This is a genomic window from Micromonospora sp. NPDC048894 (assembly GCF_040649765.1).
Classification (GTDB): Bacteria; Actinomycetota; Actinomycetes; order Mycobacteriales; family Micromonosporaceae; genus Micromonospora; species Micromonospora antibiotica.
In genome coordinates, this window is sequence record NZ_JBEZFY010000003.1 from 115,344 (window position 1) to 229,915 (window position 114,572).

General features: G+C 72.7%; 103 protein-coding genes and 1 pseudogene (2 of these 104 cut by a window edge). 76 read left to right on the top strand and 28 right to left on the bottom strand.

Features of this window, described 5'->3' with window-relative positions:
- The 3 genes from AB0C22_RS07650 to AB0C22_RS07660 form a co-directional block, all read left to right on the top strand.
- Positions 1–849, top strand: the 3' portion of a protein-coding gene (locus tag AB0C22_RS07650) for an AAA family ATPase (protein ID WP_357534123.1). It extends 2,517 nt beyond the left edge of the window; 849 of the gene's 3,366 nt are visible here — the last part of the coding sequence; its start codon lies off the left edge, out of view; the stop codon is at positions 847–849.
- 222 nt (positions 850–1,071) lie between these two features.
- Positions 1,072–1,674, top strand: coding sequence for a sigma-70 family RNA polymerase sigma factor (locus AB0C22_RS07655; protein ID WP_308290814.1), 603 nt, complete (start codon positions 1,072–1,074; stop codon positions 1,672–1,674).
- Positions 1,675–1,755: 81 nt separating this feature from the next.
- Positions 1,756–2,865, top strand: coding sequence for a hypothetical protein (locus tag AB0C22_RS07660; protein WP_357534125.1), 1,110 nt, complete (start codon positions 1,756–1,758; stop codon positions 2,863–2,865).
- Between the two features lie 88 nt (positions 2,866–2,953).
- On the opposite strand, the gene AB0C22_RS07665 is transcribed toward AB0C22_RS07660, so the two are convergent.
- From AB0C22_RS07665 to AB0C22_RS07695, 7 genes are all read right to left on the bottom strand, one after another.
- A complete protein-coding gene (locus AB0C22_RS07665) occupies positions 2,954–4,699 on the bottom strand; it encodes a ricin-type beta-trefoil lectin domain protein (protein ID WP_357534127.1) in 1,746 nt (581 codons plus the stop codon).
- Positions 4,700–4,943: 244 nt separating this feature from the next.
- Positions 4,944–6,122 (bottom strand): chorismate synthase, encoded by a 1,179-nt coding sequence (gene aroC, locus AB0C22_RS07670; protein WP_357534129.1) that lies wholly within the window; start codon positions 6,120–6,122, stop codon positions 4,944–4,946.
- Positions 6,123–6,136: 14 nt separating this feature from the next.
- Positions 6,137–7,165: a pseudouridine-5'-phosphate glycosidase gene (locus tag AB0C22_RS07675; protein ID WP_219463157.1), complete on the bottom strand. Its 1,029-nt coding sequence runs from the start codon at positions 7,163–7,165 to the stop codon at positions 6,137–6,139.
- Between the two features lie 146 nt (positions 7,166–7,311).
- The gene (locus tag AB0C22_RS07680; protein ID WP_219463156.1) at positions 7,312–11,322 is read right to left on the bottom strand and encodes an amino acid adenylation domain-containing protein; all 4,011 of its coding nucleotides are present in this window, start codon (positions 11,320–11,322) and stop codon (positions 7,312–7,314) included.
- Positions 11,323–11,347: 25 nt separating this feature from the next.
- The gene (locus AB0C22_RS07685) at positions 11,348–12,262 is read right to left on the bottom strand and encodes an EamA family transporter (RefSeq protein ID WP_219463154.1); all 915 of its coding nucleotides are present in this window, start codon (positions 12,260–12,262) and stop codon (positions 11,348–11,350) included.
- Positions 12,259–12,981 (bottom strand): uracil phosphoribosyltransferase, encoded by a 723-nt coding sequence (gene upp, locus AB0C22_RS07690; protein ID WP_219463152.1) that lies wholly within the window; start codon positions 12,979–12,981, stop codon positions 12,259–12,261. The genes AB0C22_RS07685 and upp overlap by 4 nt, the downstream gene beginning before the upstream one ends.
- A gap of 5 nt (positions 12,982–12,986) precedes the next feature.
- The gene (locus AB0C22_RS07695) at positions 12,987–13,670 is read right to left on the bottom strand and encodes a phosphoribosylanthranilate isomerase (RefSeq protein ID WP_208570956.1); all 684 of its coding nucleotides are present in this window, start codon (positions 13,668–13,670) and stop codon (positions 12,987–12,989) included.
- A 396-nt stretch (positions 13,671–14,066) separates the two neighbouring features.
- On the opposite strand from AB0C22_RS07695, the gene AB0C22_RS07700 reads away from it, so the two are divergent.
- Positions 14,067–14,963 (top strand): haloalkane dehalogenase, encoded by an 897-nt coding sequence (locus AB0C22_RS07700; RefSeq protein ID WP_219463149.1) that lies wholly within the window; start codon positions 14,067–14,069, stop codon positions 14,961–14,963.
- 48 nt (positions 14,964–15,011) lie between these two features.
- On the opposite strand, the gene AB0C22_RS07705 is transcribed toward AB0C22_RS07700, so the two are convergent.
- Together AB0C22_RS07705 and AB0C22_RS07710 are read right to left on the bottom strand one after the other, a co-directional pair.
- Entirely contained in the window at positions 15,012–16,832 is a 1,821-nt protein-coding gene (locus AB0C22_RS07705; protein ID WP_357534132.1) for a class I adenylate-forming enzyme family protein, read from the bottom strand.
- Positions 16,829–17,659 (bottom strand): aminotransferase class IV, encoded by an 831-nt coding sequence (locus AB0C22_RS07710; protein WP_219463143.1) that lies wholly within the window; start codon positions 17,657–17,659, stop codon positions 16,829–16,831. The genes AB0C22_RS07705 and AB0C22_RS07710 overlap by 4 nt, the downstream gene beginning before the upstream one ends.
- A 300-nt stretch (positions 17,660–17,959) precedes the next feature.
- Between AB0C22_RS07710 and AB0C22_RS07715 the strand changes: the two genes are divergently transcribed.
- From AB0C22_RS07715 to AB0C22_RS07745, 7 genes are all read left to right on the top strand, one after another.
- On the top strand, positions 17,960–19,135 hold the full coding sequence (locus tag AB0C22_RS07715) for a sulfotransferase (protein ID WP_219463141.1): 1,176 nt from the start codon (positions 17,960–17,962) through the stop codon (positions 19,133–19,135).
- On the top strand, positions 19,132–20,379 hold the full coding sequence (locus AB0C22_RS07720) for an ABC transporter substrate-binding protein (protein WP_357534135.1): 1,248 nt from the start codon (positions 19,132–19,134) through the stop codon (positions 20,377–20,379). The genes AB0C22_RS07715 and AB0C22_RS07720 overlap by 4 nt, the downstream gene beginning before the upstream one ends.
- Positions 20,380–20,417: 38 nt before the next feature.
- Positions 20,418–21,350 (top strand): sulfate adenylyltransferase subunit CysD, encoded by a 933-nt coding sequence (gene cysD, locus AB0C22_RS07725; RefSeq protein ID WP_208570064.1) that lies wholly within the window; start codon positions 20,418–20,420, stop codon positions 21,348–21,350.
- Positions 21,350–22,612 carry a GTP-binding protein gene (locus AB0C22_RS07730; protein WP_208570063.1) on the top strand — a complete coding sequence of 421 codons (1,263 nt, stop codon included), beginning with the start codon at positions 21,350–21,352 and terminating at the stop codon, positions 22,610–22,612. Before cysD ends, AB0C22_RS07730 begins: the two co-directional genes overlap by 1 nt.
- Positions 22,613–22,664: 52 nt before the next feature.
- Positions 22,665–23,267, top strand: coding sequence for a disulfide bond formation protein DsbA (locus AB0C22_RS07735; protein WP_208570076.1), 603 nt, complete (start codon positions 22,665–22,667; stop codon positions 23,265–23,267).
- 74 nt (positions 23,268–23,341) lie between these two features.
- The gene (locus AB0C22_RS07740) at positions 23,342–24,196 is read left to right on the top strand and encodes an arylamine N-acetyltransferase (protein WP_219463129.1); all 855 of its coding nucleotides are present in this window, start codon (positions 23,342–23,344) and stop codon (positions 24,194–24,196) included.
- Positions 24,197–24,220: 24 nt separating this feature from the next.
- Positions 24,221–24,793: a DNA-3-methyladenine glycosylase I gene (locus AB0C22_RS07745; protein WP_219463126.1), complete on the top strand. Its 573-nt coding sequence runs from the start codon at positions 24,221–24,223 to the stop codon at positions 24,791–24,793.
- A gap of 53 nt (positions 24,794–24,846) precedes the next feature.
- Here the strand turns inward: AB0C22_RS07745 and AB0C22_RS07750 are convergent, their stop codons facing one another.
- Genes AB0C22_RS07750 through AB0C22_RS07770 form a run of 5 tightly spaced genes read right to left on the bottom strand, consistent with a single transcriptional unit; the run spans position 24,847 to position 29,365 of the window.
- On the bottom strand, positions 24,847–25,548 hold the full coding sequence (locus AB0C22_RS07750; protein ID WP_219463124.1) for an ABC transporter ATP-binding protein: 702 nt from the start codon (positions 25,546–25,548) through the stop codon (positions 24,847–24,849).
- Positions 25,529–26,287: an ABC transporter ATP-binding protein gene (locus AB0C22_RS07755; RefSeq protein WP_219463123.1), complete on the bottom strand. Its 759-nt coding sequence runs from the start codon at positions 26,285–26,287 to the stop codon at positions 25,529–25,531. The genes AB0C22_RS07750 and AB0C22_RS07755 overlap by 20 nt, the downstream gene beginning before the upstream one ends.
- Positions 26,284–27,258 carry a branched-chain amino acid ABC transporter permease gene (locus AB0C22_RS07760; RefSeq protein ID WP_219463121.1) on the bottom strand — a complete coding sequence of 325 codons (975 nt, stop codon included), beginning with the start codon at positions 27,256–27,258 and terminating at the stop codon, positions 26,284–26,286. The genes AB0C22_RS07755 and AB0C22_RS07760 overlap by 4 nt, the downstream gene beginning before the upstream one ends.
- Positions 27,255–28,142: a branched-chain amino acid ABC transporter permease gene (locus AB0C22_RS07765; protein WP_208570057.1), complete on the bottom strand. Its 888-nt coding sequence runs from the start codon at positions 28,140–28,142 to the stop codon at positions 27,255–27,257. The genes AB0C22_RS07760 and AB0C22_RS07765 overlap by 4 nt, the downstream gene beginning before the upstream one ends.
- 26 nt (positions 28,143–28,168) lie before the next feature.
- Positions 28,169–29,365, bottom strand: coding sequence for an ABC transporter substrate-binding protein (locus AB0C22_RS07770; RefSeq protein WP_219463119.1), 1,197 nt, complete (start codon positions 29,363–29,365; stop codon positions 28,169–28,171).
- A gap of 497 nt (positions 29,366–29,862) precedes the next feature.
- Here AB0C22_RS07770 and AB0C22_RS07775 point away from each other — a divergent pair, with 497 nt between their 5' ends.
- Together AB0C22_RS07775 and AB0C22_RS07780 are read left to right on the top strand one after the other, a co-directional pair.
- Complete coding sequence (locus AB0C22_RS07775; RefSeq protein WP_219463117.1) at positions 29,863–30,222, top strand: MmcQ/YjbR family DNA-binding protein; 360 nt, start codon at positions 29,863–29,865, stop codon at positions 30,220–30,222.
- A gap of 5 nt (positions 30,223–30,227) precedes the next feature.
- Positions 30,228–30,662 (top strand): hypothetical protein, encoded by a 435-nt coding sequence (locus tag AB0C22_RS07780; RefSeq protein ID WP_219463115.1) that lies wholly within the window; start codon positions 30,228–30,230, stop codon positions 30,660–30,662.
- A gap of 156 nt (positions 30,663–30,818) precedes the next feature.
- Here the strand turns inward: AB0C22_RS07780 and AB0C22_RS07785 are convergent, their stop codons facing one another.
- Positions 30,819–32,105, bottom strand: a complete 1,287-nt coding sequence (locus tag AB0C22_RS07785) for a cation:proton antiporter (protein ID WP_219463113.1) — start codon at positions 32,103–32,105, stop codon at positions 30,819–30,821.
- A gap of 605 nt (positions 32,106–32,710) precedes the next feature.
- Here AB0C22_RS07785 and AB0C22_RS07790 point away from each other — a divergent pair.
- From AB0C22_RS07790 to AB0C22_RS07870, 17 genes are all read left to right on the top strand, one after another.
- Positions 32,711–33,337, top strand: coding sequence for an NAD(P)H-dependent oxidoreductase (locus tag AB0C22_RS07790; protein WP_219463111.1), 627 nt, complete (start codon positions 32,711–32,713; stop codon positions 33,335–33,337).
- A gap of 50 nt (positions 33,338–33,387) precedes the next feature.
- The gene (locus tag AB0C22_RS07795) at positions 33,388–34,233 is read left to right on the top strand and encodes an SDR family NAD(P)-dependent oxidoreductase (protein WP_357534140.1); all 846 of its coding nucleotides are present in this window, start codon (positions 33,388–33,390) and stop codon (positions 34,231–34,233) included.
- Between the two features lie 43 nt (positions 34,234–34,276).
- On the top strand, positions 34,277–35,356 hold the full coding sequence (locus AB0C22_RS07800; RefSeq protein ID WP_219463109.1) for a hypothetical protein: 1,080 nt from the start codon (positions 34,277–34,279) through the stop codon (positions 35,354–35,356).
- Positions 35,357–36,727, top strand: coding sequence for an aldehyde dehydrogenase family protein (locus AB0C22_RS07805; RefSeq protein ID WP_357534142.1), 1,371 nt, complete (start codon positions 35,357–35,359; stop codon positions 36,725–36,727).
- Positions 36,714–37,556 (top strand): hypothetical protein, encoded by an 843-nt coding sequence (locus AB0C22_RS07810; RefSeq protein WP_208570048.1) that lies wholly within the window; start codon positions 36,714–36,716, stop codon positions 37,554–37,556. The genes AB0C22_RS07805 and AB0C22_RS07810 overlap by 14 nt, the downstream gene beginning before the upstream one ends.
- Before the next feature lie 105 nt (positions 37,557–37,661).
- Positions 37,662–39,200 (top strand): PLP-dependent aminotransferase family protein, encoded by a 1,539-nt coding sequence (locus tag AB0C22_RS07815; protein WP_208570047.1) that lies wholly within the window; start codon positions 37,662–37,664, stop codon positions 39,198–39,200.
- Between the two features lie 181 nt (positions 39,201–39,381).
- Complete coding sequence (locus tag AB0C22_RS07820) at positions 39,382–40,596, top strand: 3-deoxy-7-phosphoheptulonate synthase (RefSeq protein ID WP_219463104.1); 1,215 nt, start codon at positions 39,382–39,384, stop codon at positions 40,594–40,596.
- Positions 40,597–40,641: 45 nt separating this feature from the next.
- On the top strand, positions 40,642–42,723 hold the full coding sequence (pabB, locus tag AB0C22_RS07825) for an aminodeoxychorismate synthase component I (protein WP_219463103.1): 2,082 nt from the start codon (positions 40,642–40,644) through the stop codon (positions 42,721–42,723).
- Complete coding sequence (locus AB0C22_RS07830) at positions 42,710–44,644, top strand: FAD/NAD(P)-binding protein (RefSeq protein WP_357534145.1); 1,935 nt, start codon at positions 42,710–42,712, stop codon at positions 44,642–44,644. Before pabB ends, AB0C22_RS07830 begins: the two co-directional genes overlap by 14 nt.
- Positions 44,641–46,071 (top strand): lyase family protein, encoded by a 1,431-nt coding sequence (locus AB0C22_RS07835; protein ID WP_357534147.1) that lies wholly within the window; start codon positions 44,641–44,643, stop codon positions 46,069–46,071. The genes AB0C22_RS07830 and AB0C22_RS07835 overlap by 4 nt, the downstream gene beginning before the upstream one ends.
- The gene (locus tag AB0C22_RS07840; protein ID WP_357534149.1) at positions 46,068–47,126 is read left to right on the top strand and encodes a nitronate monooxygenase; all 1,059 of its coding nucleotides are present in this window, start codon (positions 46,068–46,070) and stop codon (positions 47,124–47,126) included. Before AB0C22_RS07835 ends, AB0C22_RS07840 begins: the two co-directional genes overlap by 4 nt.
- 74 nt (positions 47,127–47,200) lie before the next feature.
- Positions 47,201–47,425, top strand: a complete 225-nt coding sequence (locus AB0C22_RS07845) for a tautomerase family protein (RefSeq protein ID WP_088647261.1) — start codon at positions 47,201–47,203, stop codon at positions 47,423–47,425.
- A gap of 32 nt (positions 47,426–47,457) precedes the next feature.
- A complete protein-coding gene (cysK, locus tag AB0C22_RS07850) occupies positions 47,458–48,420 on the top strand; it encodes a cysteine synthase A (protein WP_208570042.1) in 963 nt (320 codons plus the stop codon).
- A gap of 28 nt (positions 48,421–48,448) precedes the next feature.
- Positions 48,449–49,738: an ATP-grasp domain-containing protein gene (locus AB0C22_RS07855; protein ID WP_357534151.1), complete on the top strand. Its 1,290-nt coding sequence runs from the start codon at positions 48,449–48,451 to the stop codon at positions 49,736–49,738.
- A 1-nt stretch (position 49,739) separates the two neighbouring features.
- Positions 49,740–51,002 (top strand): ATP-grasp domain-containing protein, encoded by a 1,263-nt coding sequence (locus tag AB0C22_RS07860; protein WP_357534153.1) that lies wholly within the window; start codon positions 49,740–49,742, stop codon positions 51,000–51,002.
- Positions 50,999–52,330 carry an MFS transporter gene (locus AB0C22_RS07865; protein WP_357534155.1) on the top strand — a complete coding sequence of 444 codons (1,332 nt, stop codon included), beginning with the start codon at positions 50,999–51,001 and terminating at the stop codon, positions 52,328–52,330. The genes AB0C22_RS07860 and AB0C22_RS07865 overlap by 4 nt, the downstream gene beginning before the upstream one ends.
- Positions 52,330–53,001, top strand: coding sequence for a DNA methyltransferase (locus AB0C22_RS07870; RefSeq protein WP_208570038.1), 672 nt, complete (start codon positions 52,330–52,332; stop codon positions 52,999–53,001). The genes AB0C22_RS07865 and AB0C22_RS07870 overlap by 1 nt, the downstream gene beginning before the upstream one ends.
- A gap of 8 nt (positions 53,002–53,009) precedes the next feature.
- Here AB0C22_RS07870 and AB0C22_RS07875 read toward each other — a convergent pair whose 3' ends face one another.
- Both AB0C22_RS07875 and AB0C22_RS07880 read right to left on the bottom strand, forming a co-directional pair.
- The gene (locus AB0C22_RS07875) at positions 53,010–54,653 is read right to left on the bottom strand and encodes an AMP-binding protein (protein WP_357534156.1); all 1,644 of its coding nucleotides are present in this window, start codon (positions 54,651–54,653) and stop codon (positions 53,010–53,012) included.
- Positions 54,643–56,187 (bottom strand): NAD(P)-binding domain-containing protein, encoded by a 1,545-nt coding sequence (locus AB0C22_RS07880; RefSeq protein ID WP_219463086.1) that lies wholly within the window; start codon positions 56,185–56,187, stop codon positions 54,643–54,645. Before AB0C22_RS07880 ends, AB0C22_RS07875 begins: the two co-directional genes overlap by 11 nt.
- A 63-nt stretch (positions 56,188–56,250) precedes the next feature.
- Here AB0C22_RS07880 and AB0C22_RS07885 point away from each other — a divergent pair, with 63 nt between their 5' ends.
- The 11 genes from AB0C22_RS07885 to AB0C22_RS07935 all read left to right on the top strand — a co-directional run bounded on the left by AB0C22_RS07885 (position 56,251) and on the right by AB0C22_RS07935 (position 68,432).
- Complete coding sequence (locus AB0C22_RS07885) at positions 56,251–57,768, top strand: aromatic amino acid ammonia-lyase (protein ID WP_219463084.1); 1,518 nt, start codon at positions 56,251–56,253, stop codon at positions 57,766–57,768.
- Positions 57,749–59,320 (top strand): FAD-dependent oxidoreductase, encoded by a 1,572-nt coding sequence (locus AB0C22_RS07890; RefSeq protein ID WP_219463082.1) that lies wholly within the window; start codon positions 57,749–57,751, stop codon positions 59,318–59,320. Before AB0C22_RS07885 ends, AB0C22_RS07890 begins: the two co-directional genes overlap by 20 nt.
- Position 59,321: 1 nt before the next feature.
- A complete protein-coding gene (locus AB0C22_RS07895) occupies positions 59,322–60,383 on the top strand; it encodes an alpha-hydroxy acid oxidase (protein WP_357534157.1) in 1,062 nt (353 codons plus the stop codon).
- The gene (locus tag AB0C22_RS07900; RefSeq protein WP_357534159.1) at positions 60,380–61,714 is read left to right on the top strand and encodes a cytochrome P450; all 1,335 of its coding nucleotides are present in this window, start codon (positions 60,380–60,382) and stop codon (positions 61,712–61,714) included. Before AB0C22_RS07895 ends, AB0C22_RS07900 begins: the two co-directional genes overlap by 4 nt.
- Positions 61,711–62,976 (top strand): cation:proton antiporter, encoded by a 1,266-nt coding sequence (locus tag AB0C22_RS07905; protein WP_357534161.1) that lies wholly within the window; start codon positions 61,711–61,713, stop codon positions 62,974–62,976. Before AB0C22_RS07900 ends, AB0C22_RS07905 begins: the two co-directional genes overlap by 4 nt.
- Before the next feature lie 80 nt (positions 62,977–63,056).
- Positions 63,057–63,698 (top strand): response regulator transcription factor, encoded by a 642-nt coding sequence (locus AB0C22_RS07910; protein ID WP_255597633.1) that lies wholly within the window; start codon positions 63,057–63,059, stop codon positions 63,696–63,698.
- Positions 63,698–64,978 (top strand): HAMP domain-containing sensor histidine kinase, encoded by a 1,281-nt coding sequence (locus AB0C22_RS07915; protein WP_219463078.1) that lies wholly within the window; start codon positions 63,698–63,700, stop codon positions 64,976–64,978. Before AB0C22_RS07910 ends, AB0C22_RS07915 begins: the two co-directional genes overlap by 1 nt.
- Positions 64,979–65,119: 141 nt before the next feature.
- Complete coding sequence (locus AB0C22_RS07920) at positions 65,120–65,527, top strand: YciI family protein (RefSeq protein ID WP_219463077.1); 408 nt, start codon at positions 65,120–65,122, stop codon at positions 65,525–65,527.
- A 3-nt stretch (positions 65,528–65,530) separates the two neighbouring features.
- Positions 65,531–66,676: a DUF6596 domain-containing protein gene (locus AB0C22_RS07925; protein ID WP_219463075.1), complete on the top strand. Its 1,146-nt coding sequence runs from the start codon at positions 65,531–65,533 to the stop codon at positions 66,674–66,676.
- Between the two features lie 77 nt (positions 66,677–66,753).
- Positions 66,754–67,023, top strand: coding sequence for a hypothetical protein (locus AB0C22_RS07930; protein WP_219463073.1), 270 nt, complete (start codon positions 66,754–66,756; stop codon positions 67,021–67,023).
- A 341-nt stretch (positions 67,024–67,364) separates the two neighbouring features.
- Entirely contained in the window at positions 67,365–68,432 is a 1,068-nt protein-coding gene (locus AB0C22_RS07935) for a TauD/TfdA family dioxygenase (RefSeq protein ID WP_219463071.1), read from the top strand.
- Between the two features lie 15 nt (positions 68,433–68,447).
- On the opposite strand, the gene AB0C22_RS07940 is transcribed toward AB0C22_RS07935, so the two are convergent.
- Positions 68,448–68,990, bottom strand: coding sequence for a DUF4386 domain-containing protein (locus tag AB0C22_RS07940; RefSeq protein WP_357534464.1), 543 nt, complete (start codon positions 68,988–68,990; stop codon positions 68,448–68,450).
- Positions 68,873–69,655, bottom strand: a complete 783-nt coding sequence (locus tag AB0C22_RS07945; RefSeq protein WP_357534165.1) for a DUF4386 domain-containing protein — start codon at positions 69,653–69,655, stop codon at positions 68,873–68,875. The genes AB0C22_RS07940 and AB0C22_RS07945 overlap by 118 nt, the downstream gene beginning before the upstream one ends.
- A 94-nt stretch (positions 69,656–69,749) precedes the next feature.
- Here AB0C22_RS07945 and AB0C22_RS07950 point away from each other — a divergent pair, with 94 nt between their 5' ends.
- Positions 69,750–70,394, top strand: a complete 645-nt coding sequence (locus AB0C22_RS07950; RefSeq protein ID WP_219463068.1) for a TetR/AcrR family transcriptional regulator — start codon at positions 69,750–69,752, stop codon at positions 70,392–70,394.
- 133 nt (positions 70,395–70,527) lie between these two features.
- On the opposite strand, the gene AB0C22_RS07955 is transcribed toward AB0C22_RS07950, so the two are convergent.
- Both AB0C22_RS07955 and AB0C22_RS07960 read right to left on the bottom strand, forming a co-directional pair.
- Positions 70,528–72,789 (bottom strand): cytochrome P450, encoded by a 2,262-nt coding sequence (locus AB0C22_RS07955; protein WP_357534167.1) that lies wholly within the window; start codon positions 72,787–72,789, stop codon positions 70,528–70,530.
- Positions 72,790–72,931: 142 nt separating this feature from the next.
- Positions 72,932–74,014 carry an NAD(P)-dependent alcohol dehydrogenase gene (locus AB0C22_RS07960; RefSeq protein WP_219463063.1) on the bottom strand — a complete coding sequence of 361 codons (1,083 nt, stop codon included), beginning with the start codon at positions 74,012–74,014 and terminating at the stop codon, positions 72,932–72,934.
- A 73-nt stretch (positions 74,015–74,087) separates the two neighbouring features.
- Here AB0C22_RS07960 and AB0C22_RS07965 point away from each other — a divergent pair, with 73 nt between their 5' ends.
- The 12 genes and pseudogenes from AB0C22_RS07965 to AB0C22_RS08020 form a co-directional block, all read left to right on the top strand.
- A complete protein-coding gene (locus AB0C22_RS07965; protein WP_357534169.1) occupies positions 74,088–75,557 on the top strand; it encodes an aldehyde dehydrogenase family protein in 1,470 nt (489 codons plus the stop codon).
- The gene (locus tag AB0C22_RS07970) at positions 75,554–76,870 is read left to right on the top strand and encodes a helix-turn-helix domain-containing protein (protein WP_357534171.1); all 1,317 of its coding nucleotides are present in this window, start codon (positions 75,554–75,556) and stop codon (positions 76,868–76,870) included. Before AB0C22_RS07965 ends, AB0C22_RS07970 begins: the two co-directional genes overlap by 4 nt.
- Before the next feature lie 173 nt (positions 76,871–77,043).
- Positions 77,044–78,066 carry a zinc-binding dehydrogenase gene (locus tag AB0C22_RS07975; protein WP_219463058.1) on the top strand — a complete coding sequence of 341 codons (1,023 nt, stop codon included), beginning with the start codon at positions 77,044–77,046 and terminating at the stop codon, positions 78,064–78,066.
- Entirely contained in the window at positions 78,063–79,538 is a 1,476-nt protein-coding gene (locus AB0C22_RS07980; RefSeq protein ID WP_219463056.1) for an amidohydrolase family protein, read from the top strand. The genes AB0C22_RS07975 and AB0C22_RS07980 overlap by 4 nt, the downstream gene beginning before the upstream one ends.
- The gene (locus tag AB0C22_RS07985; protein ID WP_255597632.1) at positions 79,535–80,614 is read left to right on the top strand and encodes a BMP family ABC transporter substrate-binding protein; all 1,080 of its coding nucleotides are present in this window, start codon (positions 79,535–79,537) and stop codon (positions 80,612–80,614) included. Before AB0C22_RS07980 ends, AB0C22_RS07985 begins: the two co-directional genes overlap by 4 nt.
- 37 nt (positions 80,615–80,651) lie before the next feature.
- A complete protein-coding gene (locus AB0C22_RS07990) occupies positions 80,652–82,244 on the top strand; it encodes an ABC transporter ATP-binding protein (RefSeq protein WP_308290808.1) in 1,593 nt (530 codons plus the stop codon).
- Positions 82,244–83,632 carry an ABC transporter permease gene (locus tag AB0C22_RS07995; RefSeq protein ID WP_357534175.1) on the top strand — a complete coding sequence of 463 codons (1,389 nt, stop codon included), beginning with the start codon at positions 82,244–82,246 and terminating at the stop codon, positions 83,630–83,632. Before AB0C22_RS07990 ends, AB0C22_RS07995 begins: the two co-directional genes overlap by 1 nt.
- Positions 83,629–84,543, top strand: a complete 915-nt coding sequence (locus AB0C22_RS08000) for an ABC transporter permease (RefSeq protein WP_208570019.1) — start codon at positions 83,629–83,631, stop codon at positions 84,541–84,543. Before AB0C22_RS07995 ends, AB0C22_RS08000 begins: the two co-directional genes overlap by 4 nt.
- A 278-nt stretch (positions 84,544–84,821) precedes the next feature.
- Positions 84,822–85,766 carry an alpha/beta hydrolase gene (locus AB0C22_RS08005; RefSeq protein ID WP_357534177.1) on the top strand — a complete coding sequence of 315 codons (945 nt, stop codon included), beginning with the start codon at positions 84,822–84,824 and terminating at the stop codon, positions 85,764–85,766.
- Between the two features lie 4 nt (positions 85,767–85,770).
- Complete coding sequence (locus AB0C22_RS08010) at positions 85,771–87,018, top strand: histidine kinase (protein ID WP_357534179.1); 1,248 nt, start codon at positions 85,771–85,773, stop codon at positions 87,016–87,018.
- The gene (locus AB0C22_RS08015; RefSeq protein WP_219463048.1) at positions 87,015–87,617 is read left to right on the top strand and encodes a response regulator transcription factor; all 603 of its coding nucleotides are present in this window, start codon (positions 87,015–87,017) and stop codon (positions 87,615–87,617) included. The genes AB0C22_RS08010 and AB0C22_RS08015 overlap by 4 nt, the downstream gene beginning before the upstream one ends.
- A 135-nt stretch (positions 87,618–87,752) precedes the next feature.
- Positions 87,753–88,235, top strand: a pseudogene (locus AB0C22_RS08020) (LacI family transcriptional regulator); the annotation flags it as partial.
- Positions 88,236–88,295: 60 nt separating this feature from the next.
- Here the strand turns inward: AB0C22_RS08020 and AB0C22_RS08025 are convergent.
- A complete protein-coding gene (locus AB0C22_RS08025; RefSeq protein ID WP_219463046.1) occupies positions 88,296–89,768 on the bottom strand; it encodes an arabinofuranosidase catalytic domain-containing protein in 1,473 nt (490 codons plus the stop codon).
- A gap of 324 nt (positions 89,769–90,092) precedes the next feature.
- Between AB0C22_RS08025 and AB0C22_RS08030 the strand changes: the two genes are divergently transcribed.
- The 4 genes from AB0C22_RS08030 (at position 90,093) to AB0C22_RS08045 (ending at position 93,194) form a co-directional block, all read left to right on the top strand.
- On the top strand, positions 90,093–90,377 hold the full coding sequence (locus tag AB0C22_RS08030; protein ID WP_255597631.1) for a helix-turn-helix transcriptional regulator: 285 nt from the start codon (positions 90,093–90,095) through the stop codon (positions 90,375–90,377).
- A gap of 49 nt (positions 90,378–90,426) precedes the next feature.
- Complete coding sequence (locus AB0C22_RS08035; protein WP_091243678.1) at positions 90,427–91,638, top strand: helix-turn-helix transcriptional regulator; 1,212 nt, start codon at positions 90,427–90,429, stop codon at positions 91,636–91,638.
- 205 nt (positions 91,639–91,843) lie between these two features.
- A complete protein-coding gene (locus AB0C22_RS08040) occupies positions 91,844–92,002 on the top strand; it encodes a hypothetical protein (protein WP_329020253.1) in 159 nt (52 codons plus the stop codon).
- Positions 91,992–93,194 carry a helix-turn-helix domain-containing protein gene (locus AB0C22_RS08045; RefSeq protein WP_308290807.1) on the top strand — a complete coding sequence of 401 codons (1,203 nt, stop codon included), beginning with the start codon at positions 91,992–91,994 and terminating at the stop codon, positions 93,192–93,194. Before AB0C22_RS08040 ends, AB0C22_RS08045 begins: the two co-directional genes overlap by 11 nt.
- Positions 93,195–93,506: 312 nt before the next feature.
- On the opposite strand, the gene AB0C22_RS08050 is transcribed toward AB0C22_RS08045, so the two are convergent.
- A complete protein-coding gene (locus AB0C22_RS08050; protein WP_219463043.1) occupies positions 93,507–94,535 on the bottom strand; it encodes an aldo/keto reductase in 1,029 nt (342 codons plus the stop codon).
- Between the two features lie 186 nt (positions 94,536–94,721).
- On the opposite strand from AB0C22_RS08050, the gene AB0C22_RS08055 reads away from it, so the two are divergent.
- The 3 genes from AB0C22_RS08055 (at position 94,722) to AB0C22_RS08065 (ending at position 96,625) form a co-directional block, all read left to right on the top strand.
- A complete protein-coding gene (locus AB0C22_RS08055; RefSeq protein ID WP_308290806.1) occupies positions 94,722–95,171 on the top strand; it encodes a VOC family protein in 450 nt (149 codons plus the stop codon).
- Positions 95,159–95,611 carry a nuclear transport factor 2 family protein gene (locus AB0C22_RS08060; RefSeq protein ID WP_308290805.1) on the top strand — a complete coding sequence of 151 codons (453 nt, stop codon included), beginning with the start codon at positions 95,159–95,161 and terminating at the stop codon, positions 95,609–95,611. Before AB0C22_RS08055 ends, AB0C22_RS08060 begins: the two co-directional genes overlap by 13 nt.
- A 258-nt stretch (positions 95,612–95,869) precedes the next feature.
- A complete protein-coding gene (locus tag AB0C22_RS08065) occupies positions 95,870–96,625 on the top strand; it encodes an IclR family transcriptional regulator (RefSeq protein WP_357534184.1) in 756 nt (251 codons plus the stop codon).
- A 21-nt stretch (positions 96,626–96,646) separates the two neighbouring features.
- Here AB0C22_RS08065 and AB0C22_RS08070 read toward each other — a convergent pair whose 3' ends face one another.
- Positions 96,647–97,456, bottom strand: coding sequence for an IclR family transcriptional regulator (locus tag AB0C22_RS08070; RefSeq protein ID WP_357534186.1), 810 nt, complete (start codon positions 97,454–97,456; stop codon positions 96,647–96,649).
- 49 nt (positions 97,457–97,505) lie between these two features.
- Positions 97,506–98,837, bottom strand: a complete 1,332-nt coding sequence (locus AB0C22_RS08075) for a hypothetical protein (protein WP_357534188.1) — start codon at positions 98,835–98,837, stop codon at positions 97,506–97,508.
- 212 nt (positions 98,838–99,049) lie between these two features.
- Between AB0C22_RS08075 and fdxA the strand changes: the two genes are divergently transcribed.
- The 7 genes from fdxA to AB0C22_RS08110 are packed head-to-tail and all read left to right on the top strand — an operon-like array spanning position 99,050 to position 104,649.
- Entirely contained in the window at positions 99,050–99,361 is a 312-nt protein-coding gene (gene fdxA, locus AB0C22_RS08080; protein WP_219463032.1) for a ferredoxin, read from the top strand.
- Complete coding sequence (locus tag AB0C22_RS08085; RefSeq protein ID WP_357534190.1) at positions 99,361–100,341, top strand: NAD(P)/FAD-dependent oxidoreductase; 981 nt, start codon at positions 99,361–99,363, stop codon at positions 100,339–100,341. The genes fdxA and AB0C22_RS08085 overlap by 1 nt, the downstream gene beginning before the upstream one ends.
- Complete coding sequence (locus tag AB0C22_RS08090; RefSeq protein ID WP_219463030.1) at positions 100,338–101,258, top strand: fumarylacetoacetate hydrolase family protein; 921 nt, start codon at positions 100,338–100,340, stop codon at positions 101,256–101,258. Before AB0C22_RS08085 ends, AB0C22_RS08090 begins: the two co-directional genes overlap by 4 nt.
- Positions 101,255–102,421, top strand: a complete 1,167-nt coding sequence (locus AB0C22_RS08095; protein ID WP_219463029.1) for a hypothetical protein — start codon at positions 101,255–101,257, stop codon at positions 102,419–102,421. The genes AB0C22_RS08090 and AB0C22_RS08095 overlap by 4 nt, the downstream gene beginning before the upstream one ends.
- Before the next feature lie 7 nt (positions 102,422–102,428).
- A complete protein-coding gene (locus AB0C22_RS08100; protein WP_357534193.1) occupies positions 102,429–103,352 on the top strand; it encodes an aldolase/citrate lyase family protein in 924 nt (307 codons plus the stop codon).
- Between the two features lie 17 nt (positions 103,353–103,369).
- Entirely contained in the window at positions 103,370–103,744 is a 375-nt protein-coding gene (locus tag AB0C22_RS08105; protein ID WP_208570005.1) for a cupin domain-containing protein, read from the top strand.
- A 5-nt stretch (positions 103,745–103,749) separates the two neighbouring features.
- The gene (locus AB0C22_RS08110; RefSeq protein ID WP_219463024.1) at positions 103,750–104,649 is read left to right on the top strand and encodes a ribokinase; all 900 of its coding nucleotides are present in this window, start codon (positions 103,750–103,752) and stop codon (positions 104,647–104,649) included.
- A gap of 247 nt (positions 104,650–104,896) precedes the next feature.
- Here AB0C22_RS08110 and AB0C22_RS08115 read toward each other — a convergent pair whose 3' ends face one another.
- On the bottom strand, positions 104,897–106,006 hold the full coding sequence (locus AB0C22_RS08115; protein WP_357534195.1) for an acetamidase/formamidase family protein: 1,110 nt from the start codon (positions 106,004–106,006) through the stop codon (positions 104,897–104,899).
- Positions 106,007–106,315: 309 nt separating this feature from the next.
- On the opposite strand from AB0C22_RS08115, the gene AB0C22_RS08120 reads away from it, so the two are divergent.
- From AB0C22_RS08120 to AB0C22_RS08155, 8 genes are all read left to right on the top strand, one after another.
- Entirely contained in the window at positions 106,316–107,689 is a 1,374-nt protein-coding gene (locus tag AB0C22_RS08120) for an aromatic ring-hydroxylating dioxygenase subunit alpha (RefSeq protein WP_208570002.1), read from the top strand.
- Between the two features lie 44 nt (positions 107,690–107,733).
- On the top strand, positions 107,734–108,222 hold the full coding sequence (locus AB0C22_RS08125; protein ID WP_208570001.1) for an aromatic-ring-hydroxylating dioxygenase subunit beta: 489 nt from the start codon (positions 107,734–107,736) through the stop codon (positions 108,220–108,222).
- Positions 108,223–108,245: 23 nt separating this feature from the next.
- Entirely contained in the window at positions 108,246–108,563 is a 318-nt protein-coding gene (locus AB0C22_RS08130) for a Dabb family protein (RefSeq protein WP_302744364.1), read from the top strand.
- Complete coding sequence (locus tag AB0C22_RS08135; RefSeq protein WP_219463018.1) at positions 108,560–109,453, top strand: VOC family protein; 894 nt, start codon at positions 108,560–108,562, stop codon at positions 109,451–109,453. The genes AB0C22_RS08130 and AB0C22_RS08135 overlap by 4 nt, the downstream gene beginning before the upstream one ends.
- Positions 109,454–109,826: 373 nt before the next feature.
- The gene (locus AB0C22_RS08140) at positions 109,827–111,017 is read left to right on the top strand and encodes a S1 family peptidase (protein ID WP_219463016.1); all 1,191 of its coding nucleotides are present in this window, start codon (positions 109,827–109,829) and stop codon (positions 111,015–111,017) included.
- A 29-nt stretch (positions 111,018–111,046) separates the two neighbouring features.
- Positions 111,047–111,607 (top strand): hypothetical protein, encoded by a 561-nt coding sequence (locus tag AB0C22_RS08145; protein ID WP_219463014.1) that lies wholly within the window; start codon positions 111,047–111,049, stop codon positions 111,605–111,607.
- A gap of 103 nt (positions 111,608–111,710) precedes the next feature.
- Positions 111,711–112,133: a MerR family transcriptional regulator gene (locus tag AB0C22_RS08150; RefSeq protein ID WP_219463012.1), complete on the top strand. Its 423-nt coding sequence runs from the start codon at positions 111,711–111,713 to the stop codon at positions 112,131–112,133.
- Positions 112,130–113,038, top strand: a complete 909-nt coding sequence (locus tag AB0C22_RS08155) for a TIGR03619 family F420-dependent LLM class oxidoreductase (protein ID WP_357534199.1) — start codon at positions 112,130–112,132, stop codon at positions 113,036–113,038. Before AB0C22_RS08150 ends, AB0C22_RS08155 begins: the two co-directional genes overlap by 4 nt.
- Positions 113,039–113,233: 195 nt before the next feature.
- On the opposite strand, the gene AB0C22_RS08160 is transcribed toward AB0C22_RS08155, so the two are convergent.
- Positions 113,234–114,100 carry a hypothetical protein gene (locus AB0C22_RS08160; RefSeq protein ID WP_219463009.1) on the bottom strand — a complete coding sequence of 289 codons (867 nt, stop codon included), beginning with the start codon at positions 114,098–114,100 and terminating at the stop codon, positions 113,234–113,236.
- On the bottom strand, positions 114,097–114,572 hold the 3' end of the coding sequence (locus AB0C22_RS08165; protein WP_357534201.1) for a DUF916 domain-containing protein. It continues 676 nt past the right edge of the window; 476 of the gene's 1,152 nt are visible here — the last part of the coding sequence; the start codon falls outside the window, past its right edge — the gene reads right to left on this strand; the stop codon is at positions 114,097–114,099. The genes AB0C22_RS08160 and AB0C22_RS08165 overlap by 4 nt, the downstream gene beginning before the upstream one ends.

Below are 114,572 nucleotides of genomic sequence, written 5' to 3' on the forward strand. Positions count from 1 at the left end.
GCGGGCCCGGCGGACGACGAACCGCCGGCCGGCGCGGTGGACACGCTGCTGGCCCGGCTGCACGCCATGATCGGGCTGGACGCGGTGAAACAGGAGGTTGCCGACCTGACCGACCTGCTGGCCGCCGCCCGGACCCGGGTGCGGGCCGGCCTGCCGGCACCCTCGGTCTCCCGGCACCTGGTCTTCTCGGGGCCGCCCGGCACCGGCAAGACCACGGTGGCCCGCCTCTACGGGCAACTGTTGACCGCGCTGGGGGTGCTGCGCGGCGGCCAGCTGGTCGAGGTGGCCCGTGCCGACCTGGTCGGTGAGTACGTCGGGCACACCGCGCAGCGCACCCGGGAGGCGTTCGAACGGGCCCGCGGTGGCGTGCTGTTCATCGACGAGGCGTACACGCTGGCACCGCCCGACGCCCGTAACGACTTCGGTCGGGAGGCGATCGACACCCTGGTCAAGCTGATGGAGGACCATCGCGACGAGGTGGTGGTGATCGTCGCCGGTTACGAAGCGGAGATCGAGCAGTTCCTCGCCGCGAACGCCGGCCTGGCCTCCCGGTTCTCCCGCCGGGTCCACTTCGCTCCGTACACCGCCGACGAGCTGGTGGCCATCTTCGAGGGGCTGGCCCGTTCCGGCGGGTACGACTGTCCGGGAGAGACGCTGGCCGCCCTGCGTCAGCACTTCGAGCAGGCCCCGCCCGGCCGGGCCCTCGGCAACGGCCGGTACGCCCGCCAGGTCCTCGACGAGGCGGTGACCCGGCAGGCCGGTCGGTTGCGCGGCCTGACCGGGCCGACCGTCGCGGATCTGCGGACCCTGCTGGCGGGGGACGTCACGCCGGTGGTGGCACATGCCTAGCCGGACCGGGTGGTGGGCGTGCTGACCGCCCGGCAGGTGGGCCGTCCGGGCCGGGCCCGGCGGCGTCGCCGCAGACCGGGTGACATCAGCGACGGCATGCCCGGGGGCGACCCGTATGCTCTCCTGGATCGACGTGGGACCGGAGGTGCGAGAGCGCTTGCGCAGCCGGTCACGCCGACGGTGAGCGTGCTGGGGAGGCACCGGTTGGCAGGTCTTTCTCGCGTGCCGGACGCGGACGCGCCGGGCGGGGCCGGCATCGGGGTGGCGGCCGACGCGGACGCGGCGACCGCAGTCGGGGTCCCACCACCCGCCACCGACCTGACGCCCGACGAGCGGCTACAGGCGCTGCACGCCGCGCATGCCGAGCCGCTGTTCCGGTTCCTGCTCAGGCTGGCCGTCGGCGAGCGGCAACTCGCCGAGGACCTGCTCCAGGAGACGATGATGCGGGCCTGGCGCAGCATCGACAGTCTCGCCGACGACCTGGAGACCCAACGGCGGTGGCTGTTCACCGTGGCCCGCCGGGTCGCCATCGACGTGGCGCGGGCCCGGCAGGCCCGCCCGACCGAGGTCGGCACGTTGGACCTCAACCGGATGCCGGCGACCGCCGACGTGGCCGAACGGGTGGTGACCGCGCAGACCATCCGGGACGCCCTACCCAAGATCAGCACCGAGCACCGCCGGGTGGTGGAGGCCGTCTATTTCCGGGGACTGTCCACCGCCGAGATCGCGGCGGCGTTCGGCATCGCCGAGGGGACGGTCAAATCCCGGGCACACTACGCCCTGCGCGCGCTACGCGCCGTGATCGGGGAGGTTGACGGTGCGTGAGACGTCCACCACGTCCGTGATGACATACGATTGCTGCGGCGGGCCGCGAGGCGCTGCCTCCCCGAGCAGAGCTGACAGGCCATGACCGACCTCCGAAGCGACAGCGACGCCCCCGGTCCGGTGGCCCACGCCCCACTGGAGCAGTGCGCTCCCTACCTGTGGGGGGACCTCGACCCGCAGGACGAGTGGGAGTTCGAACGCCACCTCGGCACCTGCGTGATCTGCCTGGACGAGTGTGACCGGCTGGGCCCGCTGGTGGGTGCCTTCTCCGGGCTGACCACCGGTGAGGTCTCCGGCCTGCTCACCGCCGACACCGCTGCGACGCCGGCCGGCCCGCCCGCTCCCACCTCGACGCCGTCCGACCCGCCTGCTCCCACCCCGACGCCGGCCGGCCCGTCCGGTCCCACCCTGGCGGCGGGCGGCCCGCCCGCTCCCACCCCGGTCCCGGCCGAGCGGCCCGGTTCCGCCCCCGCCCCGCCCCCGACCGGGCACCCTGGGTCCACCCCTACCCCGGCTCCGCGCGGGGGGTCCGGTTCCGACCCCGCGACGGTGTCCACCGGTCCGGTGGCCGTCGGGGCGGACGGCGCGGCCACGGCCACCGGTGCCGATGTCGCGCCCGCCCGGCCCGAGCCGTCACGTCCGGCTCCCGCGCCGTCGCGGCCGGCCCCGACCGATCGACCGCGCACCCGGGACGCGGCCGGCCGTGGTCCGGCCGGCCGTGAGCCTGACCGGGTCCGGCGGGGGCGACGGCGGTGGCTCGTCGCCGGCACGCTCGCCATGGTCGCGGCGGTGTCCCTGGGGGTGACGCTCGGGCAGCGGCAGCAGAGCGGTGCACCCGTCGCCGGGCGGTCCACCGTCAACCCGGTCAACGCGGGAGTGACGGTGGAGGGAGTGGGTGCCTCGGCACGGCTCTCCGTGACCGTCTCGGCCCGTACCGACCGACCCGGGCCGGTCGCCGACGTGCGGGCCACCGTGGTCGGCCTGACGGCGGGGGTCGAGTACCGGCTCTACGCGGTCGCCGCCGACACCCGGACCTACCAGGTGGCACAGTGGACGGCGACGACCGGGCCGCAGGAGGTCACCGGTGAGATCGCGGTCGCCGTCGACACCCTGGCGTTCTTCGCGGTCGCGCAGGCCGACGGGACGGCGGTCGTGTCGGCCCGGATCGGCCGCCCCACCGGCCCCCGCTGACCAGCCCCGTCCCGCCGCCCCAACTGGTCCGGCTGCCCCGTGCTTCCGGCTGTCCCGTCGGTCGGGCCGTCCCGTCGGTCCTCGCCGGCTAGGCCTTCACCTTCGTCCACTTCTGGTTGGCCTCGCCGTTGCACGTCCACAGCTGCAGGCCGGTGCCGTTGGCGGTGGACCAGTCCCGGACGTCGACGCACCTGCCGATCGCCGAGTTGACCATGTCGCCGGAGCCGTTGATCCAGAACTTCTGGGCCCAGCCGCCGTTGCACGTCGCCAACTGGATGCGGGTGCCGTCGGCGCTGGAGGCGTTCGCCAGATCCATGCAGAGCGAACCCATCCGGATCGTGCCGTCACCGCCGAAGGTCCACTTCTGCCGGGCCGAGCTGTTGCAGTCCCAGATCACCAACTGCTGGCCGTCGACGGTGGAGGGGGCGTACACACAGGTGCTGCCGTACCCGCGGATGCGGTAGCCGGTGGACGCCGCCGGCGCTGGCGCCGGGGTGGTCGGACGGGCCGCTGCCTGCGTGGACGGGGCGGTGGCCGCCGGGGCGGGCTTGGTCGGGTTGGCACCGGGCCTGGTCGTGCCGGTGCCTGCGCCGGGACCGGGGCCCGCACCGGCGGGCGTGGGCGGCAGGGCCAGCACCGGGCCCCGGGTGCCGGCCGGCAGTGGGGGTCGCGTCGACGGACGGCCGCCGAGCCGGGGATCCTGGGCGTAGAAGGCGGCATAGGCCAGGACCCGGCTGGCGTTCTCGTCCACCATGCTCAGGTCCGGGGCGCCACCGGCCTGCACCCCCGGACCCCACTGGAAGGCGGCCAACGCGAGCGGGTACGGGTCGGCGGTCAGTCCCCCCAGGTCGGTGGTGAGGGCACACATGGTCCGGCCGAGCGTGGCGATCGCCGTGGCGGCTTCCCACGGCGACTGACCCGCCGTCGCGTAGCGGCTCCAGACCGTGGGGAGGAACTGGGCGATGCCCTGCGCGCCGTTCGCACCGAGCAGGTTCGGGTTGAACCCCGACGCCGCCATGAGCTGTCCGGCGATCTTGGCTGGGGTCACCGCCGGGCAGGCGCGGCCGGCGGCGAGGACCGCCGACAGGTACTCGTCGGGGATGGGGCGCGGTGCGCTGCCGGCGGTCGGTGCGGGTGGGACAGGTGTCGGTGGCCCGCCCGTCGCGTCCCGGTCGAAGTCGGGCTGCCGGGAGTACCACTCGGCGTAGCCGACGACGGTCCGCACGTACCCGGCCGCCGCCTCGGGGATACCCCGGTCGGCCTGGACCGCGGGCATCCCGGAGTGGTGCGCCGCGAGTGCCAGCTCCCACGTGTCGCCGTCGACGTCGCCCCGGGCGACCTGCCCGACGAGGTCGCACATGTGGTGGGCCAGCGCGACGATGTTCGCCGCGACGTCCAGGCGGGGCGCGTCGGGCCAGGGCAGCCACCGCTGCCACAGCTCGTCGGTCAACCCGGCCACCCCGGAACCACCGTTGTCGGTGCGCGCGTCTGCCACGAAACCCGAGGCGGCCATGAGCTGCCCGGCCAGGCGGGGCGCGGTGAGCGTCGGACACGAGAGCGCGGCCTGGGCGATCAGCGGCGCCTGGTCGGCGGGGACCGGCTTGCCCTCCACGGTGTCGGCGGTGGCCGTGCCGAACCCGGTGGTGGCGGCGAAACCGGCCAGCACAGCGAGCGCGAGGGCCACCAGACCGGCGACGATCCGCGCGACGATCGGCGGGCCGGGCAGGCGCGACAGCCGTCGCCGTACGCCGTCGGGCAGCGGTGACAACCGCTGCCGCACCCCACCGACGAATCGTTCCAGCCGCTCGCGGTGGGGCGTGAAGGTCAGTGGCACCGGTGCGCTCCTCGACAGGCTGTGGCTTCGACCTCTCAACGCACCGAGCAAGTCGAAAGTTCAGTCGGATCAGGGAGGAGTTTGCCGGTAGCGCCGGGAGGCGGCAATGCCGGGGCACGCGGCGGACGTCACCGCAGCGCCCCGGCCCGGGTTCACCGGTGGAGCCCTCCGTTTGCGACTGCGGGGCTGCGCTGCGCTGCACTCCTCGCCCTCACCGAAGCCAGCCCTTCTTGGCAGCCGGCGCTCACCGGATGATCAGCGCGTCGAGGTAGCCGGCAAGGTTGCGGCGGATCTCGGCCACCGAGTCACCGCCGAACTTCTCCATGGCGGCCTCGGCGAGGACCAACGCCACCATCGCCTCCGCGACCACCGCCGCAGCAGGAACCGCACACACATCCGACCGTTGGTTGATCGCCGTCGCCGGCTCACCCGTGGTCACATCCACCGTGGCCAACGCCCGGTTCAACGACGAGATCGGCTTCATCGCCGCCCGCACCCGCACCGGCTCACCCGTGGTGATCCCACCCTCCAGACCACCCGCCCGGTCGGTGACCCGACGCACCCCGGTCGCGGTGGGCATGATCTCGTCGTGCGCCTCCGAGCCTCGAGACCGGGCCTGTTGCCACCCGTCCCCGATCTCGACGCCCTTGATCGCCTGGATCGACATCAACGCCGTCGCCAACCGGGCATCAAGCTTCCGATCCCACTGCACATGACTACCCAGACCCGGCGGCACCCCGTACGCCAACACCTCCACCACCCCACCGAGCGTGTCAGCAGCCTTCTTCGCAGCATCCACCTCAGCGACCATCCGGACACTCGCGTCCGGATCGAGACACCGCAACGGGTCCGCGTCGATCCGCTCAGCATCCTCCGGCACCGGCCGCAAACCGGGCTTCGCGGCCACCGAACCCAACTCCACCACGTGCGACACGATCTCGATACCAAGAGCCTGCTTCACCAGGGCCTTCGCCACGGTGCCCACGGCCACCCGCGCAGCCGTCTCCCGGGCGCTGGCCCGCTCCAGAATCGGCCGCGCATCCGTGTGACCGTACTTCTGCATGCCGGCCAGGTCGGCGTGGCCGGGCCGGGGACGCGTCAGCGGAGCGTTCCGGGCCTGACTCGCCAACTCGCCCGCATCCACCGGGTCAGCGGCCATCACCGTCCGCCACTTCGGCCACTCCGAGTTCCCCACCCGGATCGCGACCGGACTGCCCAGCGTGACGCCGTGCCGCAGACCACCGACGACCTCGACCTCATCCTGCTCGAACGCCATCCGCGCACCCCGGCCATAACCCAACCGACGACGCGCCAACTCACCCACGATGTCACCAGAAGTCACCACCACCCCGGCGGGAACCCCCTCCAACAACGCCACCAGAGCCGGACCATGCGATTCACCTGCAGTCAGCCAACGCAACACCGTCACCACCCCCGTCACGTCCGCGCACCGGGCAGGGCGTGCGCCGTCCCGGCGCCGGCCGGCACCCGGGCCGGCGGGGCGGCACCGGCGGCAGCCGGGTTCCCCACCTCGGCCAGGTAGCGGGCGTGGGCGGCGGCGAGGTGGCCGCCGGTCCGGGCCGTGCTGATCAGCACCGCCATGTTGGCCCGGGACGAGCGGCCCTGGGTGGCCGCGTCGACAGCACGCATGAGGTACTTCGTGATGGCGTTGCCGCGTACCCCGTCGCGTCGGGCGGCCGACATCGCCTCGACGATGGCCCGGTCGACCTCGGCGTCGTCCACCGCCTCCTCGGCGTCGACCGGGGTGGTGATCAGGAAGGAGCTGTGGTTGCCCAGCGCCCAGTGGTTCTCCACCGCGCGGGCGACGACCGTGTCGTCGTCGAGGCGGCAGGGGCTGGGGATGCCGCTGGAGACGCAGTAGAAGGCCGGAAAGTCGTCGGAGCGGTAGGAGACCACCGGCACCGAGTGGGTCTCCAGGTATTCCATGGTCAGTCCGAGGTCGAGGATCTTCTTGGCCCCGGCGCACACCACGGCGACCCGGGAACGGGTGAACTGGACGAGGTCCGAGGAGATGTCCATGCTGGTCTCCGCGCCCCGGTGGACCCCGCCGATGCCGGCGGACGCGAAGAACGCGATGCCGGCGAGGTCCGCCGCGATCAGTGAACTCGCCACGGTCAGCGCGCCCATGCCGCCCCGGGCGAGCGCCACCGGCAGGTCCCGGGCGCTCACCTTGGGGATGCCCGGTGTGGAGGCGAACCGTTCGATGTCCGCTGCGGTCATGCCGACCCGGATCACCCCGTCGTCGACCGCGACCGTCGCCGGCACCGCGCCGCCCTCCCGGACGGCATCTTCGACCCGGTGCGCGGTGGCGGCGTTGTCCGGGTAACGCAGGCCGTGGGTGATCACGTTGGATTCCAGCGTCACCACCGCCCGCCCCTCGGCCAGGGCGTCGGCGACCTCCTCACTCAGCCGCACCTCGACGGTGGAGTGGACGTTGCGTGTCATGCGGGCTCCTCGGTCGGTCCGGTCCGGGCCGGTCGGGTTCGGTGTCGGGCAGCTCGGGACCGGTTTCGGGCAGGTCGGTTGCGGTTCGTCGGCGGGGCCGGCCCGTCGGTGGGTCGGGGGCGGGGCGGTGTGGGCCGGGGACCGGCTCACTCCTCCAGGACCGCCTCCAGTGCGACGGACACCGCGTCCTCGTCGCAACCGAAGGCTCTGGTCATGGCGCGGGTGACGGCGGTCACCAGCCGGTTGTGCTGTTCGTCGGTCAGGGCGATCGGCAGGTGGCTGATGCTCACGTGCGGTCGGACCGGGCGACGCCGGGACCGGGCGGGCAGCGCCGCCACCACCTGGTGGACCCCCGGTTCGCGCAGCACCCCGTAGTGGTCGGCGGCCAGGTCGACGACGACGGGGGAGAGGTTGCGGCGGGCGACGGCGGTGTCGAGGAAGGACTCCTGGTCGCCCCGGGTACGCAGCACCGTCACCGGGGCCCGCACCGGCCGCCTGGCGAGTTCGGCCTCGGTGTGGCGCAGCCCGTACGTGCGGGCGACGACCCCGGTGATCCGGCGGACCAGCGGCAGGTCCAGGGCGGGGAAGTGCCGTTGGACGAACCCGGTGAAGCTCTCCTCGTCCACGACGGTGGCCAGGCACTCCTCGATCACCGGCCCGCTGACCGTCCCCGCGAACACGGAACACAGCACGGCCAGGTACGTCGGGTTGGCGAAGCTCGCCGTGCCGACCGTGGCCGGGTCCTGCGGCACCCCCACCCGGGGTGATCCGGGGGCGATCAGGACGAGTTGGTCGACCTGCTCGCCGGCCTGCTCCAACTGGTACGCCGCCTCCACCGCGACCCGGGTGCCGAACGAGTAACCCCACAGCGTGTAGGGGCCACGGGGTTGCCGTTCCCGGATCGCCCGCACGTCCTCGGCCGCCATCCGGGCGATCGTCCGGTAGGGCTCCTCGCCCGGGTTCACGCCGTGGGCCTGCACGCCGTGGAAGGGCCGGCCGACCGTGCCGGCGAGCAGCCGCAGGTTCATCGGGTAGCCGCCGAGGCCCGGCCAGCAGTAGACGGAGCGACCCTCCCGGGCCGGCGCCAACGGCACCAGCCGGGACCTGCTGACCTGGTCGCGTTGGGCGACGCGCCGGGCCAGCTGGGCCACCGTCGGGCTGTCGAAGATGACCTGCATGGGCAGCGTCGCGCCGAACACCCGGTTGAGTCGGTTGATCAGGGCGACGGCGATCAGCGAGTTGCCACCGCAGGCGAAGAAGTCGTCGTGGACGGAGACGTCGTCCTGGCGGACCGCCTCGGCCCACAGGCGGGCGATGCGGCGTTCCAGGTCGGTGCGGGGCGCCACGAACGGCCGTTGCGGGCCGGGGTCGTCGGCGACCCGGGCGGCGAGTGCCGTGAGGTCGGTCTTGCCGTTGGCGGTCAGCGGCATCCGGTCGACGATCACCACCTTGTTGGGCAGCATGTAGTCCGGTAGCCGACCGGCCAGGTCGTCGCGGATCAGCTCCGCCGGACCCTTCATGTGTACGACGTCCTCCTTCATGCCCCGGCCGGCCACCTGGGCGGCACTGACCCGCCCACCCACGGCGAAGTACGACGGACCGTCGGGTAGCCCGTGCCGGCGCAGGATGCCCCGGATGCGGTGCGCCGAGGGCAGGTCGTGACCGGTGTCGGAGCTGTAGCCGGAGGACATGAAGCCGAAGCCGAGGTCGTTCATGGACAGCCGTTGCAGGGCGCGGCCCAGGTCGACGTAGCGCCGCCACCGGGTCGACGTGGTGCTGATCATGCTGATGCCGATCGCGGCCCGGTCGTACACCTGCTGGTTGATCGCGATGACGTGCTGGCGCAGCACCAGGGCGTCGTCGATGCGGACCAGGTCGCCGTCACGGTGCAGGTACTGCCCCGGGGCCAGGTCCCCGCCCCGGTCCGGGTGGACCTGGACGTACACGTCGATCTCGTCGGGCGGCGGCGGGGCGTACGGCGTCAGCGCGAAGCTGCCGAGGTAGAGGTCCTCGTCGGCGCAGTCGAGGTGCCGGATCGTCTGCGGGGTGTGGTCGGCGGCCGTGACGGTCAGCCCGTACCCGGGCAGGACCTGCTCCAGCAGGCCGACCAGGTGGCCGGTCTCGATCTCCAACACCTCGCGGATGTTGTTCTGGTAGACCGGTTCGATGGCCCGTCGCCGGCCGACGAGGTGCAGCCGGACGGTCGGTTCGGGCCGGGACGCGGCCGGGCTGATCCGGACCAGTTCGTGGGTGAGCGGATGGTGGTAGTAGTAGCCGGACGGTAGCCCCCACAGTTGGTGGATCTCCAGGTAGACCTGGGTGGCGTTGAGCGCCCCCGGTGAGGCGTAGCCGTACTTGGGCAGCAGCCGCTCGTCGCTGACGAACTGCCCGAGGTAGCGGATGATCTCCCCGAAGGTGGCCAGGTCGAGCTGTGCGAGCGGGCGCGGCGGCACCGGGCCGGGCTCGGCCGGGCGCAGCAGTGCCAGCAGGTCGGCGCGGGTGACCGGCGGGCCCTCGTAGAACCGGTACGTCTTGCGGGCGAACACCCGCCGTACCTGCTCCTCGGTGGGTTCGGCCCCGGGCAGTGCGAGCACCGGTCGCCCGGCCAACTCCTGCGGGGTACGCACCCCGCCGTGCGACAACTGGGCCCGGACCTGCAGCCGGCTCTCCTTCGACCGGTGGTGGGCCCCCTGCCGGCCCTGGTCCATCAGCGCCGCCTCGCGCGGGTTGAGTTCGACGACGGCGAGCAGGTGCGGGTGGCCGGTACGCGGGTCGTCGCGGACCAGTACCCCCGCGTGCCGGACCCACTGGTGGGCCTCCACGGCGAGGCGCACCTCGTCGAGTTCGACCCGGAACCCGCGCAGCTTCACCTGGTTGTCGACCCGACCGACGAACCGCACGGTGCCGTCGGCCTGCCAGGCGGCCAGGTCACCGGTGCGGTAGAGCCGTTCGCCGGTGACCGGGTCGGGCACGAACCGTTGCGCGGTCAACGCTGGCCGGTGCAGGTAGCCCCGGGCGAGCTGGACGCCGCCGATGAGCAGTTCCCCGACGGCCTCCCCGGTGACCGGGGCGTCGTCGGTGTCGACGATGACGTAGCGCAGGCCGGTGACGGGCCGCCCGATCGACACGGACTGCTGCGTGGGGTCGAGGGTCGCCGGGTCGACGGTGAACGCCGACGAGTTGATCGTGCACTCGGTGGGGCCGTAGAGGTTGACCAGGGTGGCGGGGTGCGCCGCGAGCACGTCGGCGGCGAGCGTGGTGGACAGCGCCTCACCACCGGTGAAGATCTGCCGCAGGCTGGTGCAGGTGCCGAGGCGTTCGGTGTCGACCAGCGCCCGCAGCAGGGTCGGTACGCACTGCAGGGCGGTGACGCCGTGCCGTCGGATGGTCTCGATGATGGCTTCGGGGTCGCGGTGCAGGCCCGGGGTGCCGGCGACGACGGTGCCGCCGCAGGCCGGGGCGAGGATCTCCCACTGCGCCGCGTCGAAGCTCATCGGGGTCTTCTGGAGGATGACGGCCTCGTCGAGGCGGTAGGTGTCCCGCAGCCACCGCAGTTGGCTGACGATGCTGCGGTGCTCGATCATCACGCCCTTGGGACGACCTGTGCTGCCGGAGGTGTAGATGACGTAGGCGAGATGGCCGGGCCGTGGCCCCCGGCGGGGCACGTCGGGTGGGGCCGTGTCGTGCCACACGCTCAGCGGCACGATGGCGGTGCCGGGCGGGACCAGGTCCGACAGCCGTTCGACGAGGTCGTCCTGGGCGACGACGACGCGCAACCCGGCGTCGGTGGCCATGTAGCGCAGGCGTTCGTCGGGATAGTCGGGGGCCAGGGGCAGGTAGGCGGCCGACGCGTACAGGATTCCCCAGGCCCCGACGACGAGTGCGGCGGACGGCTCGGCGAAGAGTCCGATCCGGTCGTCGGGGCCGGTGCCCCGCTCGCGGAGCTGGGCTGCGAGGGTGCGGGCCCGGCGGGCCAGTTCCCGTCGGGTGATCCCCTCCGGTCCGTGCCGGACGGCGATCGCGTCGGGGTCCGCCCGGACCTGCTCGTCGAGCAGGTCCGGCAGGGTCACGTCGGCCGGGTCGTGGGTGCCGGTGGCCGGTTCAAGGGTGTCGGTGGTCGACTGGTGGGCTTCGGTGGTGGCGGGCGTGGTAAGCATGCTTCCCCCTGTGGTGGGTGACGCCTCACCGGCTGGTCAGCGCCCGTGACGCCACCGGCACCGGGTCGGGTGGCGGAGCCGGCGGGGACGACCTGCGCTGGGCGAGGGCGACTGCGGCGACGATGACCAGGGCTCCGACGAGCTGGGTGACGCTGAGTCGTTGGTCGAGGAAGGCGAAGCCCAGCAGGCTGGCGACGATCGGGCTGACCAGGCTGAGGAAGGAGGCGGCCAGGGCGGGCAGCCGTTCCAGCCCGCGGAACCAGACCGCGTAACCGAACAGCGATCCGACGATCCCCAGGTAGGCGAGGCCGGCCAGGTTGGGACCGGTGAGGTGGTCCGGCAGTCCCTCCAGCAGCAGGGTGGTGGGGAGCAGGACCAGCCCGCCGGCGGTCAGCTGCCAACCGGTGAACTGCAACACCCCCACCCCGGGCGGTCGCGCCCAGCGTTTGGTCAGCACGATCCCGCTGGCCATGCTGGCCGCGCCGGCCAGGGCCGCGATCACGCCGAGCGGGTCGAGCGCGGCGGTCGGGCGCAGCACGAGCAGCGCGACCCCGGTCGCCCCGAGCAGGCACGCCACGACGTGCAGCGGCCGGATGCGGTCGCGCAGCAGCAGCGCCGCGAGGATCAGCACCAGCATCGGCTGGAACGACATGATCAGGGCCGCGACGCCACCGGGCAGCCGGTAGGCCGCGATGAAGAGCAGCACGAAGAACAGACCGATGTTGAGGGTGCCGAGCACCAGCGCCCGCCAGATCCACGCGCCGCGCGGCACCACCCGCCCGAGCGCCATCAGGGCGAGCCCGGCGGGCAGGGCACGGGCCAGGGCGGCCAGGTAGGGCCGGCCCGGGGGCAGCAACTCGGTGGTGACGAGGTACGTGCTGCCCCAGATCGCGGGAGCCAGCGCGGTGATCCCGACGTCGCCGATTCCGCCGCGCCTCATCGGGGCTGGTCCGTGCCGAAGTAGCGGTCACCGAAGTCGCCGATGCCGGGCACCATGTAGGCGTCGGCGTTGAGGCGCTCCTCGATGGCGGAGGTGACGATCCGGACCCGGGGGTGCTGGGCGTGCACGGCGCTGATGCCCTCCGGCGAGGAGAGCAGGGTGACGAAGACGACGTCCTCCTCGAAGACCCCGTACTCACGCAGCAGCGCGAGGGCGGCCAGCGCGGTGCCGCCGGTGGCGAGCATCGGGTCCAGCAGCAGCACCTGGGACATGGCGATGTCCGGGGGCAGGGCCGCGTAGTGGAAGTGCGGCAGTTTCGTCGTCTTGTCCCGCTGGATGAGGATCTTGCCGATCCGGGTCTGCGGCAGCATGGCCCGCAGTTCGCCCTCCATGCTCTCGCCGGCGCGGGCGATGGACACCCCGCAGACCGGTGCGGCCGGACGCAGCCCGTGGTAGGTCTGCCCGACCGGGGTGCGCACCTGCTGGGGGACGACCGGGAGCAGGTCGAGGGCGGTGTCGAGGAGCTGCCGGAAGATCTGGGCGGAGGTCTGCACGAAGTCGGCCCGGGAGGCGTCGCGGTCCCGGATGACGGTGTGCAGCGAGCGCAGCCGGTTGGTCTGCGGCAACAGGTGCAGCCGGCTGGTCACGGCGGGTCCGGCCACGGCGGGTCCGGCCACGGCGGGTCCGGCCACGGTGGGGTGGGTGGCGGTGTCGGTCATGGCTCTCAGTCCTGTCCGGCGAGGTCGGCGAACGCCTGGCGGGCGGCGGTGACGAACTGGCGCACCTTGGCGCGGTCCTTGCGGCGGTCGGGGCCCTCCAGCCCGGTGTGCGCGTCGACGGCGGCGGGGCGTACCGCCGCGATGGCCGCCGCCACGTTGTCGGGGTTCAGGCCACCGGCGAGCATCAGCGGCCGGGGCGCGACGCGGACCAGCTCGGCGCTGACCGACCAGTCGTGGACCAGACCGGTCGCGCCCTTGGCCCCGGTGGCGGGGTTGAAGCTGTCGGTGATGTACATGTCGACCCACTCGGCGCTCTCATCGACGATCTTGACCAGCTCGTCGAGGTTGTCGGACTTGACCACGAGGCTCTTGAGCACGTAGAGGTCGGGGTCGATCCGGCGCAGCTTCTCCAACTGGGCGGGGTCCACGTCGCCGTGCAGCTGCACGGCGGTGACGCCGAGTTCGGCGCAGAACTGCCTGATCTCCTCGGCCTCGGTGAGGTAGGTGATCAGGACGCCCCGGTGCCGGGGCTGGATCGCCGCGACGATGGCGGCCGCGTCGGCCTCGGACAGGTCCTCGTTCTTCGCCGGCAACCGCAGGGCGAACCCCAGCCAGTCGGCGCCCTCCGCACAGATCAGGTCGGCCTCCTCCTGGTCGATGACCCCGGCGACCTGGATCAGTCCCTGCATCTGGTTCTCCCTTTCTGGAAAGCCGGCGGAAATCCCGCGTGGCGCATTGACACGTCGGTGGCGTCCGGAGATCCGAGAAGGACTCGTCCGGGCCCTCGTATCGACAGGAGAAACGTACGAAACCGCGGTGCCGGTGGACAGGCCCATGTGCGGGAAAGCGTCGGTGCCACTTTGCCGGCGAGTGGTCCGGCCATGGCACCACGGCACCCCGTACCGCCTGATCGCGGCGGAGCCGAATCAGATTCACCAAGTCATTCGTTGATTTCTCGCGAACAGTTCGTGAATGGCACCGCCGCATTGAGCGCGAACTGTCACCCGTCGACGGACACGCCGTCACGGGGATTCCCGGGAATTGCCGGGCCGGCTTGCTATCACTGGGGCCGAGGAGGTCTACAAGTGACACAGAGTTCCATGCCCGCCGCGGTGCCCGTGACCGTGGCCGACCCACACCCCCGCCGTCGGATCGACCTGTGCGGGACCCACCTCTCGTACGTCGACGTGGGCGACGGGGAACCGATCGTGTTCCTGCACGGCAACCCCACGTCCTCGTACCTGTGGCGCAACGTCATCCCGGCGGTCCGCGACCTGGGCCGCTGCCTCGCCCCCGACCTGGTCGGGATGGGCGACTCCGGGCCGGCGCCCGACGGCGGCTACCGCTTCACCGACCAGGCGCGCTATCTCGACGCCTGGTTCGACGCCGTGGTGGGCGACCGACCGGTCACCCTGGTGCTGCACGACTGGGGTTCGGCGCTGGGCTTCCACTGGGCGGCCCGCCACCCCGAACGGGTCCGGGCCGTCGCCTACCTGGAGGCGATCGTCCAACCCCGCCGGTGGAGCGACTTCGAGGCCGGCCGGGACCAGCTCTTCCGCGCCATGCGCTCGCCCGACGGGGAACGCCTGGTGCTCCAGGAGAACTTCTTCGTCGAGGTGGTGCTGCCGCGCAGCGTGGTGCGCCCCCTGTCGGAGGCGGAACTGGACCACTACCGTCGGCCCTTCGGCGACCCCGACTCGCGCCGACCGACCCTGATGTTCCCCCGGGAGCTGCCCATCGAGGGCGAACCGGCCGACGTGACCGCCATCGTCGAGGAGTACGGCCGCTGGCTGGCCGCCTCCCCGGTGCCGAAACTGCTGGTGGTCGCCGAGCCGGGGGCGTTGCTCACCGGCCGGGCCCTGGCGTTCGCCCGGACCTTCCCCAACCAGCGCGAGGTCACCGTCACCGGCAGCCACTACGTGCAGGAGGACTCACCGGACGAGATCGGGGCCGCCCTGCGGGACTTCGTCACCGCCCTCTGAGGACAGCCGTGGGGCGGGCGGTGGAACCGCCCGCCCCACGGAGACCGGTCAGGCGGCCGAGGTGGCCCGCTGCTCCTGCGGCGTCCCGGCCGGCGTCGACGAGGCGCTCAGCTCCCGCAGGACCGACTGCTCGGTGCGGGTCCGCGCCACGTCCAGCCCACCGTCGTCGTCGGTCAGCAGCAGCTGGGCGAACTGCGCGCGCACCTCACGCTTGAGCACCTTGCCGGTGACGCCCAGCGGGATCTTGGTGTCCCCCTTGGAGATGACCGCCGCGGCCAGCTCGTGCCGGCCCGCCGCCCGCAGCGCCCGGTTGACCCGGGTCAGCAGCTCCTCGGCGCTGAGGTCCGCCCCGTCGATCAGGCGCAGCGCGGCGATCGGGGCGAACGAGGTCGGCTCGACCGGGTCGACCACCCCGACGACGGCGCAGTCCACCACCGCCCGGCACGCCTTGAAGATCTCCTCCTCGATGGTGAGGCTGTAGACCGGGCCGCGCCGCGTCGTGATCACGTCCGTGGTCCGGTCGTAGTGGTAGAACCGGCCCTTGTCGTCCTTGTAGCCGATGTCACCGGTGAGCCAGTAGCCGTTGCGGATCGACTTGTGCGTCAGCTCGTGGTTGCCCCAGTAGCCAAGGGTCACCGTCGGGGTGTGCACCGCCAGGTAGCCGACCTCGTTGGGGCCCAGCTCCCGACCGTCCTCGTCGAAGACGACCGCGTCCTCGACGATCGGCTCCGGGTAGCCGACACAACGGTTGTAGGCGTTGGTCTTGGGGCCGTGGATGTTGAGGAACAGGGCCATGCCCATCTCCGAGGCGCCCAGCCCGTCGAGGTAGTGCGACCCCGGCCGCCAGCTGCCGTTCTCCCGGTGCCGGCCGAGCCGGACCAGCTCCCGGACGTGGGCCTCGTGCGAGGCGTCCGCCGTGCTGATCCAGGTCGTCACGTTCGCCGCGGCGGACGGCTCCAGGCCGAGCGCGAGCATCTCGGTGAAGGTGATCGGGAAGCCGGTCACCACGCTGGGCTTCCACCACCGCATCGCCTCGGCCACCGTCGCCCCGTCCTGGGACTCCATGACCAGGGTGGGCAGGCCGATGAGGGTGGCCATCATCATGTAGCTGTAGCCCGACGAGTGCGACGCGGGGAAGGCCAGCAGCATCTTGTCGTCCGGGCCCGACGGCAGCGTCATGATCCGGGGGCGCTTGCCGGCGAAGAACTGACGGTGGCCGAACGTGGCGGCCTTCGGCATGCCGGTGGTGCCCGAGGAGTGCGAGATGAGCACCGGGTCGCGGTCGCCGTGCCGGTACGGGTAGACCCCGGGCAGCGGGCCGGCCGGCGGCGCGGCGTGCATCGCCTCCTGCGAGGCGGTGAACCGGAACGGCCGGGCGTCGGCCATCCCGTTGAGCAGCGGGCCGAGCTTGTCCGCGTCGACCACCACGCCGACCGCGTCGAGCCGGGACAGGTACTTGGCGGCGGTGTCGGGCACCATGTTCGGGTTGATCACCGCGGGGATCGCGCCGAGGCTGTTGAGCGCCAGGAAGTGCACGAAGCTCGCCATGCCGTTGCGGGTGAAGACCCCGACCCGGTCGCCGTGGGTGACCCCGGCGTTGTGGTACCACCGGGCGTACCGCTCGGTCTGGTCGCGCAGCGTCGCCAGGCTGTAGACGACCAGGTCGTCCGGGCCGCCGCCGGGCGGCAGGTGGTGGAACAGCGGGGCGTCGTGGTCCTGCCCCCGTTCCAGGGCGTGCCACAGGAAGTCGCCGGCGCCGAGCTGACGGGTGGCCAGCAGCTCCAGCCGGGCCCGCAGGCCCCGGTGCGACCGCCCGAAGTGCATGCGCGGGACCGATGCCAGATAACGCTGTAGTGACCTGAGCTTCATGGTGCCTCCTCGGTGCTTCGGTGCGGCCAGATGGCCTCGGGGTCGGGCAGGGGTTCGGCCAGCGCGTCGAGATGGGCGCGCCATTCGTGCAACCGCCGCTCGTGGACGGGAGCGGTCGGCTGTCCGTTGATCTGGGTCAGGACTCGGATGCCGTGCAGGGCGCTGGTGATCCACACCTCGCTGGCGAGCAGCTCCGCCACGCTGGGCAGCCGGTGCCGCACCGGCAGCCCCAGCTCGGCACAGCGGGCCAGCAGCAGCCGACGGGTGACGCCGGGCAGGATGCGCCCGTCGTCCGGCGGGGTGTGCAGGACGCCGGAGGACCACCAGTAGATCGTGCTGAACGCCCCCTCACGGACCAGCCCCTGCTCGTCGCAGAGCAGGGCCTCGTCGGCCTGCGCGTCCTGGGCGGCGGCCCGGATCTTCTCCAGTTCCTCGAAGTCGGGCCCCTTGAGGTGGGGCAGCCGGCGGGGGTCCGGATGGGGCCACAGCCAGCCGCGTGCCTGGCTGACCAGCGGTGGGGCGGGACGCAGCCGCAGGGCCAGCCGCTGCGTGGGGACCAGGTGCAGTTCGATGCGGGGGAACCACACCCCGGAGCGGGGCAGTGCCGTGGTGACCGACGTCCCGAAGGACGCCACCCGGTGCGCCGAGACCCCGAACCCCCGTACGGCGGCGTCGAAACGCTGCCAGTGCAGTGGATAGGCCCGTGCCCGGCCCTCGGTGAGGAGCCAGGAGTCGGCGACGACGGGTCGGTACCGACTGTCCTCGATTCCTTCGCGGACCCCCGTCTCCCACAGCAGCAGGGGGGCGGCCCGAGTCGCCGGCGGCATCTGTTCCTCCGATCCGCGGTGCATCGCCGATTGGCTGGGCCGACCATAGGGCGGCCGTCCGCCGCCGCTCCAGAGCCACGTTGGCACCGGCTTCCGGGCCACTTGTCGGCTCCGGCTTTGGTCCCGTGGAAACCACTGATGTGGCCCTGTACCGACCGTGGCCGGGTGCCTATCGTCGCTACCTACCGTGACCGTTGTTCACATTCGTCGCGGTCCCCGGTCGATCCGGCCCCTCGGGGCGGGCACACCGACCGACAGCCCGATCCGCCGCGTTTGCCGCCAGATAGAGGGGAGTACGCCGTGACCGCCGTCATCGAACCCAGTCAGGACACCTACCGGGTGGAGGAGTTCGTCGAGGCAGCCCGGGAGAGGGTGGGAGTCCCGGACTTCGAGTTCGCGCACCTCGACGCCCTCGACCGGCTGCTGCGGTCGTTGGACACCGAGGGCGGCCTGAACGAGGCCGGTCGGCGGTCTGTCCGGGGCGCCCTGGTCGCCGCGCTCGCCACCCAGGCCGCCGCGTACCGGGCCCGGGTGAAGAACCCCGAGATCGCCTCGGTCGAGATCAACCAGCCGGTGTTCATCACGGGCATGACCCGCAGTGGCACCACGCTGATGCACAACCTGCTCGGCCAGCACCCGGACCTGCGCTCCCCCGACCTGTGGGAGCTGATGGCGCCGGCGACCGACGGCCGCGACGAGGCGACCCGGCAGGCGCTCGTCCAGGCGGCGGAGAACTTCTGCACCGACTACTACACCGTCGCGCCGGCGCTCAAGCCGGTGCACCTGTGGGAGCCGCACCGCCCCGACGAGGACCACCGGCTGACCGCGCCGACGTTCAAGACGATGGCGTACGAGCTGCGTTACACCGTGCCCAGCTACGGCGAGTGGCTGCGCACCCAGGACCAGTACGACGCCTACGACTACCACCGCTACCTGATGCAGCACATCGTCTGGCGGGTGCCCACCGACACGCTGGTGCTCAAGGACCCGTTCCACCTGTGGCGGGCCGACGCGCTGGCGCGTACCTACCCGGACGCGCGGCTGATCTACATGCACCGCGCCCCGAGCGTCACCATCCCCTCGACGTGCAGCCTCACCGAGATCATCCGACTCGCGCGCGCCGACCAGGTGGACCGCCTCGCGCTCGGTAGGCTCTGGACCGAACGCTTCGCGGAGATGCTCGACCTGTTCGCGCGCGCCGAGCGGGACAAGCTCGCCGACACGCCGGTGCTCGACGTCGACTACCAGCGCCTGATGGCCGACCCGATCGCGGTGATGGCCGAGATCTGCGACTTCCTCGGTGCCCGCTGGGACGGCGAGGTCGAGCAGGCGTTCCGCGGTTACCTCGCGGCGAACCGCAAGGACAAGCTCGGCAAGCACGTCTACCGGGCCGAGGACTACGGCCTGGACGCCGACGAGCTGGACGAGCGCTTCTCCGCATACCTGACGAAGTACCAGATCGGAGGACGGGTGTGAGCACGACGTCGGAGCCCACGGTGCTGGAGACGCTCAACGAGCAGTTCCGCGCCTTCGCCCGTACGGTGGCGGGCGCCCCCACGGTCACCGTGGGCATCGTGACCCCACTGTCCCTGCCCGGTGACCCCACGGCCGGCACGTTGACCGTCCGCGGCGCCCTGATCGGTGCCGAGTACGTGCGGGACCACGGTGGCATCCGCGACGGACTCCAGTTCGACTTCGTCGTCCGCGACGACCAGGAGACCGTCACCCTCGACGGTGGCACGATGCCCCGCTCGGCGGTGGGCGCGCTGGCGAAGGTCGCGATCGTCGACGGGGCGCTGGCCGTCCTGGGCCCCTGGCACCTGCGCTACACCGAGGAGGTCGCGGAACTCGCCGACCGGATCGGGGTGCCGCTGTTCATCGAGAACGCCCACCCCGGGGTCACCGCGCGGCAGCGGCGGGCGGTCTTCCGCACGTTCACCTCGATGGCCGAGCGCGCCCCGGTGCTGATCCGGTTCGCCGCCGACCAGGGTTTCCGGCGGGTCGGCCTGATCCACGCCGACACGGTGTTCGGCCGCAGCGCCGCCGCGCTGCTCACCGCCGAGTTGCAGGCGGCCGAGGAGCCGATGGAGCTGTACTCCGTGGAGTTCGCCCAGGAGTCGACCACGGACCTGCGCCCCCAGCTGCGCGAGATCCAGCAGTGGCAGCCGGACGTGGTGATCAACGTGGGGGTGGTCCGCACCAACCACCTGATCGTGCAGCAGGCCGCCGAGATCGGGCTGCTGCCGCAGGTGCCCATGCTGGCACCCTTCCAGTGGCCGCTGCGGGCGCCGGACTACTGGAAGGCGCTCGGCGTGCACGGCCTGCACATGGTCTGGCCGGCCACCCAGTTCAGCCCGAACTGGTCGGGGTTGACCCCGATCGGCCGGTGGTTCGTGGACCGCTACCGCGACACGTACGGCACGCCGCCGCCGGACACCGCCCTCAACGCCTTCACCGACATCACCATCATCGCCCAGGCCCTGCGCCAGGCGGACGGGGTCGGCCGGGCGGAACTGATCGACGCCTTGGAGAAGGGCACCTTCGACACCTGGCGTGGCCCGGTCAGCTTCGCCCGCGGCGAGACCCACTGGCACCACAGCCCACCCCCGGTGGTGCTGCAGCAGTACCAGGAGATCGACCAGGACATCTCCACCGTGCCGATCGTCTACCCGCCCGAGCTGCGTACCGCCGGGTACGTGCGGCCGGGCACCTCGAACTGACCGGCCCGACCGGCCGACACCTGTGGGGAGACAACGCCATGGCGTTCACTTCGACCGCATCCGAAACCGCATCCGACCTGCGGATGTCCTACCTCGACGTGCTCGAGGCCGAGGCGGTGCACATCATCCGTGAGGTGGCGGGCACGCTGGAGCGACCCGTCCTGCTGTTCAGCGGCGGCAAGGACTCCGCCGTAATGCTCCACCTGGCCCGCAAGGCGTTCCTGCCGGGCCAGCTGCCCTTCCCCGTGCTGCACGTCGACACCGGGCACAACTTTCCCGAGGTGATCGAGTACCGCGACAAGGTGGTGGCGGAGCACCAGCTCACGCTGCGGGTGGCGCACGTGCAGGACTACCTCGACGACGGCCGGCTCACCGAGCGGCCCGACGGCAGCCGCAACCCGTTGCAGACCGTACCGCTGCTCGACGCCATCACCCAGCACCGCTTCGACGCCGTGTTCGGCGGCGGGCGGCGCGACGAGGAGAAGGCGCGGGCCAAGGAGCGGGTGTTCTCGCTGCGCGACGAGTTCGGGCAGTGGGACCCCCGCCAGCAGCGCCCGGAGCTGTGGAACCTCTACAACGGTCGACACGACCCGGGTGGGCACGTGCGGGTGTTCCCGCTGTCCAACTGGACCGAACTCGACGTGTGGAACTACATCGCCCGGGAGGAGATCCCGCTGCCGGCCATCTACTTCGCCCACCAGCGTCAGGTCTTCCTGCGCGACGGGATGTGGCTGACGCCGGGGGAGTGGGGCGGTCCGCGCCGCGACGAGCAGCTGCAGGAACGCACCGTGCGGTACCGCACCGTCGGGGACATGTCGTGCACGGGCGCGCTGGTGTCCGACGCCGCCACCATCGACCAGGTGATCGCCGAGATCAGCCTGTCCCGGATCACCGAACGCGGGTCGAGCCGGGCCGACGACAAGTTGTCCGACACCGCCATGGAGGACCGCAAGCGGGAGGGGTACTTCTAGTGACCACGCTCAGCCTCGAGACTGCCCGCGACGGTGAGCTGCTGCGGCTCGCCACCGCCGGCAGCGTCGACGACGGAAAGTCCACCCTGGTGGGACGCCTGCTCTATGACTCCAAGTCGGTGCTGGCCGACCAGTTGGAGGCGGTCGAGTCCGCCAGCCGCGCCCGCGGCTACGGCCAGGCCGACCTCGCCCTGCTGACCGACGGTCTGCGGGCCGAACGTGAACAGGGCATCACCATCGACGTCGCCTACCGTTACTTCGCCACCGGCAACCGCCGGTTCATCCTGGCCGACACCCCCGGGCACGTGCAGTACACCCGCAACATGGTCACCGGCGCGTCGACCGCCCACCTGGCCGTGATCCTGGTCGACGCCCGGCACGGCGTGGTGACCCAGACCCGGCGGCACACCGCGGTGGCCGCGCTGCTGCGCACCCCGCACGTGGTGCTGGCGGTCAACAAGATGGACCTGGTGGGTTTCGCCGAGGACCGGTTCGCCGAGATCGACGACGAGTTCCGCCGGCTGGCGGGTTCCCTCGGGGTTCCCGACGTGCGGTCCATCCCGTTGTCGGCGCTGCGCGGCGACAACGTCGTCGACGCCTCGACCGAGATGCCGTGGTACACCGGGCCGACGTTCCTGCAACACCTGGAGCGGGTGGACCTCGACGAGGACCTGACCGCCCTGCCGGCCCGGCTGCCCGTGCAGTACGTCCTGCCCGACGGATCGCTCGCCGGCCAGCTCGTCGCCGGTCAGCTCCGTCTCGGGCAGCAGGTGCTGGTCGTGCCCGCCGGACGGCCGGCGGTGGTCACCGCCATCCACCGGCTCGGCACGCCCATCGAGAACGCCCGCGCCGGCATGTCGGTCAGCGTGCAGCTCGACGGGGAGGGCGAGGTGGGACGCGGCGACATGATCGTCGCGGCGGACCGGATCCCGACGACGACCCGGCAGGTCACCGCGACGCTCTGCCACGTCGCGGAGCGCCGGCTCGGCGAGGGCGCCCGGGTGCTGGTGCAGCACCAGACCCGGGTCGTGGGGGGGACGGTCACGTCGATCGTCGACCGGCTCGACCTCGCCACGCTGGAGCACACCCCCAACTCCGATCCGCTGGCCGTCAACGACATCGCGGGCGTGGTGCTGGACCTCGACGAGCCGATCGCCGCGGACCCCTACCGCCTCATCCGGGGCACGGGGTCGCTGCTGCTCATCGACCCGCGCGACGGGGCGACCCTCAGTGCCGGACTGGTCGGTCCGGCGTTCCGATGATTCAACCGAAGGATGTACGACGGTGCCCGAAGTGAACCGAATCCTGGTGGACATGTTCGTCGACCCGGTGTGCCCGTGGGCGTGGCTGACGTCGCGTTGGCTGCTCGACGCCGAACGGCAACGCCCGATCGACGTGCGGTTCCGGATCATGAGCCTGTCCGCCCTCAATGAGGGACGTGCCGACATCGACGCGTTCTACCAGCGCAACATCGGGCCGTGGCGGCGGCCGGTGCGGGTGCTGATGGCGGCCGAACAGCAGCACGGGCCGGACGCCGTCCGGTCGCTCTACGACGCCATGGGCACCCGCCGGCACGTCAAGGGCCAGTCGTACGGGCCGGCCCTGTACAAGGCGGCGCTCACCGAGTGCGGGCTGCCCGGGGAGTTGGCCGACGCGGCGGACGACGCGGGGCTCGACGACGCGGTGCGCAAGAGCCACCTGGCGGGGATGCAGCCGGTCGGGCTGGACGTCGGCACGCCGACGATCCACGTGCACGTGCCCGGCAGTGATCCGGTGGCGCTGTTCGGCCCGGTGGTCACGCCCGCCCCGCGCGGTGAGGACGCCGCCCGGCTGTGGGACGGCTTCCTCCTGGTCGCCCAGACCCCCGGCTTCTACGAGCTCAAGCGCAGCCGCACGAGTGGCCCGCAGACCCGCTGACGACCGGCCGGGGCGACGCCATCTCACCGATGGCGCCGCCCCGGCGTTTTTCCCAGGAAGGTGACCGTCCCGACATGCAGGAGCCGTCTGTGCCCAGGATCGGCGACGAGGTGGTGCGGCGCTACCTCGCCCGTCTGGACGAGCCCGGCCGGCCGGGGGTGAACCTGGCCACGCTGGTCCGACTGCACGAGCGTCACGTCCGGCGGGTTCCTTACCACAACCTCGACATCCGGTTGGGGTTACCCACCGACGTCGACCCGGCCGGCAACGCCGCGCGGCTGGCCGACGGCGACGCCGGCTACTGCTTCCACCTCAACGGGGCGTTCGCCGCGCTGCTGGCCGCGTTGGGCTTCGACGTCACCCTGCACCGGGGACAGGTGAAGAAGGCGCCGGCGTTGCCCGACGGGGTGGAGTTCGCCAACCACCTGACCATGACCGTCACCGTGGAGGGTCGGCGCTGGTTCGTCGACGTCGGGCTCGGCGACGGGCTGCTGGGTCCGGTGCCGTTACGTCCCGGCGTGGTCCGGCAGCCGCCGCTGACCTTCGGTTTCGCGCGCGCGACGTGGGGTTGGCGGTTCACCCACGATCCCCGGGGGTCGTTCACGGTGATGGACTGGGAGGACCGGCCGGCGCAGCCGCAGGAGTTCGCCGCGGCCCACCGGCTGCTCTCGACCGCACCGGGTTCCACCTTCGTCCGCCGGTTCATCGTGACCAACCGGGGCCCGGGTGAGGTGGTGTGGTCGCTGGTCGACCGCCTGCTGACCCGCATCGACGGCGACGGTGTTCACCGGCGGGCGCTGACCACCTTCGACGAGTGGCGTCGGGAGCTGGAGGAGACGTTCCTCCTGCGGCTCGACGACCGGCACGCCGCCGGGCTGCGGGGGCTGTGGCAGCGGTTGCCACGGCACCCCGGCAGCGCCGCCGGCTGACCCGCTGCCCCGACAGGAGACGACATGCAGATCAGCACCGGCGCTGACGGTGTGCCGCGTTGTGGCTGGTGCACCGCCACCCCCGTGTACGTCGCGTACCACGACGACGAGTGGGGCCGGCCCGTGCACGGCGAGGCCCCGCTCTTCGAGCACCTGGCGTTGGAGACCTTCCAGGCGGGGTTGTCGTGGTCGACGATCCTGCACAAGCGGGACGCCTTCCGGTCGGCCTTCGACGACTTCGACCCGGAGACCGTCGCCGGCTACGACGACACCGACGTGGCCCGGCTGCTCGGCACCGAGGGCATCGTGCGCAACCGGGCGAAGATCGAGGCGACCATCGGCAACGCCCGGCTCGTCGTGGCGTTGGCCGGGGACCTCGACGCCCTGCTGTGGTCGTACGCGCCGACCGGTGCGCGGCCCCGTCCCCACTCGACGTCGCAGGTGCCGGCCCGGACACCCGAGTCGACCGCGATGGCCCGGGAGTTGAAGCGGCGCGGGTTCCGGTTCATCGGCCCGGTCGGCGCGTACGCCCTGATGCAGTCGACCGGGATGGTCGACGACCACCTGGTGGGCTGCCACCGCGCCGTCGACGGTTGAACCCGGTCCGGGTGCGGCCCCGTCGCCTGACGGGGCCGCACCCGGTCTCGTGCTCAGCCCGCGACGCCCAGCAGACGCTGCACCGTCGGCAGGTCCCCGCGCAGTTCGCTGGTGGGGCACCGGTGTGCGATGCGCCCCCGGACCAGCACCGCCGCCTCCTGGGTCACCCCGAGGGCCAGGTGCAGGTCGTGTTCCACCAGCAGCAGCGTCAGCCCCTCCCGGACCACCACCCGCAGCGCCTCGGCCACCTGGTCGACGACGATGGGCGCCAGCCCCTCGGACGGCTCGTCCATGAGCACCAGCCGCGGGTCGGTGGCCAGGGCCCGGCCGATGACGAGCATCTGCTGTTCGCCGCCGGACAACTGCCCGGCGAGGTGCCGCCGCCGCTGCGCCAGCCGGGGGAACAACTCGTACACCCGCTCGGTCGGCCAGGTCCGGCCGCCGTGCCGGGTGGCCAGGGCGAGGTGCTCGTGCACCGTCAGCGTCGGCCACACCCGCCGCCCCTGCGGCACCAGCGCCACCCCGGCGCGGGCGAGCCGGTCGGCCCGCCAGCCGGTGACGTCCCGACCGTCCAGCAGCACCTGCCCGCCGGTGGGCCGCAGCAGCCCCGCGAGGGTGGAGACGAAAGTGGACTTGCCGACCCCGTTGCGGCCGAGCAGGGCCAGTGCCTGCCCCGCCGGCAGGTCGAGGTCCAGCCCGTGCAGCACCTGCCCCTGCCCGTAGCCGGCGGTCAGCTCACGCACCTCCAGGAACACCGTGCACCTCCTCCATCCGGCCGCCGAGGTACGCCTGCTGCACCTCGGGGCTGCGCCGTACCTGCTCGGGGGTGCCGCTGTGCAGCACGGTGCCGAGGTGCAGGACGCTGACCCTGGTCGCGACGTCGAAGACGACGTCCAGGTCGTGCTCGACGAACACGATCGTCACGGTGGGCGGTACGCCGCGCAGCAGCTCCACCAGCCCACCCCGTTCCTCCCCGGACATGCCGGCCGCCGGCTCGTCCAGGAGCAGCAGCTGCGGTTTCGCGGCGAGCGCCACCGCGATCTCCAGGCGTCGGCACTGGCTGTAGGACAGCGCCGTCACCGGCCGGTCCGCCAGGTCGCCCAGGTCCACCGAGGCGAGCGCGGCGGCGACCTCGGCGCGGCGCTGCCGGTCGGTGTGCCGGGCCAGCAGCCGACCACCGGTCAGCGCCAGGGTCACGTTCTGTGCGGCGGTGAGCGAACCCAGCAGGGTCGAGTGCTGGAAGCTGCGGCCGATGCCGGCGCGGGCCCGTCGGTGGACCGGCTCGCGGGTGACGTCCCGGCCCCGGTAGTGGAGGGTCCCGGCGGACGGGCGTTCCTGCCCGGCGATCAGCTTGAGCAGGGTGCTCTTGCCGGCGCCGTTGGGTCCGATGAGTGCGTGCCGCTCCCCGGCGGCCACCGTCAGCCGTACGCCACGCAGGACGTTCAGCGCGCCGTAGCGGTGGTGGACGTCCTGGCAGCGGAGCAGATCGATCATGACGTGGTCCTCCTCAGCCGGATGCGGGCGATCCCCGTGGGCAGCAGATAGACGACGAGGACGAACAGCAGCCCCAGGGCGAGCGGGCCGTGCCCGTCGAGGGTCGCGCCCAGCGAGTCCCGTACGACGATGACCAGGGCCGCGCCGAGGCAGGGCCCCCACCAGGAGCCGGTGCCCCCGATCACCACGGCGAGCAGGGCGAGCGCGGAGGTCTCGAAGCCGGCGTCGGCCGGGGTCACCAGTCGCTGCTGGGCGGCGAGCAACCCGCCGGCCAGTCCGGCGACCGCACCGGCGAAGACCAGCGCGCCGAGCTTGATCGCGGTGGTCCGGTAGCCCAACGCGCGCATCCGGTCCTCGCTGTCGCGGATGCCCCGCAGCACCACACCGGGGGTCGACGTGGACACCAGGCGCAGGGCGAGCATGCCCACCACGAAGAAGCCCAGCACGTACCAGTAGGTCGTGGCGGGTTGGTCGAGGACCGTGCCGAACATCGACGGCGCCGGCACCCCGTACAAGCCGTTGGAGCCGCCGGTCACCGCCTCCCAGCTGTCGGCGGCCTGCTGGGTCAGCTCCCCGATCGCCAGGGTCAGCATGAGGAAGAACACCCCGTGGGTGCGGACGGCGACCGCCCCGGCGACCAGCGCGACCAGGGCCGCGACGACCACCCCGACCAGGAGCGCCCCCGCACCGGTCGTCTGGTGGGTGGCGGTCCAGGCGGCGGCGTACGCGCCGACGCCGAAGAACGCGGCGTGCCCCAACGACGGCAGTCCGACGACGCCCACCAGCAGGTTGAGGCTCGCGGCGAGCAGTCCGAAGACGAGGATGCGGGTCAGCGTCGTCGTCGCGTAGGGAGCGAGGTAGAGCGGGGCGGCGGCCAGCACCAGGGTGCCGGCGGTGGTCGCGGCCACCGTGCGGAACCCGGTGCCCAGCCGGGGGCGGGCGGGGGCCCGGGTCTGGACCAGGGATGTCATCGTCGTCCTCCGGGGGCGAGGGTGAACAGGCCGCGCGGGCGGACGACCAGCACCGCCGCGAGCGTGCCGAAGAGCAGGAAGGAGGCCAGGCCGGGCAGCACCGCCCGGCCGACGGACTCGACCTGGCCGAACAGCAGGGCGGCGATGAGCGGCCCGCGGATCGAGCCGAGCCCACCGACCACCACGACGACCAGGGCGAGCACCAGGATCGTGGTGTCCAGCCCGGGGCGGGCGTGGTAGATGGGTGCGCCGAGCAGCCCGGCGAGGGTGGCCAGCACCGAGCCCAGGACGAACACGCCGCCACGGACCAGGCGCGGGTCCACCCCGACGGTGGCGACCATGTCCCGGTCGCTGACCGTCGCGCGGAACAGCGCGCCCAGCGAGGTCCGTTCGACGGTCCAGTACACGGCGGCGGCGAGCAGGGCGGCTACCCCGACGAGGGCGAGCCGGTAGCTCGGGTAGCTCCAGCCGGCGATGGTCACGGTGCCGTCCAGCCCGGCGGGTGGCTCGGTGGCCCGGACGTCGTCGCCGAACAGCGCGGACAGGACGTCGGCGGCGACCAGGGCGATGCCGAGGGTGAGTAGCGCCTGTTCCAGGTGGGAACGCCGCGACAGCGGCGCGGTCAGCAGTGACAGCAGGCCACCGGCGGCGGCACCGAGCACGACGACGGCGACGACCGCCCGGGCGAGCGACGGCCAGGTCTGCTGCTCACCGCCGATCCACCAGGCGAGGTACGCCCCGGTGAGGAACAGTGCGCCGTGGGCGAGGTTCAGCACGTCCATCATGCCGAATATCAGGGACAGGCCGGCGGCGGTGATGAATAGCAGCAGCCCGATGGCCAGGCCGTTCACCATCGCCGTCACGGCGATCTGCGTGGTGGGCATCGCGGAGGCTCCGTCCGGTGGTACGGCTACGACTGGGGGTCGAGCGGGCCGAGGTCCGCGACGACGCCGTTGACGGGTGCGCCGGCCCGGGTCTGCACCCGGCGCAGGTAGAAGTTCTGTCGGGGCGACTGCTGCGTGAAGGACCACGGGCCACGGGGGCTGTCGGTGATGACGCCGATCGAGTCGAGGGCCCCGGCGAGGCTGTCCCCGTCGACGGCGTCGGCCTGCGCGATGGCGCGGGAGAGCACCTCGGCGGCGTCCCACGCCTGCACGGCGTAGGCGGTGGGGGCGGCGTCGTAGGCGGCGCGGTACGCCTTACCGAACGCGACGTTGGCGGGGTTGTCCAGTTCGGAGGTGTAGTGCAGGGTCGACAGCACCCCGTCGGCCGCCTGCCCCTGTGCGCCGAGCACGCCGCCCTCGACGAGGAAGCCCGACGCGTACAGCGGGATGGTGCGGGAGAGGCCGAACTGGGCGTACTGCTTGACGAAGGCCACCGACTCGGCGCCGCCGAAGAAGCAGAAGGTGCCCTGCGCGCCGGAGGACTGGATGCGGCTGAGGAAGGGCTGGTAGTCCTGGGTCTTGCCGAACGGCGGCTGGCTCTGGCCGACGATGGTGCCCCCACCGGCCCGGTAGGCGTTGCTGAACCCCTTGATCGCCTCGGTGCCGGCGACGTAGTCGGGGGCGATGGCGTAGATCCGGCGGACGCCGCTGGTGGCCAGGTGACGTCCCATCGCGGCGGCGACCTGGGCGTTGGTGAACGAGGTACGCCAGATGTAGGGGCTGCGGTTGGTGCTGGTGATGGCACCGGCGCCCGCGTTGGCGATCACGAGCAGCCGGCGGGCGCTGGTGACCAGGTCCCGTACGCCGAGGGCGGTGGCGGAGCTGACGACGCCGACCAGCACGTCGACCCGGTCGTTCTGGAGCAGCTTCTGTACGGCCGGCACCCCGGTCTGCGGTCCCTCACCCTCGTCGGCGACGACGGTGGTGACCCGGCGACCGCCCAGCCGCCCGTCGTGCTGGCGCAGCCAGAGGTCCCAGCCGCGCTGGATGTCGACGCCCAGCGGGGTGTAGACCCCGGCCTGGGGGATGACGAGGCCCACCTTGACGGTGTCGGTGCCGCTGCTGACCGTGGTGGCGCCGAGGCTGCTGCCGCAGCCGGTGAGGCCGGCGACGCCGAGGCCGGCGGTGAGGCCGAGGAATGTCCTGCGGTTGATTCCGGTCATGACCCAACTCCCGAACGTATCGAGCAGGATTAGTGGCCTGAAGGTATGGCCGGCCGTCGGGGGCGGCCAGTGCCACATCGTCGAGCGGTCCGGGTCCACTCCGGTGGCGGGCGGTGCCGGTGTCGTCGAGGGGTGGACGGGGTGCGCCACCCGGTCCCGGGCGGCGGTGATTGGCCCCGTCGACCGGCGGCAAGTGGCCGTTTCCCGCCCCGGCGACCCGTGGCACGCTGCTGGTCGCCGTCCGGTCCGACCAGGTGAGGAGTTCCCGTGCGCGCGTACGGCCGGCGGGACGGTTCCGCCGACGGTCCACGCCCCCGGGGCACGCGTACCCCTGGGGTGGTCGCACCTGACACCGCAGGCGTCGCGCCTGCGGTGTCGTGCTGTCCGTTCCCGGGTGGGGTCGGCGCGTCCGCTCGGACGGCAACCGGCGTCGACCGTCTAATGGGCGGTGCGCCCCGCCGCGGGCGTGACCGCCCGCCGACCGGAGGGAACCGACAATGCTGACACCCGACCAGGTAAGGGACTTCGCCCTCGCGATGCCGGAGGCGGTCGAGCAGGAGACGTGGGGGCATCCCACGTTCCGGGTGCGCGAACGCATCTTCGCCAGCACCTCCGCCGACGGGGTGGTGGCGATCGTCCGGGCGTCGAAGGAGGACCAGGCCGAGCTGATGGCGGCGGACCCGGAAACCTACGACCCGGCGGACTACTTCGGCCGGTACGGCTGGGTCCGGGCGCAGCTCGCCACGGCGGACCCGGACGAGATCCGGGAGCTGGTGGTGGAGGGGTGGCGGCGGGCGGCACCGAAACGGCTGGTGGCGCAGTACGACGGCACGTCCGCCCGGACTTCGGGGCGGTGACGGTGGTGGCCGCGATCATCCTGGGTTGGAATCCCCAGCGGTGGAACGGGTGGACGCCGAGCTACGAGGAGCTGTCGCCGACGGTCTCCCCGCAGCGCACGTTGGCCGGTTCGTGGACGGTGGGGCGGCGGGTGAACATTCCGGTGGGGGCGGACGCCTGGCTGTTGATGCAGGGTCGCCACCGGGGTCTGGTCGGGCATGCCGTGGTGACCCGCGCCCCCTATCCCGGCCCGCACGACCGGGACCCGACGGTGACGACGAACTACGTGGACGTCGCGTGGGACGGGCTGCTGCCGGTGGCGCGGCGGATCGTTCCGGAGGTGCTGACGACGGAGGCGTCCGGGGTCGCCTGGGGCTACGTGTTCAGCTCGGGCACCGGTGTGCCCGCCGCCGCCGAGGAGCAGGTCCACCAGGTCTGGCAGCGCTACGCGCTGGACTGAGCCGCGCCGGACTGAGCCGCGCTGGACTGAGCCGCGCTGGACTGAGCCGCGCTGGACTGAGCCGCGCTGGACTGAGCCGCGCTGGACTGAGCCGCAGGGCCGGTCCGGGTGGGTGCGACCCGTCGCACCCACCCGGACCGGCCCTGCGGCCGAGGGTCAGCGGATCGCCGGTACGGGTTCGGCGGCCATCGCGGGTACCTCGTCGGGTGCCGGTGCGCGGGTCGCCAGCAGCGGGCCGGCCATCGCGGTGGTCACCAGTGCCATGACGACCATCATGGTGAACAGTTGTCCGTCGAGGACGCCGAGGGAGACGCCGATGTTGAGCACGATCAGTTCGGTCAGCCCCCGGGTGTTCATCAGGACACCCAGTCGTCGTGCCTGCGGCCAGGGCAGGCCGAAGGCCCGCGCGGGGAGGGCGGCGCCGGCCATCTTGCCGACGCAGGCGACCAGGATGATCGCGGCGAGTTCGAGCAGGTTGGTCAGGGTCAGCGCGGCGATGTCGACGCTGAGTCCGGTGACGATGAAGAAGACCGGCAGCAGCACCAGGCCGATGTTCTCGAACGGCACCCGGATGTGTCTGGTCAGCGGCTCCGCAGGGTGCCGGGGCATGACGAATCCGAAGGCGAAGGCCCCGAAGATGGCGTGGATGCCGATCCAGGTGGTGGCGTAGGAGGACAGGAAGACGCCGGCGGCGGTGATGGCCGCGAGCTGGTAGGTGTTCGGTCCGATGCGGCGGATCAGGGCGGCCAGGCCGGGGCGGACCGCGAGGGCCATGACCGCGACGTAGCCGGCGGACATGAGGACCACCTGGACGAGGTCGGTGGCGTCGCGGGCGGTGGCGACCGCCGCGACCACGGCGAGGATGCACCAGGCCAGCACGTCGTCGATGGCGGCGCTGGCCAGTGCCAGCACGCCGACCTGGGTGTGGGACAGGCCGCGGTCGCGCAGGATGCGGGCCAGGACGGGGAACGCGGTGATGGCCATGGCGGCGCCGAGGAAGAGGGCGAACGCGAGGAACGGCACGTGCTTGCCGGCGATCGTCGCGTGCCGGGGATAGATGAGGTTGGCCAGGCCGACGCCGAGGGTGAAGGCCAGGGCGATGGAGCACACCGACACCGACACGGTGAGGCTCTTGCGTCGGGAGACGATGCGCCGGTCGAACTCCCACCCGATGAGGAACATGAACAGCAGGAGGCCGACCTGCGAGATGGCCGACAGGTAGGGCCGGGCGGCGGCGGGGAAGAGCAGGGTGGTCAGGTCGCCGGGGAGCAGACCGAGCAGGCTGGGGCCCAGCGCGATGCCGGCGACGATCTCGCCGATCACCACGGGCTGCCGCAGCCGGCGGGCGATCCCGCCGAACAGGTGGGCTACCAGGAGGACGAGGGCGATGTCGGCCATCACGATTGCAGCGGTGAGTTCGGCCGGCGTGGCTACGGACTTCATGAGATCTCCGGATCTGGGCGGGAGAAGGCTGGTCCGGGGTCGGCGCCGGTGTGTTCACGGCGGCGCGGATCACCGACCGTAGCAGCGGATTTCCCGGCCGGACACGGCCATGTCCGGCGGGTTGGGGGTGCCATTTGCCGATTGATCGTGGTGGGGATGGCGGCCGGTGGGAAACGCGATCGCCCCCCAGGTGTGTGCCGGTTAGTCGCCGCCGGGCGTCCCGTCGCCGGAAGAATGCGGCGAGTCGACCGGGTAACTGGCAGGTCGGCTTACCGACACCGCTTCGTTAACCTGAAATCGTGCATTCCAGAAGAGTCGTTCGGTGATTGTCGTCTATGGCCCGATTTTCGGGGCCAATGCTCGCTACCCTGCGTCACCTTAACGTCACGCGCCGAAATGAGTGCTGGGCAGGGGGTCGTCCAGTGGCACCCTCTCGGATCAAAGAATGGCTCTGGTTGCCCTGCTAACGCTGGGTTAGCCTTCCTGACGTTCCGTTCTTCCCTCGACACAGAGAGTGGAGTCATGGCGCGTTTGTCAGCCCTCGGCAGTCATTGCGACCGACCCGGGGCGGCGCTGTCCGGTGCCGAGCCGCGGAGGTCGGGGCGGTGACCAGACTTCTGCATGTCAGCGCCTCACCGACCGGCCCGGCCAGCCGTTCGACGGCCGTCGCCCAGGCGTTTGTCGACGCATTCCGCGAGCGTTACCCCCGGGCGGAGCTCGACGTGCTCGACCTTTCCTCGATCACGTTGCCCCCGGTGGGTGCCGTCGCGGTGGCCGCGAAGAAGAACGCCATCTCCGGTGCCGCCGGATCCGGCGACGAGGCGGCGTTGTGGCAACAGACCCGCGACCTCGTACGACGCTTTACCGACGCTGACCACTATCTGTTTTCCGTGCCGATGTGGAACTTCGGAATCCCGTACCTGCTCAAGCACTTCATTGATGTCGTCACCCAGCCGGGACTGACGTTCCGCCTCGACCCGCGCCACGGCTACCAGGGTCTCCTCACCGGCCGTCGGGCGTGTGTCGTCTACACCAGTGGCGTCTACACCCCCGGGTGTCCACCGGAGTTCGGCGTCGACTTCCAGTCCTCGTACCTCAACTACTGGCTCCAGGTCATCGGCGTCGACCCCGTGACCGAGATCGCGCTGCGCCCGACCGACTTCAGCCGGTCCCTGGCCGCCGATCTCGAGCAGGCCCGGGAGGACGCGCGCAAGGCCGCCCACACCATCTGACCGCACCCCGGCCGACGACGCGTCGGCCCGTACCACAGGAGGGAAACAGCATGTCCGTCTGGTTCGTCACCGGCGCCTCCCGGGGCTTCGGCCTGGAGATCGTCCGCCAGCTGCTGGAGCAGGGCGAGCAGGTCGTCGCCACGGCACGCAACACCAGCAGCCTGGCCGACCTGTCCTACCCCGACCGGCTGCTCGTGGTCCCGCTCGACGTCACCGACCAGTCCCAGGCCGACCGGGCCGTGCTCGCCGCGGTGGAGAGTTTCGGCGGCATCGACGTGCTGGTCAACAATGCCGGCCGGGGCCTGCTCGGGGCCGTGGAGGAAGCCACCGACGCCGAGGTCCGGGCGGTGTTCGACGCCAACGTCTTCGGCCTGCTCAACGTCACCCGCAGCGTGCTGCCCGTGCTGCGCCGTCAGCGCCGGGGCCGGATCGTCAACATCAGCTCGGTCCTCGGCTTCAGCGCCAAGATGGGCTGGGGCGTCTACGCCGCGACGAAGTTCGCGGTGGAGGGGCTCAGCGAGGCGCTACGGGTGGAGCTGGAGCCGGTCGGGGTCCAGGTGTGCCTGGTCGAGCCCGGCCTGTTCCGCACCGACTTCCTCGACCCCTCGTCGCTGCGCTTCGCCGGCCGGGAGTTCCCGGAGTACGCCGAGACCGCCGGGCGGATCCGCAGCTGGTCGGTCGGGCACAACCACGCGCAGGCCGGGGACCCGCAGCGGGCGGCGGCGGCCATCATCGACCTCGGCCGCAACCCGCACCCGCCGTTCCGGCTCCCGCTGGGCGTGGACTCCGTGCAGCGGATCGGCGAGAAGCTGGCCGAGGTGACGCAGGAACTGGAGGCCACCCGCGAGATCGGGTTGTCGATGTCCTACCCGGAGCCGGCCGCCGCCGCGCGCTGAGGCGGTGCCGGGCGATTCCCCAGACGATCGGCGAGGAGCGAAGATGGACACGATGACCACGGCGCTGGCGCAGGGCCGCGCCGAGACCTTCGACGAACGGGTCCGACGGCTGCTGCACTGGCACTTCGACCCGCAGACCGGGTCGGCGTTCTGGCTGCGTCAACGCGGACTGCTCGACTTCGATCCGCTGCGCGACATCGACGGCGCGGCCGACCTGGTGCGGTTTCCGGACCTCACCGAACAGCTGCGGCACGTGCCGGTCGGTGATCTGATCCCCCGCGGCCTGACCGGCACCGGCTTCCGGGTGTACGAGTCGGGCGGCACCAGCGGGGCGCCCAAGCGCATCGTCGACCGGGACTACCGGCGTCGGCTGCTGTCCTGGGCGATGCAACGGCTGCGGGCGCACCACATCGCCGATCCGGCGCACTGGCTGCACCTGGGCCCGAGCGGGCCGCACGTCTTCGCCTACGACTGCGCCCGCTACGCCGCCCTCGGCAACGGCATGTTCCACACCGTCGACTTCGACCCGCGCTGGGTCAAGAAGCTGGTGGCTGCGGGCGAGACCGACATGGTCAAGCGGTACGTGCGGCACCTGCTGGACCAGGCCGCCGAGGTGCTGCGGTCGCAACCGGTCAAGGTGCTCAGCACCACGCCCCCGCTGATCGAGGCGATCTGCGCGGACCCGGAGCTGCACGCCGCCGTCGAGCGGAGTGTCGAGACGATCATCTGGGCCGGCACCTCGTTCAGCCCGGAGAGCCTGCGCCAGGTCGAGGAGGTCTTCTTCCCCGACACCACGATCGTGGGGATCTACGGCAACACCCTGATGGGGGTGGCGCCGCAACGGCCCCGGCGCCCCGACGACCGGCACCTGTGCGTGTTCGAGCCGTACGCCGAGGCGGTGTGGATCGACGTGGTCGACGAGCACGGCGCGGTGGTGGACTACGGTCAGCGGGGCCGGGTCCGGCTGAGTCTGGTCAGCGAGGAGATGTTCCTGCCCAACGTCATCGAGCGGGACACCGCCGTGCGGGTGGAGCCGGTCGGTGACGCCACGGTCGACGGCCTGGCCGAGGTCGGCACCGTGGCCGAGGTCGGCGACGTCCGGGTGATCGAGGGGGTGTACTGAGTGGCCGGCATCGTGGTGGAGCCGATCGTCTGCGGTCGGCCGGTGCGCAGCCTCGACCGGGCCCCGCTCGCCGACGTCCGGGGCGACCTGCTGGGCGAGGTGGGCATGGTGCCGAGGCTGATGGCCGTCGGCGCGGTGACCCGGGCCCGGCGGGCGGCCGACGGCACCCCGGTCGGGCACGACCTGCTGCTGCGGGCCGCCGAGCTGTTCGCCACGGCCGACCTCGACGGGGAGACCCCCGAGGAGTACGAGCGGCGGGTCGCGCTCGCCGCCGGCCTGCCCCGGGTCACCGTCCGGCATGCCGTGGCCGACATCGTGCGCAGCCTCACCCACCTGCCCGCCACCACCCGGGCGGAGCTGCCGGCGTCCCGGTTGGGCGACGGTTACGAGACGGCCTGGGTGCCCGCCGGGCGGCTCTTCGCGGCCGTGATGGCCAGCAACCACCCGGCGCCCAACGACTCGTGGCTGCACGCGCTGGCGCTGGGCTACAGCGTGCTGGTGCGCCCCGGCACCCGGGAACCCTTCACCGCCCGGCGGTTGACCCTCGCCCTGCTCGCCGCCGGCCTGGCGGAACACCGGATCTCCTTCCTGCCGGGCGAGCGGGCGGTGGGGGAGTACCTCCTCGAAGCCGCCGACCGGGGCATCGTCTACGGCGGTAGCGACGCCGTCCGGCGGTGGGCCGACAGCGCGACGGTCACCACCCGGGGGCCCGGCCGCAGCCGGGTGCTGCTGGACCGGCCGGTGACCGCCGAGGTCCTCGAGCATCTCACCGTCAGCGCGGCCTACGACGGGGGGACCCGGTGCAACAACATCTCCCTGGTGTTGACCACCGGTGATCCCCGGCAGGTCGCCGATGCCCTCGCCGCCCGTTTCGACGCACTGGCCAGCCCGGAGGTGACGGCGTCCGACGCCACCCTGCCCGTCGTCGACGCCACCCGCGCCGAGGGCCTGCGCCGGCAGCTCGCCGGGCTCACGACCGGGGCGACCGTGCACACGGCGGCGGGCGCGGACCCGCTGGTGCGACTGCCGGACGGGTCGCACCGGCCGCTGCCCACCGTGCTGTCCACGGACGACCCGCGGCATCCGGCGGTGGGTGTCGAGCTGCCGTTCCCGTTCGTCGTGGTGGCCCCGTGGCGGCGCGCGGACGGCGTCGCCGCCCTGGGTGACGCGCTGGTGCTCAACCTGGTGACCGACGACGTCGACCTGCGGGCAGCGGCGGTGGCCGACCCGAGTGTCCGCAAGGTGACGTGCGGGCTGACCCTGCCCTGGGACAGCACGCCCGGCATCCCGCACGAGGGCAACCTGTCGCTGTTCCTGTTGCAGTCCAAGGGCGTCGTGTCGACCGGAACGAGGGATCATGCGCTGGCTTGAGGAACTGCTCTCCGACGGGTGGTGGGCGACCGGTCAGGCGGTACGGTTCCAGCTGCCCAACCAGACCGAGTCGTCGCTCACCTACGGTGACCTGCTGCGCCAGTCGGCGACGCTGGCCGGGCGGATCGGTGAGTCCGGCGACGGCACGCAGACCCGGCTGGCCATCCTGACGATGGGCAGCGCGGAGGGGCTCGTCGCCCTGATCGCCGGGCTGATCGTCGGCGCGGTGGTCATCTCCACCCCGATCCAGACGACGACCCCGTGGTCGGCGGACCTGTTGGGTGATCCGGACGTGGTGCTGACCGATGCGACGGGTGCGGCGGTGTTGCAGTGCCACGAGCGGTTGACCGGCGCCCGGCCACGCTACCGGGTGCTCACCGTCGACCTGACCGAGCCGGCCAAGGCCAGTGTCCGGCCGGACATCTGCACCGACCAGGACGACGTCTGCAAGATCGCCTACCTGGATCCGGAGCGGTCCACTCTGGTGGTGGCGCTGACCGGGTTCGCCCTGGACTCCGCCGTCCGGCAGCCGGACCGTCGGCCGTCGACCGGGGCGGGTGGGCTCGGCAGTCTCACCGGTCAACTCGCCAGCTACCGCCGGCTGGCGGCGGGGGGCGTCGTCGATCTCACCACCCCCCGTCCGGCCGGGCGGTCCCTCCTGGACGTGGCGATGCCGGTGACCCTGCCCACCCGCACGGAGGGCCGACTCGCCGACACGAGCACCGTCTTTCCGTACATCGTGGACAGCGCGGCCCATTTGGACAGACTGGTGTCAGGAATCGTCCTGCCGGCGGGGTCCGCCGCGCTCTCGCCAGTAGCTAAGTTGTAGGTATGGTAATTTCCGTTTCTTGAGCCGGTCCGGTCGGGAGATGGATCGTCAGCGCGGGCCGGAACGTGCCATGCCGCCCCGCCCGATCGGGCAAGGGACAAATGCATGCCACGTGAGTCGCCCGCGCTGCCGGGAAGCGGTTTCCTCATCGACCGTCATTCATCGGCACCGCTTTACCAACAGTTGTACGAACAGTTGCGGTGGAGCATCGAGGCGGGACAACTCACCCCGGGCACCCGGCTGCCGGCCACCCGTACCCTGGCCAAGGAGTTGGGCGTCTCGCGCAACACCGTGCTCGTGGCGTACGACCGGCTGCTCGCCGAGGGCTACCTCGACGGCCGGGTGGGCTCCGGCACCCGGGTGGCCACCCGGCAGAGCGTCCGGGAGATGGAGGCCAAGCTCCCCCGGCCGACCACCCGGACGCCACTGCGCATCACCCGGGCCGCCCGCCGGATGGCCGAGGCGTCGGCCTACTTCACCCCGGCGCACGACCAGCTGCGCTACCCGGACCGTCCGTTCACCCTCGGCATGCCCGCCCTGGACCTCTTCCCGTCGAAGGTCTGGGGCCAGATCATGTTCAGCAAGTCGCATCAGCTGACCAGTGCCCTCTACACCCACCGCGACCCGGCCGGCTACTGGCCGCTGCGCAAGGGCATCGCGGCCATGCTCGGGCTCATGCGCGGCGTCCGGTGCACCCCGGAACAGGTGATCATCCAGCCGAGCGCCCAGATCGCCGTGCACGTCATGGCCGTGACCCTGCTCGAACCGGGGGAGAAGGCCCTGGTCGAGGACCCGGGCCTGCAGGCCATCCGGGGTGCCCTGCACTCCGCCGGCGTCGAGACCTGCCCGGTGCCGGTCGACGCCGAGGGCATGTGCATCGGGGTGGGCCAGGCCCGCCATCCGGACGCCCGGATGGCGGTGGTGACCCCCAACAACCAGTTCCCCCTGTCGGTCCGGATGTCCGCGGCCCGCCGGGCCGAGGTGTTGGCGTGGGCCAGTGACAACGACGGCTGGATCATCGAGGACGACTACGACGGTGAGTTCTGGGCGGAGAATCCCGGTCCACCGCTGCACCAGGCCGACGAGCGTGGACGGGTCATCTACGTCGGGACCTTCAGCAAGGTTCTGTTTCCCGGCCTGTGCCTGGCCTATCTGGTGGTGCCACCGGATCTCGTCGACATCGTCACCGAGGTGCAACGGGCGACCGTCAACTCGCTCAACATCCTCACCCAGTCCGCGCTCGCCGAGTTCATCGAGGCGAATCATCTCGCCCGGCACGTCAGGCGGATGCGTGACGTCTATCGGGAACGCGGCGACATCCTCGTCGGCGCGCTGCGCGGCAGGCTCGGCGGGTTCGTCACGATCGACAACCCGCCGCGGGGCACCCACCTGGTCGCCAGCCTGCCGGAGACCGCCGACGAGCAGCGCCTGGCCCGGCTCGGCCGGGAGGCACGCCTGCGGGTCTATCCGCTGTCGTCGTTCGGCGACGAGCTGGAAGGGATCGGCCGGGGGCTGGTCCTCGGTTACGCGGCCACGCCACCCGAGAAGATCCTGGCCGGCGTCAACCGCCTGACGACAGTTGTCGAGCAATTCACCGGCCGTGCCCATCCGGGTAGTCGTACCGCATTGAGGAAGAGCGTATAAGTCGTTTCGTCGGTGCCAAAGGGCCATGTAGCCAAATAGTCAGGTGCCAATCCCAGTGGTACTAGCGAGATGGCAAACATGGCCCTGTGCCAATCGTCTTCCCCGCCGATACGGTCCGTACCGGATCGCGGCACCCTCTTCGGTGACCGGGCCGCCCCGAAGAATACAGGGGGAGACTTCCATGGCATCACCACAGCTTCTCGTACGGCGCCCCGAGGCGCCCACCACCGACAGTTGGAGCCCCGCCGGCTGGCGCAAGCTGCCCATCACGCAGCAGCCGACCTGGCCGGACCGGGACGAACTCGACGCTGTCGCCGACTACCTGTCCGGCCTGCCCGCGCTGACCGGCGTCGAGGAGATCAGGCGGCTGCGCGAGGAACTGGCCCTCGCCAGCGCCGGGAAGGCGTTCGTGCTCCAGGCCGGCGACTGCGCCGAGCCACTCGGCATGGCCGCCACCGCTTCGGCACGGGCCAAACACCGGGCCATCACGGCGCTCGGCGAGCGCCTGGCCCGTGAGCTGCACCGCCCGACCATCGGTCTGGGACGGCTCGGCGGCCAGTTCGCCAAGCCCCGCTCCGAGCCGTTCGAAGCGGTCGACGGGCAGCTGCTGCCCGTGTTCCGCGGGCTGATGGTCAACGAACCGGAGGGCACCGCGCTGGCCCGCCAGCCCGACCCGTACCGGCTGCTGTCCTGCTACTACACCGCCCGTCAGGTGGTGGCGGAGCTGGCGCGGGCCGGCGGCGGCGTATGGACCAGCCACGAGGTGCTCATCCTCGAGTACGAGCAGGCGCTGACCCGCCTCGACGAGGTCACCGGCGAGTGGTTCCTGCGCTCGACGCACCTGCCCTGGGTGGGTGACCGCACCCGTGGGGTGGACGATGCGCACCTGAACTTCCTGGCCGGGTTGGGCAACCCGGTCGCGGTCAAGGTCGGCCCCAGCGCCACCGTCGACGACGTGCTGCGGATCTGCGCGTTGCTCGACCCGCACCGCCGGCCCGGCCGGCTCACCCTGATCAGCCGGATGGGTCAGCAGCGGATCGCCGATCACCTGCCGCCCCTGGTGCGGGCGGTGGTCGACGCCGGCCACCCGGTCGCCTGGATGAGCGACGCCATGCACGGCAACACCGTCCGCGGCGCCGGTGGGGTGAAGACCCGCCACCTGGACGCCATCGTGGGCGAGCTGACCACCTTCGTCGAGGTGCTGCGCGGTCACGGTCTGGAGCCGGCGGGCCTGCACCTGGAGATCGCCGCGGACGACGTCACCGAGTGCGTGGGCGCGAGCGTGACCGACGAGAGCCAGCTCGGCCGCAACTACCGGTCGCTGTGCGACCCGCGGCTCAACAACGAGCAGGCCGACGCGGTCGTCGACGCGCTCGTCGCCGCGATGCACCGCTGAACACCCGTCCCCGACAACTTCGTGACCCGAGCGGAGGAGGCATCAGTGCGCACCCTGCTGGTCGACAACTACGACTCCTACACCTACAACCTGTTCCAGCTCATCGCCGTCGTCAACGGCGTCGAGCCCACCGTGATCCGCCACGACGATCCGGCCGTGGCCACCCTGGACCTGCGTCGTTTCGACAACGTGGTGATCTCGCCCGGCCCCGGTCGACCCGACCGGGAGAAGGACTTCGGCTTCTCCGCCCAGGTCATCGCGGACTCCCCGGTGCCGGTGCTCGGGGTCTGCCTCGGCCACCAGGGCATCGCCTCCGGCCACGGCGCGGCCGTCCACTCCGCGCCCGTGCCGCGGCACGGCCACCTGGCGTCGATCACCCACGACTCCGACGGCCTGTTCGCCGGCATCCCGCAGCAGTTCACCGCCGTGCGGTACCACTCGCTGTGCGTGTCGGACCTGCCCCCGGAGCTGGTGGCGACCGCCTGGGCCGAGGACGGCGTGATCATGGGCCTGCGGCACGTCAGCCGGCCCATGTGGGGGCTCCAGTTCCACCCCGAGTCGATCTGCACGGAGTACGGGCAGACCCTGCTCGGCAACTTCCGTGACCTGACCCGGGCCCACCAGGCCCGGGAGAGCATTCAGGTGGCCGCCCCGCCGCCCATCGCCGCGCCGACGCACCGGCTGCACGTGCGCACCCTCGGCTGGGAGACCGACGCCGAGCAGGCGTTCACCCGGCTGTTCCGGGACGCCACCCACGCCTTCTGGCTGGACAGCGCCCGGGTCGAGGAGGGGCTGTCCCGCTTCTCCTACCTCGGTGACGCCTCCGGGCCGCTGTCCGAGGTGGTCCGCTACGACGTCGGCACCGACGCGGTCGAGGTCACCTCGGCGGCCGGCGCCCCGACCCGGGTGCCCGGCACCATCCTGTCCTACCTCCAGCAGCGGCTGGCCGGCATCCACCTCGACTCGTCGGCCCTGCCCACCGACCTGACCTGCGGCTACGTCGGCTACTTCGGCTACGAGCTGAAGGGTGACCTCGGCGCTGCCGGGCCGCACCGCGCCGACACCCCGGACGCGTACTGGATCTTCGCCGACCGGTTCGTCGCGGTCGACCACCGGGACCGGCAGACCTACCTGGTGGCCCTCTCCGACGGCAGCGAGGGCAGCGACGACGCGGCGCAGGACTGGGTCGAGACCGTCGCCGAGCAGCTCACCGCGATCCCCGAGGCGGGACCGGTCACCCCGCTCACCCCGCCGCCGGTCGACACCACCTCGCTGGTCGCGTCGCTGGAGCGGGACCGGGAGCAGTACCTGGCCGACATCGCCGCCTGCAAGCGGGAACTGGTCGCCGGGGAGAGCTACGAGATCTGCCTGACCAACGGGCTGCGCCTGCCGCGTCCCCGCGACGGGTTCGCCTTCTACCGGGCCATGCGCCGCTACAACCCCGCGCCCTACTCGGCCTACCTGCGGCTGGGCGACATCGAGGTGGCCTGCTCCTCCCCGGAACGCTTCCTGCGGCTGACCGCCGACCGGGTGGTCGAGACCAAGCCGATCAAGGGGACCGCGCCCCGGGACCCGGACCCGACGGTCGACGCGGCACTGCGCGACGAGCTGACCACCAGCGACAAGACCCGCGCCGAGAACCTGATGATCGTCGACCTGCTCCGCAACGACCTCGGCCGGGTGTGCGAGGTCGGCAGCGTCACCGTCCCCAAGCTGATGCAGACCGAGTCGTACGCGAGCGTGCACCAGCTGGTCTCGACCATCCGGGGCCGCCTGCGGGCCGAGGCCACCGCCGTCGACTGCGTCGAGGCGTGCTTCCCCGGCGGCTCGATGACCGGGGCGCCCAAGCTGCGGACGCTGGAGATCATCGACGGGCTGGAGACCACCGCCCGGGGCATCTACTCCGGCTCGCTGGGCTTCCTCAGCTGCAACGGCACGGCCGACCTCAACATCGTGATCCGCACCGCGGTGCTGTCCGGCGACGGGATGCGGGTCGGTGCGGGCGGGGCCATCATCCTCGACTCCGATCCGGAGGGGGAGTTCGACGAGATGCTGCTGAAGGCCGCCGCCCCGTTGCGCGCGCTGCTCAGCGGCGGCTACCAGGAGGACGTCGATGTCTACCAGTGATCCGCTGTCGGTGTGCGTCGTCGGCATGGGGCCGCGTGGCCTGTGCGTGCTGGAGCGCCTGGTCACCAACGCCGCGGCCGACCCCGACCGCCCGGTACGCATCGACGTCGTCGACCCGTACCCGCCGGGGGCGGGCCGGGTGTGGCGGGCCGACCAGTCCGACCGGCTGCTGATGAACACCGTGGCCTCCCAGGTGACCGTGTTCACCGACCCGACCGTGGAGCTGGCCGGCCAGCTGCGGGAGGGCCCCAGCCTCTACGAGTGGGCCCGCTTCCAGGTGCTGATGGGTGACCTCGCCCAGTTCCCGTCCGACGTCGCCGAGGAGCTGCGCGGGGTGGGACCCGACACCTACTCCACCCGCCGGTTGTTCGGCCACTACCTCACCTGGGTCTACCACCGGGTGGTCGCCACGGCACCGGCGAACGTCAGCGTCCACGCCCACGCCACGGTCGCCGTCGCGGTGTGGGACGAGTCCGACGGCCGGCAGTGCGTGCAGTTGCAGACCGGCGACCGGCTCCCCGGCCTGGACGCGGTGGTGCTGGCGCAGGGCCACTTCCCGGTCACCCCGACGGTGCAGGAGCAGAAGCTGGCCGAGTTCGCCGTCGAGCGGGGACTCACCTACATCCTGCCGGCCAACCCGGCCGACGTGGACCTGTCGATGGTGCGGCCCGGCGAACCCACCCTCCTGCGTGGGCTGGGACTCTGCTTCTTCGACTACCTGGCCCTGCTCACCGAGGGCCGCGCCGGCCGCTACGTCCGGGGCGACGACGGCCAGTTGACCTACCTGCCGTCCGGGTTGGAACCGCAGTTGCTGGCCGGGTCCCGGCGGGGCATCCCGTACCGGGCGCGGGGGCGCAACGAGAAGGGCGCGCACGGGCGGCACGAACCGCGTGTGCTCACCGTGGAGCTGGTGGAGCGGCTGCGTACCGCCCCGGACGCGACGCCGTTGGACTTCATGACCGACCTGTGGCCGCTGATCGCCAAGGAGGTGGAGACGGTCTTCTACGTGGCCGTGCTGCGCCGCCGCGGCTGCCGGGGCAAGGCCCGACGGTTCGAGGCCGAATACCTCGCCGTGCCCCGGGGCGACGGGCAGGAGGAGCAGATCCGCGAGCGTTACGGGATCACCGAACGGTGGGACTGGGACGCGGTGCTGGACCCGGCCCGCGACGAGACCTTCGCCGACCCGGCGGCGTTGCAGGAATGGATGCTGCGTTACCTGCAGGAGGACGCCGACACGGCACAGGAGGGCAACGTCAGCGGCCCGCTGAAGGCCGCCATGGACGTCCTGCGCGACCTGCGTAACGAGGTACGCCTCGCCGTCGACCACGGTGGCCTGCGGGGCAGCTCGCACCGCCACCACCTGGACGACTGGTACACCCCGATGAACGCCTTCCTCAGCATCGGACCGCCGGCCCACCGGGTCGAGCAGTTGGCCGCGCTCATCCGCGCCGGGGTGCTGCGGGTCGTCGGGGCCGGGATGCGGGTGTCACCCTGCCCCGAGCAGGGCGGGTTCCTCGTCGAGTCCCCTCGCACGCCGGGGACCCGGGACGTGGTGACCGCGATGATCGAGGCGCGGCTGCCGGAGGTCGACCTGCGTCGTACCGCCGATCCGTTGCTGGGGTGGATGCTCGCGCACCGCTCCTGCACCCCGCACGTGGTGGCCGACCAGGAGGCGCAGCCGCACGTCACCGGTGGGCTGGCCGTCACCGGCCGGCCGTTCCACCCGGTGACGGCGGCCGGCGAACGACACGCCCGCCGGTTCGTCTTCGGGGTGCCCACCGAGGGCGCACACTGGGCGACCGCGGCGGGGGCACGGCCGGGCGTCAACTCGGTGATGCTCGGCGACGCGGACGCGATCAGCCTGTCGGTGCTCGCCCTCACCGTGCGGGCGACCACCACGACGGGAGCGGTGACGACATGACCGAAGGCTTCGACCACGGGCTGCTCAGTCCCAGCAGCGCCGACCGGGCCATCGAGCACGCCGTGCGGGACCGGGCGGTGCTCCAGGCGATGCTCGACGCCGAGGCCGCGTTGGTGCGGGCCCAGGCCCGGCTGGGGGTGGTGCCGACGGAACACGCGGATACCATCACCGCCGTCGCCGACGCGCGGCGGATCGACCTGGACACCGTCGCCCGTCGGGCGACCGAGACGGCGAACCCGGTGGTCGCGGTGGTCGCCGCGCTCACCGACCTGGTCACGGCGCTGGACCCGGCCGCCGCGGAGTACGTGCACCGCGGCTCCACCAGCCAGGACATCCTGGACACCGCCCTGATCCTGGTGGCGGAACGGGCGCTGCGGGTCGTCGACGCGGACCTGGCGGCCACCGCCGATGCCCTGGCCGGCCTCGCGGACCGGCACCGGGGCACCGCGATGGCGGGTCGGACCCTGACCCAGCACGCCGTGCCGACCACGTTCGGCCTGAAGGCGGCGACCTGGCTCTCCGGTGTCCTCGACGCCCGGCAGGCGATCCACGCCCTGCTGGCCGAGGGGTTGCCGGTGCAGCTCGGCGGGGCCGCCGGCACCCTCGGCGGTTACCTGGAGTTCGCCCGGCTGGCCGGGGACACCGACGACGCCTACGCCGAGAAGCTGATCCACGCCTTCGCCGCGGAACTGTCCCTGGCCGAGCCGCACGCACCCTGGCACACCGTGCGGACGCCCCTGCACGCCGTCGTGGGCGCGTTGGGTCTCACCACCGGCGTGCTCGGCGCGATGGCGGCGGACGTGCAGGTCATGACGCGTACCGAGATCGGGGAAGTGGCGGAGCCGACCCGCCCGGGGCGCGGGGTGTCCTCCGCGATGCCGCACAAGCGCAACCCGGTGCTGGCGACCCGGATCCGGGCGGCGGCGGCACAGTTGCCGCAGCTCGCCGCCACCGTCGCGCACTGCCTCGTCGCCGAGGACGAACGCCCCGGTGGCGCCTGGCACGCGGAGTGGCAACCGTTGCGGGAGGCGTTGCGGCTGACCGGGGGTGCCGCCGACGCGGCGGCCGAACTGGCCGCCGGGCTGACGGTGTTCCCCGACCGGATGCGCACCAACCTCGACCTCGCCGGGGAGTTCATGGCCTCGGAACGGTTGGCCGTCCGGCTGGCCCCGCTGCTGGGCCGGGTCGAGGCGAAGGAGCTGCTGACCGCGCTGACCGGCCGGGCCATCGAGACCGGGCAGCCGTTGCGTGACCTGGTCACGGCCGACCCCCGGGTCACCGCCGTCCTGGATCCGGGTGAGGTCGCCACCCTGCTCGACCCGGCCCGCTACGTCGGCGCCGCCGACCTGCTGGTGGACCGGGCCCTGCACCGGCACCGCACGTTCGGGATGCGGGCGGCGGCACCGGCCGAGGGTCGGCGGCCGTGAGCCGGCCGGGTCCGCTGGCGCGTCCGGTGGTCGGTGCGCCGATGGCGGGAGGCGTCAGCACGCCCGCCCTCGTCGCGGCGGTCAGTGACGCCGGGGGCCTCGGTTTCCTGGCCGCCGGCTACCAGCGCCCGGCGGACCTGGCCGCCGACATCGACCGGGTCCGTCGGGCCACGGCCGGCCCGTTCGGCGTCAACGTGTTCGTGCCGGAGTCCCGGCCGGTGGACCCGGCCGCCGTCGCCCGCTACCGGCAGGCGCTGCTGCCGCTGGCCGCCCGCCGGGGGGTGACCCTGCCCGACCCGCCCGAGCGGGACACCGACCACTTCGCCGAGAAGATCGAGGTGCTGCTCGCCGCGCGGGCACCGGTGGTCAGCTTCACCTTCGGCTGCCCGTCCCGGGCGGTCGTGGACCGGCTGCACGCCACCGGGTCGCAGGTGGTGGTCACCGTCACCGACGTGGCGGAGGCGCAGTCGGCCGTCGCGGTGGGCGCCGACGCCCTCTGCGTGCAGGGCGCCGGGGCCGGCGGTCACCGGGCGGGCTTCACCCCCGACGTCCGCACCGACCCGCAGCCGGGCACGGCCGAGCTGGTCAGGGCGGTACGACGGGTCGTCGCGGTGCCGCTGATCGCTGCCGGCGGCATCACCGGACCGGCGGAGGTCGACGCGGTGGTCGCGGCCGGCGCGTCGGCGGTGCAGGTCGGCACCGCGCTGCTGCTGACCCCGCAGGCCGGCACCCACCCGGTGCACCGGGCGGCGCTCACCGATCCCGGGCGACCCGGCACGGTCGTCACCCGGGCGTTCTCCGGCCGCCCGGCCCGGGGCCTGCGCAACCGGTTCGTCGACGCCTTCGACGCGTCGGCACCGGCCGGGTACCCGCAGGTGCACCACCTGACCAGGCCGCTGCGGGCAGCGGCGGCGGCACGCGGTGACGTCGAGGAGATGGCGCTCTGGGCCGGGGTGGGCTACCGCCTGGCCCGGCCGGAACCCGCCGGACAGGTCGTCACCCGCCTCGCCACCGCGGTGGCCGCCGCGACCCCGCTGCGCCCCGCATCCCACTGACAACTGCACCCCACTGACATCCGCACCCACCGACGTCCGTACCCCACCGACGTCCGCGATCCCAGGAGGATCCGATGCCGCACATCAACATCAAGTTCTTTCCGGTCGACCTGCACCGGGACACCGAGCAGCAACTGGTCGACGAGTTGACCGAGGCGGTCACCACCGCGTTCGGGTGCAGCCCGAACGTGGTGTCCATCGCCCTGGAGCCGGTGGAGGAGCAGCGCTGGCAGGCGCAGGTCTACCAACCGGAGATCGTCGAACGGCAGCACCTGCTGCGCAAGGTGCCGAACTACTGACGCCCCGGCCCCTGGAGGAGGTGGAGACCGCCATGGCGCAGCCGAACCGTACCCTCGCACCGAGACCGCTACCCAGCATCGCCGACGGCATCGACGACCTCGTCGGCAACACACCGCTGCTGCGGTTGCCCGTCGCGCACGGGGCACCCGGCGTCGAAGTGCTGGCCAAGCTGGAGTGCGCCAACCCGGCCGCGAGCGTGAAGGACCGCGCGGCGCTCTACATGCTCCGCGCGGCGGAGGCCGACGGCCGGCTGCGCCCCGGCGGTGTCGTCGTGGAGGCGACGTCGGGCAACACCGGCATCGCGTTGGCCGCCCTGTGTGCGGCGCGCGGGCACCACTGCATCATCGTGTTGCCGGACAACGCCACCCCGGAGCGGATCGGCCTGCTGCGGCGCTTCGGTGCCGACGTGGTGCTGACCCCGCGCGAGGCGCGCTACCAGGGGGCCGTGGACAAGGCCGAGGAGATCTGCGCGATGACGCCGGGCGCGTGGTTCGTCCGGCAGCACGACAACGACGACAACCCCCGGGCCCACCGGGAGACCACCGGCCCGGAGATCTGGGCCGACACCGGCGGCCGGGTCGACGTCCTGGTCTGCGGGGTCGGCACCGGCGGCACGCTCAGCGGCACCGCCGGCTATCTCAAGGAGCGCAACCCCGCGCTGCGGGCGGTCGCGGTCGAGCCGGCGGGCTCGCCGCTGTTGTCCGGGGGTACGCCGGGCACCCACGCCATTCCCGGTTTCAACGGTGGGTTCGTCGCCCCCACCACCGATCTGAGCCTGATCGACGAGGTGGTGACCGTCACCGACGACGAGGCGGCCGAGACGAGCAGCTGGCTGGCCCGGCGGGTGGGGGTGCTCGCCGGGGTGTCCTCGGGGGCGGCGACGCACGTCGCGCTGCGGGTGGCCCGGCGACGCGACAGCGTCGACAAACGGATCGTGGTCATCCTCCCTGACACCGGGGAGCGCTACCTGAGCATGTGGTCGGAGCGTCCGTGAGACGCCCGAGGATTGGAGAGGAACTCCCGTGAGGACACTGCTTCTCGTCGGTGGCGTCGACGACACCCTCGTCGCGGCGAAGGAACTCGGTCTGCGGGTGCTCCTGCTCCAGCACCCCACCAAGATCACCGATCGGCAGCGGCGGCTGGCCGACGTCGCCGAGGTGCTCGACTACACCGACTGGACCCTGACCGCGCCGGTGGTGACCCGGCTGCACCAGCAGTGGCGCATCGACCAGGTGGTCTCGCTGACCGAGCCGGGCCTGGACGTCGCGGCCCGCGCCCGTGACCTGCTCGGCCTGGACGGCACCACCTACCCGGTGTCCCGCCGGTTCCGCGACAAACTGGCCATGCGCCGCCACCTGGTCCGCCGCGACGCCGACGCGGTCGCGGCGACACCGCTGCACGACTTCGACGACCTGGGCGCCTTCGGCGCACGCCACGGATACCCGTTCGTGGTGAAACCGACCGCCGCCACCGCAAGCATCGGGGTGTTCCGGGTCGACGACCCGTCCGGGCACGAGGCCGTCTGGGAGCAGGTGTGCCGGCTGCGGGGGACCCGCACCGACCGGGTGTCGACCCTGCTGGTGCTCGACGACTTCCTGATGGAGGAGTACGTCCACGGTCGGGAGTTCAGCGTCGAGACGTTCAGCTTCGCCGGCCGGCACGTGGTCGTCACCGTCACCGAGAAGATGACCGACCCGGCTCACTTCGCCGAACTCGGCCACGCCGTACCGGCCCGGCTCACCGAGGACGCCTGGGACCGGGTCGGCGAGTGCGTCGGCACGTTCCTCGACCACCTGGAGTTCACCGACGGGCCCTGCCACACCGAGGTCCGCCTCAGTGGCACCCGGGCCCGCATCATCGAGGGCCACCACCGCTACGGCGGGGACGCGATCCCCGAGCTGGTGCGGGCGGTCTACGGCATCGACCTGGACCGGCTCGCCGTCGGGTGGCCGTTCCGCCTGGTCGACGCGCTGCCGGACAGCCCCGCACCCCGGGGTGGCGGCTGCGTACGGGCCATCGTCGGTCCACCCGGCCGGGTGCTGTCCGTCGAGGGGGTCGAGGAGGCGCTGCGCCAACCCGACGTCCTGGCGGTACGGATCAGCGCCCGCCCCGGCGACGAGGTACGTCCCCTGCGGGACAACTGGGACCGGCTCGGGCTGGTCGCCGTCACCGGGCCCACCGCGACCGCCGCCGCCGCCCGGGGTGCCCAGGTCATCGACGAGTTCATCCGGATCCGGATCGTCGACGACCGGGGCGGGGAACACCTCGCCCGGGCCGCCGAGGTGGCTCAGGTGTCCGGGGCGGTGGCCTGACATGAGCGTGCTGATCCTGCACCGCAATCCGTTGGAGCCGTTCCCGTACCGGGACTGGCTCGCCGACCACGACCAGCCGGTGGTGGTGCTCGCCGCCCGCGACAAGATCGAGTCCTTCGGTGAGCAGGTCCCCACCGACACCCTGGGCCTGGCCCACCTCGAGGTGCTCGACCACTACGACCGGGACGTGACGGACCGGGCCATCGCGCTGGCCGAGCGCTACCGGCCCCGGCACGTCGTCGCCCTGCACGAGGCGGACCTGGAACTCGCCGCCGACCTGCGGGTGCGCTGGGGGCTGCCCGGTCCCCGACCGGCGGACATCCGGCCGTTCCGCGACAAGCTGCTGATGAAGCAGCAGGCGGCGGCGGCCGGCATCGAGGTGGCCCCGTACGCCCTGGCGGCCACGGCGGCGCAGGTGTCGGACTTCGCCGCCGAGCACGGGTACCCGGTCGTGTTGAAGCACCGGGCCGGCTACAACTCCATCGGGTTGCGTATCGTCCGGTCACCCGGGCAGCTGCGGACCCACCTGGACGAGCTGTACCGGGGCGGCAGCCGCGACGACATCATCGTCGAGCGGTTCGTGCCCGGGAGGATGTGCCACGTCGACGGGTTCGTCCGGGCCGGTCGGACCGCCGTGGCCTGGCCCTCGCAGTACCAGTACGACCTCGCCTCGTTCGGCAGCGACCCGGGCCCGCGCGTCGACGTGACGCTCGACCCGGACGACCCGCTCACCGGGCGGCTGCTCGATCTGGTCGACCGGGTGCTGGCCGCCCTCACCCGCCGCCCCGGTGGGCTCACCGACCATGCCTTCCACGCCGAGGTGTTCCACACCCCCGACGACCGGTTGGTGCTCTGCGAGATCGCCTGCCGCAGCGGCGGGGCGAAGATCCGCGAGGTGTTCGAGGTGATGTTCGGCGTCAACCTGGCGGAGGCGGAGCTGCGTACCCACCTCGGGTTGCCCGTCCCCGCCGTCGACCGGCTCGCCGGCGGCGTCCGGCCGCGTCCGCGCAGCATGTCCGGTCAGGTGCTGATGATGAAGCGTCCCGGGCTGGTCCGCACGGTGCCCACCCCGCCGACGGAGCCCTGGGTGCGCCGGTTCTGGTGCTGGGCGCGACCCGGGCAGGTGATCCCACCGGCCGCCGGGTCGGCCGACTTCCTGACCGCCGCCATCGCCGTCGCCCCGACCCGGGTCGAGTGTGAGGCGCGGCTGCGCCGGCTCGGCGACCGGGTCGCCGCGCAGATCCAGATCGGGGAGCCGTCGTGACGACCCGGGGTGTCCAGGCCCGGTATATGGCCGCGATGGTGATCGACGCCACCGGCAGCGGCATGTACCTGCCGCTGTCGCTGATCTACTTCCAGCACAGCACCGGCCTGTCCGTGGGGCGGGTCGGCGCGATCGTCAGCGCGGCGGCGGTGCTCGGCCTGATCGCCAATCCGCTGACCGGGGTGCTCGTCGACCGGTTCGGCGCGCGGGCCGTCGTGGTGGGCGGTTACCTGCTGCGGGCCGCCGCCTTCGCCTGTTACCCCCTGGTCGACTCGGCAGGGCCGCTGTTCCTGGCCGTGCTGGTGGTGGCGTTCGGCGACGTGTCGTTTTCCCCGTCGGTGCATTCGCTGGTCGCCGAGATCGCCACGGGCAGCGCCCGGGACAAACTCATCGCCGCGCAACGCAGCCTGCGCAACGCCGGCCTCGGCGCGGGTGGCCTGCTCGCGGGGGCCGCCCTCACCGTCCGGGCCGACCGGGCGTTCACCGTGATCGTGCTGACCGCCGCGGTGGCCTTCACCGTCGCGGCCGGGCTGATCCGCGCGATCCCCGTCCAGGGCGGTCGACCCGATGCCACCGCCCCGGCCGCGGCTGCCCGCCGGGGTTACCGGCTGGTGGCCCGCAACCGGCCGTTCCTCGCCCTCACCCTGCTCAACGTGCCGACCGCGTTCGGTTACATGGTGTTGTCGGTGAGCCTGCCCGTCTACGTGACCCTGCACCTGGGGCAGCCGGCCTCGCTCGTCGGCGCGCTCTACGCGGTGAACACCATCGGCATCGCGGTGGCGCAGATCCCCGTCACCCGGGCGCTGACCCGGTTCCGCCGGTCCCGGGCCGTGGCGGCCGGCGCCGGCATCTTCGGGTTGTCGTTCGTGTCGTTCGCGGTGCTCGGGGCGACGGCCGGAGGTGCGGTCCTGCTGGCGGGCGTCTTCGCCGCGACCGGGCTGTTCACCGTCGGGGAACTCCTGCACGGGGCGACCGCGTCGGCGTTGGTGGTCAACGCCGCCCCCGCGCAGACCCGGGGTCGGCACCTGGCCGTCTACCAGCTGTCCTGGGCGGTGCCGGGCGCGTTGGCGCCGGCGGTGCTGACCGGTTTGCTGTCGCTGTCGCCGACCGGCATGTGGCTGGTGCTGGCGGTGGGTGTGGTGGTCGCCGCCGTCGGCGTGTTGCGCCTCGAACCCCACCTGCCGCCGGAGGCGCTCCGACCGCAGCCGGCACCGGCGCAGGAGACCCCACCGCCCACCACCACCGACCCCGACGGGGGCTCCACCGAAACCGACCCCGGGGATGGCCGTGCTGCCGCCGGGCTCGTACGAGTCAGGGAGAAGAACTGATGGGAGTTGCCAGCTGGGTGGTGCTCACCGGCGACGATCCCCGGCACGCGCCACCGCAGGCCGCCGGGCAGTGCGGCTGGGTGAGTCAGATCGCGCCGCTGATCACCGAGTTCACCCACCCCGGGGACCTGGTGTTCGACCCGTTCGCCGGGTGGGGGACCAGCCTGGTGGCGGCCTCGGTCACCGGTCGGCGGGGCATCGGCCTGGAGATATCCCCGGACCGGGCCGCGCAGGCGTCGCGCCGGCTGGGGGCGTACCCGCAGCAGGTGATGATCTGCGGTGACGCCCGCCGGCCCCCGGTGCCCGACCGCAGCGTCGACTTCGTCGTCACCGACCTGCCCTACTTCGGCACCGCGCTCGACACCGACTCCCCGGTCGACGGTCAGTTCTATGCGCTGCGCGACTACTCCGCCTACCTGACCGCCCTCGACCATGCCTTCCACGCGCTGGCCCGGGTCCTCAAGCGGGGCGCGTACGCGGTGGTCGCGGTGCAGAACCGGCGGGTCGCCGACCGGTTCGTGCCGTTGGCGTGGGACGTCGGCCGGGTGCTCGGGGGTCACCTCACCCTCGGCGACGAACGCATCCACCTGTATCCGCGCCCGGTCACCGGGGGAGACCCGCTGGTCAACAACCGGGCCCACGAATATCTGCTCGTCGCGCAGAAGCGGTAGTCGACGGCTCAGCCGGTGCCCACGCCCAGGGCGCGCTTGTCCGGCTTGCCACTCGGCCCCACCGGGACCCGGTCGATCACCTCGACCGTCGTCGGGACGGCGGCTGCGCCCAGGGTCGCCGCGACCCGGTCGCGTAGCCGGCCGACGTCCAACGGGCACCCGGTGGCCGGCACCACGTACGCGTGCACCGCCTCGCCGGTGACGTCGTCGGGACGGCTGACGACGTACGCCTCGGCGACGGCGGGGTCGGCGGCGAGCACCCGTTCGATCGGGCCGGCGTACACCAGGTTGGCGTTGACGATGATGACGTCCCGGACCCGGCCGGACAGGTGCAGGTAGCCGTCGGCGTCCAACCGGGCCAGGTCGCGGGTGCGCACCCACCCGTCGGTGAACACCTCGGCGGTCTCGGCCGGGTCCGCCCAGTAGGCGCTGGCCTGCGCCGGGGTCCGGACGAAGAGTTCACCCTCGGCGGCAGGTCGGCCGGTGGCGTCGCGGATGGACAGGTCGACCACGTCGGGCGCGCGCCCGACCGAGGCGAGCCGGCCCGGGTCGGCCAGCAGCTCGGTCGGGGTGACCATCGCGATCATGCCGGTCTCGGTCTGCCCGTAGCCGTGGAAGACCACCGGCCCGAGCACGTCGAGCGCCTCGGCGAGCCGGGACGCGGTGAGCGGCGAACCGGACACCACGAGCGCCCGCAGGCTGCTCAGGTCGACCGGGTCGGTGCGCTGGTCGCGGACGAGCTGGTGCAGCTTGCCGACGGTGATCACGCTCGCGGTGGCCCGGTGCCGGGTGATCATGCCGGGGAAGCCCGGCGGGCGGGCGGCGACCAGGGTGCCCCCGGCAGCGAGGGTGAGGATGCCGTACTCCAGCATCACCTGGCTGCTCAGTGAACCGAAGACCAGGTAGCGGCCCAGCCGGGGCGCGAGGTCGGCGATCGCCGCCGGCCACCGTTCGGGGTACGCCGCCCAGGCCGCGCCCATCGCCGCGTACGTCTGGGCGCAGCCCTTGGGGTTGCCGGTGCTGCCGCTGGTCCAGGTGATCCGGGCGATGTCGGCGGGCCGGCCGGCGGCGACCAGCGGGCTGCCGTCGTCGGGGGTCCGCGCCAGCGCGGCGAGCCGGGTGTCGTCGACGAGCAGCGCGTCGTCGCTGGCGAGCAGCCGGTCGAGTTGTGCCGGCGTCAGCTCGGGCCGGATGCCGGAGACCCGGGCGCCGACGGTGAACGCGGCGAGGACACCGGCGAGCGCCTCCGGGGTGACCCCGATCCGCAACGCCACCGCCCGACCCGGCCCGATGCCGGCGGCGCGCAGCCCGCTGGCGGTCCGCCGGACCAGGTCCGCCAGCTCGGCCGCGCCGACGATCCGGTCGCCGTCTTCGAAGACCGGCCGGTCGCCACCGGTGGTGAGCAACCGCAGCACGGGCTGCGGCCACCGCTCGTCACCGGCGGCGACCGTGCCGGAACCGGCCCGGTCGCGGTCCGCCGACCCGCGACCGGCCCGGTCGTGCCCGCCGTGGTGGCCGGGCTCCGTCGCGCGGCGGTCGGCGTGCTGGTGCTCCGCCGCGCGACGGCCGTCGTTGTGGTGCTCAGTCGCGCGGTGGTCGGCGTGCTGGTGCTCGGCCGCGCGACGGCCGTCGTTGTGGTGCTCAGCCGGCATCGGACAGGACGCCCTTGAGGAACAGCGCCAGGGGCTGCTGGTGCACGCCGGGCAGGTCCCAGTTGTTCTCCAGGTTCTCGGCGAGGTGGTGGGTGGCGACGAGCTGCCCGCCCCGGTGCACCCGGACGACGGGGTGCAGGTAGCTGGCGTCGTGGGCGCGTTCGGCGTCGTTCTCGGCGATCCGGGGGACGGTGATGTCGAACGGGTCGACCTGGTCGTGGTCCGGGCCGTACTCCAGGGTGGTCACCACGGCGAACGGCTCGGCCCCCAGGCCACCGTCGTGCAGGTGGGCCACCGGCACCTCCTCGTGGTAGCGCGCGACGCCGTCGGCGATCACGACGACGTCGCCGAGGACGGTGAACTGCTGCCACAGCGCGGAGGTGCGGTTGATCCGGGCGATGATCGCGTCGGTGATCGCTTCCGGGGTGGCGTCCAGGGTGGTGGCCGGCCACGGCGTGCCGTGGTGCCGGGCGGCGAGCATCCGGTGCAGGGCGCGTACGCCGTACCGGAAGCCGTGGATGAAGCCGTTGGTGGAGCGCTTGAAGTCGCGCTGCTGGGTGAGGGTGCCGGCGAAGTACAGACCGGGCACGTTCACCGACTCGAAGCTGGAGGTCTGCTCGGGGAAGCGGTCGTTGACGGCCAGCCGGGGTCGCGCCGACGGGTCGAAGATGCTGGCGTCGAAGCGGAAGCCGGTGCACAGGATGACCCGGTCGTAGTCGAGTTGCCGGATCGACTCGCGGGTGCGGGCGTACCGGAAGTCGATGCGGTAGCCGCCGTCGTCGCGGCGGGCGATCCGCTCGACGGTGCCGTCGAGCACCGCGTTCTGCGACTTGAGCTGGTAGGTGTCGAGGAAGTTGTTGTTGACCGCACGCAGGTGCCCGACGTAGTGCGTCTGCCAGGCCAGCCGGATCGAGTGCGGGCCGGCGACGTGGATGACGGCGGCGGTCTCGACCAGGGCGTCGGCGGTCTCGAAGGCCGAGTTGCCCTTGCCGATGATCAGGACCCGCTGGTTGGTGAAGTCGTCCGGGTCGACGCTGACGGTGTCGTAGCGTTCGGCGAGGTCGACGCCCTCGATCGGCGGCACGTACAGCTGGGAGACGCCGGTGGCGACGACGACCCGGCGGGCGGTCAGGGTGTCGGCGTCGGTCTGAACGGTGAACAGGTCGCCGTCGCGGGCGATCCGGGTGACCCGGGTGTCGTACCGGACCCGCAGCCCCTGCGCGAAGGCGGCCAGGTAGCGCACCATGTCGTCGGCGTCGGGGAAGTAGCGCCGGCTGAAGTTGCGGAACAGCAGCGCCGGGTCGTCGGTGAGCAGCGAGTTCCAGTCGGAGCGCAGGTTGAACTCCGGATCGTCGGAACCGGTCCAGACCTTGTTGATCGAGATCAGCTGCCGGTGCCGGGGATAACGGGCGAAGAACGCCCCCGGCGTCGGCCCGGCCTCCAGCACCAGGTGGTCACGGCCGTCGCGCTCCAGCAGGGCGGCGAGCTGGAGCCCGGCCGGCCCGGCTCCGATGATCAGGTAGTCGAGCGTCATGCGGCGCACCGTATCGGCCCGATTTCAAAGCGTTCTGAGATTTCGTCTCTAGGGTCCCGTCGCATGACGACAGAGGTAGATCTCGCGGCCCCGCTGCGGATCGCCGACCTGAGCGCCGCCCGGGACCCGGTCCGGGTCGTGGTCGGGCCGCAGGTCCGCGACCGGGTCACGCACACCCGCATCTTCCTGTCCGAGGTGCTCGGTGAGGATCGCGCGGTGTACGGCAGCACCACCGGTTTCGGTGCCCTCGTCGGGTACGCCGGCCGGGCCGACCTGCGCGACCAGGCCGACAACACCCTCGCCCACCTCGGCGCGGGCCACGGCCCCGACCTCGCCCCCGGGATCGTCCGGGCGACGGTGCTGGTGCGAGCCTGGTCGCTGGCCCAGGGCGCGTCGGGGGTGTCCCCGCACGTGGTCGACGCGTTGGCGGCGATGCTCGGCACCAGCTTCGTGCCGGCGGTGCCGCGGTGGGGTTCGGTCGGCGCGAGTGGCGACCTGATCCCGTTGGGGGCGGTGGCCCAGGCGCTGCGCGGTCGCGGCCACGCCTACCTCGACGGGGTACGCCTGCCGGCGGCCGAGGCGTTGCAACGGGCGGGTCTGGAGCCGTTGCCGCTGGACGGTCGGGACGCGCTCGCCCTGGTCAACGGCACCTCGCTGACCACTGCGGCGACGGCCTTGGCGTTGTCCGCCGTGCGGGCAGCGCACCGGGCGGTGCAGGTGCTCACCTGCTTGCTGGCCGACCTGCTCGGCGCCGATCCGCAGTTCCTCGACGCCCGGCTGCTGCGCGCGTACGGCCATCCGGGCGCGATCGACGTGGGCGTGCGGATGCGGCGGGTCAGCGACGGGCTGGTCCCGTCGGGCAAGCGCCCGTTGCAGGAGCCGTACAGCATCCGGTGTGCGCCGCAGCTGCTCGGCGCGGCCGAGGACGCGCTGCGCCACGTCGATGCCGTGGTCACCGCCGACCTGGGCAGCGTCAGCGACAACCCGCTGTTCTTTCCCGACGACGATCTCGTGGTGCACGGCGGCAACTTCTTCGGCCAGCCGGCCGCGTTCGCCGCCGACCTGCTGTCGATGGTGGTGGCGCAGGTCGGCAACCTCGCCGAGCGGCAACTCGACCTGCTCGTCGACCCGCACCGCAACGGTGGCCTGCCGCCGATGCTGGCCGCCGGCCCGGGGCAGCAGCACGGGCTCCAGGGGGTGCAGTTGGCCTCGACCGCGCTGATCGCCGAGATCCGCCGGGACGCCATGCCGGCGAGCATGCAGAGCCTGCCGACCAACCTGCACAACCAGGACGTCATCCCGCTCGGCACCCAGGCCGCCCTGCGGGTCTGGGACCAGGCCGGGCTGCTCCGGCTGATCGTCGGGTCGCTCGCGTTGGGGCTGCGACAGGCCGCGTACGTGGGTGCCCGGACGCCCACCGCGCCGGGCTGCGGCGAAGCGCTGGCGGCGTTGGTGGAGGCGATCCCCCCGGTGGATCCGGACCGGCCGCTCGACGGTGACGTGCGGCGGGCCGCCGACGTCATGGACACGCTCGAACTTCCGTTGACCCCTCTCACCCTGGATGGCCGTCGTGACGCTTGACTATCTGATCATCGGGGCCGGGCCGGCCGGCCTGCAACTGGCGGCCCTGCTGGAGGCCGACGGCCGGCGCGACTACCTGGTGCTGGAGGGCGCGGACATCCCGGGCGCGTTCTTCGCCACCTATCCCCGGCACCGGCAACTGATCTCCATCAACAAGCCGCACACCGGCTCCGACGACCCGGAGTTCAACCTGCGGCTGGACTGGAACTCGCTGCTCACCGACGATCCGGCGCTGCGGTTCACCACGTACACCGAGCGGTACTTCCCGGACGCCGACGTGATGGTCCGTTACCTGGCGGACTTCGCCGCGAAGACCGGGGTCAAGGTGCGTTACGGCAGCCGGGTGACTTCGGTGTCCAAGGTGGACGGCGTCTTCGAGGTGCACGCCGGGGAGACCTTCCGGGCCCGGCGGGTGGTCGTCGCCACCGGGGTGTCCCGGCCGTACCTGCCGGACATCCCGGGGCTGGAGCTGGCCGAACAGTACGCGGACATGCCCGTCGACCCGCGTGACTACCTCGACCAGAAGGTGCTGATCATCGGCAAGGGCAACTCCGCCTTCGAGACCGCGGACAGCCTGATGGAGACCACCACGCTGATCCACCTGGCCGGCCCGAGTTCGGTGCGGTTGGCCTGGCGCACCCACTACGTCGGGCACCTGCGCGCGGTGAACAACAACTTCCTCGACACCTACCAGCTCAAGTCGGCCAACGCGATCCTGGACGGCACCGTCCGGCAGATCACCCGCGACGCCGACGGCTACCTGGTGACGTTCGCGTTCTCCCGGGCCGACGAGGTCACCAAGGAACTGCGCTACGACCGGGTGCTCGCCTGCACCGGGTTCGCGTTCGACGCGTCGATCTTCGACGAGTCCTGCCGGCCGGAGCTGGCGATCCGGGACCGTTTCCCGGCGCAGACCCCGGCGTGGGAGTCGGTCAACGTCCCCGGCCTGTACTTCGCCGGCACCATCACCCAGGAACGGGACTTCAAGCGTTCCACCAACGGTTTCATCCACGGTTTCCGCTACGCCGTACGGGCCCTGCACAAGATCCTCGAACGGCGGTACGCGGATGCGCCGTGGCCGGCGGAGAAGCTGGACGCCACCGGTGCGGCGATCACCGACGCGATCATCGCCCGGGTCAACCGCACCTCCGCGCTGTGGCAGCAGTTCGACGTCCTCGCCGACGTGGTCACCGTCGCCGACGCCGACGCGCGTTACCACGAGGAGGTGCCGGTGGCGTACTTCGCCGAGGCCGGTCTGCGTACCGTCGACCACGACTACTCCGACGCTTTCGTGGTCACCCTGGAGTACGGCCCGGAGCACGACCAGGTGGACCCGTTCGACGTGACGGTGAAACGGGTGGCCCAGGATGTCGTCGGTCAGGCCCACGACGCGGCATACCTGCATCCGGTGGTGCGCCACCACCGGGCGGGGCAGGTCGTCGCGACCCACCACCTGGCGGAGAACCTGGAGAACCGGTGGGACCGGCCGCAGGTGCACGTGACACCGTTGGCCGCGTTCGTCGACCGTTGCCTGCGCAGGGCCGGGGACTGACGTGCCGGCCGCCGACGAGGTGGGGTTGAACCTGGCCGACGTGGCCGCCGCCGCCCGGCGTCGGCTCGACCCGGTGCACTGGGATTTCTTCGCGGGCGGGGCCGACGACGAACGGACCCTGCGGGCCAACGAGGCGGCCTTCGGCCGGCGATGGCTGCGGCCCCGGGTGCTGCGCGGTGCCGGTGAGCGCGACCTGCGGATCTCGCTGTTCGGTAGTGCGCTGTCGATGCCGGTGCTGGTCGCACCGACCGCGTTCCACCGGCTGGCCCACCCCGAGGGGGAGGTGGCGACCGCCCGCGCCGCCGCCGAGGCCGGCACGGTCATGGTGGTCAGCATGGCGGCCACCCGGCCGGTCGAGCAGATCGCGGCGGCCGGCGGGCCGCTGTGGTTCCAGCTCTACCCGCACACCGACCTGGAGTTCACCACCACCGTGGTACGGCGGGCGGTGGCCGCCGGCTGCCGGGCCCTGGTCGTCACGGTCGACTCGCCCGTGTTCGGTCGGCGCGAGCGCGACCTGCGGCACGGTTTCGTGGACCTGCCCGCCGGCATGGTCTGCGAGAACATGCGTGACGCGAACGGCCGGGTCCGGGACATCGAGATGAACGCCCGGGTGGGCTGGGAGCTGGTCGCCGTGCTGCGCCGGCTCACCACCGTGCCGATCCTGCTCAAGGGGGTGCTGCACCCCGAGGACGCCCGGCTGGCCGTCGAGCACGGGGTGGACGGGGTGTTGGTCTCCAACCACGGCGGCCGGCAACTCGACGGGGTGACGGCCACCCTGGACGCGTTGCCGGCCGTCGTGGCGGCGGTCGACGGCCGGTTGCCGGTCCTGGTCGACGGGGGCCTGCGACGCGGCACGGACGTGCTTGTCGCGTTGGCGCTCGGGGCGACGGCGGTGCTGGTCGGCCGTCCGGTGTTGTGGGGGCTGGCGGTGGCCGGCGCGGCCGGGGTACGGCACGTGCTCGACCTGCTGCGCGCCGACCTGGACCGGGCGTTGGCCCTGGTCGGCGTCGCCCGACCCGGCGACCTCAGCGCCGATCTCGTCACCACGGGAGCGTCGGCGTGAGCGGGCCGGTGGTGTGGGGCGCGGTGGTCGTGCTCGGGGTGGGTTGGACGCTGCCCCGGTGGCTGCCCTCGGCGGTGGTGCGGCTGCGGCAGTGGGTCTTCGCCCGCGTCAACGGCGGGGAGGGCATCCCGGTGCCGGGTCCGCTGGTCGGCGTGGAGGACTTCGAGCGGCTGTACGCCGATCCGGCGGCGGACGGGCGCAGCCGGGGTGCCGGCCTGTCCGACCTGTTCTGGTACTGGCTGTCACCCGGCCCGCACATGCACCAGGAGCACCTGGAGCCGGGGGAGCGTTACCGGGCGGTGGCCGGGGTGACCCGGCGGGTGCTCGCCCTGCGCCCGCAGCGTGCCGACGCCCTCGCGACCGCCGCCACCCGGCGGGTGCTCGACGAGTTGCCGGCGGGGCGGGTCCACGTGCGGCTGCGGGACCTGATGATGCCGGTGTGGGCGGAGGTCTACCACGAGCTGATCTTCGGCGAGGTGTGCCCGAGGGAGGTCCGGGCGCTGTTCGTCGCCAACGCCGCCGACGTGGCCGCCGCGCTGAAGTGCACCGGCCTGCGGCACCTGGACCGGCGTGCCCCGTTGACCCGGTACCTGCGCGGGCGGGTCGAGGCGGGCACCTGCCCGGTGACGTTGCCGCCGCCGTTCACCGCCGAGGAGACGGCCTGGTACCTGCACGGCGCGTTCGGCACCACGGCGGTGGTGCAGATGTCCGAGGCGATGTCGCACGTGCTGCTGGCGCTGGCCAACCATCCGGATCTCCAGCGGGGCCTCGACGACGACGCCCTGGACCGGGTGATCGACGAGACCCTGCGGCTGCATCCGCTCTTCGGGGTCGCCCACCGGATCACCTCCGCGCCGATCGCGCTGCCCGCCGGGGTGACCCTGCCCGCCGGGTCGGTGCTGCTCTTCAACTACCTGGCGTTCCAGCGCAGCGGGCCGGCCGGCGACGAGCGGTTCGACCCGGACCGGTGGCGGACGCTGACCCGCCGGGATGCCCGCTTCATCCCCTACGGCGTCACCGCCAACCGGGCCTGCCCGGCGCGCGGGGTCGCGCCGGTGATGATGCGGGCCGCGACCCGTGAGGTGCTGCGCCGCTACGCCCTGGCGTCGTCGGCCGCGCACAGCCGGTCGCTGCCCAGCCGGGGCCCGGCGTACCTGACCCCGGCCGGTGTCCCCGGCCCGGGGCGGCTGCGGTTGGCCGCGATGCGGTGGCGGGACCGCTGGGCCGACGTGGGACGCAGCGTCCGGCAACTGGTGTTCGGCGCCTGGATGGTCGTCGACGCCCGACGACAACGGTTGTGCACCAACTACTTCGAGGAGGCGGTCCGGTGACCCCCACCCAGTTGGCTCCACGGTTCTTCATCGCGGTCGCGGTGATCCTCGTCTTCTGTAAGGCGGTGGCCTGGCTGCTCGGCCGGGTGGGCCAACCCGCCGTGGTCAGCGAGATGCTCGCCGGGGTGCTGCTCGGCCCGTCGCTGCTCGGGTTCGTCCTGCCGGAGGTGAAGGACGCCCTGTTCCCGACGGCGCTGCTGCCGGTCCTCTACGTGGTGGGCCAGGTCGGTCTGGTGCTGTTCATGTTCCAGGCCGGGTACGCGTTCGGCGCCCACCGGGTCACCGGTCTGGCCGGCACCGCCGGGCTGGTGTCGCTGGCCGGGGTGACCGCGCCGCTCGTCCTGGGGGTGGGGCTGGTCCTGGCCACCGCGCACGCCGTGCCGATGCGGGCCGACGGGACGTCGATCGGGGTGTCGGCCGCGTTCGTCGGGGTGGCGCTGGCCATCACCGCCTTCCCCATGTTGGCCCGGATCATCACCGAACGCGGGCAGGCCGGGACCCGGCACGGCACGTTGTCGCTGGCCAGTGGTGCGCTCGACGACATGGTCGCCTGGATCATGCTGGCCGTGGTGCTGGCGTTCGCCTCCGGCCGGGCCGGGCCGGCGGTCGTCACCGCCGCAGGCGCGGTGCTGTTCGGGCTGGTGCTGTGGTTGGCCGGGCGTCGGGTGACCGCCGCGTTGATGACCAGCCCCCGCCTCAACGACGGTGCCCGGGTGCTCGGCACGGTGGCCCTGCTCTTCCTGGTCGCCTGGTACACCGACGAGATCGGGCTGTACGCGGTCTTCGGCGCGTTCGCGGTGGGGGTGGTGATGCCGCACACCGCCAACACCGACCGGGTGGTGGACACCCTCACCCCGGTCGCCGCGACGGTCTTCCTGCCGCTGTTCTTCACCTATTCGGGGCTGCGTACGGAGTTCGGGTTGCTGGGCAGCGCGCCGGTGCTGCTCTTCGCGGCGGCCTGCGTGACGGCGGCGATCGTCGGCAAGTTCGGTGCCTGCTGGGCGGCGGCCCGGGTGCGGGGCGAGTCGCAGGGTGTCGCGTTGCGGGTGGGCGCGTTGATGAACGCCCGGGGTCTGATGCAGCTCATCGCGCTCAACGTCGGCCTGGAGGCGGGCATAGTGAACGCCTCGCTGTTCACCGTGCTGGTGGTGGTGGCGCTGGTCACCACGATGATGACGACTCCGTTGCTGAGTTGGATCGAGCACCGGGAGGCCCGTAGGCAAACCCCTGTCCGACCCCAGACCCTCGCGGTGGTGAAATGATAAAAAGATAGCTGTCACTATTTAGCCTTACTCTGTGCGATTGTGGACGCATGCCCGGGGGAGGATCGAACCGTCTGCTGTTGGTCGAGGACGACGAGGAACTGGCCGGCCTGCTCACCGAGTCACTGGTCGGTGACGGGTTCCTCGTCGACCACGCCTCGGACGGCCAACGGGGTCTGCATCTCGGACTGACCCGCACCTACGACGTGATGGTGATCGACCGGATGCTGCCGGCGCTCGACGGACTCGACCTGGTCGTCCGGCTGCGTTCGCGGAAGGTCCCGGCCCGCGCGCTGATGCTCACCGCGCTGGGCACGGTGGGCGACCGGATCGCCGGGCTGGACGCGGGTGCCGACGACTACCTGATGAAACCCTTCGACTTGGACGAGCTGAGCGCACGGATCCGGGCGTTGTGCCGGCGGGCGTCCGAGGCCACCACCGTGCTGCGCATCGGGGCCGGGTTGCTCGATCTGACGTCCCGCGACGCCGTGCTGGCCGACGGCACCCGGGTGGCGCTGTCCGCCCGGGAGTTCGAGCTGCTGCGGGTGCTGGCGGCCCGGCCCAACCTCGTGCACTCCCGGGCGGAGCTGCGCCGCCGGGTCTTCGACGAGACCGCGGCGGCGTCCATGGTGGACACCTACGTCTACTACCTGCGCCGCAAGCTCGGCCGGACGGTGGTCCGCACCGTGCACGGGCTGGGCTACCGGCTCGGAGCGCTCTGATGGAGCTGGTGGAGCAGGCGATGGTGCGCCGCGCCCGGTTGCGCATCGGCCTGCTGGTCGGGCTGGCCATCGGTGCCCTGCTGCTGTTGGTCGGCGGCATCTCGTACGCCGTGCTGGTGCGCAGCCAGGAGGCCCAGATCCACCGGGAGCTGGCGTGGGGCACCAGCCACGCCACCATTCCGGGTCCGCCCGCGTGCAGCTGGATCTTCCGCTACAACGGCCTGATCACCGACACCGGTCTCAACCCGCCGCCGCCGGGCTTTCCGCTGACCGGTGCGCTGACCTCGGTGGCCGCGACCGGTGTCACCGAGGTCACCACCGTCACCCGCAACGGCACGACTTACCACGTCCGCACCGAGTCCCGCAACGACGGGCTGGTCGTCCAGGCGGTGTTCGACGCGCGGTTCCAGCTGTCCGACCGTCGGCACCTGCTGCTGGCGTTCAGCCTCGCCGCGGCGGTCGGGCTGCTCGTCGCCGTGCTGACCGGTGCGCTCGTCGGTCGACGGGCCGTCGCGCCACTGGCGGAGGCGTTGACCCGGCAACGGCGGTTCATCGCCGACGCCAGCCACGAGCTGCGTACCCCGATCGCCCAGGTGCACATCCGCGCCCAGCTGATGGCGCGGCGGGCCCATACCGGTGGCAGCGCGGCGAGCCTGGAGGATCTCGACCGGCTGATCGGCGGCACCCGCCGGCTCGGCGAGATCGTGGACGACCTGCTGCTCTCGGCCCAGCTCGCCGCCGCTCCCGCCGACCGCCGGGCGTACCCGCCGGTGGATCTGACCGCGCTGGTCGGGGCGGCCGTCGCCGCCGAGGCGGACCGGGCCGCCGAACGCCAGGTCACTGTCGCGGCGGACCTGCCCGGCGAGGCGTTGCCGGTGCCGGGGGTCGAGTCGGCGCTGCGCCGGGTGGCCGGGGAGCTGCTCGCGAACGCGCTCGCCCACACACCTCCCGGTGGCCGGATCGACGTGTCGCTGCGCAGTGGCGGCGACTACGCCGAGTTCGTGGTCGCGGACAGCGGGGACGGCTTCGACCAGGCCGACGCGCGGCGCATCTTCGACCGGTTCCACCGTGGCGGGGGTGCCGGGGAGCACCGGTTCGGGCTGGGGTTGGCCCTGCTCCAGGAGGTGGTCACGAGCCACCGGGGCACGATCGAGGCCGAGGGCCGGCCGCACCGGGGGGCGGTCTTCACCGTCCGTCTGCCCGCCACCCGACCGTCCGCCCCCACGGAGCGGGTCTCGGGAATCCGACGTCTGCGGGTACGGCAGCTCGTGGAGCGGTGAGCGGGGCGGTACGGCCGTCGCCGCGCCGGCCCAGCGCCGGGAAAAAAATCCCGGCCGGGATGTCGAGAACGGGGGACCGGCGTCGTCCCCGGGGTGAATGCGGCCAGAATGGTGGTCGCACCGGCACCGAGGAGACACCCGATGGCGAAGTACCTGCTGCTCAAGCACTACCGAGGCGGCCCCGCCGCGGTCAACGACGTCCCGATGGACCAGTGGACGCCCGAGGAGATCACGGCCCACATTCAGTACATGAACGACTTCGCGGCCCGGCTGGAGGGCAGCGGGGAGTTCGTCGACGGGCAGGCGCTCGCCCCCGAGGGGACGTTCGTCCGGTACGACGGGCCGGGCCGTCCGCCGGTCACCGACGGGCCCTTCGCCGAGACCAAGGATCTCATCGCCGGCTGGATGGTGATCGACGTGGACAGCTACGAGCGTGCCGTCGAGCTGGCCGGGGAGTTGTCGGCCGCCCCGGGGGCGGGCGGGCGACCGATCCACGAGTGGCTGGAGCTGCGCCCGTTCCTGACCGAGCCGCCGACCATCACCGACTGACCGGTGGACGGTGACCTGCTGCGCCGGCTCACCCCGCAGGTGCTCGGGGTGCTCGTCCGGCGCGGGGCCGACTTCGCGGCGGCCGAGGACGCCGTGCAGGACGCCCTGGTCCAGGCGGTCCACGGCTGGCCGGCCGACCCGCCCCGGGACCCGTTGGGCTGGCTGGTCACCGTGGCCTGGCACCGGTTCCTCGACGCGGGCCGGGCGGACGCCGCCCGGCGTCGGCGTGAGGGCCTCGTCGTCGAGGAACCGGCCCCCGGCCCCGCGTCGGGGGTGGACGACACGCTCCAGCTCTACTTCCTGTGCGCCCACCCGTCGCTGACCCCGTCCTCGGCGGTCGCGTTGACCCTGCGTGCCGTCGGCGGGCTGACCACCCGGCAGATCGCCCGGGCGTACCTGGTGCCGGAGGCGACCATGGCGCAGCGGATCAGCCGGGCCAAGCGCACCGTGTCCGGCGTACGCCTCGACCGGGCGGGCGACGTCGCCACCGTGCTCCGGGTGCTCTACCTGGTGTTCAACGAGGGCTACTCCGGCGACGTCGACCTCGCCGCCGAGGCGGTCCGGCTCACCCGGCAGCTCGCGGCGATGGTCGACCACCCCGAGGTGGCCGGGCTGCTCGCCCTGATGCTGCTGCACCACGCCCGCCGCGCGGCCCGGACCACGCCGGACGGCAGCCTGGTCCCGCTCGCGGCGCAGGACCGCAGCCGGTGGGACACCGCCCTGATCGCCGAGGGGGTACGCATCCTGCAGGCGGCGCTGGCCCGGGACCGGTTGGGTGAGTTCCAGGCCCAGGCCGCCGTCGCCGCGTTGCACGCCGACGCGCGCACCGCCGGGGAGACCGACTGGGTGCAGATCGTCGAGTGGTACGACGAACTCGTGCGGCTGACCGACAGCCCGGTGGTGCGGCTCAACCGGGCGGTGGCCGTCGGGGAGGCCGACGGGGCGTGGGCCGGGCTGGCGGCCCTGGCGGCGGTGGACCCGTCGGTGCCCCGCCACGCGGCGGTGACGGCGTACCTGCACGAACGGGCCGGTGACCGGGCGACGGCGGCCCGGTGGTACGCCGAGGCCGCCGACCGGGCCGCCCACCTCGCCGAACGCGACCACCTGATCCGCCAGGCCGCCCGCCTCAACGCCCGTCCGCCCGGCTGAGTTCCGGTGCGCCCGCCCGGCACCCGGGGCTGACGGCGGTGCCGTCGACCCGGGACGGGACCCTTTCATTGATACCCTTGACTGCTCTCGGGGTGGCCGCATTCGACGTCGCCCTGGAGACGTTGCCGGTGGGCATCCTGCCCCTGGTCGCCACCGACCTGGACGTGTCCGTGTCGCACGCGGGGCTGCTCGTCACCGGCTACGCGGTCACGGTCGCGGTCGTCTCGGTGCCGCTGACCCACGTCACCCGGCGGGTGCCGCGTCGCCGGCTGCCGGGTGTCCTGCTGGGCGTGCTGGTGGTCGCCCGGGGCGGTACGGCGCGACGGGCCGTCCGAGGACGAGAATAGATCGTATTGCGAGATGGTGTCTCTGTTGACGTTGCGGTGGGCGTTGGTTAGCCTGGACCGATCATCGCCAGCCGCAGGAGAACGCCATGATCCGAGTTCCGCAAGGCTCTGGATTGCTGGTGCGCGGCTACGAGGAGCCGTTGCGGGTGCACCCGCCGCGGGAGGGCATGCGCCCCGGGACCGCCGCCGGGGACCCGCAGACCCCGTTCTGATGGACAGGCACGCCGTCTCCCGACCGGGACACGGCGATCGCCCACGTCGTTGATCAGCCCGGTGGGCGGCACCGCCGCCCCGGGACATTGACCCGTTTTCCGCAGAACCGACCCTCGGAGCGCACCATCATGACCACCGCAATCGATCTCGCCCCCATCTCCGGCCCGTCCGCCTGGCGCGGTGACGAGCTGCGTACCTCGACCGAATGGGTCTACCAGCTCAGTGACGCCGAGCGCGCCGAGCTGGAGACCGTCGGCCGCCAGTTCGTCGCCGACAACCCCGACCTGCGTACGGTGACCGCCGCCGACTACCCGCTGGCGGCCTGTGCCGGGCTCAACGAGGAGTGCGCCCGCCAGCTCGACAGCGGACGTGGCTTCATCCTGGTCCGGGGCCTGCGCACGGAGGAGTACGGCGACACCCTCGCCGGGGCGATCTTCTACCTGATGGGGCTGCACCTCGGCGTGCCGATGGGGCAGAACCAGATGGGCGACGTGCTCGACCACGTCATCGCCACCTCCAACAAGACCCTCGACGACCCGTCGGCCCTGCCGTCGCGGGTCCGCGACCGGCTGCCGTTCCACTCCGACAGCTCCGACGTGGTCGCGCTGATGTGCCTGCGGGCGGCCAAGGCCGGCGGGGCGAGCAGCCTGGTCAGCGGCACCACCATCTACAACGAGATCCTGCGCCGCCGGCCCGACCTCGCGCCGCTGCTGTTCGAGCCGTGGCACTGGGACTGGCACCGGCAGGACCCGGACGCCCCGGCCCACACCTACACCTCGCCGATCTGCAGCTACGTCGACGGCATCTTCAGCACCTACGCCGGCACCTCGATGATCTTCTCGGCGCAGGACTACCCGGAGGTGCCCCGCCTCACCGAGGCGCAGATCGAGCTGCTGCACCTCTACGACGAGGTCTCCCAGGCTCCCGGCCTGGCCCTGGACATGGACTTCCAGCCCGGTGACGTGCAGTGGCTGCTGAACTACGCCGCCCTGCACTCGCGTACCGGTTACGTCGACTTCCCGGAGCCGGAGCGCCGCCGGCACCTGCTGCGGCTGTGGCTCAAGCGCGACGTCGGCCGGCCGCTGGTGGGCGGCTTCGGCAAGCACGTGGTGACCGAGCGCGGCAGCGAGATCGCGCCGGGCGGCCGGTTCCACATCGCCGAGGCGGTCGAGCCCAACTTCGAGTGGGGCAACTGACCCACCGGCCCCTCGTCAGGACGGCCCGCAGCGCCCCAGTGTCGTGGCGCGGCGGGCCGTCCCCGTGCGGTCGGCACCCGGTGCATCGTCGGGTGGGGTGGCACCGGGGGAGCGGTGGCGGGCGGCGTAGGTGAGTAGCCAGCCCATCAGGACGACCTCGCCGACGAAGGTGACCCCGGAGACCTGCACCGGCTGGTCGGCCGACAGCAGCGACCCGACCGAGTCGGCGAGGTAGCCCGCACCGGCGACCGCCACCAGCGCCGCCACCCAGGTCGGCACGGTGTCCGACCGCCAGGCCAGCCATCCGACCAGCAGCAGGTGGACGCCGAACAGCAGCAGGCCCAGGTCCCAGACCTGCTGGAAGTCGGTGAGTCGTGGAGGCCCGTCGGCGGCGAGCCGGTCGGCTCCCGCGCCGTCGCGCAGCAGGCCGGCGACGGCGATCAGGTGGGTGAGCGCCACGGCGAGGACGACCGCGTACCCGGTGCGGCACCAGGCCGACAGCAGTGCGACGGTGGGCCGGGTGCGGCTGAGCGGCGCCCGTAGCGCCCAGCCGACCAGCACGTGGACCCGTCCGCTCCCGCCCCGTCTGCTCCGCCGGTGTTGTTCGGCACGGCTGCACCGCCGGTGGTGGCCGGGGCGTCTGCACCGCTGGCGCTGGTCAACGTGCCTGCTCCGGTGGCGGCGGCAGTGGCGGGGCCGGGCGGCGTGAAGCCCCGGGTGAGCAGCCGCAGGCCGAAGAGGATCTCGAACAACCCGCCCGGGACGGCCAGCGCGACCCCGACCGCCATGCCGGCCAGCTCGGCTGCCGCGCCGACCGCCAGCAGCGCGTAGCCGACGGTTCCCCAGAGTGCGAGCCAGCGGGGCAGCCAGTGCCGCCGGGCCAGGGTCAGGCAGAACGGCACGCTGCCCAGTCCCAGCGCCAGCATGGCCAGCTGGTAGGCGAGGTCGCCGGCCCCGTCGCCGAACCGGTCCCGCAGCACGATGCCGGCGGCGAGCAGGAACGCCTCCGCGCCCCGGGCCACCAGGTAGACCCAGGCGGCGCCCGGGTGCACCCGGCGCAGCGCCCGGAAGGCCAGCGCACCGATCGCCGCCACCAGCACGGAGTTGGCCAGCACCAGCACCACCCCGGCCGGGTGCCCGGCGAGCGCGCTGCCGGCGCCGTAGGCGACGAACGCCGCCAGGAAGAACGCGCCGGCCCACCGACCGGCCACACGCAGGGACATCGTCGCCTCCAGGGCTCTTCGTACTAAGTACGACTTACTTAGTACGGTACGGTGGGCGGTGCAGGCGGTCAACCGGGTGTCAGGGGAGCGACAGGTGGGCGAACCGGTGCGGCAGCTCAGCCGGGAGCGGGTGCTGCGGGCCGCCGTCGCCATCGCCGACGCAGACGGTCTCGGCGCGCTGACCATGCGCTCGCTCGCCGCCGCGCTGCACGCCAAACCGATGTCGCTCTACCACTACATCCGCAACAAGGACGAGCTGCTCGACGCGCTCGTCGACGGGGTCTTCGCCGAGATCGACCTGCCCGCGCCGGGCGGCGACTGGCGGGCCGAGGTGCGCCGGCGTTGCCTGTCGGCCCGGACGGTCCTCGCCCGGCACCCCTGGGCGCTGACCCTGATCGAGACCCGGACCAGCCCCGGCCCGGCCACCCTGCGCCACCACGACAGGATGCTGGGCGTGCTGCGGGGCGGGGGCTTCTCACTGCCGATGACGGCCCACGCCTACGCGGTCATCGACGCGTACGTCTTCGGTTTCGTGTTGCAGGAGGCGTCACTGCCGTTCGACGGCGGCGACTCCGCCACCGAGGTCGCCGATGCGATCATGGCGGGTTTCGCGGCGGGCGACTACCCGCACCTGGTCGAGTTCGCCACCCAACACGTCCGGCAGCCCGGCTACGACTTCGGCGGACAGTTCACCTTCGGCCTCGACCTGATCCTCGACGCCCTGGCGAACGCGGCCTGACGACCACCGGCTCCGGTCGGGCCGCACGCATCAGAGGCCCCGGCCGCGCCACGTGGTGCGGCCGGGACCTCCAGCCCGGAGGCGGACGCCTGGACGGCCGACCCCGGGACCGGGCCGGCCGTCCAGGCAGGACCTACAGGTCCAGCACCAACCGCTCCGAGTGGCACCGCCCGACGCAGATCATCATGCTCCGGCCGGCCGCGCGCTCCTCATCGGTGAGCAGCGAGTCGCGGTGCTCCGGTGTGCCGGCGAGCACCCGGGTCTCGCACGCGCCGCAGTAGCCCTTCTCGCAGTCGTAGGTCAGGCCCGGCACGACCTCGCGCAGCACGTCGATCATCCGGCGGTCCCTCGGCACCCGCAGGGTCGCCCCGGTCCGCGCCAGGTGCACCTCGAACTCGGTGTTCGCCGCCGGGTCGAAGGCGACCTCGAGGTCGTCACCGGCGGTGAACCGCTCGACGTGCAACTGCCCCGACCGGTCCGTCTCGGCGCAGACCCGCTCCACCGCGTCGATCATGCCGGTCGGTCCGCAGCAGTAGACGGCGGTGCCCGGCCCGGTGGCGTCGAGCAGCGCCCGCAGGTCGGGCAGGCCGGCCTCGTCCTGTGGCAGCAGGGTCACCCGGTCTGCGGCCAGCGCCGTCACCTCGTCGACGAAGGCCATCGAGGCGCGGGTACGCCCGCCGTACACCAGGTGGAACGGCACGCCCCGGCGGTCGGCCTCGCGGGCCATCGCCAGGATCGGGGTGATCCCGATGCCCCCGGCGAGGAAGAGGTAAGCGGGGGCGTCGACGAGCGGGAAGTGGTTGCGTGGGCCGCGTACCGAGAGGGCGACGCCCGCTCGGGCCAGCGTGTGCAGCTCCACCGAACCGCCCCGGCCGGCGGGCTCGCGCAGCGCCGCGATCCGGTAGTGCCGGGTGTCGGCCGGGTCGCCGCACAGCGAGTACTGCCGGACCCGCCCGGACGGCAGCCGCACCTCCAGGTGCGCACCCGGCGCCCAGGGTGGCAGTTCCGCGCCGGTCGGGTCGGCCAGGCGTACCTCCAGCACCTCGTCGGTTGCGGTGGCGGTGGCCGCCATGACCAGTTCCCGGTCGCCGGTCAGGCTGGCGGTGGGCCGGGTCCCCGCCGCGTCGGCGTCGCGGCGGGGACCCGGGGTGAAGACGGCCGGGATCGCATCCCAACCGCTCTGGTTGCCCCGGGTGGGGTAGGCGACGAGGCCCTCCTCCACCACCCGGAAGTCGGGCAGCCGGGTGAGCACCTGCGTGATCATCTCGCGGAACATCAGCCGGGCCAGATGGGCACCGGCGCAGCGGTGGCTGCCGATGCCGAAGCTCAGGTGCCGGGCGGCGTCGCGGTCCAACCGGAGCTGCTCGGGCTCGGGGAAGACGACGGGGTCGTGGTTCGCCGCGACCCAGGGGATCAGCACCCGCTCACCGGCGGCGACCGGGCAGCCGCCGACCTCGGTGTCGGTGCGGACGGTACGGGCCATCGACTGCGACGGGGCGAACACCCGCAGGAACTCGTCGGTGGCGGTGAGCAGCAGGTCGGGGGACTCGATCAGGCGTTGCCGGTCGTCGGGGTGCCGGCTCAGGTGCACCAGGGTGGAGCCGGTCAGCGAGGTGGTGGTGTCCACCCCACCCGCGATCAGCAGCCCGATCACCGAGACCAGCTCGTCGGCGGCGAACAGCTCCCCGTCGGGGCGGCGCTGGGCGGCCAGGTAGCTCACCGCGTCGCCGGTCGGCACGGCCCGCCGCTCGACGATCAGCTCGCGGATGCGCTGGTCGAGGTAGGCCAGGCCGGCGGCCCCCCGTACGGCGCGTTCGCTGCCGGGCAGCGCGGCGAAGATGTCGTGGATCGGGCCGGCGAGCTTGGCCCAGTCGGATTCGGGGAAGCCCAGCCAGTCGAGGGTGACGGCGGCCGGCAGCGGGTTGGTCAGGTCGCGGACGAAGTCCACCGACCCCTCGGCGATGAAGGCGTCCACCACGCGGGTGGTGTGCCGGGCGACCATCGGGGCCAGCTCGGCGACCGCGTCCTGGGTGAGCAGCGGGTTGATCAGGTCGCGGTAGCCGGTCGCGGCGGGCGGGTCCAGCTCGATCGGGTACTGCTCCAGGCCGGGGCCCCGGGGGATGACGATGGCGGTGCCGTCACCCCCGGCGGTGGCGCGGGCGGAGGAGAAGGTGTCGTCGTCGCGGGCGATCCGGACCACGTCGGCGTACCGGGTGGTGTAGACGAAGCCGCCGTGCGCGTCGGTCCGGCCCACCGGGCAGGTCTGCCGGAACTCCCGGTAGTAGCCCACCGGGTCGGTGTTGCACTCGGCCGAGTGGTGGTCGAAGGGCGCGACGGGCCGGTCTGCGGTCGCGGTCTGCGCGGCGGCCGGGGCGGTGCGCTGCTGTTCGGTCATCGGGACGTGCTCCACAGGTGCGGGACGCTGCGCGGTGTTGCCCAGCCGCGCCACTGGGTGTGGGTCTGACGCCAAGGGTAATGTCGCTCACATAGCGAGACAACGTTTCACGATAAGATGCAGAAACGTCGATGTCGGCCGGTCAGAGGGTCAGTACGGCCTTGCCGACCTCGCCGGACCGCAGCGCCGCCACCGCCTCGTTGATCTGCGTGAAGGGGAACCGGGTGATCAGGCGGTCCACCGGGAAGTTGCCGGCGGCGTGCAGGTCCAGCAGCTTGGGCAGGAACACCTGCGGGAGGCTGCTGCCGCCGATGATGCCGGTGATGCTGCGGCCGTTGAGCACGCTGCGCCACTCGAAGCTCATCTGCTCGCTCGGGCCGATCCCGACCACGCCGCAGCGGCCGAGCGGGCCGAGCGACTCGACGGCCAGCCGCAGCACGTCCTCCCGACCGGTGGTGTCGATCGCGACGTCGAAGCCGTGCGGGGCGATCGCGGTCAGCAGCTCGCGGGGGTCGCCGTCGGTGGAGTTCACCCCGTGGGTCGCGCCGAGCAGTCGGGCCGTGTCGAGCTTGCCGGCGTTGACGTCGACCGCCGCGACGACGGCGCAACCGGCCACCCGGGCGGCCAGGATCGCCGCGACGCCGACGGCGCCCGCGCCGAAGACGACGAGCGAGGAGCCGACCTCCGGGCGCAGCACGTTGAGCACCGCGCCGGCCCCGGTGCCGAAACCGCAGCCGAACGGGCCGACCACGCCCAGGTCGATCTCCTTGCTGATCGGCACCACCGCGCGGGCCGGGGCGACCACGTGGGTGGCGAACGACGACTGGCCCAGGAAGTGGCCGTTGACCTGCTGCCCGTCGCGGGAGAGCGCCGAGCTGCCGTCGGGTCGCCGGCCGGTGAAGTTGACCGCGTCGAACTGGCGGCAGTAGGCGGGGTTTCCGCCCCGGCACAGCGGGCAGTCGCCGCAGGAGGTGAAGCTCATCGCGACGTGGTCACCCGGCGAGACGCCGGTGACCCGCGCGCCGACCTGCTCGACCACTCCGCTGCCCTCGTGGCCGAGCACCGCCGGGGTGGGGAAGAAGTTGGCGAACTCCAGGTCGGTGGCGCAGATCCCCACGCTGTGCACCCGGACCAGCACCTCGTCCGGCCCGGGGTCGGCGAGGTCGATCTGCTGGAGGGTGAACGGCCCTCCAGCGTTCTCCAGCACCGCCGCTGTGATCCGCACGCGCCCTCCCTAGTGACTCACAAAGCGAGATTGCATCTTGACATGCGAAACGTAGAGGGTCAAGGATTCGCACATGGCTGACCTGGACATTCCCACCGCCCGCCAGCTCATCGACGGCGACTGGACCGCCGCCGCCGACGGCGGTGAGCTACCGGTGCTCGATCCCGCCACCCGGGAGACCATCCAGTCGGTGGCCCGCGCCCGCGCGGTCGACGTCGACCACGCCGTCGCCGCCGCCCGGCGGGCCGCCCCCGGCTGGGCGGCCACCTCGCCCAGCGAGCGCGGCGCGATCCTCTCGCGCTGGGCCGCGCTGATCGGCGAGCACGTCGAGGAACTCGCCGCGTACGAGTCGCGTGACGTGGGCAAACCCCGCTCCGGCGGGCGGCTCAACATGTACATCACCCAGGGCATCGTCGACTACTTCGCCGGGGCCGCGGACAAGCTCACCGGCGTCACCCTGCCCACCCGTACGCCTGACTACTTCGGCTACACCCGGCCCGAGCCGTACGGCGTCTGCGCGGTGATCATCCCGTGGAACGTGCCGGCCGTGCTCACCGCGGCCAACGTGGCCCCCGCCCTGGCCGCCGGCAACACGGTGGTGCTGAAGCCGTCCGAGGTCGCGCCGTTGTCCCCGTTCGCGCTGGCCGAGCTGGGCCGCCGGGCCGGGCTGCCGCCGGGCGTGCTCAACGTGGTCACCGGGCTCGGCCCCGAGGCCGGGGTCGCGCTCACCGGGCACCCCGACATCGACCACATCAGCTTCGTCGGCTCGACGGTGACCGGCCGGGCCGTCATGCGGGCCGCCGCGCAGCACCTGGTGCCGGTCAAGCTGGAGCTGGGCGGCAAGTCCCCGAACGTGGTCTTCGCCGACGCCGACCTGGACGTGGCGATCCCGGCGATCATCGCGTCGATCACCGAGAACGCCGGGCAGAACTGCTACGCCGGTTCCCGGCTGCTGGTCGAGGAGTCGATCCGGGCGCAGGTGGTGGAGCGGGTCGCCGCCGGCATGGCGGCCGTCCGGACCGGCCCCTGGGACCAGGACCTCGACATGGGCCCGCTGGTCAGCCAGGCCCAGTACGAGCGGGTCCGGGGCTTCCTGACCGAGGCCCCGGCCGCCGGGGCCCGGCTGGTCACCGGCGGCGAGCCGGCCACCGCCGCGTTCGACGACGGCTGGTACGTCGCCCCCACCGTCTTCGACCAGGTCGACTCGGACATGCGGCTGGTCCGCGAGGAGGTCTTCGGCCCGGTGCTGGCGGTGCAGGGCTTCCGGGGCGTCGACGAGGCGGTGGCGCTGATGAACGGCACCGACTTCGGCCTGCTGGCCTGCATCTGGACCAGTGACGTGTCCCGGGCGCTGCGGGTGGCCGGGCTGGTTCGCTCCGGGCAGGTCGCGGTGAACCAGTTCCACGACGCCGGGGTGATCGGCTTCCCGTTCAACATGCAGAAGGAGAGCGGCTTCAGCCGGGGCGGCGGCTACGCGGCGCTGCGCGAGTACACCCAGGAGAAGGCCGTCGCGGTCCGGCTGCTCGACCGACCGTCGGCGTGAGCCGATCGGGTGAGCTGGCGGCGGCCCGCCCACGGCTGGCCGTCGCCGCCGCGCCGGCGCCGGCCGCGTTCGCCCAGTGGCTCGCCGAACTCGCGTTCGGTGGCGCCGGCTGGCCGGAGCTGCTGGCCGCGGTGGCGGAGCGGACCGGCGCGGCCTGCCGGCTGGTGGCCGAATCGGGGGAGCTGCTCGCCGCCAGCGACGGCGCGGACGGCCCCCGTTGCGCCGCCACGCCGGACGACGTGCGCCGCGCCCTGGTCACCGGCCGGGCCGGAACGGGGGTGCCGACCCTGGTCCGCTGCGTCGACGGGTGGACCGGTCGGGCGGTGGCGGTGGGTGCGGGGTCCCGCCGGCTCGGCGCGCTGCTGCTGGCCGAGCCGGTCGCGGCCGGGCAACTGGCGCTGGCGGGGGCCGCGACCACCGCACTGTTGATCGAGGCGGTCCGGCACGAGTCGCCGCCGCCTGCCGTCCGGGACGCCGCGACGGTGCTGCGGGCCCTGCGTGACGGCCTCGGCGACCCCACCGGGTCGCCAGCCGGACCCGCCGGGGGCGGGGCCGGGCTGCTCCGGGCGGGCGAGGCCGGCTTGCCGCAGGCGGGCGAGACCGGGCCGTCCGCTGCCGGCGGGGCCGGGCCACTGCGACCCGGGGAGGCCGAGCTGCTGCGGGCGGGTGCGGCGCACGGCTGGCGGTTGGACCAGCCGCACGCCGTCGCCGGGATCGCCTACACCGGGGCGCAGCAGCGCCGCTGGGCGTCGGCGCTGAGCTGGCTGGACCGGCCGGTGCTGGCCGAGGGGCGGCGGGCCTGGACCCTGCTGCACGGTGACGTGGAGCGCGAGGTGACCCGGCTGCGGGTCCGGTTGGACCAGATCGTGGGGGCCGGGCAGGTGCGGGTGGTCGCCGGTGCGCTGGTGACCGGGCCGGCCCGGACGGCGGAATCGTTCCGGGACGCGGACCGGCTGCTGCGGCTGCTGCTGCGCGCCCCGGACGAGCGCGTCGAGCTGCCGTTCGGGCAGGCGGGGCTGGCGCAGGTGCTGTTGGCCGTGCCGGACGAGCGGTTGCGCTGGTTCGTGCACCGGCACCTGGGGCCGATCGCGCACCGCGACGACCTGCTGCGCACCCTGGACTGCTGGTTGGCGACCGGGGGCAGCCGGCAGGCGGTCAGCGAACGGTTGCACCTGCACCGCAACTCGGTGGGCTACCGGGTCGGTCTGATCAAGCGGCTGTTGGGGGTCGACCCGCTCGATCCGCAGACGGTCGCGGTGCTGCGTACGGCGTTGGCCGCGCGGGAGTTGCTGGCCGCGTCCGAGGCCGGTTGATCCCCTGGTGGGTGGCCTGTGAACGGCCTGGACGACCTGCTTCGTTAACCGTTCCGCCTCTTTTGCGGCAAGCCGTTGACACGCCGCCGCGCCGCAGGCAGAGTACGTCTCCAAGCAACGAGAATCACAATGCAAGACGCCATATTGACTGGTAGACCATGGGGGAGGTTGCGATGCGGGCGATGGTCCAGACCGGTTTCGGGGGGCCCGAGGTGCTGAGCCTGCGGCACCTGCCCGACCCCGAGCCGGGCGCCGGCGACGTGGTCGTCCGGGTGCACACCGCCGCCCTCAACCGCCTCGACCTGCTCCAGCGGCGCACCGCCCTGCTCCCCGGCTTCGCCCTGCCCCACGTCGGCGGCATGGACGTCGCCGGGCAGGTCGACGCCGTCGGGCCGCAGGTCACCACGGTACGCCCCGGCGACCGGGTGCTGATCGACCCGACCATCGGCTGCGGAGCCTGCGCCACCTGCAAGAACGGCCAACCGGGCTACTGCCCGACACTGGCCGTGGTCGGTGGCAACCGCCCCGGCGGGTTCGCCGAGTACGTCACCGTCCCGGCCACCGTCGTGCACCGGGTGCCCGCCCACGTCGACCTCGCCGACGCCGCCGCGCTGCCCACCGCGTGGAGCCTCGGCTGGCACGCCGTGCACCGCGTCGGTGAGGTCCGCGCCGGGGAGTGGGTGCTGGTGCAGGCCGCCACGAGCGCGGTCAGCATCGCCGCCATCCAACTCGCCCGCCGGGCCGGCGCCCGGGTGCTCGCCGTGGCGCGTACCGAAGCCAAGCGGGCCGTCGCCGCGGACCTCGGCGCGGACGTGCTCGACCTCGACGACCACACCGTGGAGCGGGTGCTCGAGCACACCGACGGTCACGGCGTCGACCTGGCCGTCGACCACGTCGGCACCGCCACCTGGGCCACCTCGCTGGCCAGCCTGCGCACCGGCGGTCGGATCGTGCTGCTCGGCAACACCACAGGCGACCAGGTCAGCTTCTCCCTCTCCGACGTCTACCGGCGCGGGCTGCGGCTGCTCGGGGCCGGGGCGTACAGCCCGGCGGACTTCGCCGACATGCTCGACGCCTACTTCACCGGTGGCCTGCGGGTGGTCCGGGGCGCGGAATACCGGCTGGCCGACCTGACCGAGGCGTACGCCCGGCAGGAGTCCGGCGACCTCATCGGCAAGATCCTCGTCCGGCCATGACCACCACCCCGACGGCGGGCACCGCCGACCTCCGCCCGGCCGACCTGCTGATCGTCGACGCCGAGATCGTCACCATGGCGGCCGACCGGGCGGTCGTGCCCGGTGGCACGATCGCCGTGGTCGACGGCCGGATCGCCGCGATCGGCCCGGCGGCGACGCTACGGGCGGCGTACCCGGGCAGTCCCGAACTCGACGCCACCGGCTGTGTGGTCGTCCCCGGCCTGGTCAACGCCCACCAGCACACCACCGCCGACCCGCTGGTGCGCAGCAGCATCCCCGACGACGTCCCGGCCCAGCAGGCGATCTTCGACTGGATCGTGCCGCTGCACAGCGCGGTCACCGGCGACGACGACGAGTTGTCGGCCACCCTCACCGCCGTCGAGTCGCTCAGCTACGGGGTCACCACCCTGCTGGAGCCCGGCACGGTGGCGCACCCGCTGCGGGTCGCCGCCGGGCTGCGTACCGCCGGCATCCGGGCCCGGGTCGGCGGCTGGGGCTGGGACGCCCCCGACGTGCCCTACGCCCGGCCGGCAGCCGACACCCTCGCCGTGCAGGCCGACACCGTCGCCGCCCTGGCCGGCGACCCGCTGGTCACCGGCTGGATCACCCTGGTCGGGCACGACCTGGTCAGCGACGCGCTGTTCACCGGCGCGGCGGAGCTGGCCGACCGGCTCGACGTGGGCATGACCTGGCACCTGTCGCCCGGCCCCGAGGACGCCGCCGCCTACGCCGCCGCCGGTCGGGCCCGGCCGGTGCGGCACCTGGCCGACCTCGGCGTGCTGGGCCCCCGGCTGCTGCTCGGCCACGCGGTGTGGCTCGACGACGCCGAGGTCGACGCGCTCGTCGAGACCGGCACCGCGGTCGCCTCCTGCCCGGGGGCCTACCTGCGGCTCGGCCAGGGTTTCACCCGGGCCGGCCGGCACACCGCGCTGCACCGGGCCGGCGGCCGGCTCGCGCTGGGCTGCGACTCGCACAACGCCGGGGACACCCCGGACCTGTGGCGGGCCGCCCGACTCTTCGCCGGCCTGGAGCGGGACCGGGGCGTTCCCGACCCGCTGCGCGCCGACGAGGTCTTCGCCCTGGCCACCGTCGACGGCGCCGCAGCCGTCGGGCTGGCGGCGCAGACCGGCTCCATCGAGGTCGGCAAGGCCGCCGACCTGGTGCTGCTCGACACCCGGACCATCCCCTGGACCCCGCGCGGTGACCTGCCCACCCAGCTCGTCTGGGGTGCGGCCGGGCACACCGTCCGGGACGTTCTGGTCGACGGCCGGCTGGTGGTCCGCGACCGGCGGATCACCACCGTCGACGTCGACGCCCTGCGCGAGGAGGCCGCCCAGCGTCGGGCCGCCCTGCTGCGCCGGGTCGGCATCGACATCCCCCCTCGCTGGCCCACCGTGCCAGCGACCGAGTTCTCCGCGCGCCGGTCCGTGCCGGGCCGTGCGCCGACCCCACGTGAAGGGAAAGCACCATGACAATGAGGATTGGTCGGGGTCCGGCGGCGCTGCTCGCCGGGGCGCTGGGATTCGCCCTGGTCGGTTGCGCGAGCAACGACGCGACCGCACCGTCGGCGGCCGGTTCGGCCAGCAGCGGTACGGCCCCCGCCGGGCAGCCGGATGCCAACGGCGACGGCAAGGTCGTCATCGGGGTGCTCAGCCCCGGTGACATCAACGACAACGGCTACTACGAGAGCTTCGTGATCGGTGCCGAGAAGTTCGCCACCGAAAAGGGCTGGCAGGTCATCAAGCGCGGCAACGTGCCGCCGACCGAGGCGCTCAGCGCCGCCCGCGCGCTGTGCCAGCAGGGCGTGGACATGGTGGCGCTCGGGGCGTCCGAGCTCAAGGACGCCATCCCGGCCTCCGAGGAGCCGGTCTGCGCCAAGACCTCCTGGTACGTGCCGTCGTCGGAGAACATCCCGCAGAGTCCCCGGGTGACGCTGTCCAGCGACGACCCCAACCAGAGCATGCTCGCCGCCGGGTACGCCACCGGCCTGGTCATGCAGCAGAAGAACGCCACCAAGGCCGGTTTCGTCACCGGTATGGAGGCCGACTTCTCGGTCAACGCCGCCAAGGCGTACAAGGCGGGCATCCGGATGGTGGTGCCGAACGCGACCCTGGTGACCACCTACACCGGTGACTTCAACGACTCGGCGAAGGCCCGGGAGGCCGTCCAGGCGCAGATCAGCCAGGGCGTCAAGGTCGTCTACCCGTACCTGGGTGGGGCCACCGACGCCGCCGCCAAGCTGGCCAACACCGGCGGTGCGCTCACCCTGACCCCCGGCACCGACCGGTGTGACTCGACCGACCCGCGCTTCGACATCTCGGTCATCTTCGACCCGGGCGCGTACTTCGCCGCCGCGCTGGAGCTGTTCGCCAAGGGTGAGATGACCCTCGGCACCACCAAGAAGTGGGAGCTGGGCAAGGACCCGTACCCGGCCGTCAAGATCTGCAAGGCGACCCCGGAGCAGACCCAGAAGATGGACGCCTTCGTCGCCGACGTGGCCAGCGGCAAGACCGACACCGCCGCGACGGTCGCCAAGCTCGGCTCCTGATTCCCGCTGCCCGACGACCAACGAGGTGAAACGGACTGTGGACGTTGACGACCAGCTGACGCCGGCTCTCACCCTGCGCGGAGTCAGCAAGCGTTACGGTCCGGTCGTCGCCTGCGACGCCGTGGATCTCGCCGTACGACCCGGCGAGATCCACGGCCTGCTCGGCGAGAACGGGGCCGGAAAGTCGACCCTGATGAAGATCCTGCTCGGGTTGGTGCACCGCGACGCCGGCACCATCACGCGCGGCACCGAACCGGTCGAGATCGACAGTCCGCAGGTCGCGGCCGACCTCGGGCTGGGCATGGTGCACCAGCACTTCAGCCTGATCGAACCGCTCACCGTCTGGGAGAACGTCATCCTCGGCGACACCGGGCGGATCGACCGGGCGGCGGCCTGCGCCCAGGTCGAGGAGGTGTCCCGCCGGTACGGGCTGCCCATCGACCCGAACGTGCGGGTCGACCGGCTCTCCGCCGGGGAACGGCAACGCGTCGAGCTGATCAAGTGCCTGCGCCGGGACCCGTCCATCCTGATCCTGGACGAGCCGACCTCGGTGCTCACCCAGGCCGAGTCGGCGGAGCTGTTCACCGTGCTGCGCCGGGTGGTGCAGGCGGAACGGCGGGCGGTCATCCTGATCAGCCACAAGCTCGCCGAGATCATGGCGGCCACCGACCGGGTGACCGTGCTGCGGCGCGGCGCGGTGGCGTTCCACGGCGCGACGAAGGACACCACCGCCCAGCAACTCGCCCGGCAGATGGTCGGCCGGGAGGTGTCGTTGCAGTCCGAGAGCGCCGCGCTGGGCCTGCTGCCGGTCGAGCGCCCCGCGCCGGTCGGCGAGGCCGACGGGGCGGTGGTGCCCCCGACGGCCCCCGGCCCGGCCGCGCAGGACGAGCCCGCGGCGTTGCGGCTGCGCGAGGTCACCCTGCTCATCGGCGGCCTGCCGGTGCTGGACCGGCTCAGCCTCGACGTGGCCCCCGGCGAGATCGTCGGCCTGTACGGGGTCGAGGGCAACGGTCAGGCCACCGTCGGTGAGCTGCTGTCCGGGCTGCTCGTCCCCGACTCCGGCACCGTCGAGATCGACGGCCGGCCGGTCGACCTGGTCCGCCCCGGCGCGCTGCACCACGCCGGCCTCGGCATCGTGCCCGAGGACCGGCACCACTCCGGTGTGGTGCTGGACATGAGCGTCGCCGAGAACCTGGTGATGAAGTCCCTCGCCGGAGTGACCACCCGGGGGGTGCTCAGCCGGCGGCGGATGCACAAGATCGCCCAGCAGCAGATGACCGAGTTCAACATCGTGGCGCCCTCCCCGGACACCCCGCTGCGCAGCCTCTCCGGCGGCAACCAGCAGCGGGTGGTGCTGGCCCGGGAGCTGTCCGCCGGCCCGAAGGCGCTGGTCGCCGCCCAACCCACCCACGGGCTGGACGTCGGCGCGATCGAAGACATGTACGTGCGGCTGCGGCAGGCCGCCGCGGAAGGGGTGGCGGTGTTGCTGATCTCCACAGAGTTGGAGGAGGTGATGGCCCTGGCCAACCGGATCGCGGTGATCTCCTCCGGCCGGATCGTCGGGGTGCTCCCCACCGCCGAGGCCACCGCCGAGCGGCTCGGCATGCTGGTCGGCGGGGTGAGTCACTGATGGCCACCCTCGGTATCGACGGCACCGGCCAGCGGCTGCTGCGCCGGCTCAACCCCGGCCCCGGCGGCTGGCAGGTCGGCCTCGCCACCGTCGCCACGATCGGCGTCGCGCTCGGCCTGTCCGCCCTGCTGATCGCGGTCACCGGCGGCTCGCCGACCGCCTCGACCAAGGCCCTCTACCAGGGCAGCATGGCCTCCCCGGCGGCCTGGTCCACCTCCCTGCTCTATGTCGCGCCGCTGCTGCTGGTCGCGGTCGGGGCCTGCGTCAGCGCCCGCTCCGGCTTCTTCAACATCGGCCAGGAGGGGCAGGTGCTGATCGGCGCGCTCGCCGGCGCGTGGGTCGGCCTGCGGCTGGCCGTACCCGGACCGCTGCTGCTGGTCCTGGTGCTGCTCGCCTCGGTGGTCGGTGCCGGGATCTGGGCCGGGCTCAGCGCGTTGATGTACCGGTTCCGGGGCGTCAACATCGTGGTGAGCACGATGCTGATGACGTTCCTCGCCCAGCAGCTCATCTCGTTCGCGGTGAACACCCCGTGGCTGCTCCAGGAGTCCCGGCTCGGCCGGGGCACGCTGTCCCCGCAGTCCAACCCGGTGCCCGAGAACGCCCGGCTCACCTCCCTGGGCGAATACCCGAACCTCCAGCTCAACGGGGGTCTGGTGCTGGCCGTCGTGGTGGCGGTCGTGCTGGCGCTGGTGATGGCGCGTACCCGCTGGGGTTTCCGGTTGAAGATGGTCGGCCTCAACCCGGCGACGGCCCGGCACGCGGGTGTGCGGGTCGGTGCCCTCGGCGGCATCGCGCTGGCGATCTCCGGGGCGCTGGCCGGTCTGGCCGGTGCGCTGCTGCTGACCAGCCCGGTCGGCACCAACCGGTTGCAGCCGGGGATGTCGCTCAACATCGGCTGGGACGGCCTGCTGGTCGCCCTGGTGGCCCGGAACAACCCGCTGCTGGCCATCCCGGTGGCGGTGCTGTTCGGCGTGCTGCGGGCCGGCGGCAGCTTCCTGGCCGCCACCGGCGTGCCGTCGTTCCTGGTCGACGTGGTCAAGGCGCTGCTGGTGCTGGCCTTCGTCGCACCCCCGGTGGTGATCGGCATGCTGCGCCGACGTCGCCTGGCCGACGAGCCGTCGACCCCCACCTCCACCCCGACGGCACCGACCGCCGCCGCTGCCACCCCGGCGACTCCGGTCGCCACCACCCCGACGGCTCCGGTGGCCGCTGCCGCGTCGACCGACCCGGCCTCCGGGTCGTCCCCGGTAGACCCGGTTGCCGGGTCGGACCCGGCCGGATCGGCGGCGTCGGTGCCCGGACCCCGGGCCGCCGCGTCGCCACCGGCGGACCCCGGCGACGCCGGGACCGCCGGCACCAAGGACGCCATGGAAGGCAGGTTGGCATGAGCGCCGCCGACAACATCGCCACCATCCTCTCCAGCGGGGCCCGGCTCACCGTGCCCCTGGCCTTCGCCGCCTGCGGGGAGTACGTCGCCCAGCGCGCCGGCACCCTGAACATCTCCGTCGAGGCGATGATGCTCGGCGCGGCGTTCGGCTCGATCGCGGTCGCCAGCGCCACCGGCAGCGCCACCATCGGCCTGGTGGCCGGCGCGCTGGTCGGGGTGGCGGTGGCGTTCGTGCACGGCATCCTGTCGCACCGGGTGCAGATCAACACGTTCGTCGTCGGCCTGGTGCTCAACGCCCTGGTGCTGGGCCTCACCAGCTACCTGATCACGGTGAGCACCTTCACCGGCCACCAGGTCTGGCAGGTGGACATCCCGGTGCTGCGCGACATCCCGATCGTCGGCCCGATGCTGTTCGTGCAACGCTGGCCGGTCTATCTGCTGCTGGCGGTGATCCCGCTGACCTGGTGGCTGGTCGAGCGCAGCCGGTGGGGGCTGGAGCTGCGGGCGGTGGGGGAGAACCCGCAGGCCGCCGACGTCAGCGGGATCGAGGTCAACAAGCGACGGCGACAGGCGCTGCTCTGGTGCGGGCTGCTCGCCGGGCTGGGCGGGGCCTACCTGGCGGTCGGCGAGGTCGGCTCGTTCAACCAGAACATGACCGCCGGCCGGGGTTACCTGGTCATCGCGGCGGTCATCTTCGGGGCCTGGCGGTTGGGCCGTACCCTGATCGGCTGCGTCGTCTTCGGTCTGGCCGACGCGATGCGGCTGGCGCTGCCGGCGCTCGGGGTCACCATGAACTCGCAGCTGCTGATCGCCGCGCCCTACCTGCTCGCCCTGCTGGCGATGCTGGTGTTCGCCACCACCCACCGCGAACCCCGGGCGCTGGCCCAACCGTTCCAACGCGGCACCACCTGACGGGGGATTCCTCGACTCCGGTCCGCCCACACGGCGCAGCGGCCACCCTCCTCCGGTGGCGGTCGCTGCGCCGTGTGGGTCCTGGGTCGGCACCCGCCCGCCGTGGTGGTCGTATCTCGTTGATCACGAGGACCCGGGGGTCCCACGGGGCATACCATGACTTTTTGTCACGATCGGTCGTGACAACGGGACACTTCCGCAGCGCCTCGCGCGCTTGATTGGCTGGTCAGGCATCACGGGGGTGATCCGGATGCGCCGCCGATCCGAAATGAGAACCCATGCGAAAGCCCGTGCGAGTCGTGCTCACCACCCTCGGTGTCCTGGTCGCCGTGCCGGTGCTCCTGCTTGCGACCACCGCCGTGGTGAACGTGGTGGCGACGAAGTCGGAAGCCTCCTCGATCACCCGTTACGGGCAACTCGTGCCCGTGGACGGCAAGCAGATGAACGTGGTGGTCGCGGGCAGCGGTGCCGAGACGGTCGTGCTCCTGCCCGGCCTCGGCACCGCCGCCCCCGGGCTCGACTTCCAGCCGCTGATCACGGAACTCCGGAGCACCTACCGGGTCGTCGCGGTCGAACCGTTCGGCACCGGCCTGAGCGACCCCGCCGACACCGACCGCACCGCCGCGAACATCACCCGGGAGGTGCACGAGGCGCTCCGGCACCTCGGCATCGACCGTTACGTGCTGATGGGCCACTCGATCGCCGGGATCTACGCGTTGACCTACAGCGCCAGCTACGCCGACGAACTCGTCGCCTTCGTCGGCATCGACAGCAGCGTCCCCGACCAGCCCGGCGGGGACGAGCCGATCCCGACCGGGGTGATCGTCGGCCTGAGCAAGCTCGGCATCACCCGGGCGCTGGCGGCGATCGCCGACGACCCGTACGCGGGCCTGCCCTACGACGAGCGGACCAGGAAGCAGCTGCGGTTGCTCAGCGCGAAGAACACGGCGGCCCCGACGATGGTGAACGAGATGGAGCACGTCTCGGCGAACTTCGCCGCGGTCAGCGGGAAGACCTTCCCGAAGGGGCTGCCCGTCCTGTTGTTCGTACGGTCGGACGACCCCGACGTGGCGGGTTGGGTCGCGCTCCACGAGCAGCAGGCGGCGAGCGTCGACACCGGTCGGGTCGTCCTCCTGGCGGGCGACCACTATCTGCACCACACCCTGTCGGCGGAGATCGCGCAGGAGACCAGGGCTTTCCTGGCGGCACGGTCGCTACGCTGAGCCGGTGACGGACACCTGGCCGGGTGCACCGCGGGTGACCGCCGACCTCCGGGCGATGCGGCTGTTCACGGTGTTCTCCCTGGGGCTGGGGATGCTCGTCGGTGGCGTCGTGCAGGTGGTGCTCGGCGTGGGCACGGCCACCGGCGTGCGGGTGGTCACCCTCATGGTCGCGACGGTCGCCGCCGTCCTGGTCGGGCTGGCCACGATCCCCCTGTTGCTCCGGGCCCCCGACGAGGCGACGCCCGGTCATCCACTCGTCCTCGTGCTGCTGGCGCTGTCCGGCGCGGTGTGGGTGCTGGCCGTGCTGCCACCGTTCGCGGGCTGGGGGTGGGCGTTCACGCTCGCGGTGGCGGGCGGCGTGCTCAGTTGCCTCGTGCGGGGCTGGTGGCGCGCGACGGTGATCCTCTGCTGCTGGGCCGCGATCGGTCTCGGCGGCCTCATCGGCGTGCTGGCCTCGCCGCGTGCCGCCGTCGTGGCGTGGCACGCCGAAGCGGGTGCCGAGGCCGTCGTGATCAGCACCCTCGCGCTGGTCACGCTGCTGCCCCTGAGCGCGGTCTGGGTGCAGCAGGTGGTGCTGCGACTGGAACACGCCCGCCGGCTCGCCTCCGACCTGGCGGTGGCGCAGGAGCGGCTCCGGTTCGCGACCGACCTGCACGACATCCAGGGCCACAACCTCCAGGTGATCGCGTTGAAGAGTGAACTGGCGGAGCGGCTGCTGCCCGATCGGCCCGAGCGGGCCGGCGGGGAGATCGCCGAGATCCGCCGGATCGCGCAGGTGGCCCTCGACGACACCCGTGCCGTGGTGAACGACTACCGCACCGTCACCGTGGCGGTGGAGGCGCGCAACGCGGCGGCGGTGCTGCGCTCCGCCGGCATCCGGTGTGCGGCCCACATCGGGACGCCGGACCTGCCGGTGGCCCTCGGCGCGGTGTTCGCCGTCGCGATCAGGGAGGCGGTGACGAACGTGCTCCGGCACAGCAGGGCGACCGAAGCCACCATCGCACTCGTCCGCGTCGCGGCGGAGTACCGACTGACCGTCACCAACAACGCCGCAGGCGTACCGCGTCCGGACGGAACGGGCCTGGCCGGCCTCGCCCAACGCGTCGCGGCCCACCGCGGGACGGTCGAGACCACCCGCGAGGACGACACCTTCACGTTGACCGTCCGCATTCCGGCGCCCGCCGCCGGCGCGCCGGGGCCCGCTCCGCAGGAGCCGACCCGGCCGACGAGACGACGGGGGACCCGCCGGTGATCCGGATCGTGATCGCCGACGACGAGGAACTCATCCGGGGCGCGCTCGTGGCGTTGCTATCCCTCGAACCCGACATCGAGGTCGTCGCGGATGTCGCCGACGGCGAAGCTGCGGTCGCGGCTGCCGTCGCGCACCGACCCGACCTGACCCTGCTCGATCTCGAAATGCCCGGACTCGACGGGGTCGACGCCGCCCGACGACTGCTGCGTCTCGTCGCGACGCAGGTCGTCATCGTCACCCGCCACGCCCGACCGGGGACGTTGAAGCGTGCGCTGAGCGCCCGGGTGCACGGCTTCGTGCCGAAGTCCACCCCCGCGTCGGAGCTGGCCAGGATCATCCGGTCGGTCGCCGCCGGTGAACGCTACATCGATGCGCGTCTCGCCGCGTCGGCACTCACCGAGCAGGAGAGCCCGCTGACGCCCCGGGAGATCGACGTGCTGAGACTGACCCGGGACGGCCTGCCCACCAAGAACATCGCGCGGCAACTCGGCCTCGCCCACGGCACCGTCCGCAACCACCTCTCCTCCGCGATGGCGAAACTGAACGTCGATTCGCGCACCGCCGCCGCCACGATCGCCTGGGAACACGGCTGGATCTGAGTGCGCCGTTTTCGGTTCTCGCAATTTCGTTGATATAGCGGTATCGACGAGCCGTCGATACCGCAACATCGGCGACGATGAGTCGATCCCGGGATTCGAGTCTGGTCGCCGCCGCTTCTCCCCGTGGGGGGCCGGGTGAGGGGGCGTCATGTTAGATCCACACTCCCGCGGATCGTCACCGGGCGCCGGGTGGACGGTGTGGTCCTGATGGAGATCCGCTTGGAGGACGACCGGGTGACCCGCCTGACCAAGACCGGTCTGCCGTTCGTCACGATCGGGCGGATCGCCGAGCCGCACGACATGAGCTGGATCGACATCGACTATTCCGGGCTGATCGCCCGCTGCGTGCACCACCTGGCCGATCTGGGGCACCGGCACGTGGCCCTGGTCAACCGCTCCGCCGAGTTGGTCGCCGCGGGTTACGGGCCCAGCCATCGAGCGCTCGCCGGTTTCCGGGCGGCGGCGGTGGAACGGGGGCTGACCGGCGTGGAGGTCTGCCGCGGCGACGACACGGCCTCCGGCGAGGCGTGCGTGGAACAGTTGCTCGTGACACATCCCGACGTCACGGCCATCGCCACCATCAACGAGGCCGCCCTGCCCGGAATGCAGCGCGCGCTGACCGGTGCCGGCACCGCGAGTCTCGCGGTGCCGGCAGCGCCGGTCGGGTGGTGGTACGGATCAGCTGCGGGTGGACCAGCGCTGGTTCTGTTGCCCGTTGCAGGCCCAGAGGAGGAGCTTGGTGCCGTTGGCGGTCCCGGCGCCGCTGGCGTCGAGGCAGAGCCCGGACTGGACGCCGGTGATGGTGCCGTTGGAGTTGATGTTCCATTGCTGGTTGGTGCCGCTGTGGCAGTCCCAGATGATGGCCTGGGTGCCGTTGGTGGTGCCCTGGCCGCTGGCGTCGAGGCACTTGTTGCCCAGCACCTGCAGTTGTTTGCCGGCGGTGTGGGTCCAGCGTTGGGCGGTGTTGCCGGTGCAGTCCCAGAGTTGGACCTGGGTGCCGTTGGTGGTGGTGCCGTTCGGCACGTCGACGCAGCGGTTGGACTGGCCACCGACGAGTTGGACGCCCTGCGGCGGGTTACCAACGGCCGGCGCGTACGCGGCGGCGGCGATGTTGGCCTGTACCGCGTCCTCGGTCGTCGCGGTCGGGTAGCCGGAGGTCATCACGCCCTCGTAGAAGGTGCCGCGGGCGGTGTTGCTGTTGTCGCCGCCGATGCCGAGCAGGATGGCGCCTTCCTTCTTCATCGGGTGGTAGCCGTTGGGGCGGCGTCCGTCGAAGTAGGTCGTCAGGCCGCCGGACTGCGCGCTGCCGCCGCGGATCGCCCAGTGGTTCGGTTCGCCCTTGACGATGGCCGTCACGAAGCGGTGGTTGATGGGCGGCATGGGGTTGTATCGCGGGTTCACTCCGGAGAAGAGTCCCCACTCCATGTCCATCATGATCCAGGGGCCGTTGCCGTCCCCGTAGCCCCACACCTTGTTGTTGCCGAAGTAGATGGTCTCCATGATGCCGATGTCGTCGGCCATGGCGTTCGTCTGCGCGTTGCCGTAGTCGAAGCAGCACCCGTTGTTGTAGTGCGTGCCGTCGAGGACGGCGTACATGCCCTCGGGCTGGTCGCCGGTCGCGATGCCGTTGGTGTTGTTGTTGCGGTAGCCGGTGCCCGGAGGGATGTAGACGCCGTACGCCTTCTGGCCGCCGATCGTGATCGGCGCCGCCTTCGCGTCGGCAAGGTTGTCCGACCCGCCAGGCCCGGGGCCCGGCACGCCGCCACCCAAGGCCTGGGTGAGACGGTTGTTGCGGCCGGTCTGGTCGTAGATGATCGTGATGACGCAGTTGGTGTTGGTGCAGAACGTGTCCTGCGCGGCGGCGTCGGCGTAGCCGCCCGCGCTCAGCACGCCGACGTCGCGGGTGGTGTTGTCCGACGAGCGGCGAACCTGGTAAAGCGGGCCGTTGTACGCGCCGTACAGCGCCCGGGTGGTGCTGTGCGCGGCCACGCACGGGGTGCCACCTGAGGCGTAGATGTCGCACGGCCCCGTGCCGGCGGCGCGGGCGACACCCGGCGCGTCCGAGACCACGTAGATGCTGGCGCCGACAGCGAGAACCAGCAGGGTTCCCGTCGCGGCGAGCAGACGACTCAGTCGTCCCTTCACATTCATCGGATCCTCTCGGCGGTGAGGTGGAGCGTGGTGGTGGCGGGTTGAGCCTGTGTTGCCGGACCGATCCAGTTCGACACGGTTGGTGCCGTGGGCGGCGGTGGTTCGAGCCTCGCTACCGGCCCAGACTGACGTCACACGTCATACCTATTACATTAATGCCCGTCCATGCGTTGCGCTACCGGGCGCGGGCCGTCGCATCCGACCCGGTCGACGCCCCGCTGGCCGGGGAACATGCCGACTCGGGGCTTGGGTTCCGGACGGATATGCCGACAGGGAAGAGGGTGCGTGCCCGTTTCGGGGCAAGAATCGATTCGAGGGCGCGGCATGAACATCGGGGAGATCGCCCGCCGGGCGGGGGTGTCCTGCAGCACCGTCTTCTGCGTCCTGAGCAGGAAGCGGACCGTCTCGGAGGGGACCCGGCAGCGGATCCAGGCGGTCATCGACGAGCTGGACTACCGACCGAACGCCAGCGCCCGCGCGCTCAAGGAGGGACGCAGCCGCACCCTCGGGCTGGCGATCCCCCCCGGGATAGCCGTCGAGCAGGTGCTGATGCGGGGCAGTGAGACGAGGGGTTATGCGGTCGCGGGATGGTCGGTAGCGTTGGTGTGACGGCGGCCGGTCGGTCGGCGATGCATCCCGCACTGACGAGGAGGTCGGGGTGGATTTCTTGCCGGAGTTGACGTTCGGGCAGCGGCTGAAGGTCTACCGGGAGCGTTCCGGCAAGACCCGCGCGGTGCTCGGTGGGCTGGTCGGCCGGAGCGCCGAGTGGGTCAAGGCGGTGGAGACCGATCGCATCCTGCCGCCGCGCATCCACATGTTGGACCGGATCGCGCGCGCCCTCAAGGTCGACGTCGCCGTCCTCGCAGGCGAGCTGGGTAACCGGTCGGCGGTGGTCAACGGCCCCGAGCATCCGGCGCTGGCATCGGTGCGGGACGCGGTGAACCGCTTCACGGTCTTCCCGGACGTTCCGGCCGAGTCCTTGTCCAGCCTGCGTGAGCGGCTTGCGGCGGCGTGGCGGGCGCGTCATCAGGCGTCGGATCACCGGACGGTGCTGGGTGCGTTGTTGCCCGCGCTGCTGCGGGATGTGCGGCACGCCGCCCTGGTTTACGAGGGTGCGCAGCGGCGACAGGCGCAGGCGCTGTTGGCCGAGACGCTCGGGGTGGTGCAGATGTTCCTCGCCTACCAGCCCGCCGCGGAGTTGATCTGGCGGGTTGCGGATCGGGCGATGGTGGCGGCGCAGGAGTCGGGCGACCCCGAGGCGATCGCCCGAGCGGGGTGGTTCCTGGGGCAGGTGCACCGGGACACCGGCGATTGGGACACCGCGATGGCGGTGACACTGGACGTGCTGTCGGCTCTGGAATCCCGGGCGGCCGAGGGAGACGCTGGTCTGCTGGCCCTGTGGGGAGCGCTGAACTTCGAGGCCGCGTACACCGCTGCCCGGGCGGGGGAGGAGGGCCGGGCGTGGCGGTACTGGGATCGCGCGGACCGGGTCGCGCAACGCCTGCCGCAGGGCTTCTACCAGCCACAGACGTCGTTCTCCCGGGTTGTCATGGGCGCTCATGCGGTGACCGTGGCCGTGGAGTTGCAGAAGTTCGGCGAGGCGGTCCGACAGGCGCGTCGCCACGAGGCGGCGACGATTCCGTCGAGGCCGCGCCGGGCGCGGCACCTGATCGAGGTCGCAAGGGCGCACCACGGGAAGGGCGACAAGGAGGCGGCCGTGGCGACGCTCCGGCAGGCGTACGAGTCGGCTCCGGAGACGATCCGCTTCAACGGGTACGCCCGACAGATCACCCTGGACCTGCTCGACGGTCCACGGTCCACCCGTGACGAGGCCCGCGACCTCGCGGTGAAGGTCGGCCTCGTCCCGTGAACCGGGGGTAGAGACCCTACCCGTTCCCCATGGTCACCATACGTAGCGTCTTCCGCACGGGATGCGGCGGGCGGTGCGACTTCGCCTGGTCGCCGCGTCCCCCTCAGCACGGGGCGAACGATGCCCCCGTGATCCGGCGCGGTGGTGACGTTCTCCCGAGCACATCGCCGCGCCCCTTCCGAAGGGGACGACGCGGATGGGTGGCGTGGACAGTGATCGGGGCGTAAGCCGGGGTGAGCAGATCCAGGCGGCGGAGCGGGCGGCGGCAAGACAGCGGCTGCTCGTGCAGGCCGAGGCGGAGCGGATACCGGTGGAGGAGACGACCCGGGCGGTGCCGGATCGGCGGTGGCGTCGTGGACGGTAGTGAGGTGCTGCCGGTCGGTCGGCGGGTGGCGTACTGGCGAGGGCGGCGCAGGCTGTCGCAGCAAGTGTTCGCCGACCGGTTGGGCAAGTCGAAGAGTTGGGTGGACAAGGTCGAGCGGGGTGTCCGGACCCTGGACAAGGTGTCGACGCTTCAGGAGATCGCCACCGTGTTGCGGATCGACACGAGCGTTCTCCTTGGTCGCGATGTTCCGCCGGCCGGGGGAGTCGGTCAGGTCGAGGGGGTGGGGCGGGTCCGGGAGGCGTTGTCGGCGTACGACATCGCGGTGGGCCGGCCGGCGGGACGGGGCGGCGTGTTGTCGGCGGATCGGCTGGCGCGGGACGTCACCCACGCCTGGGTCACGTTCCAGCACGCCCGGTATCCGCAGGTGGTCGGGTTGATCCCGGGCGTGTTGGCCGCCGCGCAGCGTGTCCACGCGGATGATCCGGTGGCGGGGCGGTCGGTGCTGGTGCAGGCGTACCGGCTCACCGCGTCGTTGCTGGTCAAGCTGGGTGAGACGGAGCTGGCGTGGTTGGCTGCCGACCGGGCCATGACCACCGCGACCGGTGACGTGGTGCTGGTGGCCGCCGCGACCGTGCCCCTGGCGCAGGTGTTACGCGCGTCGGGGCGGGCGCGCACGGCCAGGTCGACGGCGCTGGCAGCCGCGTACCGGATCGCCCCGCCCGACCTCGACGGCGCGCCCGCCCCCGGGCTGTCGCTGTGCGGGACCCTGGTCGTGCAGGCCGCGCTGGCCGCCGCCCGCGACGGCGACGACCGCGCCACGGTCGACCTGCTCGACGAGGCCGCCGGGATGGCCGCCCTCGTCGGCGACGGCCACGACCACCACCGGACCGCGTTCGGGCCGGTCGCGGTGGACCTGGCCCGGGTCGCCACCGCCCTCGACCTCGGTCATGCCGGTGAGGCGGTGGCCTGGCACGAGAAGACCACCGCCCGCGATGCCTGGCGGTGGCTACCGGCCGAACACCGCGCCGCCCACCTGCTCGACGCCGCCCGCGCCTACCTGCACGCCGGTGACCCGGGCAACGCCGGCCGCGCCCTGCTCGCCGCCGAGCGCACCGCCCCCGGCGAGGTACGCCACCGGCCCACCGCCCGCGCGGTGATCGCCCGACTCGTCCACGACCCGCACGCCCCCGCCGCGATCATCCAGCTAGCCGCCGCCCTCGAGGTGGCCTGAGCATGACCGCCCCGTTCCTGTCCCTGGCCCAAATCCGCAACCGCCTGACTCTCCAGGCCCGCCACGCCCTCCGCAACCCGCACCCGGCCCCCGCTACCCGCGACCCACGCCCGGCCTCCGCTACCCGCGACGACCCACGCCCCGCCTCCGACGACCGCTGCCCGCTCTGCGGCGCCGTCGCCGGCCAAGCAAGATCGTGCTATTTCCTGGTTGTAGTGGCCTCCGGGCGTAGCGAAGCCACTACAACCATGTTCGAGCGTGACCTTGTGGCACGGTTCCCGGCGTGCGTCGGGGTGACCGCCGCTGACGACGTCAGGGACGACGGCGCAGGCTCGGGTCGGTCAACGCCGGCACCTGGTAGCCGGCGTCGGCCGGGTTGACGTCGTGGCCCGGCCGGACCAGGGCGTCGATCCGGTCCAGCACGTCGGCCGGCAGCCCGGCCGGCTCCCCGGCGGGCAGTTGGCTGCGCAGCTGGGCCAGGGTGCGCGGCCCGATGATGGCGCTGGTGACCGCCGGGTGGCTCAGCACGAAGCCGAGCGCCAGCTCGATCAGCGTCAGGCCGCTCTCCTCGGCGAGCGTGGCCAGCTCCTCGACCAGGGCGAGCTTGCGGTCGCGGGCGGCGGCGTCGCGGAAGTCGAAGTGGTCGCCGTTGCGCCCGGCGCGGGAGTCCGCCGGTACGGCTGTGGACCGGTACTTGCCGGTCAGCCAGCCGCCGTTGAGCGGGCTGAACACCAGCACGCCCAGCCGGTACCGGGCGCTGGTGGGCAGGGCGGCGGCCTCGACGCCCCGGGTCAGGATCGAGTAGCCGAGCTGTTCGGTGGTGAAGCGTTCCCGCTGCCGGCGTTCGGCCACCCACTGCGCCTCGACGATCTGCTCGGCCGGGAACGCCGAGGTGCCGATCATCCGGACCTTGCCCTCCCGGACCAGGTCGGACAGCGCGCCGAGGGTCTCGTCGACGTCGGTGAGCGGATCGGGCCGGTGCACCTGGTAGAGGTCGATCCAGTCGGTGCCGAGCCGGCGCAGGCTGCCCTCCACCGCCTGCCGGATCCAGCGGCGGGAGTTGCCGCGCCGGTTGCGGTCGTCCCCCATCGGCTCGTGGAACTTGGTGGCCAGCACCACGTCGTCGCGCCGGCCACGCAGCGCCCGGCCGAGGATCTCCTCGGACTCGCCGTGGGCGTACACGTCGGCGGTGTCGACCAGGTTGATCCCGGCGTCGAGCGCCTCGGCGACGATCCGGTGGCACTCCTGCTCGTCGGGGTTGCCCCAGGCGCCGAACATCATGGTGCCGAGGCAGAGGGTGCTCACCTCGACCCCGGTTCCGCCCAGTCTGCGGTACTGCATGATCCGATCGACCTCCCGTACGCGGTGTGCCCCCACGCTGGCACGCCGGCCGGCCGGTGGCACCGTCCCGGCGCGTCGAACCCGGCGCGCCGGCTTTGTGTCCCCGGCACATCGACCCTGCCGCCGAACAGTGAATAGGCTGGTGGACGCGATAGTGATGGACATTTCGGTACGGTGGAGGTAACAGTGGCGACCGGTCTGACCCAAGCCCGATGGACGCACGTGGCGTTGCCCACCGGCGACCTCGACAAGGCGATCTCCTTCTACACCGCGCTCACCCCGCTGGTGGTCGTGGAGCGGTTCGCCGACGCCGACGGGGAGAGCGTCTGGCTTTCCAACGACAAGCAGGCCGACACCCCGTTCGTGCTGGTGCTCGTCTCGTTCAACAAGGACAAGGGCGGCCAGCTCGGTCTGCTGCACCCGTTCGCGCACATCGGCATCGAGGTGCCGCAGCGCTCGGACGTCGACGAGATCGCCGCGCGGGCCCGGGAGCTGGGCTGCCTGCACTGGGAGCCCCGCCAGATGCCGCCGCCGGTCGGTTACATCTGCGCGCTGAAGGACCCCGACGGCAACGTCATCGAGATCTCCCACGACCAGCAGGTCTTCGACACCGTGCGGCGTCGGTGGGGGAGCTGACCGCAGCGTCGACCCGCGCCGCCGTACTGCGGTACCTGGCGGCGTTGAACGCCCACGACGCCGATGCCGTCGCCGGCTGCGTCAGCGCCGACTTCGTCAACGAGCACACCGCCGCCCTCGGCCGGACGGTGGTCGGCCGGGTCCGTTACCGGGCCCGGCTCGACGGTTTCCTGGCTGAGTTCGTCGACCTGCGCTACGAGGTGGAGGAGCTGCTCGTCGACGGTGACCGGGCGGCGGTGGCCTACCGGATGTCGTTCCGGCTGGCGTCGGCCGGCCGGGCACCGGTGCGCATCCGCGGCGTGTTCCGGTTCCGGGTCGACCCGGACGGGTTGATCGCCCACCGGGTCGACTACTGGGACAGCGGCGAGGTGCACCGTCAGCTCGCTGGTGCCACCGAACCGCCGCCCGCCCCCGGTTCGGGGGCGGGCGGCCCGGCGTAACCCGCCCCCGCGCCGCGTCCCCGGGCGGCGATCTTGGTGGCAGATGGCCCCTCCGGGGGCCACGATCCTCCAAGATCTGTCGGGACACCGCGCGTCGCCGTGCGGGACCGGCCGCGTGCCGGGCCTGTCCGTTGTCGGGCGGGACGCCGGTTGCGGGGGAGAAGTCGGCGGCGTGGTGTGGTGTCCGTGTCGCCGGATGCGGTCCGTGCTCGGTAGAGTTCGCCTTTCGGTGGACGGCGGCGAGTGCGGGGTGACGTGGTGACGGGCGGAGTCGACGAGCCGGCCGGTGACGCGCCGGCGATCCAGACCGTGCAGCGCGCCGCCACGATCCTCCAGGCGTTCTCGGTCGAGCGGCCCCGGCTCACCCTGGCCGAGTTGACCGCCGACCTGGCCATCAGCCGGGCCACCGCGCACCGGTACGCCCGCGCGTTGCGGGCGGCCAACCTGCTGCGCTTCGACGTGGCCACCGCCACCTACACGCTGGGTCCGCAGGTGTTGGCGATGGAGGCCGCCGCCCGTGCGGCGCTGCCCATCGTCACCGCCGCCGAGCCGTACCTGGACCGGCTCACCCGGTTGACCAACCAGACCTCGGTGCTCAGCGTCTGGAACGGTGAAGTGCCGACGGTGGTCCGCTGCATGGACAACACCAGCGGTGACGTGCGGTTGAGTGTGCGCACCGGCTCGCCGTTGGACCTGCTCCGCTCGGCGCAGGGCCGGGTGTTCTGCGCCTACCTGTCGGCCGCCGAGGCGCCCGCGGTGGCCCGCCAGTTGCGACTGTCGGCGGGGTTGCGGGTGGTGGTCGAGCAGGTCCGCCGGGACGGTTTCGCCGCCAACTCCCCGGAGGATTTCGGGGTACGCGTACTGGCCGCGCCGGTGTTCGAGCGTACCCAGGTGGTGGCGGCGTTGGCCGTGCTGGGCACCAGCACGACGCTGTCCGGCGCGGTGGAGGCCGCCGCGGCGGACAGCCTGCGGCTGGTGGCCCGGGAGTTGTCCGAGGCGCTCGGCGCGAGCTGACGCCCGGGGCCTGCCCGCCCGTCAGCGGTGACCGTTGCTGCCGACCGGGGGGTGGTGGCCGTTGCCGCCGCTGCCCAGCTCGGCGGTGACCAGGGCGGCGACGCGTTGCAGGGCGATGGCGAGCGGGCTGTCGGTGCCCTCGGGGACCGAGGTGGTGGTGCCGACGATCGCCATGGCGGCGATCAGGGTGCTGCCCCGGAAGATCGGCGCGGCGATGCTGCGGACCCCGTTGGCCGAGGGCGTGTTGGCCGAGATGCCGGTACGCCGGATCTTGTCGACCTCCCGGCGCAGCTCGGCGGAGGCCGCGATCTCGCCGGCCAGCCCCGGGACGTCGGCCTCGGGGAGGAAGGCGCAGAACACCCGGCCCTGGGCGGACTCGGTGCGCGACAGCCGCGAGCCGGTACGCACGCTGACCCGGATGACCCGGTCGGTGTTGTCGTCGGCGCGGACCACCACGGCGGTGTCGCCGTCCCAGACGCTGAGCACGACGGTCTCGTCGATCTCACGGACCAGTTGCTGCATGCGCGGGCCGGCGATGCTGATCACCGGCATCGCCGCGCGGGCGGCGGCGGAGAGGGTCAGGATCTGCGGACCGAGGGAGTAAAGTCCCTCCCGCTCGTCGTAGCGCAGCAGGTTGCTCTCCCGCAGCGCCTTGGTGTAGCGGTGCGCGGTGGCCTTGCTGGTGCCGAGGCTGGCGGTGAGTTCGTTGAGGCTCAGGCGCGGACGTGCCGCCGTGAACGCGTTGAGGATGACCGCCGCGCGCTGCACGGTCTGGATCGCCGGTGAGCTGGGATCAGCGCTCTTGACCGGCGAAGGGGCATCGTCCGCCATCTGGATTCCTTTGTGCGCAGAGTGAGACAGTATCATGGCATATGACACGTCAGCCTGTCGATGCCTGCTGGTGCCGCAGTGCGATGTCGGCGTACAACCGGGCGAAGCGCATCAGTTCCGGCACCGCGTACCTTTCCCGTCGCGGATCGGTCGGATCGGGCGGGAGCGCCGGTGGCCCCAGCCGTACCGTAGGCACCCCCCGTCGCCGCAGCACCACCCCGTCGGTCGAGCCGGTCCAGCCGCGCACCGGTGGGGCCGGCCGGCCGAACGCGGCGAGCCAGGCTTTCCCGGCGTGCCGGCAGATCGGTGCGTCCGCTGCGGTGGCGGCGGACGGGTGGGCCGGGTGGCCGGTCACCGTCACCCCGCAGCCGGCGAGGGGAGTGTCGCGCAGCCGCCGGGTCAGGGTCGCCCGCAGCGCGTCGGTGATCTGCCGCGGGTCGTCGCCGGGCACCGTGGTCAGGTAGAGGTGGATGTCGACCACCCCGGGCAGCAGGTCGGGTTTGCCCGGTTGGCCGGCCCGGACCGCCCCGATGCCCAACTCCGCGCCGACCGGTGCGTCCGGGTCGGCCCGACGGGCCAGGTGTGCTTGCCGGAATTCCTCCAGCGCCTCGACGAGCACGCCCAGGTGGACGAGCAGCCCGCCGGGGGGCGTGGCGGTGTCCCGGAACAGGGCGGGATGGAACCCGCTGGTCAGCCGTACCCGCAGGAACATCGCCCCGGGCTCGGCGGTGAGGATGCCCGGGCTGGTCTTGGCCACGATCGCGGCGGCCGGCAGTGGCCGGTCGCGCAGGTGGTGGAGCACCCCGCCGACGGTGGGGGCCGGCGCGACCCCGTCGTCCGGCCCGGCGGTGGGATCGTCGCGGTGGGTGCCGGTGGCGGCGAGCAGCAGGGTCAGCCGGTGCGGCCGGCCGGCGGCCCGGCTTGCCTCGGCCGCGGCGGCGTAGCCGACCAGGGCGGCGGCGGCTGCCGCCCGCGCCACCCCGAGGCCGAAGCCGCTGACCACCTCGCCGGCCGGGCCGGACAGCTCCAGCGCGGGGGCGGGGGTGTGCCGGCCGGTGATCGGGGCGTCGAAGTCGGTGGCGCCGGTCAGTGAGGTGTCCAGGTGCGAGTAGATCAGCAACTCGGGGCGCTCGCCGAGGTCGGAGCCGCCGACCAGGTTGGCGCTGTCCGGCGTGGTCGCCGTGCGCGGCACCGGGTCGACCCGCCAGGACAGCTCCGGCCAGCGGGTGGCGGCCCAGTCGGCGACGCGGTGCGCGGTGGCCCGTTCCCGGCCGTACGGGGTCGGCTGCGCGGTGAGCGCCGCCAGGGCGTCGAGCAGGGTGGCCTCGTCGACCGCCCGTTCGGCGGCGTGGCGCAGGGTCGCCGGCACCTCGTCGTCCATCCGGTTCCTCCCGCCTGCGTGACTTCATTCAAGATGACGTCTCGTATGTTGACATACTCTGGGCCAGGTCTCTAGCGTGGCCTGACACCAAACGACATCGCCCCCGCATCCGGCGACGTCGCGGAACGGGCCCGGCACGCCGGATCGGCTGCGCGCCCCGACCTGCCGCGTCGGCTCGGATGTGGCCGGCCGACCCAACCGCAGGAGGACCGATGGCCTACGTGGTCACCGACGAATGTGTGGACGTACAGGATCGGTCCTGCGTCGAGGAATGCCCGGTGGACTGCATCTACGAGGGCGACCGGATGATGTACATCAACCCGGACGAGTGCGTCGACTGCGGGCGCTGCGAGCCGGTCTGCCCGGTCACCTCGATCTTCCACTTCGACGACCTGCCCGCCGACCGGGCCCGGTTCGGCCCGATCAACGCCGAGTTCTTCTCCGAGATCGGCACCCCGGGCGGCGCCCGCAAGATCGGCCGGGTCGGCCACGACCACCCGGCCGTCGCGGAAAGCGCCAGCTGATGGCCGAGCGGCACGAGGTCGACCTCGCGATCGTCGGCGCCGGCCCGGCCGGGCTCTACGCCACCTACTACGCCGGCTTCCGCGGGATGAGCGTGGCGGTGATCGACTCGCTGCCCGAGGCCGGCGGGCAGATCGCCGCCCTCTACCCCGAGAAGGCGATCTACGACATCGCCGGACTGCCCGCCGTTCGGGGCCAGGAACTCGTCGACGCCCTGCTCACCCAGGCCGCTACCGCCAAGCCGACCTTCCTGCTCGGGCAGAGCGCCATCGAGCTGACCTGCGCCGAGGACCACGTGCTGATCGGCACCGACACCGGCACCGAGGTCCGGGCGGCCGCCGTGCTGCTGACCGCCGGCATCGGCACCTTCACCCCCCGCGAGCTGCCGGTCGGCAGCGGTCACCTCGGCCGGGGGCTGCGCTACTTCGTACCCCGGCTCGAGGAACTCGCCGGGCAGGAGGTCGTGGTGGTCGGCGGCGGCGACTCCGCCGTCGACTGGGCGCTGGCCCTGGAGCCGTACGCCAGCAGCGTCACCCTGGTGCACCGGCGACCGCAGTTCCGTGCCCACGAGCACAGCGTCACCCAGCTGCACGACTCGACCGTGCGGGTGCTCACCCCGTACGAGGTCTGCGGGATCGACGGGGAGCAGCACATCGAGGCGGTGCAGATCGCCGAGGTGCGCGGCGATGGCCGCCAGACGCTGCCCGCCCAGGCGGTGGTGGCCGCGCTCGGCTTCATCGCCGACCTCAGCGCGATGGAGCAGTGGGGGCTGGAGATGCGTCGCCGGCACATCGCGGTGGACCGGTCGATGCGCACCAACCTGCCCCGGGTCTTCGCCGCCGGCGACATCACCGACTACGACGGCAAGGTACGCCTCATCTCGGTCGGCTTCGGTGAGGCCGCCGCCGCCGTCAACAACCTGGCCCCGCTGGTCAACCCGGCGCTCGGCACCGTTCCCGGCCACTCCTCGGACGCGGCATGACCGCCCCGGGGCCCGCCGACGCGCACCTGGTGGTCACCCGGTACGGGCTGGGCCGGATCGTCGGTGACGACGTCGAGCTGCTCGACCTGCCGTACCCGGACGTGGCGGCCATGCTGCGCGCCGGACTCGGCTTCACCCCGGCCGTCGAGGCCCGGGTCCGGCGGCGGCTGCCGCTGGAGACCCTCGTCGGCGACCTGCGCGCCCCGCTGTCCGGCACCCGGGCGGTGTGGGGGGTCGGGCTGAACTACCACTGCAAGGCCCGGACCACCGGACGGGCGCTGCCCACCCGACCGGTGCTCTATCTCAAGTCGCCAAGCGCCGGCTCCGGCCCGGGGGACACCGTGCCGCTGCCCGGCTCGGTCAGTGAGCAGTCCGACTACGAGGGTGAGGTCGCCCTGGTCGTCGGTACGCGGATGCACCACACCCCGGCCGGGCAGGTCTGGGCGCACCTCGCCGCGATCACCGCCGCCAACGACCTGACCGCCCGGGACGTGATGGCCGCCACCGGCAACCCCACCCTGGCCAAGAGCTTCCCCGGCTTCGGCGCCCTGGGCGCCTCGGTGCTCGGCCTCGGCGCGGTCGCCGACCGGGAGGCCATCGGGGTACGCACCACCGTCAACGGGGAGCTGCGCCAGCAGGCCAGCACCGCCGACCTGATCTTCCCGGTGCCCGACCTGCTCGCCTGGATCACCAGTTACGTGGTGCTGGAGCCCGGTGACGTGGTGCTCACCGGCACCCCGACCGGCACCGGCCAGGACCGGGGCTGCTTCCTGAGCCCCGGCGACCAGGTCGAGGTCACCGTCGCCGGGGTGCTGCCCCTGCGTACCCGGTTCCGTGCCGAGGGCCCGGACCATCCCGCGCCGGCCGCCGTCAGCGCGTCGACCTACTCGCTTCGCACAGAGAGCCCGATGTCATGAGTGAGAATTCCGACCGATACGACCTGGTGCTGGCCGGCGGCCAGGTGTTCGACGGCGAGACCGGGGCCAGTCGGGTAGCCGACGTCGCGGTCACCGGCGACCGGGTGGCCCGGATCGCGCCCGGCCTCGCCGCCGACGCCGACCGGGTGATCGACTGCACCGGGCAGTACGTGCTGCCCGGCCTGGTCGAGGCGCACACCCACATCTTCGCCGAGGTCTCCAAGGTCGGTGCCCCGCCGGACGAGGCGCACCTGCACCGGGGCGTCGTCGCCGCCTGCGACGCCGGCACGGTCGGCGCGTCCACCTTCGCCGCGTTCGAGAAGTACGTCGCCGTCCCGGCCCGGATGCGGCTGGTCAACTTCCTCAACGTCTCGGTCCTCGGCCTGATCGACTTCCGGTTCGGTGAGCTGATCAACCCGGGCACGCTGGTCCCGGAGGACGCGCTGGCGGTGGCCGAGGCGAACCCGCACCGGGTGCGCGGTTTCAAGATCCGGCTCTCCGAGGACGTCGTCGGGATGGACTGGCGGCCGCTGCTCAAGCGGTCCCTGGCGCTCGCCGCCGAGGCCGGCCTGCCGCTCATGATCCACATCGGGGAGACGCCGGAGCCGCTGCCGGTGATCCTGCCCCTGCTGCGCCCCGGCGACGTCGTGGCGCACTGCTACACCGGCAAGCCGTACGGCATCCTCAACGACGGCACCGTGCTGCCCGAGGTGTACGCCGCCCGTGAGCGCGGGGTGCTGTTCGAGTCCGCCCACGGCAAGAGCAACCTCAGCTTCGCCGTCGCCCGCCCGGCGATCGAGCAGGGCTTCCTGCCCGACGTGGTCACCTCCGACACCAGCGCCCGCAACTGGCGCGGCCCGGTGTTCGACCTGGTCACCAGCATGGCCAAGTTGCGCGCGATGGGGATGACCCTGGAGCAGTTGGTGCCCCGGGTGACCTCCGCACCGGCCCGGCTGACCGGCCTGGAGGCCGAGGGCTACGGCAGCCTGGTCGAGGGCGGCCCGGCCCACGTCACCGTGCTGGCCGAGGCCGAGGAGGCGGTGCTGCCCGACGCCGCCGGCAACAAGATCACCGCGCCCCGGCTGGACCCGGCCGTGGTACTGCTCGCCGGTGAGCAGGTGCCGACCGTGCCGTGGCGCGGCCTGCCCGCCACCGGGGCGTGACCCGCTGATGTCCGCCGTCGAGCCGACCCCGCCGGGGCGTGCGCAGGTGTTCGCCGGGTCGACGCCACCGGCGTCCGCCGGGTCGACGCCACCGGCGTCCGCCGGGCCGCCAGCAGCGGGGGCGGCGTCCGCCGGGACGACGCCGCCCACCGGCGTGCACGCCGCCCGGGCCCGGCTGCGGGGCACGCTGCGCGACGGCGGGCAGCTCGTCGGCACCTTCGTCAAGCTGCCCGGTGCCGACGTGATCGCCCTGGCCGCCCGCGCCGGCCTCGACTTCGTCGTGGTCGACCTGGAGCACTCCGGGCTGGACGAGCGCACCGCCACCGACCAGCTCCGGCTCGCCGCCCTGGCCGGCCTGCCGGCGCTGGTCCGGGTCCCGGCCGTCGACCCCGGCCAGGTCAACCGGCTGCTGGAGGCCGGGGCCGTCGGGGTGCAGCTGTCGACCGTGCGTCGCCGGGCCGACGTCGAGGCGCTGCGCGCGGCCAGCCGGTACGCCCCGCACGGGCGGCGCAGCATCAGCCTGGCGCACCCGTCGGCGGGGTACGGCGGTGACGGCCTCGACCGGTACCTGGCGGCGGAGGCCGAGCACCCGCCCGTACTGGTGGCGCAGATCGAGACGGCGACCACCGACGACCCGCTGCCCGCCCTGCTGACCGGGGTGGACGTCGGCTTCGTCGGGACCACCGACCTGGCGGTGAGCCTGGGCCTGTCGACCACCGACGACCGGGGGCCGCTGCTGCGGCGCACCGGGGACATCGCCGACGCGGCCCGCGCGACCGGGGTCGCCCTCGGCGGTTGGGTCGCCGAGCGCTCCGCCGAAACGCTGGATGGCTGCGGCCTGACCGACGCGCGGTACCTCGTCGTCGGCTCGGACCTGCAACTGCTCGGGGCCGGCCTGCGTCGGCTCGCCGCACCTGCCCGACCCGCCTGAGAAGGGGACGCGTTCACATGCTCAATCCGCAGCTGTACGGCATCTCGGTCAACTGGGACGACATCCCGGCCACCGAGGTCCGGCCCGGGGTACGCCGCAAGGTGTACGCCACCGACGAGGTCCTCTTCGCCTGGCACGAGCTGGCCGTCGGGATGGACCTCAACCCGCACCACCACGACGACTTCGACCAGTTGGTGCTGATCCTCGGCGGCCGGTGCAACTACTACGTCGACGGCGTGCCGCACCCGATGGGGCCGGGCTCGCTGCTGCTCGTGCCGCGGGGCGCGGAGCACTACATCGAACCGACCGAGGGCCCGTGCATCAACGTGGACGTCTTCGCCCCGCCCCGGGCGGACTTCCTGCCGCACGCCTGGCGTCCGGGGCAGGGCTGACCGCGATGACCGACATCGTCGTGGTGGGCAGCCTCAACGTGGACGTGGTGGTGCCGCTGCACGAGCTGCCCGCCCCCGGTCAGACCGTGCTCGGCGCGGCCGACCACCGGCGTACCGGCGGCGGCAAGGGCGCCAACCAGGCGGTCGCCGCCGCCCGGCTGGGTCGCCGGGTGGCGATGGTCGGCGCGGTCGGCATCGACGCCGACGGGGACTGGCTGCTCGGGCTGATCGCCGCCGAGGGGGTGACCACCGAGTCGGTGCTGCGCGCTCCCCGGCCGACCGGGCAGGCGATCGTCCTGGTCACCGCCGACGGCGACAGCACCATCGCGGTGAGTTCGGGGGCGAACATGTGGCTCGCGCCCGAGCACCTCGCGCCCCTGCGTGACCTGCTCGGGTCGGCGCGGGCGGTGTTGCTGCAACAGGAGGTCGACGCCGCGGTGGTGGCCGAGGCGGTACGCCTGGCGGAGGGCCTGGTGGTGCTCAACCCGGCCCCGGCCCGCCCGGTCGACCCGGCGACCCTGGCCCGGGTCGACGTACTGGTGCCCAACCGGGGTGAGCTGGCCGCCCTGGCCGGTGCGCCGACGCCGGACGTCGGGGTCGACGGGTTGGCCGCGATGGCCCGCTCGCTGGGCACCCGGGGGCCGGTGGTGGTGACCCTCGGCGGCGACGGCGCGCTGGTGGTGACCACCGACCGGCAGTGGCTGGTGCCGGCGGAGCAGGTCGACGCGGTGGACGCCACCGGTGCCGGGGACACCTTCTGTGCCGCCCTGGCCGACGCGCTGCTCGACGGCGCGGCGATCGACGAGGCGGCCCGGTGGGCGAGCCGGGCGGCGGCGGTCACCGTCACCCGGGCGGGGGCGATGGCCGCCGCGCCCCGCCGAGCCGAGGTGCCCACGGCCGCCTGACCTGTTCTCCCTGATCCTGCCGCCCGTCGTGCTGTTTCCGGCGACGGAGCGGCCCGGCTCCGGCCGGCTGCGCGTCGCCCCCGGTCTGTCCCGGTCGGGGGCGACGGCGTGGCGGCGGTGCCGCTGTGGGCCTCGCCGGTGCACCGTGCGGTGACCCGGGCCCGCTGGTGACCCCTCCCGGTCGTCCCGGCCGGTGGCGCGGTGCCACCGGCCGGGACCCGTGCCGTCGGTCAGCAGGGGCCGTCGGTCAGAAGTGGGCCGGGAAGTCGGCCTTGCGGATCAGGCAGTGGATGCCCTTCACCCCGTCGACGACCTGGCTGACCTCGAAGTCGGCGGCGGCGCTGAGGTAGGCCAGGGCGGTCTGCGGGGGCATGCCCTGGGTGCGGACGAGGAAGTCGACGGCGGCCCGGACGGCCCGCCGCATCGCCTCGTCGAGGTCGGCGTGCAGGCCGACCGGCAGCCAGTGGGTGGCGGTCTCGCCGAACGGCCCGTCGACCCCACCGAGCAGTAGGCCGGCCTGCGCACGGGGGATCACCGACAGCCGCAGGGTGGCCCGCAGCGGTGCCTCCAGGGCGGTCAGCGCCACCTCGCCGTCGCCCTGGGCGTAGTGCGGGTCACCGGCGTAGAAACCCGCCCCGGGCAGCTGCACCGGCAGGTAGAGGGCCGAGCCGACCTGCAACTCGTTGATGTCGAGGTTGCCGCCGAACGCGCCGGGTGGTACCGAGTGGACCGGCTCGTCGGTGTCGACGGCGACGCCCATCAGGCCGAGGAACGGTGCGAGCGGGAAGCGGGCCGCGCGGCCGTCGCCGTACGGCAGGGTGCCGAACAGCCGGCCGCCGTGGTGGATCACCTCGGTGAAGTGGCTGACGGTGCCGTACTCCCGGGGGCCGTCGCCGTCCGGGCCGGTGTCGGTCGGGGTGAGCGGGTACTCCCCGGGCAGCGCGCCGTAGCCGTGCCGGCTGCTGATGAAGCCGTACGGGGCGCGGACGAGCAGGTCGAGCACCTCGATCCGGAGCAGGTCGCCGGGTTCGGCCCCGGCCACCGCGATCGGGCCGGTGACCACGTGCGGGCCGTCGGCGTCGTAGTCGTGGGCGACGTCGGAGGCGGCCAGGTCGCGGGCGTCGGTGAGCACCCGGTCGGTGGGCACGTCGAACTGCTTGAGGTAGCCGACGGGGTCACGCCCCTGGTCCTCCAGGATCCCCTCGTGGCTGAGCGTGTCGATGGTCACGGTCTCCCCGGAGCCGACCCGCAGCACGGGGTCGTGCCGCCGGTTGGGCAGCCGGCCCCACAGGCAGGTGTCCGGGGTGCTGGGCAGGTAGTGGGTTCCACCGATCGGGCCATCGTGCGGCTGGAGCATGACATCCTCCGGGAGGGGTGACACCGGCTGGCGGTGCGACGGGACGGCGCTGCCCGGTGCGGGTGGCCGGCGGCCGGCGACGGGGTGCGCGGGCCGCATCCGGGGCCGGTGATCGCCGTGGGGCGGATCGGCCGGGCCGAGTCGGATGTGGGGCATCGTGGCCGGCGAATCAGCAGGTACGTGTTGCGTTCGTATTAACAGCGAGTAACCCGGTGCCGGAGTCTTCCCTGCTCTTGACAGTTGCCATGGCGGAGTAGCAGCATCGTGTAGCGAGATGCTGTCTCGCATGACGTAGAAGGCGGTGAGGTGATGGCGCAGCAGACGCCGGTACGTCCGCTCGGTGCAACCGGCGCGATGATCGACGAGGACTGGGAGGCGCTGCGGTTCCGGGTGCACCGCTCGGCGTACCGCGATCCGGAGGTCTTCCGGACCGAGGTCGACCGGATCTGGAATCACACCTGGCTCTATCTCGGTCACGAGACCGAGATCCCGAAGGCGGGCGACTTCAAGACCCGTACCCTCGGCGGTCGACCGCTGATCTTCTGCCGGGACGCCGACGGCCAGGTGCGGGCCTTCTTCAACGCCTGCACCCACCGGGGCACCGTGCTGTGCCGGCACAGCGAGGGCAACACGAAGTTCTTCCAGTGCTTCTACCACGCCTGGGCGTTCAGCAACTCGGGCGAGCTGGCCGCGCTGCCCGGTGACGACGCGTACCCCGACGACCCCGCCTTCCGGGCCTCGATGGCCCTGCGGCAGGTGCCCCGGCTCCAGATCCACGAGGGCTTCGTCTTCGTCGCCTTCGACCCGGACGTGCCGGACCTGCTGACCCACCTCGGGCCGGCCGCGCACTACATGTCGCTGACCGCCAAGATCGGCGAGCATGGCATGACCACCCTGCCGGGCGTGCAGCTCTACAGCGTGAAGGGCAACTGGAAGCTGGCCGTCGAGAACGCGATGGACGGCTACCACTTCGCCCCCACCCACAACACCTTCGTCGGCTACCTGCGCGAGACCGGCTTCGCCGTCACCGACGACGACCAGTACGCCTACGACCTCGGCGGCGGCCACGGGCTGCTCGTGCTCACCGGGCACAACGGCCGGATCGGCATGGTGTGGGAGCCCCGCTTCGGCGACGAGGAGAAGACCCGCACCGTCACCAAGCGCCGCGAGCTGGAGGCCCGCCTCGGCCCCGAACTCGCCGCCGAGGTGGCCGACGCCAGCCGCATCCTGTTCGTCTTCCCCAACCTGCTGCTGTTCGATCTGGAGGCGCTGACCATCCGGCAGCTCGAACCCGTCGCCGCCGACCGCACCGACGTGCGGGCCTGGCAGTTCGTCGAGGTCGGCGAGCCGGAGTCGGTCCGCGCGCTGCGGATCAAGACGATGGTCAGCTTCGTCGGACCGGGCGGCCTGGCCACCCCCGACGACATCGAGGCGTACGAGGCGGTGCAGCGCGGCATCACCGCGACCGCCGACTCGGTCGACCCCGCGCACGACTGGAGCGACATGTCCCGGGGCATGGCCAACGAGAAGCAGGGCAACCAGGGCCGCTCCATCGACGAGGGCGCGATGCGCAGCTTCTGGCGGCGCTGGGCCGAGGTCGTCGGGGCGGGCACCAGCGTGGCCGGCGACCCGCCGGCCGGTACGCCCGCCGCCGGACCCGCCGCGGGGGGTGCGGGCAAGTGAGCGCGTTGTCAACGACGGCCGGGAGCCGTGGGGGAGTGGTCAAAGTGGAGTCGCGCGAGGTGACCCGGGCCGAGGTGGAGGACTTCCTCTACCGGGAGGCGCAACTGCTCGACGAGTGGCGACTCGACGAGTGGCTCACCCTGATCGAGCCGGGTGGCCGGCTGGAGGTGCCGACCACCGACTGGGCCGGTTGGGACGCCACCACCGCCGGGTACTTCGTCGCCGACGACTACGAGCTGATCCAGGCCCGGGTCAAGCGGCTCAAGAGCCGCAAGGCGCACGCCGAGAACCCGCACTCGCGGACCCACCGGATGATCTCCAACGTGCTGCTGCTGGAGGCCGGCGCGGAGACCGTCTGGATCAGCGCCAACTTCCTCATCCACCGCTACCGCGACAACGGCGCCTACACCTACGTCGGCCGGTACGAGCACGTGCTCAAGGTCGACCCGGACGGGCTGCGGTTCCGGCTGCGCCGGGCCGTGCCGGTGATGGAGTCGATGGATCCCGGCGCCCGACTCAGCTTCATCCTCTGAGCCGGCCCGCCATGATCACCCACATGCTGGTCTTCCGGTTCCGCGACGACCTGCCGCCCGGCGCGGCCGAGTCCGTCCTGGCCGAGCTGGAGACCTTTCCGAGCCGGTATCCCGCGATGCGCAACTGGCGCAGCGGGGTCAACGTCAGCACCCGCGACACCAGCATGACCCACGGCTTCGTCGTGGAGTTCCCCACCGAGCAGGACCTGCTCGACTACCTGCACAGCGACTCGCACGAGCGGTTCGTCCGGGAACGCTGGCGGCCGGTCATCGAGCGTCAGGCCATCGTCAGTCTCCCCACCGCCGGGGACGCCCAGCCCATCGAGAGGGGTCACAGATGACCACCGAGGCCACCGCCCGCCGCCGTGGGCCCTACGGCATGGAGTACGCCCGGATCGAGGTGCCGGACCTGGCCGCCTCCATCGAGTTCCTCCAGTACCACGTCGGGCTGCAACTGGAGCAGCACGACGACGAGTACGCGTTCCTGCGCGCCGACCTCGAACACCACAGCATCGAGCTGGTCGCCGCGCCGCAGCGCACCGAGTCCTGGACCACCGCGGTCGGGTTCAGCGTCGAGAACGACGCCGTCCTCGACGACCTGCGCGAGCGGGTCACCGCCGCCGGGCACGAGGTCTTCGAGCTGGCCGACCGGGTCAAGGGCCTGGTCCAGCGGGGCTTCGCCGTCCGCGACCCCAACGGGCTGATCGTCGAGCTGTTCACCGAGTTCCAGGAGTACGCCGAGCCGCCGCTGATCGAGCTGCGCCCGCTGGACCTGGTGCACCCCTTCCTCGCCACCGACAAGTACGACGAGACGCTGGCGTTCTACACCAAGGTGCTCGGCTTCCAGGAGTCCGACCACGTCGGCGACGTCACGGTCTTCCTGCGCAGCGAGGACCGCTACCACCACAGCCTGGCGATCCAGCGCAACAACGAGTTCTACGTCGCGCACCTGTGCTTCATGATGAAGAGCTTCGACCACGTGATGCGCGGCCGGGCGCGGGCCCAGTACAAGCAGGTCCCGATCGCCTCGGACCTGGTCAACCACTCGGCCTCGACGTCGATTGCCTTCTACATGCACGACACCCGGCACGGGCCGCGCTACGAGCTGTGCGACAGGCACCGGGTGTTCACCCCCGAGGAGCACGAGACCCACCGGGCCCGCCGGATGGCGGTCGACCCGCGCAACATCGACGTGTGGCGGCCGGCCGCCGACGACTGGGCGCGCTTCTGACCCCTCGCCCGTGACCGGCGGGCGGGGCCGCACACCCGACCGGTCGGCGCGGTGCAGCGGGCGAGGGAACCTCGGACTCCTGATCTGCGGGTTCGGGGTTCGAGCCGCGGTGGACATGAACACGAAAGGCCCCGACCCGGGGACACACCCGGGTCGGGGCCTTTTCGGGCTCATGCCCGGTGTCCGGGTGTGTCCAGTCGCGTCCAGCATCCCGCCCCCAGTCTGCTGCCTGTTGCGAGGCTTGCCGTCCCGGTCCGGGGCGTTCGGCTCCTGACCCGGCCGACCAGTCCCCTTGCGATGGGAGCGGTGAATGTCAGAACGTGCCGTCAGTTACCCGGAATTGAGAAGACCAGGCCGCAGGGCCCTGCTCGCCGTGGCACTCGCCGCCGTGACGTCGGTGGCCTTCGTCCCGACAGCCGCAGCGGCCGGACCGGCCGGTGACCGTCCGGCCCGGCCCGGGGGCGGGGTGGATCTGTCCCGCACCGACGGCCGGGCAACCCCGGCTTCCATCGGCGGCGTCGCCGACCGGGGCCGGGCGGGCGGGGCCCCGGACATGGCCGAGGCGATCGCCGAGCAGCGCGGCATCAGCCGTGCGGCCGCCGAGAAGCTGATCAGCGTCGAGAACGCCAACGTGCGACTCGCCAACCGGTTGACCACCGAGCTGGGTGCCAGCTCCGGCGGCGCGTACCTGTCCGACGGCAACCTCGTCGTCACGGTCACCGACGCGGCGGCTGCCGCGAAGGTGACCGCCGCCGGCGCCAAGGCACGCCTCGTCGCCCGCGGCGAACGGCAACTCCAGAGCATCCAGCGCGCGCTGGAGGCCGCGGCGAGTGAACCCGACACGACGTGGGGGGTGGACCCGCAGACCAACCAGGTGGTGGTGAGCCTGCCGGCGTCGGGGGCGAAGAACGCCGTGCAACGCTCGGCGGCGCGCAGGTTCGGCTCGGCGGTCCGGTTCGAGACCAGCACCGGCCGGATCCAGCCGAACGTCGGGATCTCCAGCGGGGACGCGATGGGCGGCTGTTCGGTCGGCTTCACCGCCACCGACTACACCTTCAACTACATCATCACGGCCGGCCACTGCACCCAGGGCTTCCCACACTGGACGCTGCCCAACGGGCAGGACGTCGGGCCGACGCTGGAGAGCCACTATCCGGAGAACGACTTCGGTCTCATCTGGATGAACGGTCCGTCGGTCTGGGCCACCGGCACCATCAACCTGTGGAACAACACCAGCCGCAGCATCCACGGTTGGGCGACGGCCGTGAGCGGGCTGTCGGTCTGCAACTCGGGCCGGACCACCGGCTTCCGGTGCGGCTCCGTGCTCAAGACCAACGTGACGGTCAACGGCGCGGGCGGCACCGTACGCCAGATGATCGAGACCAACATCTGCACCCTCGGCGGCGACAGCGGAGGGCCGCTCTTCGCCACCAACACCGGGTACGGGCTGAACTCGCACGCCAACCGCAACGGCAGCCAGTGCAACTCCTCGCCCCGTACCTGGCACCAGCCGGTGGGAGAGGCGATCACCACGTACCAGGTCGTCATCTACGGCGCGCCGTGACGAGCGGCGACGAGCACAAGGAGACCGCGATGAGAAACGCATTCACCCGCGCCGCACGCGTCACCGCCGCGGCCGTCATGGCGACGACGGTGGCCCTCACCGTGGCCGTCGGCCCCGCCCAGGCGGACCTCTGGCAGCACACCGACGGGTTCGAGAGCAGCCCGGCAGCGGTGTGGGAGTTCCACCGCTCCGGCGCCGGGAGCGGAGCCTTCGAGCTGGGCGCGGGGAAGGCCCGCTCCGGTGCCAACAACGCCATTCTCACCACGTCGGCCGGCGGCTGGTCCGGGGTGGGCAAGCTGCTCACCGTACGGCCGCGTACCGCCGGGCACAACACCACCTGCGGCGGCGGGTTCTTCGTCCAGGCGGTCAGCGGGCCGGCGGTGCTCAACGTCGAGGTGATCGATCCGGCGAGCTGGACCTACCTCGCGCTGCGCACCGTCCGGATCACCGACACCGTCTGGCGGCGGCACGACGTGGCCAGCTACGCGAACGGCCCGAGCCAGGTGTTCGTCCGGGTCTCCCTGCTGGGTGGCAGCGGCCCCGTACGGGTGGACGACATGGCGTTCCAGTGCACCTTCTTCAGTAACTGAGCAGGTCGACCACGGCGGGGCCGGCGCGCGTGGCGTCGGCCCCGTGACGCCCGCACGTGATGACTTGACCGTGACATCAATGTCAGGGTTTTAGCATCGCCGGGTGCGTAAGGGGACCAGTGACATGCGGATCGGAGAATTCGCGCGCCGCTGCGGCGTCAGCGCCCGTTCGGTGCGGTACTACGAGCAGCAGCGCCTGATCGCCCCGGGCCGTGCCGCCAACGGTTATCGGGAGTACGACGAGTCGGCGGTGGTCCGGGTCCGGAACATCCACGAGCTGCTCGACTCCGGCCTCACCATCGAGGACATCCGGCTCTCGATCGATGAGGGGTGCCTCGACGAGCCGTTGAGCACCCTGCCCCGGTGCCCCGACGCGCTCCGGGTCGCCACCGACCGGCTCGGTGCCCTGGACCGGCGGATCGCCGCTCTCCAGGACCTGCGCGGGCGGCTCGCCCGGCAGCTCCTGGCGACCAGGTCGGCGATGGCCTGCGGCGGGGAAACCGTGACCGACGAGTGGTCACGATGAGATTCGGACTCTCCCTCGAACCGCAGGCGTGGCCGGGCGACGCGGGTGCCGCCGTGCTCCGGGCGGCGCAGGACGCCGAGCGGATCGGCCTGGACTACGTCCTGATGGCCAACCACGTGCTGGAGAACCCGCACGGCGTCGGCTTCGACCCGGTGGTCCTGCTGGCGGCGGTCGCCGGGGCGACGACCCGTCTGGGGATCGCGACGAGCGTTCTGGTCCTGCCCTACTACCAACCTGTGGTGCTGGCCAACCAGCTCGCGACGCTGGACGTCGTGTCGGCGGGGCGGCTGGCGGTCGCCGTCGGCACCGGATGGAACCCGCAGGAGTTCACCGCGCTGGGGATGCCGCTGCGGCTACGTGGCCGGCGGACCGACGAGAGCCTGGAGGTCATGAAGGCCCTGTGGGCCGGCACCACCGCAGACCTGGACGACAGGTTCGCCGGCCTGCGTGACACCCGCATCGGTGTTCTCCCGTACCGGTCCGGCGGGCCACCGGTCTGGGTGGGTGGGCACAGCGACGCGGCGATCCGGCGGGCACTGCGGTTCGGGGAGGGCTGGCACGGTTCCGGCCTCGACCACGAGGAGGCCCGCTACTTCCGGCGTCGGATCGAGGAACTGGCCGACGGCACGGGACGTGACCCGGCGACGATCGAGATCAGCACGGTCGGGTTCCTGGTACCGCCGGGAATGCCGGCGGTCCGGCCCGCGCCGGGCCGGCTGCTCGGCGGCACCGACGCCAGCACCGAGGCGATCGTCGAGGACCTGGTCCGGCTCGGCGATGCGGGGGTGTCGATGTGCTCGCTGTGGATGCCGATCGACGGTCGCCTGCTGGATGCGGCGTTGGAGTGGCTCGCCGGCGAGATTCTGCCCCGGGTGCGACGCACGAGCGGGTCGGGCCCGCGCTAGCCGCCGCTCGGCGGGCGACCGGAGTCGGTCCCGCCCGGCGTGCCGGCTCTGGCGGGGCGGGGCCCGTCGCCTCAGGGCGGTGGGACGACAGTCGACCGAGCGCGGCGAAGGTCGAATCGAGATCCGGGCCGGGTACGACGGGTACGGGGGCGGCGGGCACGGCCCCACCCCAGGCCAGGCACCCTGCGCGAACGGCTATTCGTCGACTGGATCCGCCGGTGTCGCGTCGGGCGTCGGGCGTCGTGCCGGCCGGGTGAGCAGCAGCACGACCGTGAGGACGGCGGCGGCGACCGGGAGACCCCAGGGCCGCCGGGTAGCCGCCACGGTGAACGCGAGCGGCCGACCGGGCACCGCGATCCGGCCGTCCACCTCGTACCGGCCGAACGGGGCCGCGTCGGTGGGCACCGGGACGTGGTACTCCCGGGTCTGCCCGGCGGCGATGGTGCCCAGCGCCGGGGCGGCCACGATGGTCCGGGCCCGGCCGGGTGGCCCGACGGTCAGTGCGAACGCCGGGTCGGTGATCTCCTGCGGGCCGGTGTTGTGCACGGTGATCCGGACCGCGAGTTCGCCCGGCAGGCCGAACCAGCCGCGCGGCCCGGACCGGTCGACGGCACGCAACGCCACCAGGGTCAGCTCGGGCGGGGCGATGGGCGCGGCGGCCGGGGCGGTCACCCCGGCCAACGTCAGGTCGGCGACGGCGGTGGCCGTGCCCGTCGGCGTCCGGACCCGCAGCACGCACGGGCAGGCCACCGGCGGGGCGACCAACAGCACCGGCAGGGTGGCCCGGCCGGACGGCGGCACCTGCCCGTGGGTGGCGGCCCCGGTCGCGCAGTCGAGCGCGCCGCGCCGGGCCGCGTTGCCGCACACCTCGGCCTGCACTGTGCCGGCCGGCCAGCCGTCGAGGCCGACCAGCATCCGCTGCCCGACCCGCAGCATCCCTGCCGGCACGGTGACGCCGGGACCGCCGCCCGCCGGGGTGCCGGCCGGGGCGGGTGTCCCGGGGGCCGGAGCCAGCGCGGCGGCCACGGCCAGCAGGGCGACGGCACGCAGCGGCCCGGTCATCGGGCGGGCGGGGCGTCGGGACGTGCGTCGACACCCGGGGTCGGCCCGGCGGCAGCGCCGGACGCGGCGGAGGCGGTCGCGGCCGGTCGCGGGGTGTCGGCAGGGTCCTGCTGACCGGGGGCGGGGTCCGGGGTGGACAGTCGACCGGCGGCAGCGGCCTTCCGTCGCCACCACCGTAGCCCGGCCCAGCCGGCCGCCCCGGCGAGCAGGGCCAGCAGCAGCCACGGCGCAGCCCACACCCCGGCGGTACGGACCACCGGCGGCAGGGCGGTGTCCGTGCTGGTGGCCGCGATGTCGACCTCGGCGGTCAGCCGCAGCAGCGGGGGTACGCCGGTGATCCGCTCGGTGACGGTGAAGGTGGCCCCGGGCAGCAGCTCCGGCAGGTCGGTGGGGGAGGTGCGGGCCTGTTCCCTGCCGAACGGCGCGCGTACGGTCACCGTGGCGCTGCCGCCGAGCCGGACGTTGCCGTCGT

Bases quoted from the DNA above. Each gene is read 5' to 3' on its own strand.
- AB0C22_RS07660 (WP_357534125.1), top strand. From the start codon at position 1,756: ATGACCGACCTCCGAAGCGACAGCGACGCCCCCGGTCCGGTGGCCCAC.
- AB0C22_RS07675 (WP_219463157.1), bottom strand. From the start codon at position 7,165: ATGACACGCAACGTCCACTCCACCGTCGAGGTGCGGCTGAGTGAGGAG.
- AB0C22_RS07680 (WP_219463156.1), bottom strand. From the start codon at position 11,322: ATGCTTACCACGCCCGCCACCACCGAAGCCCACCAGTCGACCACCGAC.
- AB0C22_RS07685 (WP_219463154.1), bottom strand. From the start codon at position 12,262: ATGAGGCGCGGCGGAATCGGCGACGTCGGGATCACCGCGCTGGCTCCC.
- upp (WP_219463152.1), bottom strand. From the start codon at position 12,981: ATGACCGACACCGCCACCCACCCCACCGTGGCCGGACCCGCCGTGGCC.
- AB0C22_RS07695 (WP_208570956.1), bottom strand. From the start codon at position 13,670: ATGCAGGGACTGATCCAGGTCGCCGGGGTCATCGACCAGGAGGAGGCC.
- AB0C22_RS07705 (WP_357534132.1), bottom strand. From the start codon at position 16,832: ATGAAGCTCAGGTCACTACAGCGTTATCTGGCATCGGTCCCGCGCATG.
- AB0C22_RS07710 (WP_219463143.1), bottom strand. From the start codon at position 17,659: ATGCCGCCGGCGACTCGGGCCGCCCCCCTGCTGCTGTGGGAGACGGGG.
- cysD (WP_208570064.1), top strand. From the start codon at position 20,418: ATGGCGTTCACTTCGACCGCATCCGAAACCGCATCCGACCTGCGGATG.
- AB0C22_RS07735 (WP_208570076.1), top strand. From the start codon at position 22,665: ATGTTCGTCGACCCGGTGTGCCCGTGGGCGTGGCTGACGTCGCGTTGG.
- AB0C22_RS07740 (WP_219463129.1), top strand. From the start codon at position 23,342: ATGCAGGAGCCGTCTGTGCCCAGGATCGGCGACGAGGTGGTGCGGCGC.
- AB0C22_RS07745 (WP_219463126.1), top strand. From the start codon at position 24,221: ATGCAGATCAGCACCGGCGCTGACGGTGTGCCGCGTTGTGGCTGGTGC.
- AB0C22_RS07755 (WP_219463123.1), bottom strand. From the start codon at position 26,287: ATGATCGATCTGCTCCGCTGCCAGGACGTCCACCACCGCTACGGCGCG.
- AB0C22_RS07760 (WP_219463121.1), bottom strand. From the start codon at position 27,258: ATGACATCCCTGGTCCAGACCCGGGCCCCCGCCCGCCCCCGGCTGGGC.
- AB0C22_RS07765 (WP_208570057.1), bottom strand. From the start codon at position 28,142: ATGCCCACCACGCAGATCGCCGTGACGGCGATGGTGAACGGCCTGGCC.
- AB0C22_RS07770 (WP_219463119.1), bottom strand. From the start codon at position 29,365: ATGACCGGAATCAACCGCAGGACATTCCTCGGCCTCACCGCCGGCCTC.
- AB0C22_RS07775 (WP_219463117.1), top strand. From the start codon at position 29,863: ATGCTGACACCCGACCAGGTAAGGGACTTCGCCCTCGCGATGCCGGAG.
- AB0C22_RS07785 (WP_219463113.1), bottom strand. From the start codon at position 32,105: ATGAAGTCCGTAGCCACGCCGGCCGAACTCACCGCTGCAATCGTGATG.
- AB0C22_RS07795 (WP_357534140.1), top strand. From the start codon at position 33,388: ATGTCCGTCTGGTTCGTCACCGGCGCCTCCCGGGGCTTCGGCCTGGAG.
- AB0C22_RS07800 (WP_219463109.1), top strand. From the start codon at position 34,277: ATGGACACGATGACCACGGCGCTGGCGCAGGGCCGCGCCGAGACCTTC.
- AB0C22_RS07810 (WP_208570048.1), top strand. From the start codon at position 36,714: ATGCGCTGGCTTGAGGAACTGCTCTCCGACGGGTGGTGGGCGACCGGT.
- AB0C22_RS07815 (WP_208570047.1), top strand. From the start codon at position 37,662: ATGCCACGTGAGTCGCCCGCGCTGCCGGGAAGCGGTTTCCTCATCGAC.
- AB0C22_RS07820 (WP_219463104.1), top strand. From the start codon at position 39,382: ATGGCATCACCACAGCTTCTCGTACGGCGCCCCGAGGCGCCCACCACC.
- AB0C22_RS07830 (WP_357534145.1), top strand. From the start codon at position 42,710: ATGTCTACCAGTGATCCGCTGTCGGTGTGCGTCGTCGGCATGGGGCCG.
- AB0C22_RS07835 (WP_357534147.1), top strand. From the start codon at position 44,641: ATGACCGAAGGCTTCGACCACGGGCTGCTCAGTCCCAGCAGCGCCGAC.
- AB0C22_RS07845 (WP_088647261.1), top strand. From the start codon at position 47,201: ATGCCGCACATCAACATCAAGTTCTTTCCGGTCGACCTGCACCGGGAC.
- cysK (WP_208570042.1), top strand. From the start codon at position 47,458: ATGGCGCAGCCGAACCGTACCCTCGCACCGAGACCGCTACCCAGCATC.
- AB0C22_RS07860 (WP_357534153.1), top strand. From the start codon at position 49,740: ATGAGCGTGCTGATCCTGCACCGCAATCCGTTGGAGCCGTTCCCGTAC.
- AB0C22_RS07870 (WP_208570038.1), top strand. From the start codon at position 52,330: ATGGGAGTTGCCAGCTGGGTGGTGCTCACCGGCGACGATCCCCGGCAC.
- AB0C22_RS07875 (WP_357534156.1), bottom strand. From the start codon at position 54,653: ATGCCGGCTGAGCACCACAACGACGGCCGTCGCGCGGCCGAGCACCAG.
- AB0C22_RS07880 (WP_219463086.1), bottom strand. From the start codon at position 56,187: ATGACGCTCGACTACCTGATCATCGGAGCCGGGCCGGCCGGGCTCCAG.
- AB0C22_RS07885 (WP_219463084.1), top strand. From the start codon at position 56,251: ATGACGACAGAGGTAGATCTCGCGGCCCCGCTGCGGATCGCCGACCTG.
- AB0C22_RS07890 (WP_219463082.1), top strand. From the start codon at position 57,749: ATGGCCGTCGTGACGCTTGACTATCTGATCATCGGGGCCGGGCCGGCC.
- AB0C22_RS07915 (WP_219463078.1), top strand. From the start codon at position 63,698: ATGGAGCTGGTGGAGCAGGCGATGGTGCGCCGCGCCCGGTTGCGCATC.
- AB0C22_RS07920 (WP_219463077.1), top strand. From the start codon at position 65,120: ATGGCGAAGTACCTGCTGCTCAAGCACTACCGAGGCGGCCCCGCCGCG.
- AB0C22_RS07935 (WP_219463071.1), top strand. From the start codon at position 67,365: ATGACCACCGCAATCGATCTCGCCCCCATCTCCGGCCCGTCCGCCTGG.
- AB0C22_RS07945 (WP_357534165.1), bottom strand. From the start codon at position 69,655: ATGTCCCTGCGTGTGGCCGGTCGGTGGGCCGGCGCGTTCTTCCTGGCG.
- AB0C22_RS07955 (WP_357534167.1), bottom strand. From the start codon at position 72,789: ATGACCGAACAGCAGCGCACCGCCCCGGCCGCCGCGCAGACCGCGACC.
- AB0C22_RS07965 (WP_357534169.1), top strand. From the start codon at position 74,088: ATGGCTGACCTGGACATTCCCACCGCCCGCCAGCTCATCGACGGCGAC.
- AB0C22_RS07975 (WP_219463058.1), top strand. From the start codon at position 77,044: ATGCGGGCGATGGTCCAGACCGGTTTCGGGGGGCCCGAGGTGCTGAGC.
- AB0C22_RS07980 (WP_219463056.1), top strand. From the start codon at position 78,063: ATGACCACCACCCCGACGGCGGGCACCGCCGACCTCCGCCCGGCCGAC.
- AB0C22_RS07985 (WP_255597632.1), top strand. From the start codon at position 79,535: ATGACAATGAGGATTGGTCGGGGTCCGGCGGCGCTGCTCGCCGGGGCG.
- AB0C22_RS07995 (WP_357534175.1), top strand. From the start codon at position 82,244: ATGGCCACCCTCGGTATCGACGGCACCGGCCAGCGGCTGCTGCGCCGG.
- AB0C22_RS08000 (WP_208570019.1), top strand. From the start codon at position 83,629: ATGAGCGCCGCCGACAACATCGCCACCATCCTCTCCAGCGGGGCCCGG.
- AB0C22_RS08005 (WP_357534177.1), top strand. From the start codon at position 84,822: ATGCGAAAGCCCGTGCGAGTCGTGCTCACCACCCTCGGTGTCCTGGTC.
- AB0C22_RS08025 (WP_219463046.1), bottom strand. From the start codon at position 89,768: ATGAATGTGAAGGGACGACTGAGTCGTCTGCTCGCCGCGACGGGAACC.
- AB0C22_RS08030 (WP_255597631.1), top strand. From the start codon at position 90,093: ATGAACATCGGGGAGATCGCCCGCCGGGCGGGGGTGTCCTGCAGCACC.
- AB0C22_RS08050 (WP_219463043.1), bottom strand. From the start codon at position 94,535: ATGCAGTACCGCAGACTGGGCGGAACCGGGGTCGAGGTGAGCACCCTC.
- AB0C22_RS08070 (WP_357534186.1), bottom strand. From the start codon at position 97,456: ATGGCGGACGATGCCCCTTCGCCGGTCAAGAGCGCTGATCCCAGCTCA.
- AB0C22_RS08075 (WP_357534188.1), bottom strand. From the start codon at position 98,837: ATGGACGACGAGGTGCCGGCGACCCTGCGCCACGCCGCCGAACGGGCG.
- fdxA (WP_219463032.1), top strand. From the start codon at position 99,050: ATGGCCTACGTGGTCACCGACGAATGTGTGGACGTACAGGATCGGTCC.
- AB0C22_RS08085 (WP_357534190.1), top strand. From the start codon at position 99,361: ATGGCCGAGCGGCACGAGGTCGACCTCGCGATCGTCGGCGCCGGCCCG.
- AB0C22_RS08090 (WP_219463030.1), top strand. From the start codon at position 100,338: ATGACCGCCCCGGGGCCCGCCGACGCGCACCTGGTGGTCACCCGGTAC.
- AB0C22_RS08095 (WP_219463029.1), top strand. From the start codon at position 101,255: ATGAGTGAGAATTCCGACCGATACGACCTGGTGCTGGCCGGCGGCCAG.
- AB0C22_RS08100 (WP_357534193.1), top strand. From the start codon at position 102,429: ATGTCCGCCGTCGAGCCGACCCCGCCGGGGCGTGCGCAGGTGTTCGCC.
- AB0C22_RS08105 (WP_208570005.1), top strand. From the start codon at position 103,370: ATGCTCAATCCGCAGCTGTACGGCATCTCGGTCAACTGGGACGACATC.
- AB0C22_RS08110 (WP_219463024.1), top strand. From the start codon at position 103,750: ATGACCGACATCGTCGTGGTGGGCAGCCTCAACGTGGACGTGGTGGTG.
- AB0C22_RS08115 (WP_357534195.1), bottom strand. From the start codon at position 106,006: ATGCTCCAGCCGCACGATGGCCCGATCGGTGGAACCCACTACCTGCCC.
- AB0C22_RS08120 (WP_208570002.1), top strand. From the start codon at position 106,316: ATGGCGCAGCAGACGCCGGTACGTCCGCTCGGTGCAACCGGCGCGATG.
- AB0C22_RS08130 (WP_302744364.1), top strand. From the start codon at position 108,246: ATGCTGGTCTTCCGGTTCCGCGACGACCTGCCGCCCGGCGCGGCCGAG.
- AB0C22_RS08135 (WP_219463018.1), top strand. From the start codon at position 108,560: ATGACCACCGAGGCCACCGCCCGCCGCCGTGGGCCCTACGGCATGGAG.
- AB0C22_RS08145 (WP_219463014.1), top strand. From the start codon at position 111,047: ATGAGAAACGCATTCACCCGCGCCGCACGCGTCACCGCCGCGGCCGTC.
- AB0C22_RS08155 (WP_357534199.1), top strand. From the start codon at position 112,130: ATGAGATTCGGACTCTCCCTCGAACCGCAGGCGTGGCCGGGCGACGCG.
- AB0C22_RS08160 (WP_219463009.1), bottom strand. From the start codon at position 114,100: ATGACCGGGCCGCTGCGTGCCGTCGCCCTGCTGGCCGTGGCCGCCGCG.